The sequence below is a fragment of the Pulveribacter sp. genome (assembly GCF_032079985.1).
Lineage (GTDB): Bacteria > Pseudomonadota > Gammaproteobacteria > Burkholderiales > Burkholderiaceae_C > Melaminivora.
In genome coordinates, this window is the sequence record NZ_DAMATK010000003.1 from 1 (window position 1) to 110,637 (window position 110,637).

The window sequence follows — 110,637 nt, forward strand, 5'->3', positions numbered from 1 at the left end:
GCGGCAAGGGCGTTTCATTCAACGCCCTCGCTGCAGCAAGCCGGCAAGTATAGCGCAATTTTCAGCCCTAAAAAGAAAAGCGCTGTGCCGATGAGGCACCTCGCAGCTTCACAGCTTCCACTTCTCCAGAAGCTTGTCGGGTGACAGGTTGTCATAACCCTCGAATGGCTGATGAATCCAAGGATTGGACGGGAGGAATTCCACCGAATAGTCGGGCGTGAACGTAGAGAACCCTTTGGTCCAGATCACCGCACTGCGCAGTTCGGTGATGGGCGCATAGTTGGTCTTGAGCATGGCGATCACAGCATTCAGCGTATGCCCAGAGTCCGCCAAGTCATCCACCAGCAGAACGCGCCCGGCGATTTCACCCTTGGGCGTGGTGATGAAGCGAGCGATATCCAGATGTCCCTGCACGGTACCGGCTTCCGCGCGGTAGGAGCTGGTGGACATGATGGCCAGGGGCTTGTCGAAGATGCGGCTGAGGATGTCACCCGGCCGCAGACCGCCACGTGCCAGACACAGAATGGTGTCGAACTGCCAGCCAGACTGGTACACCTTGAGCGCCAGTTTCTCGATGAGATTGTGGTACTCGTCGTAGCTCACATACAGGTGCTTGCCATCTTCGGTCAGCATCGTTCACTCCTTTTTTAATAGCTTCTAGCGCTTGCTGCACAAGCCCTGGAGGCCAATTTGACTTGAAATCAGCTTATGGCTGCGCGTACGGCTGCTGCATCACAATAGTGTGATCGCGATCTGGACTGGTAGAGATCATCGCGATCGGCACGCCCGTCACCTGCTCGATGCGCTCCAGGTAGCTGCGAGCATTGGCTGGCAGATCCTCATACCGCGTCATGCCCACAGTGGACTCGCTCCAGCCGGGCATCTGTTCATAGATAGGAATGCAGCGCGCGATCTCCTCGGCGCCCATGGGTAGCAGGTCAACACGTTCACCGTCGAGCTCGTAACCCACGCACAGCAGCAATTCCGACAGGCCGTCCAGCACGTCCAGCTTGGTGATGCACAGACCCGACAGGCCATTGACCTGCGCGCTGCGCTTGAGCAGGGCCGCATCGAACCAGCCGCAGCGGCGGCTGCGCCCGGTGGTCACGCCGCGCTCGGCGCCGACGGTGCTCATGTGGTAGCCCGGCGTTCCGGGCTTTTCCCACTCCAACTCCGTCGGGAAGGGGCCACCGCCCACGCGGGTGCAGTAGGCTTTGGTGATGCCTAGCACGTAGTGCAGCAGGCTCGGCCCTACGCCCGCGCCCGCGGCGGCATTGCCAGCAACACAGTTGCTGGAAGTGACATAGGGATAGGTGCCGTGGTCCACGTCTAGCAGCGTGCCCTGGGCGCCCTCGAACAGCAGGTTGGCCCCGCCAGCGTGGGCCTCGTTCAGCTCGCGCGAGACATCGGCCATCATAGGGCGCAGCATCTCTGCATGGCGCATAGCCTCTTCGAACACCGGCTCAAACTGCACCTGGCCGTCTTGGATGTAAGGCTTGAGCATGTCGCCGAACTGGAACTTGGCGGATCCAAGGAAAGTGGTCAGCACGTGGTTGTGCAGCGCCAGTAGCTCGCGCAACTTGACCGCGAAACGTTCCGGGTGCTTCAGGTCCTGCACACGCAGGGCACGGCGCGCGATCTTGTCCTCATAGGCGGGGCCGATGCCGCGCCCGGTGGTGCCGATCTTCTCGGCGCCGCTGTGCTCGCGAGCCGCCTCGCGGGCCACGTCCAAAGCCGCATGGAAGGGCAGGATGAGCGGACAGGCCTCGCTGACGCGCAGGCGCGAACGGACCTCGACGCCGGCCTTTTCCAAACCCTCGATTTCCTCGAACAGCTTGGCCGCCGACAGCACCACGCCGTTGCCGATGTAGCACTTCACACCGGGACGCATGATGCCGCTGGGGATCAGGTGCAGGGCCGTCTTGATGCCATTGATGACCAGTGTGTGGCCCGCGTTGTGGCCGCCCTGGAAGCGCACCACGCCCTGCGCACTTTCGGTCAGCCAGTCCACCAGCTTGCCCTTGCCTTCGTCGCCCCACTGGGTGCCGACCACGACGACGTTGCGCCCTTTGCTCATCTTTATGTCCAACCTAAGTCAAAAAAGGAAGAAGGAAGAAAACCGCTCACAGAGGGCGCACGACCCACTGCCCGTCTTCGCACATCAATTCACGGTCGCAGCAGAACTCATCGATCTCGCTGCTGCTCTCCGAGAGCATGCATACCACGGTCTCGCCCTGCCTGCGCAGCGCGGCAATGGCGGCAATGGCTTCGCTGCTCTCGCCCCAGGGCGCACGGATGGCCGCCTTCAAAGGACGGGGAGGCACCACGCCGACCAGCTGCTTGATGTCCAGGCTGAAGCCGGCTGCCGGCCGGTTGCGCCCAAATGCCGCGCCCACCTCGTCATAGCGCCCCCCACGCACCAGCGCATCGCTGGCGCCGGGCACGTACATCGCGAAGCGCGTGCCGCTGTAGTAGGCATAGCCACGCAGGTCGGCCAGGTCGAAAGTGACGCGCGCGCCCTTGATCCGGGATGCAATAGATCTCAAATCTGATAGCGCCTGCCGCAATTCCGGTGCGGGTTTGAGCACTTTTTCCGCCTCATCCAGCACCTGGACGTCGCCGTACAGATCCAGCAGGGCTAGCAGCCCCTCGCGGGCGGGGGCCGGAAAATTGCGCGTCAAGTCCGCCAGTTCGCTGCCGTCCTTGGCCGCCAGCGCCGCATGCACGTCATTGAGCATGGCCAGGTCTACCGGGACCCCGGCCAGCAGGCTGCGCACGATACGCACATCGGCCAAGTCGACGCTGACCTCGGGCACCTGCGCCACGCGCAGGCATTCCAGCGCCAGCACCACGGACTCGATGTCCGCCTCCATGCCCGCGTGGCCGTAAATCTCGGCCCCGAACTGCAGCGGCTCGCGCGTAGCGCGCGGACGGTCCGGGCGGGTGTGCAGCACCGGGCCACAGTAGCAAAGCCGGGTAACGCCGCGACGGTTGAGCAGGTGGGCATCGATACGAGCCACCTGCTGGGTGGTGTCTGCGCGCAGGCCGATGGAACGGCCCGACAGCTGGTCGACCAGCTTGAACGTCTGCAGGTCCAGCGCCTCGCCGGCTCCGGTCAGGAGCGAATCGAGGTGTTCCAGCAGCGGCGGCATCACCAGCTCGTAGCCATAGCTGCGGGCCGTGTCCAGCAAGCTGCGGCGCAGCTCTTCGATGTGCCGGGCCTCGGAAGGCAGGACATCGGCAATGTGATCCGGCAGGACCCAGGCAGACATGGAAAAAAAGGGGGAGCTGTTAAAAGGGGGATTCTACTGGCTGGGGCATCGCCGGCCTGAGGCCGGCTCCAGGCCGATCAGGCCAGCAGCAGCAACACGAGCGCACCCGCAAGGATGCTCAGCAGCGCACAAAACCGGATCTGCCCGTCGCGCAGCTGCAGCAGCTGGCTGAAGGTGCGCCGCCAGCCGGCCGGAGAGACGAAGGGAAATATCCCTTCGATCACCAGCACGATCCCGATGGCGCCCCAGGCAGCGCTGCTCCAGTCCACCGGATGGCCTGCGCCAACGGCTGCCGCTCAGGGCGTCTGGCGCGCACCAGCGCTGCCGGTGCCTCGGAAAGCCTTGAAGAACTCAGTGGACGAAGGGTCGATCACCATCACGTCGCTCTTGCGATTGAAACTGGACTTATAGGCTTCGAGACTACGATAGAACTGGGCGAACTGCGGGTCGCGGCCAAAGGCCTCACCGTAGGTACGCGCGGCTTCGGCATCGCCTTCGCCCTTGACCTTCTGCGCATCGCGGTAGGCGTTCGCAATGGTGATCTCGCGCTGACGGTCGGCATCGGCGCGGATCTTCTCGCCCTCGGCCGCGCCCGTGGAGCGCAGTTCGTTGGCCACGCGCTTGCGCTCGGCCTCCATGCGGCGATAGACAGACTCGGTGATGGCCTCCACATAGTCCACGCGGGTGATACGCACGTCTACTACGTCCACGCCCCAAGGCTTAGCGCCGCGTACGGCCTCCAGCACCTCGCGCTTGACGTCCGACATGAGCGCGTCCCGCTTGGTGGAGATCAGTTCGCGCACAGTGCGGCGGTTGACCTCTTCCTGGAAGGCGTTGCGCACCACGCGGTTGAGCTGCAGTGCACCGGCGTTCTCGTCCAGGCCGACGTTGCGGATGTACTCCGACGGATCGGTGATGCGCCAGCGCACGTACCAGTCGATCACCACGCGCTGCTTCTCGGCCGTCAGCATGGACTCGGTGTCCGAGCTGTCCAGCGTGAGCAGGCGCTTGTCGATGTAGCGCACGTTCTGGAACGGCGGCGGCAGCTTGAAGTTCAAGCCTGGCTCGGTGATCACGTCCTTGATCTGGCCGAGGGCATAGACCACGCCGAACTGACGCTGGTCCACCACGAAGACCATGGAGCTCAGCAAAGCGAGCGCGATCAGGACGCTGGTTGCGATGAATCCGATTCTGTTCACACGGCTCTCCTATCGGGACTCGCGTTCACGCGAGCGGGCATCGCGGGCGCGTCCGTCGTTGTTCAGCGGCGCCGCCCCGGCACCGGCGGAGGACGGTCCCGGTGTGGCGGGTGCTGTATCCAGGCCTGTGACAGCGGGCTGCGGCGTTTGGGCAACGCCCTGCATGATCTTGTCCAGCGGCAGATACAACAGGTTGGAGCCTTGACGCGACTCCACCAGTACCTTGGTCACGCTGCTGTAGATCTGCTGCATGCTCTCCAGGTACATGCGGTCACGCGTCACCTGCGGCGCCTTCTGGTACTCGGCCAGCACGGAGGAAAAGCGTTGGGCGTCACCCTGCGCCTGGGCCACGATGCGCGCCTTGTAGGCGGCAGCCTCTTCGCCCAAACGCGAAGCCGTCCCCACCGCGCGAGGGATCACGTCATTGGCATAGGCCTGGGCCTCGTTCTTGGCGCGCTCGCGCTCCTGGCCGGCCTTCAGAACATCGTCGAACGCCGCCTGCACCTGCTCGGGCGGACGCACGCCACCCTGCTGCAGGTTGATGCCCACGACCTCGACACCGACCTTGTAGCGGTCCAGGATGGACTGCATCAGATTGCGCACACGCGGGGCGATCTGGTCGCGCTCCTCGGCCAGGGCGCTGTCCATACGCATCTTGCCGACGACCTCACGCACGGCCGTCTCGGCAGCCTGCACCACGGCATCGCCGGGATTGCGGCTCTCGAACAGCCAGGCGCGCGCATCGTTCAGGCGGTACTGCACGGCGAACTTGATTTCGACGATGTTCTCGTCCTCGGTCAGCATGGCCGATTCGCGCAGCCCTGTGCTCTTGATGATGCTGTCACGGCCCACATCCACCGAACGGATCTGCGTCACGAACACCAGCTCATGGCGCTGGATGGGGTACGGCAGTCGCCAGTTGAAGCCGGCATTGACGGTGCTCTTGTACTTGCCGAACTGAGTGATGACGGCCTGCTGACCTTCCTGGACGATGAAAAAGCCTGTGCCCAGCCAGATCAATACGGCAACCCCTGCGATCAGCCCCAGGCCGACGCCGGCATTTTTCATGTCAGGCTGGAAGCTGCCGCCGCCACCGCCGCCCGCCGGCGGCTGGCCGCGCCCGTTACCGCCGCCACGCCCGCCAAACAGGCCACCAAGCTTGCGGTTCAGGTCACGCCACAGCTCGTCCAGGTCCGGCGGCTGCCCGCTGGCCGGACCGCCGTCCCGCCCGCGGTTGCCCCGGGGGGGGTCGACAGGGCGTTCAGGCTCCGGGCGCTGGCCCTCGCCGCCCTCCTCGCCCCGGCCCCAGCGTGGATCGTTGAGGTTGAACATCCCCCGAATGCGCGCCGGCAGCAGGGCCTGGCGCCAGGAGCGGCTAGGAAGGTTCATGCGCAGATTCTCTTATTCTGTGAAGACACGACAACAAGCGAGCATTGTGCCCAATCACTCCTCGGCCGCCGGCAATTCAGCCGCGGCACCAGGGGGCATGTTCCAGCTGGCGCGCTCCAGCGCCATGGCGGCGAGTTGAGCGCGCAGGGCCGCCATGCCAGTGCCGTCGCGCGCACTCACGTAGATGCGCGGCACCTGGCGACCATCGATCTCGTAGGTATCCAGCAAGGTCGCAGGCCGGGCATCAGCAGGAACGGCATCGAGCTTGTTGAATACCAAGAGCTGGGTGATGTCAGCAGCACCGATCTCGTGCAGTACCAACTGCACCTGGGCGATCTGCTCGGGATAGCCGGGGTTGGAGGCATCCACCACGTGCAACAGCAGGTCGGCATCCACGGCCTCCTGCAACGTGGCCTGAAAGGCATCGACCAGCCCGTGGGGCAGGTCGCGGATGAAGCCGACGGTGTCCGATAGCGATACCGATCCAATACCCTCGCCCAGATAAAGCTGGCGCGTGGTGGTGTCCAGCGTTGCGAACAATTGGTTGGCCGCATAGGCGCGCGCCTTGACCAGGGCGTTGAATAGGGTCGACTTGCCGGCGTTGGTGTAGCCGACGATGGAGATGTTGAACGTCTCGCGCCGCTCGCGCTGGCGCCGCTGCGTGTTGCGCTGGCGCTTGACCTTAACCAGGCGCTCGCGTGTGCGCTTGATGGCTTCGTCGATCATGCGGCGGTCCAACTCGATCTGCCGCTCGCCGGGGCCGCCGCGTGTGCCGATGCCGCCGCGCTGTCGCTCCAGGTGAGACCAGCGGCGCACCAGGCGCGTACTCAGGTACTGCAGCCGGGCGAGTTCCACTTGCAGCTTGCCTTCGTGGCTGCGCGCGCGCTGGGCAAAGATTTCCAGGATGAGCAGCGTGCGGTCGTTGACCGGCAGGCCGATGTGGCGCTCCAAGTTGCGCTGCTGGGCAGGGCTGAGTGCCTGGTCGAACAGCACCTCCTGAGCGCCATGCATTTCCGCCAGGGTACGGATCTCGTCCGCCTTGCCGCTGCCGACGAACAGCGCCGCGTCGGGCACCTTGCGCTTGCAGGTCAGACGGGCGACGGGCTCCAGCCCTGCGGTCTGCGCCAGCAGGCCGAGCTCTTCCAGATCGCCGTCGAAATGACGCAGGCCAAAATCCACGCCGATCAGCAAGACCGGCGCGGCAGGGCCATCAAAAGGTTGATGAGGGGAAGTTGTCAATGCTGCGGGCGCCAGGAGTGCGAGGCGCCGGCTTGCCGGCGCAGCTTCGCGCCGCCAATGGTGGGGTTATCGGTTCTCGCCGCTGTCCGGCTCAGCCGGCTCGGCCGTGGAGAAGTTCACGGCGCGCCCCGGGACGATGGTGGAGATGGCGTGCTTGTAGACCATCTGGGTCACTGTATTGCGCAGCAGCACGACGTACTGATCGAAGGATTCGATCTGTCCTTGCAGCTTGATGCCGTTGACCAGATAGATGGAAACCGGCACATGCTCGCGGCGCAGTGCGTTGAGGAAAGGGTCTTGCAGAAGCTGGCCTTTATTGCTCACGATATTCTCCGTGTTCAAAGATGTTGTTGTGATACGGCACCTTACCACAGCCGTGCACCCCCACGGAGACCAGGGCGTCAGCCCTCGCCCTTGTCCGCGTAGGGATTGGCCGAGGTTTTCATTTCGATGCGCAGCGGCGTGCCGACCAGGTCGAACTCCTTGCGAAAGCGCCCTTCCAGGAAGCGCTTGTATGCGTCAGTGACGTGCTCCAGCGAGTTGCCGTGGATGACGATAATGGGCGGGTTCATGCCGCCCTGGTGCGCGTAGCGCAGCTTGGGCCGAAAGCTTCCCGAACGCTTGGGCGCCTGGAACTGCACCGACTCCAGCAGCACGCGTGTCAGCACGGGTGTGGGCATCTTGCGATTGGCGGCCTTGTAGGCTTGCACCAGCGACGTCCACAGCGGTGCCAGGCCCTGGCGCTTCTGCGCCGAGATGAAGTGCAGTGAGGCGAACTTCAGGAACGAAAGCCGCGTCTCGATGGAGCGCTCCAGTTCCTGGCGCTGGTAGCTGTCGACCGCGTCCCATTTGTTGATGGCGACCACCACGGCCCGGCCGCTCTCCAGGATATAGCCGGCGATGTGCGCATCCTGGTCGGTCACGCCCTGAGTGGCATCCAGCAGCAGCAGCACCACGTGCGCCGACTCGATGGCCTGCAGCGTCTTGACCACGGAGAACTTCTCGATGGCCTCGAACACCCGGCCCTTGCGGCGCAACCCGGCCGTGTCGATCAACTCGAACTTGCGCCCGCCCCGCTCCAGCGGCACGGTAATGGCATCGCGCGTGGTGCCTGGCAGGTCGAAGGCCACCAGGCGCTCCTCGCCCAGCCAGGCGTTGATCAGCGTGGACTTGCCCACGTTGGGCCGGCCGGCCACGGCCAGGCGAATGACGTCCTGGTCCTGCTCGGACTCATCGTCGTCGCCCGGCGGCGGCAGCGGCTCCAGCGCATGTTCCACCAGGCCGCGCACGCCCTGGCCGTGGGCGGCTGAGACGGGAAAAACTTCGCCCAGACCCAGTTCATAGAACTCGGCCAACTGCGCGCTGCCCTGCATGCCCTCGGCCTTGTTGCCGGCCAGCACGCAGGGCTTGCCCAGGCGGCGCAGGTAGTCGGCGATGTCGTGGTCCTGGGCGGACAGGCCGGCACGTGCGTCCACCACGAAGATGACCACGTCGGCCTCGGCCACCGCCTGGCGCGTCTGGCGGGCCATTTCACGGTAGATGCCGCTGCCGGCGTCGGGTTCAAAGCCGCCGGTGTCGATGACGATGTATTCCAGCTTGCCCTGGCGGCCATGACCGTAGTGGCGGTCGCGCGTGAGGCCGGCGAAGTCCGCCACGATCGCGTCACGCGTTTTGGTGAGGCGGTTGAACAAGGTGGATTTGCCCACATTGGGCCGCCCCACCAGGGCGATGACGGGTTTCATCCCTTCCCTTCAATTCAGAGTTTTGTCACTCGGGACGAAAGCCGTAAACGCCGCCCTTGCGGGTGACCACCACCAGGGTGTCTCCCACCGCCACGGGTGCGGCCGCAATGGGCGAGCCGTCGGTAGCCAGGCGATTCAAGGGCGAGGCGTCCTCGCGGGACAGCAGATGCACCAGGCCCGTATCGTCGCCCACCACCACCGAGCGGCCCAGCAGCAGTGGCGCCGTCAGCTTGCGCCACTGCAGGCGATTGGACGACCAGGCACGCGAACCATCGGCGCGCTTCCAGGCCAGTACCGTGCCGTTGCCCTCGGTGCCAAACAGCATCTGCTCGTCGCCATCGATGCCCTCGCCGCCGCTGGCGGCCTGGGTCCAAGCGACACTGCCACGAGCAGCGTCAATGCAGCCCACGCTGGCCTGGTAGGCACGGGCGCAGACACTGTCGCCCACCCGGCTGGTACGTCCTACGATCTCCACCAGGCGCTCCACGTCATTGGTGCCGCGTGGACTGGCCAGGGGCGCCTCCCAGCGCACGCTGCCGTTGTCCGGGTTGAAGCCCACCAAGCGGCCGGACAGGCCTGCCACCAGGGTGTCGCCCACTGCCATCAGCACGCCGCCCTGGCGCAGGATGAGCGGCTCGCCGGGACGCTGCTGACGCCACAGCATGCGGCCCGTCGCGGCGTCGAATGCGGAGACCGAGCGGTCCGCCGCCAGCACGAAGATGCGCTCACCCGCCACCAGCGGGGCGGTATAGGCCTGGGCAGGCAGGTGTTTGCGCCAGATCTCGCGGCCCCCTTCGAGCACGATGATCTCGCTGCTCTTGGCGCCTACGGCCGACCAGCGGCCGTCGCTGCCCACGCCAGAGGCAAGAGGCACACCCAGGCGCGCGCGCCAGACGTCCCCGCCGGTGCGCGCATCGATAGCGGCCACCTCGCCCGAGGCCGAGGCCAGCACCACGGTGTTGCCGATCACACGCGCGTCCAGGGCCAGGCCCTGCGTGTCGCCGATCTGCGCCGTCCAGGCCTGGCGCACGCCCAGCACAGGGACGTTGGGACCCAGCTCCGCCGGTTTGGGCCGCGACGGGCCACTCCAGGGCATCATGTTGCTCAAGGAGGAACACCCCACCAAGGCCAGCGCGCAGGCCAGCGCCGCGGCCGGGCGCAGCATCAGTGCGGCCTTCACTGTGCACCTCCAGCGGCGGCCACGACCTGCGGCTGCACACCCAGGGCGTTCAGCTTGGCCTCGATCAGGCGGCGGTAATCGACCCGCTCGTCCATGGCCTGCCAGGCGCGGCGGTATTCCGCCACGGCCTGCGGCTTCTTGTCCTGCAGCTGCAGTACGTCGCCCTTGCGGTCGGCGGCCAGGGCACTGAATTCAGGGGTGATGTCACGCGACAGCTGCGCCAGCGCCTCGTCATAGGCTTTCTGCTCGATCAGCACGGCGGCCAGACGCAGGCGCGCCACGGCGCGCAGGCCATCGTCGCCGGCCTTGTCAGCCACCCAGGCCAAGGCCTCCTTGGCGCCGTCGAGGTTGCCGGCATCCGCCATTACCTTGGCTGCGAGCAGGCCGGCCTGGGCGGCCTGCACGGTGCCGCCATAGCTGGATTTGAGATCGCCAAAGGCCTGCTGCACGCGCGCCATATCGCCGCTGCGGGCGGCCGATTCCACCGCCTCGGCCAGGGCCGTGGCCTGTTGGGCCTGGCGGCTTTGCCACAGGCGCCAGCCGTTCCAGGCGGCAAAGGCGCCCATCACGACGATGAGCACCCAGGTAATGAGATTGCCCCAGGTCTTCCAGAAGTGCTTGAGTTCGTCGAGCTGTTCCTGCTCCTGCAGGTCGAAATTGTTGGCCATGTGCTTACCGTTGCCTTTCAACGCGGGGATTGTAGGGTTGCCGCCCAGGCGGGCAGCTCGGCCAGCAGACGCTCTGTCTGCTCCAGCGCCTCGCGCAGCGGCTTGACGGTGACGGCGCCACGCGCCATCTCGTCCGCCCCGAAGACCAGGGCGAAACGGGCGCCGCTGGCGTCGGCCTTCTTGAACTGGGACTTCATGCTGCCCATGCCTTCGCCACCAGCGGTGGGCGCGTGCATTTGAACGGAAACGCCCAGCGCCCGCAGGCGTTGCAGCTGCACCATGACCTGGGGCAGCTGGGACGCGTCAGGTACCACAGCGTAGACGTCGGCGGCGGCGTCAGGCACTGCTACGTCCTGCTCCTTGAGCAGCTCCAGCACCCGCTCCATGCCCAGTGCCCAGCCCACGGCCGGGGCGCTCTTGCCGCCGATCTGCTCGATCAGGTAGTCGTAGCGCCCGCCGCCGCAGATGGTGCCCTGCGAGCCCAGGCGGTCGGTGACGAACTCGAACACCGTCAGGTTGTAGTAGTCCATGCCGCGCACCAGGCGCGGGTTGATGCGCCAGGCCACACCGTTGGCGTCCAGGATCGCCTTCACGGCGTCGAAGTGGGCCAGCGAGGCTTCACACAGGAAGTCCATGAGCTTGGGCGCGCCCTCGACCATCGCCTGCATGGCGGGGTTCTTGGTGTCCAGGATGCGCAACGGGTTGCTGTACAGGCGCCGGCGCGCGTCCTCGTCTAGCACCTCCTGGTGCTGTTCCAGGTAGGCGATGAGGGCCGCGCGGTGGGCCTTGCGCTCCTCGGGCTGACCCAGGCTGTTGAGCTCTAACCGCACGTCCTGCAGGCCCAGCTCCTGCCACAGCGCGTGCGCCAGCAAGATCAGCTCGGCATCCGCGTGGGCGCCCGGAAAGCCCAGCGCCTCGGCGCCGATCTGGTGGAACTGGCGATAGCGTCCGCGCTGGGGCCGCTCGTGGCGGAACATAGGACCCATGTAGTACAGGCGCTTGCCACCTTCGTACAGCATGGAATGCTCGACCACCGCACGCACCACGCCGGCCGTGGCCTCGGGGCGCAGGGTGAGCTGCTCGCCGTTGAGGCGGTCCTCGAAGGAGTACATCTCCTTCTCGACGATGTCCGTGACCTCGCCCAGGCCGCGCACGAACAGCGGCGTGGGCTCGACGATGGGAGTGCGGATGTTCCGATAGGCGTAGCGCGCCATGAGGGAGCGCACTTTGTCCTCCAGCCACTCCCAGCGCGCCGAATCAGGCGGCAGGATGTCGTTCATGCCCTTGATGGCGACCAGCTTCTGCATCTTGCTCGTTGTTCTATAAGTTTTGAATGAAATCGGGCTCTAGCGCTTGCCAGTCAAGCGCCAGCAGCTATTATTTTGATAGTTCAGGCGGCCACGCCGCCGAAGCGCCGCGCCACATAGTCCTGCACGATGGCCTGGAATTCCTCGGCGATGCGCTCGCCGCGCAGCGTCAGGGCCTTCTCGCCGTCGATGAACACCGGCGCCGCCGGCGCCTCGCCCGTGCCGGGCAGGCTGATGCCGATGTCGGCGTGCTTGCTCTCGCCCGGGCCGTTGACGATGCAGCCCATGACGGCCACCTTCATCTTTTCCACGCCCGGGTAACTGGCACGCCACACGGGCATTTGCGCGCGCAGGTAGTCGTCGATCTGCTTGGCCAGCTCCTGGAAGGTGGTGCTGGTGGTGCGCCCGCAGCCCGGACAGGCTGTGACGCTGGGCACGAAGGTGCGCAGGCCCAGCGCCTGCAGGATCTCCGACGCCACCACCACCTCCTGCGTGCGCGCCTCCCCCGGCTGGGGCGTGAGCGAAACGCGGATGGTGTCGCCAATGCCCTCCTGCAGCAGGATGGCTAATGCGGCGCTGGAGGCTACCGTGCCCTTGGTGCCCATGCCGGCCTCGGTCAAGCCCAGGTGCAGCGCGTAGTCGCAGCGGCGCGCCAGTTCGCGGTACACGGCGATCAGGTCCTGCACGCCGCTGACCTTGCACGACAGGATGATCTGCTCGCCGGCCAGGCCCATGCTTTCGGCCATGCGGGCCGAATCGATGGCCGAGGTGATCAAGGCCTCGTACATAACCTGGCGTGCGTCCCACGGCTGCGCGCGGCGGCTGTTGGCATCCATCAGGCTGGCCAGCAGCTCCTGGTCCAGGCTGCCCCAGTTCACGCCGATGCGCACGGCCTTGTCCCAGCGCACGGCGGCCTCGACCATTTGGCCGAACTGGCGGTCGCGCTTGTCGCCCTTGCCCACGTTGCCGGGATTGATGCGGTACTTGGACAGCGCCTGCGCGCAGTCCGGGAACTCGGTCAGCAGTCGGTGGCCGTTGTAGTGGAAGTCACCCACCAGCGGCACGTCCACGCCCATGCGGTCGAGCTGCTCGCGCACGTAGGGCACGGCCTGCGCCGCCTCGGGTGTGTTGACGGTGATGCGCACCATCTCCGAGCCGGCCTGGGCCAGTTCCTTGACCTGGATGGCCGTGCCCACGGCGTCCACCGTATCGGTGTTGGTCATGGACTGGATGCGCACGGGCGCGTCGCCGCCCACCGTGACCACGCGGGCGCCCCAGGCCACGCGCGCCTGGCGCGTGCGCCGCGGCAGCGGGGCCGACAGCGCGATGGGGCCGGCTGTTGTAGCGGGCAGATTCATCATTTCACCTCGAAGCGCGCGACGTTCTCGCGCGCAATGGCTGCCAGGTCCATGGGCGTGCCGCGTACCAGCACCTCGGTGGAGTCGGCCTTGCCGATCACCACGGACCAGGGCGGCGTGCCCGGGACGGCGATGCTCTCGCCCGCACCCAACAACTTTTGCAGCACCGTGGCGCCGGTGCCGCTGCGCACCTGCACCCACGACGGCGCGGTGGCACGGATGACCAGCACGCCATCCACAGCCTCGGCGCCTTGCCCCTCGGAAGTGGTCGTCTGCACCGGAGCGGCAGCGCTGGCCGGCGGCTGAGCGGGGGCGGCCAGAGGCGGTGACGCCTCCGGTCCCACCGGAACTGGTAGCGCAGGGCTTGCCGCGGCAGGCGCGGCCTGCGCCTGGGTTTCGGCGGGCTCGCCCTCAGGCCGAGCACTCGCCTGCGGCAGCGCCTCGGACTCCGACTGTGGCGACGATGCCTGCTGGCCCAGCAAGGCCATGACGCTGGCCGGGCTCTCGCCCTTGGGCCACAGCACGATGGCCAGGGCGGCCGCCAGCAGCACCACCACCGTCACACCCAGCGCGCGCGAGCGCGGCGCCTCGGCCGGCGAGGAGAAGCTGCCACGGTGCACGGTGTCGCGGAAGCTGGCGTTGATGCCCTTGTCGACACGCAGCGGCGCCGGCGCAGCGCCGGGCAGCAGTGCCAGCACCTCGGAGGGGTCGGTCTTCAGGGCGCGGCAGGCGCTGGAGGCCAATGCCCGCACGTAGACCGCGTCGGCAAACATCTCGTAGCGGTCGGCTTCCAGGGCCTGCAGCTTGGCGACCGGCACCTTGAGCATCATGGCCAGGGCTGCGACGTGCACGCCCGCGGCCTCGCGCCGATGCGCCAGCAACCCGCCGGCAGTCATGGCAGGTTCCGCAGAACCAGTCCCTTCGCCCGGAACGGCTGTGACCTCACTCATCGAAGGCTCCCCGGTCCAGTGCACGGGTTTCCTTGGCATCCGGGAAGCGCTTGCGCAACTGCTCGCTGAGCTGGCGCATGGCAGCCAGGTCGCGCAGCTGGCGCTCGATCTTCACACCCAGCCACAGCGATTCGGCATTGGCGAATTCGCCATTGTTCACGCGGCGGATGTAGAACTGCGCGCGCGCCGCTTCGCCGCGGGCAAACAGTAGCGATGCCAGGTGGTAGCCGACCACCGGGTTACCGGCGTCGATCTCGTAGGCGCGCAGCAGCGTCTGCTCGGCCTGTTCGCTGCGGCCGGCGCGCTGGTAGCACAGACCTTGCGACATCAGCGTTTTGCTTCGCGCAGCGTAGGTGGGCACGGCGAGCGCCCGATCGAAGAGCTGGTCGGCCTGCGCGTACTGCTGGCGCTGGCATTGCAGCCAGCCCAGGTTGTGCAGGATGTCGGGGTCGGAGGGCTTCATGCCCTGGGCGCGCTTGAGGCTGTCCTCGGCCTGCGCCAGATCGCCCATGGCCATGAAGACCAGGCCGCGCAGGTGGTAGGCATCGGCGTAACTGGGATCAGCCGCCAAGGCCTGATGCACCTCTTCCAGCGCCACCTGGGCCTGTCCGCGCTGCAGGTAGCTGGCCGCCAGCTCCAGGCGGATGCGCGCACGCCGGCGCGCATCGGTCTCGCCCTGGATGCCGGCAGGCTCGCTGGCACCCGCCGCACCGTTGCCCCCAGTATGGGCGCAGCCCGCCAGGGTGGCCGCCAGACCCAGCAGGCAGGCCGCTGCCAGAAGGGGCCAGCGCTGCACCGCGGCGCTGGTCCTGTTGCTTATGTTCATGGCCGGTCTCCCCTCCTGGTCGTCGAATGCGTGGCTCACGGCACCGGCTGGATGGGGATGGTGCGCAGTTTGGCCATGCGCTCACCCACCTTGGTGCGGTCCTTCACGTCGCCGGCCAACTGGCCACAGGCGGCGTCGATGTCGTCGCCCCGCGTCTTGCGCACGGTGGTGACGATGCCCGCATCGCTGAGCAGCTTGGCGAAGGCCATCACCGCGGCGTTGCTGGAACGGCGCAGGCCGGATGCGGGGAACGGATTGAACGGAATCAGGTTGAATTTGCATGGCACGCGCGCGCCGGCGCTGCCGTTCACCAGCGCGATGAGTTCGCGCGCATGCTCGGGCTGGTCGTTCACGCCATCGAGCATGCAGTACTCGAAAGTGATGAAGTCGCGCGGGGCGTGCTCCAGGTAGCGCTCGCAGGCGCTCAGCAGTTCGGCCAGCGGGTACTTGCGGTTCAGCGGCACCAGCGTGTCGCGCAGCGCATTGCCCGGGGCATGCAGCGACACCGCCAGCGCCACGGGACAATCCTGCGCCAGCCGGTCGATCATGGGCACCACACCCGAGGTGGACACGGTGACGCGGCGGCGCGACAGGCCGTACGCATGGTCGTCCAGCATGGTGCGCAGCGCCGGCACCAGGGCCGAATAGTTCTGCAGCGGCTCGCCCATGCCCATCATGACGACGTTGGAGATCACCCGCTCGTCGCTGCCACGGCGTCCACGCAGCGTGTGCTCAGCAAACCAGAGCTGGGCGACGATCTCGCCGGTGGTCAGGTTGCGGCTGAAACCCTGGTGCCCCGTGGAGCAAAAGCGGCAACCCACGGCGCAGCCGGCTTGCGACGAAATACATAGCGTACCGCGGTCCTCTTCGGGGATGAAGACGGTCTCCACGGCATTGCCGCCGCCCACGTCGAACAGCCACTTGACGGTGCCGTCGGCCGAGACGTGTTCACTGAGGACGGGCAGCGCGCTCACGTGCGCGCAGCCCTTGAGTTTCTCGCGCAGCGACTTGGCCAGATCGCTCATCTGGTCGAAATCGCTCGCGCCGCGCTGGTGGATCCAGCGATACAGCTGGGTGGCCCGAAAGCGCTTCTCGCCCAGTTGCTCGCAAAACGCGGCGACGGCGGCGAGGTCCAGATCAAGAAGGTTGGTACTCATGGCGCGCTCGGGTAGTCCACCTGGCAGGCGCCGCGGCGCGGAGGGCTACAGTGCCCCGCCGCCCGCGGGCGGCCGATCAGCGTGCGTAGACGCTCAGGCCGGGGAAGAACAGGGAGATTTCGACCTGGGCTGTCTCGGCAGCGTCGGAGCCGTGCACGGCGTTGGCATCGATGCTGTCGGCGAAGTCGGCGCGGATGGTGCCGGGGGCGGCCTTCTTGGGATCGGTGGCGCCCATCAGTTCACGGTTCTTCAGGATGGCGTTCTCGCCTTCCAGCACCTGCACCATCACCGGGCCGGAGATCATGAAGTCCACCAGGTCCTTGAAGAAGGGACGCTCCTTGTGCACGGCGTAGAACTGCTCGGCTTCGGCGCGCGACAGGTGGATCATGCGGGCGGCGGCGATCTTCAGGCCGGCGGCTTCGAAGCGGGCGTAGATCTGGCCGATGACGTTCTTAGCAACGGCGTCGGGCTTGATGATGGACAGGGTACGTTCGATAGCCATGAAATTTTTCCTTGTGATGGAGTGTTGGGATATTTTTTGCCAGGCGGGCAAAACCGCGGATTTTAACTTTGGGCCGGCCGCCTACCGGCCGCCGCGCCGTTGGCCACCGCTGCCACGCTGCTTTTGTTGCTGGCGCTGGCGTGCCAGGCTGTCGGCGCCGATATAGCCCACCGAGGTCTTCATCGGGTCCGGCTGAGCGCCGGCTTTCGGCGCGTCACCGCGAGGCGCTCTTGGCCGATCGGGCGCCCGCCCGCTGCGCCCCCCCGCACCGGCGCGCGGGCCACGCGGCGTCGCCAGCGGTTCGCCCCCCACCGCACGCATCAAGGCATTGATGTCGCGGTCGTCCAGCTCCACCCAGGCGCCACGCTTGAGGCCACGCGGCAGCAGCATGGCGCCATAGCGGATGCGGATCAGCCGGCTGACGGCGTGGCCCACTGCTTCGAACATGCGCCGCACCTCACGGTTGCGGCCCTCGGAAATAGTGACGCGGTACCAGCAATTGACGCCTTCGCCACCACCCTCGTCAATGGAGCCGAAGGATGCCATGCCGTCCTCCAGGGGCACGCCGTCGAGCAGGCGCTGGCGCTCTTCGTCAGACAGCGCACCCAACACACGCACGGCGTATTCGCGCTCCAGGCCAAAGCGTGGGTGCATCAGGCGGTTCGCCAGCTCGCCCGAACTGGTGAGCAGCAGCAGGCCTTCCGTGTTCAAGTCGAGACGGCCCACGGACTGCCACTTGCCATGCATCAGCCGTGGCAGCTTGCGAAACACTGTGGGGCGGTTCTGCGGATCGTCGTGAGTGACCACTTCGCCCACAGGCTTGTGGTAGGCGATCACCCGCGTTGGCGGCGGATCGATGCGCACGCGCAGGGGCTTGCCGTTGACCTTGATCTGGTCGCCGAACTGGACACGCTGGCCCACATGGGCGGGCTCATTGTTGACGGAGATGCGTCCTTCCAGGATCAGCTGTTCCATCTCCAGACGCGAGCCCATGCCGGCCTGGGCCAGCACCTTGTGCAGCTTGGGGCTTTCGGCATGGGGCTGGAGGACGCGCTTGGTGGGTGCAAGTTGGGCGTCGTCCTCATCGTGGTCCAGTTGGCCAGAAACCACGTCGGCGAAATGGTAGCCGTCGGCCTGGTCAGCGGCCACCGGAGGCTTCTGGAGCAATTCTGCTTCGTCCGCCGGTACAACGGGGCGCCGGGGACTGCGCGGAAGACGATTGCCGCCTTGCGGTTGCGCCGTGCGGGGGCGTTTGTCGGGTTTGTTCATAGATCGGTTTCCCTCGCTTCGCCAGTGGGGGCATCGCTTTCTCGGGTGTTGGCAGCTTCAGCTGCTGCTGCTATCGGTTGTTCTTCGGGTGGCACATCCTGCGAACCCTCTGCCGGAGCCAGCTCGTCCAGCGCCTGCAGCATGTCCAGCTGGCCAGGCGCCTCATCCAGGGCAGGAAGTTGGTCCAGCGACTGGAGACCCAGATCGTCCAGGAATTGGCGTGTCGTGGCCAGCAGGGCCGGGCGGCCCACTGTTTCCCGGTGTCCGATGACCTCCACCCAGCCCCGGTCTTCCAGCTGCTTGATGATCAAGCTGTTGACCGTGACGCCCCGGATGTCCTCGATATCGCCACGCGTCACAGGCTGACGATAAGCAATGATGGCCAGCGTCTCCAGCGCAGCACGCGTATAGCGCGGGGGCTTTTCCGGATGTAGCCGGTCCAGATAGTCGCGCATCTCGGGGCGGCTCTGGAAGCGCCAGCCGGTAGCCACGGCCACCAGTTCCACACCGCGTGTCGCCCACTCCTGCTGCAGCTGCGCCAGCAAGGCCTTGACGGTGTCGGCGCTCAGCGCGTCGTCGAACAAGGTGCGCAATTCACGCAGCGGCACAGGCTGGGTGGCGCAGATCAGCGCGGTTTCAAGAACCCGTTTGGCATCCACCGAATTCATGGTGTGGCAATTGCGGGAGAAGACTGCGGCACGCCACGGGGAATGCCTGCGAAATAGAGGGAGCGGTCACCTTCCCAGGTGCCAAGCCGGTGCCGGTCTCGCCGGTTTCCGGATGCGCGGCGCTATGCGTCGCCAAAAAAGCCATTGTAGCGCAGGCCCCACATTTCAAAGGCTGTACCCATGTCCGCCGGAGGTTCTGAAAAGCACTCCAGCACCTGCCCCGTCACCGGGTGCGTGAACGCCAGGCGGTAGGCGTGCAGAGCCTGGCGCTGCAAGCCACCGCCGCCCGCGCCGCCATACAGACTGTCACCCACCAGCGGATGACCCAGCGAAGCCATGTGCACGCGGATCTGGTGCGTGCGCCCGGTATGCAGGGTGCAGCGCACCAGACAAACATCCGCTGTGCCGTCGAGCAACTGGAAGTCCGTCCGGGCCGGTTTGCCAGGGTGCTGCGCGAGATCGATCACGGCCATGCGCAGCCGCTGGCGCGGGTCGCGCCCTATCGCAGCCTCCACGCGCCGCTGCGCGGGGCCGCGCCAGGCGCCCCAAGCCAGCGCCAGGTACTGCCTGCTCACTTCTCGGGCGGCAATCATGCGGACCAGGGCATCCATGACCGGGCGGCTGCGGGCCACCACCATCAGACCGCTGGTGTCCTTGTCCAGTCGGTGCACGATGCCGGCGCGCGGCACTTGCGCCGCGCGCGCATCGCGCCCCAGCAAGGCATTGAGCAGCGTGCCGCTCCAGTTGCCGGGCGCCGGATGTACCACCAGTCCCGCGGGCTTGTTCACGACCAGCAGGTGCTCGTCTTCATGCACCACGTCCAGCGGCAGGTTCTCCGGCTTGAAAGCCTGGCTTTGCTGCGTCGGCCGCATCTCCACCGCCACACGGCTGCCAGCGTGCACCTTCTGCGCCGGCTTCAAGGCCGTCTGACCGTCGACTTTCACGGCTCCCTGAGCCAGCAGCTGCTGAAGGTAGCTGCGCGAGAACTCGGGCACCAGCTGCGCCAGGGCCTTGTCCAGCCGCTGCTGATGCAGCGCGACGGGAATCATCGCCTCGCGCAGCTCGCACGAGGCGTCGGGCGCCTCGTCATCCTCGGCGCCTGGCGAGTCGCTCGCCGGAGTGCTCAACGGGAAGGCAGGTAACGCGCCGGATCGACCGGCTTACCCTGGCGACGGATTTCGAAGTGCAGCTTGACGCGGTCTGCATCGGTGCTGCCCATCTCGGCAATCTTCTGGCCCCGGCGCACGTTCTGATCCTCCTTGACCAGCAGCGCCTGGTTGTGCGCGTAGGCCGTCAGGTAGGTGTTGTTGTGCTTGAGAATGATCAGGTTGCCATAGCCGCGAAGGCCGGCACCGGCATACACCACACGGCCGTCAGCAGCCGCCAGCACTGGGTCTCCCACCTTGCCACTGATGTCCAGGCCTTTGTTGCGCGCCTCGTCAAAGCCGGCGATCAACGTACCGGCAGCAGGCCACATGAAGTTGAGGTCTTCGCTACCCGCTGCGGCCGGCTGGGGAGCCGGGGCGGGCGCCGGAGCGGGGGCAGGGGCTGGGGCCGAAGCGACCGGCACGGGCGCCGAGGCACCCGGCTTTGCAGCACCAGGGGCGGGAGCGGCAGCCACGCCTTGCGGCGCGATAGGACGCGTGACCACGCCCGTATCCGAGGCAACCACGGAAGGGGCCGTGGCTGCCGTGGGTGCCACCACGCGCAGCACCTGTCCCACCTCGATCAGGTTGGCGTTTTCCAGGCTATTCCAGCGGGCGATGTCCTTCCAGCTTTGGCCGGTTTCCAGGCCGATGCGGATCAGGGTGTCGCCGGGGCGCACGGTGTAATAGCCGGGCTTGCCAGCGTTTTCGGCGCCCGGCAGGCTCTTGGGGTCGGGCAATTCCACGCCGGTGGCGCTCGGTGCGCCGTTGTTGCCGGCAAATGTCCCGCGATCCTCCACTGGCGCCCGATTGACGGGTGTGCCGCATCCGGCCAGAGCCAAAGCCGCAGCCAGCAGGGTCAATCCCAGTGTTTCACGAGCACGCAATCCGAACATAAACAACACTTCCTTCACGCAATCCCTGATTTTAGGGGGACGAAGTTCACGCTCTCCAGCACGCTTTGCTTGAAACCCTGCGCGGTCCTGTCCACCACCATCAATGCCTGACGGCTGCCCGCGTTGATGGGCGCCACCAGCCGGCCACCCACAGCCAGCTGCTCGCACCATGCCGGGGGCAGGTTGTCGCCCCCGGCCGCGGCGATGATGCCGGCATAAGGCGCACCGCCCGGAAAGCCCTGCATCCCGTCGCCCAGGATCAGGTGTACGTTGGCCAGCCGCAGCGGGCGCAGATGATCGCGGGCCTTCTCGTGCAGGGGGCGCAGGCGCTCGATGGTGTAGACCTCCCGTACCACGCGAGCCAGCACTGCGGCCTGGTAGCCGCAACCGGTTCCTATCTCCAACACGCGGCCCAGGCCCTGCTCCCGCGCGCATTCGGCGCCCAGCAGCAACTCGATCATGCGCGCCACCACACTAGGCTTGGAGATGGTTTGCGCCAGGCCGATGGGCAGGCTGGTGTCCTCGTAAGCCTGGTTGGCCAATGCCGTGTCCACGAAGCGATGCCGCTCCACGCCGCCCATGGCCTGCAACACCTGAGGCGAAGCGATACCGCCGGCCGCCAAGCGCTGCACCATGCGCGCGCGCACCGCCGCAGAATCCAGTCCCACGCCCTGCGGGGTAGGCGGGCGTGGCGCACGGGCCTGCGAGGCCGCAGGAGGTGCGGACCTGGGCGCCTGCCCATCCAGGCGCGCAGGGAAACCCGGCCGGCGCGGCTGCATCAATCCTCCCCGCCCTGCCCTGTGCCGCCGGCCATGCGGGACACCGTCTGCGCCCAATAGCCCAGCCCATCGTGATCGGTCAGGTCGACCTTGAGCGGCGTGACGGCCACGTGGCCATTGGCCGTGGCATGGAAATCCGTGCCCTCGGCGTCGTCCTTGGCAGCCCCGGCGCCGCCGATCCAATACATCACTTCGCCGCGGGGGCTTTGCTGCTCGATCACGCGTTCGGCCGCATGGCGGCGGCCCAGACGGCACAGGCGCAGCGGCCGTAGCGCCTCGAAAGGAAGATTGGGAATATTTACGTTGAGCAGCCAGGGCGCCTCGCCGATCAGACTGCGGCGCTGCATCTGTTCGACCATCTCGCGCGCCTTGCGCGCCGCCGCCTCGATCTCGCCCCAGCCCTTGTCCACTTGCGAGAAGGCGATGGATGGAATGCCGAACAGGAATCCCTCCATGGCGGCGCCCACCGTGCCGGAATAGATGGTGTCATCACCCATGTTGGCGCCGTTGTTGATGCCCGAAACCACCAAATCAGGCCGGTAACCCAGCAAGCCCGTGAGCGCGATATGCACGCAGTCGGCCGGCGTGCCGTTCACGTAGCGAAAGCCGTTGGCGGCGCGCTGCACGTATAGCGGAGAGTGCAGGGTCAGCGCGTTCGACTTGGCGCTGTTGTTGTGCTCGGGGGCCACCACTTCGACGTCGGCGACGGTGCGCAGCGCGTCGTGCAGCGCCACGATGCCTGGCGCCTGATAGCCATCGTCGTTGGAAATCAGAATTTTCATGGGTCACGCAGACGGAACTGGGCACATTGTAGGAGGCCGCCGACAAAGCTCCACCCGTCACCCAAGGGACAAGAACGGCTGCCTGGCGCCTCCTATGATCACCGCCTCATCCTGCGATCGCAGGCCCTGGGAAGCCTTAAAAAGACCCAAGCAAAGGAGACAGTCCATGCACGCATGGCTTTGCAGCGAACCCACGGGCGTGGAGGCCTTGGCCTGGACCGAGCTGCCCACGCCGACCCCCAAGCCCGGCGAAGTGCTGGTGGAGATCCGCGCCGCCAGCCTGAACTTTCCCGACCTGTTGATGGTGCAGAACAAGTACCAGATCAAGCCGCCCCTGCCTTTCGTGCCAGGGGCCGAATGGGCGGGTGTTGTACACGCCGTGGGCGAAGGTGTGAACCACTTGCGTGCCGGCCAAAACGTGGCCTGCCTGAGCGGCACGGGCGGCTTTGCCACGCACGTCGTGGCCCCGGCAGCGCATTGCATGCCGCTGCCCGAAGGCTTCTCGCATGTCGATGCAGCCGCCTTCATCATGACCTATGCCACCTCTCACCATGCCCTGGTCGACCGCGCCCAGTTGCGGGCGGGCGAGACCGTGCTCGTGTTGGGCGCGGCGGGCGGGGTCGGCACGGCGGCCATACAGATCGCCAAGACCGTGGGGGCCAAGGTGATCGCCGCCGCATCCTCCAAGGACAAATGCGATCTGTGCGTGAAGATAGGTGCCGACGCGGTCATCGACTACAGCCAGGAAAACCTGCGCGAGGCGCTGAAAGCCCTGACCGGCGGCAAGGGTCCCGACGTCATCTACGACCCTGTGGGCGGCGAGCTGTCCGAAGCCGCCTTCCGCTCCATTGCATGGCGTGGCCGCTACCTGGTGGTGGGCTTTGCAGCCGGCCCCATTCCCGCCCTGCCCTTCAACCTGCCGCTGCTAAAGGGCGCGTCCATCGTGGGGGTTTTCTGGGGCGAATTCGCCAAGCGCGAACCCAAGGCCAACGCCGCCATGATGGAAGAGCTGGCCCATTGGTACGGGCAGGGCAAGATCAAACCGGTCATCGACCGCACCATGCCCTTGTCGCAGCTACCAGCGGCGTTTGCCCACATGGCTTCGCGCTCGGTGATGGGCAAGCTGGTTCTCGTCAACTAGCGCTGCAGAACCGTTCGTTCACTCTGTCACACTTCGGGGTTTGCAGTTACCGCAGCCCTGAAAGATGGCCGCTTTTAAAACCCCTTCGGAAGTTGCGCGCGAGACGCTCAAGCAGCTGGCCGCCCGCCGGCTGAGCCCGACACCGGACAACTATCAGGCGCTGTACGAGGAGATCGCGGGTAGCAGCTCTCCTCCTGCCTTTCCGGCTGTCGCGCTGCGCTCCATTCTGCGGGTGATGCCTGGTCAGACGCCGGCCCAAAAGCGCTTGCTGAACCAACTGGAGCAGGCCGTTGCCCAGCAAAGCTGGCCCACACTGCAAAGCGTGATGGTGGGCTATGCCAACCTCGGGCTGACACCGGTGGGCGCTGCCGCGCCACCGCCTTCGGGAACTGAGTCGACACACGTACCCCAGCGCCTGGCCCTGGCTGTGGCTCGCCTGGTGGAAAACGCCCTGCCCGCCCTGGGCGAGGAAGACACTCGGCTGCGCGACATGGCCGCGCAAGTGGTGGATCTGCTGCGCAGCGAGATGCCCCCGGTTACCGCCGCAGAGCGCATGCTGGCCGACTTTGGCCACCGCTTGTCCTTTGCTGCCGAGGAGCAGGGCGCACTGCGCACCGGCCTGTTGGCGCTGCTGCATCTGCTGTTCGAGAACATTGCTGCCCTGAGCCTGGATGACGATTGGCTGCACGGCCAGGTGCAGGCGCTCCTCGCCGCCACCGCACCGCCCCTGAACCTGCGCCGGCTCGACGAGGTCGAGCAGCGCCTGAAGGACGTCATCTTCAAACAGTCCGAAGCCAAGCTGCACACCCGGCAGGCGCAGGAGCAAATGCGCGAACTGCTGGCCACCTTCATTGAGCGCCTGGCGCAGATGGACGAGTCCAGCAGCAGCTACCACAACCAGATGGAACAGTGCGCCGAGCGCATCAGCCAGGCCACCCGGCTTCAGGACATCGCGCCGCTGCTGGAGGAAGTCATCAGCGCCACCCGCGCCATGGCGCTCAGCAGCCGCATCGCCCGCGGGGAGCTGCAGGATCTGCGGGAGCGCGCCCAGGCGCGCCACCACGAGATCGATCAGCTGCGTGAGGAACTGGACCGCGCCAGCAACATGGCACGGCACGACGCACTGACCGGCTCGCTCAACCGCAAGGGCTTCGATGAAGCCCTGCAGCGCGAAGTGGCACGCGCGCAGCGTCAAGACACGCCACTGTGCATCGCCCTGCTGGATGTGGATGACTTCAAGGCCATCAACGATCGTCTGGGCCATGCCGCCGGCGACGAGGCACTGGTGCATCTGGCCGAGGTCACGCGTCAGGGGCTGCGGCCCCAGGACCAGCTGGCGCGCTACGGTGGCGAAGAGTTCGTCATCATCCTGCCGGACACCATGGTGGATGAGGGAGTGCAGGTCATGCGTCGGCTGCAGCGCGAACTGACTACGCGCTACTTTCTCAAGGACGGTGAACGCATGCTCATCACCTTCAGTGCCGGAGTAGCCCAGTTGCTGGGCAAGGACGATGTAAGCGATGCCATCCGACGTGCTGATCAGGGCATGTATCTGGCCAAACGCAGCGGCAAAAACCGGGTAGTGGCAACCTGAGGCGCCTCACTTAAAAAGTGTCCCAGCGGGGCGGGGCATCCGCCGGATCGGGCGGTTTGCCGGGCACGTCCGGCTCCACGGGCTGGTCGCCGGGACTGCGGTGCGTGGAGTGCGTCATCGAACAGGCTCTTTTCGGAATGCGGGGCTGGGCTGATGGTCGGCAGTTGCGCTGCAGCACTTCGCGTACGCGCGCTTCGGCAATCGAAGCACGAGCGGCAGAAGGCGTGAGTAAGCAATGATGAAACTCCCGCTGGCAGGCTACAAGAGCCGGCCCATCACTGACCGCAATGGCCAGTCCCGGCCGCGCATGGAATCAAGGGTCCTGACTTGTGACCTTTACGTACCTTGCAGCATTAGAAGAGCCCCAGCGGTTTCCATCGTCTTATTCGTCATTGCGTTCAAACTCCTTGCCGGACCCATCCGGTCACGAATGCAGCAACCTTAAAAGCTGCCTCAAAGCCTGCGTGTAGGACGATGGCGGCGCCACGTGACGATGTCGTGACAGGCTGTGAGCACCGCCCCTCGGCAGGTGTCATTCTTAGCGGCGCTGAACCAGTTTGCGGCCTCTGTCGGTGATGGCGAACCCGCCTTCCGGCGTCCTCTGCAGGTAGCCCCATTCCAGCAAACGGCCCGACAGGTGCTGATGCAGGGCCTGCGGCACCGTCATGGCGGGCTGCAGTTCCAACTGCTTGAGGGTTTCGAGCTCATCCACGGTGGGCTCAAAGACAGGGGCGTGATAGGTGGGTTGTGCAGTGGCCATGGACTTCTCCTTGTAAACACGCTCGTCAAAAAAAGGGGCAGCGGTTGCAGACGCGCCAGCCGGGTACAGCGTAGAGCGCCCGCCATGCGCGCGCAATGGGCTAACTGCCCGGCTCCAGCATGGCCGGCCGCCTACACGTACGCCAGCGCGGGAGCGCGTCCTGCGCCATGATGCGAGCCTTTTTCCGATCTCCAGCCCCGCCGCGCGCCGTTTTCTTCCATGCTGTATGCCCTGACTGCCCTCTTTGCCCTTCAACTGCTTGGTGACCTGCTGGTGCAGTGGCTGGGGCTGCCGTTTCCCGGTGCCCTGGCCGGCATGCTGCTGATGCTGACCGGTCTACTGGTGCTGGGCCGCACGCCTGCGGCGCTGGAACGCGTTGCGGACGGCCTGCTGCAAAACATGATGCTGCTGTTCATCCCTTCAGTGGCGGGCGTGATGCTGCACTTCGATCACCTGCAGCGCGAATGGCTCCCCTTCGTCGTCTCGGGCATCGTGGGCGCGGGAGTGACCTTCACCGTGACCGCCTGGTCCATGCGCCGGCTGCTGCACACCACGGCTGAAGTGCCGCAGGGTGACGCCGGATCGTCTTCGCCGGAGGTGCGTTGATGCTGGCCGCCAGTACCCTTGCCGGCTCACCCGTGCCATGGCTGGTGTTGACACTGGCCGCCTACGCCGCGGCCACACTGCTGTACCGACGCAGCGGATCGCACCCGTTGCTGATCCCGGTGCTGACCGGCGTGGCGATGGTGGTTACCGTACTGCTGGCCACGGGCACCTCCTACGAGACCTACCGCGCCGGCACGCAGCTGCTCACCCTGTGCATCGGCCCGGCCACGGTAGCCCTGGCCGTGCCGCTGTTTGCGCAGCGCCAGCGCATCCGCGCACTGTGGCGGCCCCTGGCGGTCGGTTTGCTGGCCGGCTGCACGGCTGCCATCGCCTCGGCGCTGGGGCTGGCCTGGATGCTGGGCGCCTCGCATGAGACGCTGCTGTCGCTGGCTCCCAAATCCGCCACCATGCCCATTGCCCTGCCCGTGGCCGAGCGCCTCGGCGGCCTGCCCTCGCTCACCGCCGTGGGCGTGGCGTTGACCGGCATCGCCGGCGCAGTGCTGGCCGGACCGCTGGCACGGCTGTTAGGGGCCCACGATCCGGCCGTTCGGGGCTTTGCCTCAGGGGTTACGGCGCACGCCATCGGCACGGCGCGCGAGCTGCAGATCCATCCTACGGCCGGTGCCTTCGCGGCCCTGGGCATGGGGCTGAACGGCGTGGCCACCGCCGTGTTCACGCCGCTGTTCGTGGCGGCGCTGGGCTGGCTTTAATCGTCCTGCTGCGCCTTCAGGAAATGAAAGCGCATCAGCGTGCGCTCGCGGGCGCGGGCGTGGTCGACGACGGGATGCGGATAGTCCACGCCCAGCCGCACGCCGCAGGCCTGCAGCGCCGCTGCCGGCATGGCGGCTGGAAAGTGGATGTGCGCATCCGGCACGCGGGCCAGCTCGGGCAGGTAGCGGCGGATGAAGCGTCCCTCGGGATCGAATCTGCGTGACTGCGTGACGGGGTTGAAGATGCGGAACCACGGTTGCGCGTCGCAACCGGTGGAGGCCGCCCACTGCCAGCCACCGTTGTTGGCCGCCAGGTCGTAATCATTCAAATGCCGGGCGAAGTGGCGCTCACCCAGGCGCCAGTCCAGCCCCAGGTCCTTGGTGAGAAAGCTGGCCACCACCATGCGCAGGCGGTTGTGCATGTAGCCGCTCTGGTGCAGCTGGCGCAGAGCGGCGTCCACCAGCGGATAGCCGGTGCGCGCCTCGCACCAAGCCTGCCACAGGTCGGGGGCTTCGTCCCACTGCACGCCGTCGTACTCGGGCCGGAAGGACTGCGTGGCTACTCGCGGGTGGTGCCACAGAATCATGAAATAGAAGTCGCGCCAGCACAGTTCGGACAGCCACATCGCCGCACCCTTGCTGCCCGCGGCCGCACGTGCGTGCGCGAGCGCCGCCGCCTCGCGGATGGACAGCGTGCCGAAGCGCAGGTGCACCGACAGGTAGGACACGCCCCGGCGCGCGGGATAGTCCCGCGCCTCGCCGTAATCGTCGATGCGCGCGGCGAAGTCCTGCAGCATGCGCCGCGCACCGTCCATGCCCGTGGGCAGTGGCAGCGCGGCCAGGTTGGTGGGCGCAAATCCCAGTTCGGCGAGCGTGGGCGGCGCACGCTCACCCGCCGGCAGCGATGCCAGGCGGTGTGCCAGGCTGTCGACCGGCCAGGGTTGCAGCTGGGCCGCGTCGAGCCGCTGCAGCCACGCCCGCTTGTAGGGCGTGAATACGCTGTAGGGCCCGCCCTGCTGAGTGAGCACCTCGTCGCACTCCATCAGCACCTGGTCCTTGTGCAGGCTGAAGGCGATGCCGTGCGCCTGCAGGGTGTCGGCCACGCGGCGGTCACGCTGGCGCGCGGCGGGCTCGTAGTCGCGGCTGGCCAGCACCTCCTGCACGCCCAGGCTGCGCGCGAGCGCGACGATGCTGGCCGGCGCCGGCCCGTGCCGCACCAGCAGGCCGCCCCCTGCGACACCGCGGCGCGCCGCCAGATCGCGCAGGGCGCCGTGCAACTCCAGCACGCTGGCGTGGATGAACTCCACGCGGCGGTCGCAGCGCGTGGGCAGGGCATCCAGGATGTCGGTGTCGAACACGAACACGCAGTGCACCCGCTCGAAGCGGCGCAGCGCGTCGTGCAGCGCGGCGTGGTCGTGACAGCGCAGGTCGCGACGCAGCCATACGAGGGCCGAGCGGCTCACGCCGGCCCTCCTGGCGGGGGCATCGGGCACAGCCAGCGCCCGGGGAGGGTGATTGTTTGGAGCAAAAAAGGCCTCCAGCGCTTATGCACCAAGCGCAAGCAGCTATGGTTTCAGGAGCGTCAGCAGGCGCCTTGCAGGGCGCCACCCAGACGCAGGACGGGGGCGGCAGCGGGCGGCGAGGTGCGCACCGGCAGGCGCTCGTCATCGCGATCCAGCCGGAACAAACGCACCTGCGACTCCAGCACGCCGGCCTGCTGCTGCAAGGCCTGCGCCGCGGCCGCACTTTGCTCCACCAGCGCCGCATTTTGCTGGGTGGACTGGTCCAGTTGGGACACGGCCTGCTCCACCTGGCCAATGCCCTTGGTCTGCTCGGCCGTGGCGGCGCTGATCTGCGCGATCAGGCCGGCCACGCCCTCGGCCTGCGCGACGATGTCGTCCATGGTGCTGCGCGCCTGCTGCACCAGCCCCGCGCCTTGCTCGATGCGCGTGGCGCTTGAGCCGATCAGCTCCTTGATCTGGCGCGCCGCCTGGGCGCTGCGCTGCGCCAGCGCCCGTACCTCGCTGGCCACCACGGCAAAGCCGCGGCCGGCCTCGCCCGCCCGCGCCGCCTCGACGGCAGCGTTCAGCGCCAGGATGTTGGTCTGGAATGCGATGGCGTCGATCACGCCGGTGATGTCGGCGATCTGCTGGCTGCTGGCGGTGATCTCGTCCATGGTGCGCGCCACCTGGGCGACCACCACACCGCCGCTGTGCGCCGCGCCGCTGGCCGAGGCCGCGCGCCGCGCCGCCTGCTGCGCCGACTCGGCGTTGTGCCGCACCGACGCGGTCATCTCCTCCATCGAAGCGGCCGCCTGCTGCAGCTCGGCAGCCTGCGACTCGGTGCGCGCCAGCAACCCGCCGTTGCCGGTGGCGATGTCCTGCGCATCCGCTGCGACGGCGTTCGCGGCCTGGCGCACCTGGCGCACCACATGCGCCAGGCTGGCCTGCATGGCCGCCAGCGAGGCCAGCACGCTGTCGGGCGCCGCATGCGCGGCGCGCGCCACAGGCTGCAGGTTGCCGGCCGCTACCTCACGCGCCACCGCCGCCAGCTCCAGCGGCTCTGCGCCCAGCTGGCGCACGATGCCGCGCGACACGCGCCAGGCCAGCACCGCGCTGAGCACCAGCGCCACCGCCAGCGCGCCAAACATGACCTCCAGGAAGCTGCCCGCCTCTTGCGCGGCCTGCTGGTTGACCTGCTGGATGCGTGCCTCCTTGAAATCGATCAGCTTGTTGATGGCCGCCAGCCACTGCTCGTACTGCGGCTTGGCCTGGTTCCACAGCGTCGCCGTGGCCGCCGCGTCGCCGGCGCGCACCTGGGCGATCACCGTGTTGGTGCTCGCGACCGCCTGCGCCTCGATGGCACGGATGGCCGCGTACATCTGCTCCAGGGCCGGATCCGCGCCTGGGCGCGTGATGAGCTTTTCCAGTGGCGCCGCGGAGTTGGCATAGAACATCGCCAGCGCGGCGATATGGGCAATCTCGCGCTCGCGCGCGGCTTCCGTGCTGGCCAGCACCACGTCGCGCACGGCTATCGAACGGTCATGGGCGGAGCCACGGAAGTTGATGGCATAGCGCTGCACCTGCACATGGATGTCGTTGTTGGCACGCAGCGCTCGGTCGATCCGGTCGACCTTGACCACCGCGACGCCGGTGACCACGATCAGCAGCGCCAGGATCATGCCGAAGGCCGTGTACAGACGTGCGGCAACAGGCAGACGGAGAAAAAAATGCATTGGGATCTTTTCGATGAGGATGGTTTCACGGGCCGCGGCGTTCATGGACGCACTGAGAACCGCTGAAAGGCAGAACGGGCTGGCAGTAACGTAATGTAGCGGACAAAATCATTTTTGTCCTAGACATAAATAGAGGAAAGCCCTGCCAAGGGCGCCAGTCGTCTGCCGACTTGACCGCTTCCGATAAAACCCAGCTCCGATGAGAGAACGCAGAACGGGCCGGAGAAGGTGACGCCGCCAGGAAAGGAGCTTTTATGCGCCTGACCTCATCGCCCCCCCCTAGGGGCTTGGCATTTGTCTACGACAAAACAAGGTTGTGCGCTGCCGCCGGTGCCTGGCTTCCACGCTCTTCCAAGTCACCACTTCAAGCTTGCGCCAGCACTGCAGGATCGCTGGTGGCTCCGGCCTTCGGCCTCAGGCGCGGATCGGGGCGTTTCCGGCTGCCGTACGCGCCAGCCATTGGGCGAACCGTGCCAGCGCCCCGTGCGGCGCTGGGTCGGGCCATACCAGGTAGTAGCCGCGCGCCTGGCGCAGCGGCCGAGCGCAGGCGACCACCAGCGCGCCGCGCGCGAGTTCGTCCTCGATGAGCAGCGGCGGGATGAGCGCCACCCCCAGACCCTGACTGGCCGCCGCCGCCAGCATCGAAAACAGCTCGTAGCGTGGCCCCTGCAGGGCATGCGGGGCCTGCACTCCGGCCGCTTCGAACCACTCCTGCCAGCCCTGTGGCCGGGTGCTCTGCTGCAAAAGGGGCAGCTGCGCCACGGCCTGCGGGGAGACCGGCTGCCAGGCGCGGCCAATCCCGCGCCGCGCCGCGCGCCCCAGCAAGGCCGGGCTGCACACGGGCACGATGTCCTCGTGCAGCAGCCATTGCGCCTGCACCCCCGGCCACTGGGCGATCTGCGCAGGGGTCGCGGCCAGCAGCGCCGCGTCGTAGGTGGTGTCGGCAAACAGGAACGGGCGCGTGCGCACGTCGACGTGCACGGTGATGTCCGGGTACTCGCGTGCCAGCAGCGGCAGGCGCGGCAACAGCCAGCGCGTGGCGAAGGTGGGCACCGCCGCCAGAGAAATGCCACCCCCCGCACCGGACAGTGCCATCACGTCCAGCGTGCCCTGGCGCAGCGCCAGCAGCCAGCGCGTCACCTGGCGGGCGTACTGGCGGCCGGCATCGGTCAGCGCCACGCCGTGGCGGGTGCGGCGAAACAGCTGCACGCCCAGCTGGCCCTCCAGCGCGATGACCTGGCGCGAAACAGCGCCTTGCGTCAGGTTCAGCTCCTGGGCGGCGCGGGTGTAGCTCTCGTGCCGGGCGGCGGCTTCGAAGCACGCCAGGGCCTGGGTGGATGGCAAGGGAATGCGCATGGACCAAAGAATGCCGTTGCGGTACGTCCCGCCATTGTGCTGCAGGCATGCGCAAACCTCATATCTGAATGCGATTAAGTCGCTTGTCACTCAAATGAAGGCCACCTACCATGTCTTTTGCTCATGCGGCGGGCGCCTTTCGCACCGCTTTTTTCTTTCTTCTTCCAGCCACAGGAACCCTCTTCCATGTCCAGCCGCTTCCAATGGGATGACCCCCTGCAGTTCGACCAGCAGCTCACCGAGGACGAGCGCGCCATCCGCGATGCCGCCGCCGCCTATTGCCAGGACCGCCTGGCGCCGCGCGTACTGGACATGTTCCGCCACGAGAAGACCGACCTGGCCATCTTCCGCGAGATGGGCGAACTGGGCCTGCTGGGCCCGACCATTCCCCAGGAATACGGCGGCGCCGGGCTGAACTACGTCAGCTACGGCCTGGTGGCGCGCGAGATCGAGCGCGTGGACTCGGGCTACCGTTCCATGGCCAGCGTACAGTCCTCGCTGGTCATGGTGCCGATCCACGAGTTCGGCACCGAGGCGCAGAAGCGCAAGTACCTGCCGAAACTCGCCAGCGGCGAGTTCATCGGCTGCTTCGGCCTGACCGAGCCCGACCACGGCTCCGACCCCGGCAGCATGGCCACCCGTGCGCGCAAGGTGGAGGGCGGCTACAAGCTGTCGGGCGCCAAGATGTGGATCACCAACAGCCCCGTGGCCGACGTGTTCGTGGTCTGGGCCAAGGAGGTCAGCGAAGGCGGCGCCGTCGGCCCCATCCGCGGCTTCATCCTGGACAAGGGCATGCCTGGCCTGTCCGCGCCAGCCATCCACGGCAAGGTGGGCCTGCGCGCCTCCATCACCGGCGAGATCGTCATGGACGAGGTCTTCGTGCCCGAGGACAACGCCTTCCCCGAGGTGCAGGGCCTCAAGGGCCCCTTTACCTGCCTGAACAGCGCCCGCTTCGGCATCGCCTGGGGCGCCATGGGCGCGGCCGAGTTCTGCTGGCACACCGCGCGCCAGTACACGCTGGACCGCCAGCAGTTCGGTCGGCCGCTGGCCGCCAACCAGCTGGTGCAAAAGAAGCTGGCCGACATGCAGACCGAGATCGCCCTGGGTCTGCAGGCCGCGCTGCGCGTGGGCCGCATCAAAGACGAGGGCCACAACGTGATCGAGGCCACCTCGCTCATCAAGCGCAACAACTGCGGCAAGGCCCTGGACATCGCCCGCCTGGCGCGCGACATGATGGGCGGCAACGGCATCAGCGACGAGTTCGGCGTGGCCCGCCACCTTGTCAACCTGGAGGTCGTCAACACCTACGAGGGCACGCACGACGTGCACGCGCTGATCCTGGGCCGCGCGCAGACGGGTATCGCCGCATTCGCCAACTGAGCGCCGCGGCCGGCACGGGCGCTATCAAACCAGTAGCTGCCAGCGCCAAGGCTGGGCGGGTTTCAATGCCTTTTTGGGCTGCAACCCGCCTACGCCAAGCGCTGGCAGCTCTTTTTTTCATAGCAGCTCCTACACGGCAAGGCAGTAGATACATTTGCCAACAATCGTGAAGTCACGGCAAAGACTGACGAAGCCGGCTGCTGCGGGTCAACCAAAATGGTCTGCGGCGCGTCTGCCAGAGACGGGCTCTTTGGCCCCAGGAGTACCCCACATGCAGCAGTTTCTACAGAACAACATCGCCCGCCTGGGCCTGGCGCTGGGCGCCGCCGTGCTGGCCAGCGGCTGCGTGGCCATTCCTGGCGACCCCTACTACGACGGCGGCTACAGCGGCGGCTATGGCGGCCCGGCCTACTACCCGGCCGCGTCGTCCGTGACGGTGTACGAGCAGCCCGGCGTGATCTACACCGCGCCGCCGCCCGGCTGGCGTGCCGAGGCCTGGCGCGAGCACCAGTGGCGCGAGGCGCGCGAGCGCGACCGCCAGCGCGAAATCCAGCGCAACGAGCGCGAGCGCCGCGATTGGGAGCGCCGCCGCGAGGCCGAGCGCCGCGATATGGACCGGCGTCGGGATGCCGAGCGGCGCGCGGATGACCGCCGCCGCGACCTCGACCAGCGCATGAAGGAAAACCGCTTGCTCAGTCACCCCGACCCGGACGTGGTGCGCGCGCGCAGAGAGCAGTTCGAGCGCAACCGCCGCAACGCGATCGAAGCGGAGCGCGAGCGGCGCAACCCGACCTTCCGCCCGGCCGACGGCCAGCGCTGAACACACGCTCACCTGCTGCCCCGTTCACGCGCCTCGGCCCGCCATGAAAATCCTGCCCCTTGCCCTGCTCCTGGCCGTGGCCGCCTGCCTGGCCGGCCCCGCCACCGCCCAGGTGATGCGCTGCACCGACCCGGCCACCGGCAAGATCACCTACACCGATGGTGAATGCCGCCGCGGCGAAGCGGTGCGCGAAGTGGAGGCCAGGAAGACGCCCGAGGAGGTGGAGCAGGAGCGCGAGCAGGCCGCCGAGGCCCTGGCGCGCAAGCACGAGCGCCAGCAGCAGGAGGCCCTGCTGCGCCCGCCGCCCGCCGCCGCGCCGGCGCCGCGCCCTGCCGCGCCGCCCGACCCGGCCAGCAGCGCCGCCTGCCAGCAGGCGCGCCAGCGCCTAGAGAAGGAGCTGGCCGCCAGTGGCCGCGGCATGTACGACGAACAGGCGCGCCTGGACGCCGCCCGCCGCCAGACCGACCTGGCCTGTCTGACGCCCGCCGAGTTCGCCCGCGCCGACAGCGAGCGCAGCCGCGCCCAGGCGGCCGCGCCGGCCTACTACCCCTCGCCCGTCGTCGTGGTGCCCACCAGGCCGCACCGCCCGCCGCCACCGGCACACAAGCCCCCGCCTCCGCCGCGCGACATGCAGTGCAACGTGTTTCGCTGCTACGACCGGCAGGGCAACATCTATCCGCGCTGAAAGCGCCCCTAAGCTAACCCGCCAGCCCCTCGCGCACCGTGGGGTAGCGCAGGCGCAGGCGCAGTTCGCGCGTCAGCCGCTCGGTTACCAGCCGGCGCGACTCCGACATGAAGCTCAGCTGCAGCGGCGTGAGCAGCTGCCCGGCCTGCTCGCGCGTCACGCGCGGCGGGCGCGGCAGGCCGTACAGGTCGGCCGCGAGGTCGAAGTAGTCGCCCATCTTCAGCTCGCTGGCGTCGCTGGCGTGGTAGGCGCGCTGCGCCGCCCCGCGCCACAGCGCCGCCACGCAGGCGCGCGCCAGGTCGTCGGCGTGGATGTGGTTGGTGTAGACGTCCTCCTCGGCGCACAGCACGGGCGCGCCGCGCAGCAGCCGCTCGCGCGGCGTGCCGCCTTCGCGGTCGGGCGCGTAGATGCCCGGCACGCGCAGGATGGACACGCGCACGCCGGCGCGGCCCAGGTGGCGCATGGCCCGCTCGGCGTTCACCCGGCGCTGGGCGCGTGCCGTGGCCGGGCGCAGCGGGCGGGTCTCGGCCACCCACTGGCCGGCGCAGTCGCCGTACACGCCGCTGGTCGATGCATACACCAGCGATTGCGGCAGCGTGCGGCGGCGCAGCGCGCGCGCCAGCGCCGTGCTGCGCGGGTCCAGCCAGGCTGGGGTGGCGCTGCCGGGCGGAGGCGCCAAGTGCACCACGCGCGTGGCCAGGCCCGCCAGGCGGGCCAGCGTGGCGGGCCGGTCCAGGTCGCCCACCAGCGGCGTGATGCCGGCCGCGCGCAGCGCGCCGGTGCGCGTGGGGCTGGAGGTCAGCGCCAGCACCTGGCGCCGGCCCTGGCCGGACGCGGCGCCCAGGGCCCGCGCCACGCGCAGGCCCACGTCGCCGCAGCCCACGATCAGCACACGCTGGCGGCGAAAGCGCGCGGGCAGCGCGCCAAGGGGATGGAGGTTGGAGGGCAAAATCGAGGGTTTCCGAGTGAACAAGACCAAGGATAGCGACCCGCCATGACGACCGCCGACGAATCCGCCTTCCAGATCACCGTGCAGCCCAGCGGCCGCAGTTTCGCCGCGCCCGCGGGCCAGAGCATCCTGTCGGCGGCCATCGCCAGCGGCGTGGGCCTGCCCTACGGCTGCAAGGACGGCGCCTGCGGCTCGTGCAAGTGCAAAAAGCTGAGCGGCTCGGTCACCCACGGCCCGCACCAGCAAAAGGCCCTGAATGAAGCGGAAGAAGCCGCCGGCTTCATCCTCACCTGCTGCGCCCAGGCGCAGACGGACGTGGTGATCGAGTCGCGCCAGGTGACCGACGAGAGCAGCTACCCCATCCGCAAGCTGCCCGTGCGCGTGGCGGCGCTAAAAGCCCTGGCGCACGATGTGATGCAGCTGCGCCTGCAGTTGCCCGCCGCCGATGCCTTCCGCTACCACGCCGGGCAGTACATCGAGTTCATCCTCAAGGACGGTGCGCGGCGTGCCTACTCGATGGCCTGCGCGCCGCATACCCAGCAGGCCGGCGCGCCGGCGGTGGAGCTGCACATCCGCCACATGGCCGGCGGCCGCTTCACCGACCACGTCTTCGGCACCATGAAGGAAAAGGAGATCCTGCGCGTGGAAGGGCCGTTCGGCAGCTTCTTCCTGCGCGAGGACTCGGACAAGCCCATGGTCTTCGTCGCCTCGGGCACGGGCTTTGCGCCCATCAAGGCGCTGATCGAGCACATGCAGCACAAGGGGCTGACGCGCCCGGCGGTGCTGTACTGGGGCGGGCGCCGTCCGCGCGATCTGTACATGGACGCCTGGGTGCGCGAGCGCCTGGCCGAGATGCCGCAGCTGAGCTACGTGCCCGTGGTCTCCGACGCGCTGCCCGAGGACGACTGGACCGGCCGCACCGGCTTCGTGCACCAGGCGGTGCTGGAGGACTTTGCCGACCTGTCGGGCCACCAGGTCTATGCCTGCGGCGCCCCCGTGGTGGTGGACGCGGCGCGCAGCAGCTACAGCGCCCAGCGCGGCCTGCCGCCCGAGGAGTTCTACGCCGACGCCTTCACGTCCGAGGCGGACAAGCACGGCGCCTGAGGCGCGGGCGCTTCGCCCTCAAGCCGCGGCCATCTCCCGGCACAGGCGGGCGCAGCGCTCGCAGGCCTGTGCGCAGTCCTGGCAATGCGCCATCTGGTGCGACTTGCACTCCTGCGCGCAGGCCTCGCACAGGCGGGCGCACAGCTCGCAGATGTAGCCCGCATGGCCGCTCTCGCGCGCCATGGCGGCGGCGGCCAGGCGGCAGGCGGCGGCGCAGTCCATGTCCAGCTGGATGCAGCGCGCCATGTGCGCCACGTCGCTCTCGCGCAGGCAGGCGGCGCTGCAGAAATCACAGGCGGCGGCGCAGGCGTTGCAGGCCTCGATGCAGGCGGCGTAACGCGATTCGGCCAGGGTGGCAGGGTTGCTGTGGGGCATGGGGCGTCCTTTCTTAAGAGGGTCGTAAAGCGGCCCATGGTGCTGACGCGCCCTGCCGCGCAATGTAGGACTGGGCTGGGAGCTGGTGCCCTCGGGCCAGCGCCCGGTTGCAACTTTTTGCACAATACGCGGCCTATGAACCGTAGAAACCTCCTCCTTCTCTCCGTCGCAGCCGCCGCAGCCGCTGTTTCTCCCGCCCTGCACGCCCAGTCGTCCGCGCCCATCCGCCTGGTGGTGCCCTATGCGCCCGGCGGCCCGCTGGACGTGACGGCCCGCGCCCTGGCCGAGCGCGTGCGCGATTCGCTGGGCACGGTGATCATCGACAACAAGGCCGGCGCCGGCGGCAACATCGGTGCCGACGTGATCGCCAAGGCCGCGCCGGACGGCCTGACCATCGGCCTGGCCGCCACCGCCACGCACGCCGTCAACCCCTGGCTGTACAGCCGCATGCCCTACGACGCGGCCAAGGACTTCGCCGGCATCACGCAGATGGTGCGCGTGCCCAACGTGCTGGTTGTGAACGCCGCCCGCGCGCAGGAGCTGAAGATCAACACCGTGGCCGACCTGGTGGCCTACGCCAAGGCCAACCCGGCCAAGCTGAACTACGGCAGCGGCGGCAACGGCAGCGCGGGCCACCTGGCCGGCGAGATGTTCAAGCAAAAGGCCGGCATCTACGCCCTGCACATCCCCTACCGCGGCGCCAGCCCGGCCCAGCTGGCCCTGCTGGCCGGCGAGGTGGACTTCAACATCGACAACCTGGCCGCCGCCGCGCCCAACATCAAGTCGGGCAAGCTCAAGGCGCTGGCCGTCACGTCGGCCCAGGAAAGCCCGATGCTGCCCGGCGTGCCGGCCCTGTCGGCCAGCTACCCGGGTTTCTCCATCGACACCTGGTGGGGCCTGGTGGCGCCGGCCGGCACCCCGAAGCCGGTCATCGCCAAGCTGAACAAGGCCTTCGTGGACGCCCTGAAGGCGCCCGAGACCAAGACCCGCTTCGACGCCCTGCTGGCCGAGCCCGTGCCCACCACGCCCGAGCAGTTCGACGCCTTCATGGCCGCCGAACGCGCCAAGTACCAGCAGGTCGTGAAGGCCTCCGGCGCCAAGGTGGATTGATAAAAACCATAGCTGCTCGCGCTTGAATTGCAAGGTTTTGCGGGTTGTTTGACCCTCCAACCCTCACAAATCAAGTGCTGACAGCTATGAATTTGGGAGCAGCCTAGCGTTTCTCCTGCAGCCAGTCGCACGCGTGCGCCACGCGTTCGATGCGCTGGTGCGATACGGCCGCCAACTGGGCGGCCGTTGTCTTTTCCGGCGCCAGCTCGGCCAGCGGCAGCAGCACGAAGGCGCGCTCGGCCATGCGCGGGTGGGGCACGGTGAGCGCCGGCGTGTCGTGGCGCTCGTCGCCGTACAGCAGCACGTCCAGGTCCAGCGTGCGTGGGGCGTTCAGGTAGGGGCGCTGGCGGCCCGCATCCAGCTCGATCTGCTGCAGCGCCCGCAGCAGCTGCGGCGCCTCCAGGCTGGTCTGCAGGCAGGCCACGGCGTTCAGGTAGTCCGGCCCGCCGGCATCCACCGGCGCGCTGCGGTACAGCGACGAGACCTGCAGCACCCGCGTGCCGGGCAGCGCGTCCATGCGCTGCACCGCCACCCGCAGCGCGGCCCGTGCATCGCCCAGATTGGCGCCCAGGCCGATCCAGGCGTGCACGGCGGCGCCGCTCACTCGGCGGCGCCTTCGCCCGCGCCGCTGCCGGTGCTCTTGCGACGGCGGCGGCGGCGCTTCTTGGCCGGGGCATCGCCCTCGGCCGGGGCAGCGTCGTGCGGCCCGTCGGCGGCGGCGCCGTCCGCTGCGCGATCGGCCTGGGCCGCGGCAGGCACGCGGCGCGCGGGCGCGTGGGCCTTCTTTTGCTGGCTGCGCTGCTGCTGGCGCAGCTCCTCGCGCACCTGGGCCAGCATGTCGTGGCGGCGCGCGTCGTCGGCAATGGAAAACTCCTGCCACCACTCCACCAGGCCCTCGCCCACCTCTTCCACGTCGGCGCGCAGGCGCAAAAAGTCGAAGCCCGCGCGAAAGCGGATGTGCGCCACCATGCCGAACGGCGTGTTGCCGGTGCGCCGATCAAAGCGCGGCTGCATGACCCAGATCTCGCGCATGTCCGCGGCCAGCTTGCCGCGGCCGGAGACGTCGCCGATGCGCTGCTCGAACACCGCGTCGATGGCCTCCTGCAGCGCTGGGAAGGCGTGCTCGCCCGCCGCCAGGCGCTTCTTCCAGCCGGCCTGCACGTCCTGCCACAGCACGCAGGCCAGCAAAAAGCTGGGCGCCACGGCCTTGCCCTCGGCCACGCGGCGGTCGGTGTCCTGCAGCGCCGCGTGCACCAGCGGCACCTCGGCGCGCTCGACCACCACGTCCAGCAGCGGGTAGATGCCGCGCGCCAGGCCCAGCTTTTTCAGCTGCTCGACGGTGGCCAGCGCGTGGCCGGTCTGCAGCAGCTTGAGCATTTCGTCGAACAGGCGGCTTTGCGGCACATCCTGCAGCAGGTGCTCGCTGGCCACCAGCGGCTTGGCCGTGCGCGGCTCCAGGCCGAAGCCCAGGTGGCTGAGCTTGGCCGCGAAGCGCACAGCGCGGATGATGCGCACCGGGTCTTCGCGGTAGCGCGCGGCCGGGTCGCCGATCATGCGCAGCACGCGCTTTTGCGCGTCCTGTATGCCCTTGTGGTAGTCCACCACGACCTGCGTTTCGGGGTCGTAGTACATGGCGTTGACGGTGAAGTCGCGCCGCGCGGCGTCTTCCTCCTGCGGGCCCCAGACGTTGTCGCGCAGCACGCGGCCGCTGGCGTCCACGGCGTGCTGCATGCCGGCCAGCTGGGCCTTGCTGGTCTTCTCGTTGCCCTTGACCTGCTCGGCGGCGGTGTTGTCCAGGTAGGCGCGGAAGGTGGAGACCTCGATCACCTCGTTTTCGCGCCCGCGGCCGTAGACCACGTGCACGATGCGAAAGCGCTTGCCGATGATGAAGGCACGGCGAAACAGCGCCTTGACCTGCTCGGGCGTGGCGTCGGTGGCCACGTCGAAATCCTTGGGCTTGAGGCCCAGCAGCAGGTCGCGCACGGCGCCGCCGACGATGTAGGCCTCGTGGCCCGCCTCCTGCAGCGTGCGCACCACGTCATAGGCGCGCCGGTCCACCAGCTGCGGGTCGATGCCGTGCACGCTGGCGGGCACCTCGGCGCGCTTGCCGAAGCGGTTCTTGGCGGCCGCTGTGCGGGCGCCCGCGGCGCCGTCCTTCTTGCCCAGCAGCTTGTCGATGAAGGTCTTGATCATGGTGTGGGGGTGGGGGCGAAGAGGTCCAGGATGCGCCAGCCGCGCTCGGCGGCCAGCGCGCGCAGGCGGGCGTCGGGGTTGGTGGCCACGGGGTGGTCCACGCGCTCCAGCAGGGGCACGTCGTTGAAGGAGTCGCTGTAGAAGGTGCTCTCCACGTCGGCCCAGCCCTGGCCGCGCGCGGCCAGCCACTCGTGCATGCGCTGCACCTTCCCCTCGCGCATGGAGGGCGTGCCACGGATGGCGCCGGTGTACCAGCCGTGCGCGCCGCCGCGCTCCAGCTCCACGGCCAGCAGGTGCTGCACGCCCAGCGCCTGGGCGATGGGGCGGGTCACGAACTCGTTGGTGGCGGTGATGATGACCACCTCGTCGCCAGCATCGCGGTGGCGCTGCAGCAGCGCCAGCGCCTCGGCACGGATGGCAGGCTGGATCACCTCGCGCATGAACTGCGCGTGCGCGGCCTGGGCGGCCTGCTCGCCGCGCTCGCACACGGCCTGGGTGGCAAAGCGCACGTAGTCGTGCACGTCCAGCCGCCCGGCCAGATAGTCGTCGTAGAAGGCCTGATTGCGCCGGCCGAACTCGGTGCGGTCGCACCATCCCAGGCGGATGGTGAATTCGCCCCACTCGTAGTCCGAGTCGAGCGGCAGCAGCGTGTGGTCCAGGTCGAACAGGGCCAGGCGCGGGCGCTGCGGTGAGGTGTCAGGTGGCATGGAAGAAGGCAAAAACGCAAAGGTCGGGCCGCGGGCTCATTCGCCCTGCAGCATGGTCTTGAGCAGCGGGATGGTGACGGCGCGCTGGGTGCGCAGCGCATAGCCGTCCAGCCGGTCCAGCAGCTGCGACAGGCTGCCCAGGTCGCGCGAGAAGTGGCTGAGCATGTAGTCCACCACGTCGTCCGTCAGCACCATGCCGCGCTCCTGCGCCTGGCGGTGCAGCACCGCGCGGCGGCCGTCCTCGGCCAGCGGCTGCAGTTGGAACACGTGGCCCCAGGCCAGGCGCGTGCGCAGGTCGTCGCGCAGCGGCAGATCGGCCGGGGGCAGCTCGCCGGCGGCCAGCACCCAGCGCGGTGCGCCCACGGCCGGGTCGATGGCGTTGATGAACCAGTTGAAGGCGGCCGCCTGCTGCGCCTCGCTGTAGCGGTGCACGTCGTGCAGCAGCACGGCGCTCCAGCGGTCGTCGAAGGCCGTGGGCCAGCGCATGGACGGGTCCAGCCAGCCGGCGCGCGCGCCCTGGGCGCGCAGACCCTCGTACACCGCCCGCAGCAGATGCGATTTGCCCGTGCCCGCCTCTCCCCACAGGTAGGTGGGCACCGGCGAGCGCGGCGCGCCGGCCTCGCCGACGGCCAGGCGCAGGTGCTGCAGCGCCTGGGCGTTGCTGCCGGCGTGGAAGTTCTCCAGCGTCGGGCCACTGGCCAGGCCAATGTCCAGCGCAAGCTGCTTCATCGTCATTGGAACGCGCACGGCGAATGCGTGCGTGTGAGGTAGTAGTGCATGGCGCGCTCAGGGGCGGTAGGCCGCGCCGGGCGACCGTGCCCCAAGGGCACGCGGGGCGTGGCCGGCGGCAAGGTGTAACCGGGGGATTTTAAGCCCCCTTAAAATCCGCCGTTTGCGGCCCGCGCCGCGCTGATGCACCCCGCAGGATTTCCTCTTTGCCCCCCATGAGCACCACAACCTCCACCCCCATCTCCTACAAGGACGCCGGCGTCGACATCGACGCGGGCGACGCACTGGTCGAGCGCATCAAGCCGCTGGCCAAGAAGACGTTGCGCGAAGGCGTGATGGCGGGCATTGGCGGCTTCGGCGCGCTGTTCGAGGTGCCCAAGCGCTACGCCGAGCCGGTGCTGGTCTCCGGCACCGACGGCGTGGGCACCAAGCTCAAGCTGGCCTTTGAGTGGAACATGCACGACACCGTGGGCATCGATCTGGTGGCCATGAGCGTGAACGACGTGCTGGTGCAGGGCGCCGAACCGCTGTTCTTCCTGGACTACTTCGCCTGCGGCAAGCTGGATGTGGATACCGCCGCCGCCGTGGTGGGCGGCATCGCCCGGGGTTGCGAGCTGTCGGGCTGCGCACTGATCGGCGGCGAGACGGCCGAGATGCCGGGCATGTACCCCGAGGGCGAATACGACCTGGCCGGCTTTGCCGTGGGCGTGGTCGAGAAGGCCAAGATCCTGAACGGCGCGGCCGTGCAGGCCGGCGACGTGGTGCTGGGGCTGGCCTCCAGCGGCGTGCACTCCAACGGCTTTTCGCTGGTGCGCAAGTGCATCGAGCGCGCCGAGGCCACCGGCCAGCTGCCCCAGGCGCTGGACGGAAAACCCTTCCGCGAGGCCGTCATGGCGCCCACGCGCCTGTACGTCAAGAGCGTGCTGGCCGCACTGGCCGCCCACCCGCACGGCGAAAACGGCAGCCAGGGCATCAAGGCCCTGGCCCACATCACCGGCGGCGGCCTACTGGAGAACATCCCGCGCGTGCTGCCTGAAGGGCTGGCGGCGCAGCTGCGGGCCGGCAGCTGGCCGCAAAGCCAGTTGTTCGCCTGGCTGCAGCAGACGGCCGGCATCGATGATGTCGAGATGAACCGCACCTTCAACAACGGCATTGGCATGGTGCTGGTAGTGGCCGCTTCCGCGGCCGACGCCGTGCGCGCCACACTGGCCACCCAGGGCGAGACGGTGCACGTCATCGGCCGCATCGCCGAGCGCGGCGATGGCGCGGCCGTGACGGTGGCCTGATCCCGCAACCGCGCCCTGCGCCAATATGACCGACGGGCCACGCCCGCCCAGCGACCCGGCCCCAGGAGGCCTGGTGGCGCTGGATGAAACCCCCACTCCGCCGGCCTACCGCGAGCGGCATTCCTCCAGCGCCAGTGGCCACTCGCGCAAGCCGCCCTCACGCGGCGTGCAGATCGCCAGCTACCTGCTGATGGCCGCCACGCTGCTGCTGGTCATGCTGCACGGCATGCTGCCCGGGCTCCTGACCGTGTGCCTGGGCTTCTTGCTCACGCGCTGGCTGGCGGCGCGGCTGGTCCGGCTGCACCGCGGCAGCTATGCCGGCAGCCTGGCAGCCGCGCTGGTCATGTTGTCACCGCTGCTGCTGCTGCTCCTGGCGCTGTCGCACTCGCGCAGCTACATCCTGGCCGCCCCGGCGCAATACCGCGAGCTGCTGGATTTTCTGGCCCGCACCGTGCTGGAGCTGCGCCTGAAGCTGCCGCCGGACATCGCCGCGCAGCTGCCCGAGGGTGCCGCCGAGATCCAGCGTGCCATCGCCGCCTACCTGGGCGCCAAGGCCGGCGCGCTGGCCGTGGCCGGGCGCGCCTGGCTGACCGGCGTGCTGTACGCCTACGTGGGCCTGCTGATCGGCGCGCTGGCCGCCGTGCGCCCGCGCGGTCAGGCCTATGGCCCGCTGGCGCAAGAGCTGACGCTGCGCGTGGCACGCATGGGCGACGCCTTCCGCCAGATCGTCGCCGCGCAGTTCTGGATTGCCTCGTTCAACACCCTGCTCACCGCCATCTTCCTGCTGGCGGTGCTGCCGCTGTGGGATCTGGCCCTGCCCTATACGCCGGCGCTGATCACCCTCACCTTCCTGGCCGGGCTGGTGCCCATCGTGGGCAACCTGCTGTGCAACGCGGTGATCACGCTGGTAGGCCTGTCGGTGTCCCCGGCGGCGGCCGTGGCCTGCCTGGGCTTTCTGATCCTGATCCACAAGGCGGAGTACGTGATCAACGCCAAGGTGGTGGGCCAGCGCACGCACATGGGCGTGTGGGAGCTGCTGTCGGTGATGTTCGTGGCCGAGGCGGTGTTCGGCCCGGCGGGACTGGTGGCGGCGCCGCTGTTCTACGCCTACCTGAAAAAAGAGCTGCAGGCCGCGCGGTTGGTCTGATTTCGCTCCTGTAAAGATAGCTGCTCGCGCTTATCTGGCGCGGTTTATCGGCGTTTTCCCTATAAATGGGCGATCCAGGACGGTACTGTAACGGGCGCGCCACGCGCCTGCTCGCCAAGGCCGTCCCGTTGGGCTATCCTGCCTGAGTGGCGCCCGGCGCCCGCCGCTTTTTTCTTCATTCGCACACAGATACCGGAGACTTCTGCATGACCATTCTCGTCGCCTACGTTGCCCGCCCCGAAGGCCAAGCCGCGCTGGACAAGGCCATTGAAATCGCCACCCGGCGCAACGAACGGCTGGTGGTCGTCAACGCCGGCCCCGGCGGCCGCGGCGAGGACCCCAACATCGTCAACGGCTACGAGGTCGAGAGGGTCGAGGAGCGCCTGGCCTCCCTGCCCATCCAGGCGGAGTTCAAGCAGTTCGTGCGCGGCAAGAGCGCCATCGAGGAGATCGACGAGATGGTCGACCAGCTACAGGTGTCGGTGCTGGTCATCGGCCTGCGCAAGCGCTCGCCGGTGGGCAAGCTGCTGCTGGGCAGCATGGCGCAGGAGATCCTGCTGACCGTGGACTGCCCGGTGCTGGCCGTCAAGGCGCACTGAGCGGGCGCGCACTCTTCCCGTTTATCGCCCGCGCAGCGCGCGCACCAGCTCGGCCACGGCGCCCGTGTCCGCCGCGCCGCGGGCGTTGTCCAGATAGGCCTGCAGGTCCTGCACGGCCTGCTCCGAGTGGCCGAGCTCGGCATGCGCCAGGCCGCGGTCTCGCCGCTCGCTCCACGCTTCGGGCAACAGCAGTACCAGGCGCTCCTGCACGGCCAGCAGCCGCTCGCCGGCGCGGCCGGTCCGGTAGATCTCCGCCAGGTTGCGCAGCATGCGCACCAGGATGTCGCGCGCCGAGGCCGGCTGCAGATAAAGCGCCAGCGGCGGCTCCTCGCCCTCCAGGCCCTGCTGCTCGCGCAGGGGCAGCAGGCGTTCGACGAGCGCCTCCTGCGACAGCGATTCGCCCGTCAGTGGGTCCAGCACCACCTGGCCGCCCGGCACCCGCACTTTGACGAGGAAATGCCCCGGGAAAGACACCCCGGCAGCCTTCAGCCCCAGGCCCTGCGCCAGCTCCAGCCACAGCACCGCCAGCGAGATGGGGATGCCGCGGCGCGTGCGCAGCACGGCATGCAGGTAGCTGTTGTCCGGCGCGTAGTAGTCGTTGGAGTTGCCGGCAAAGCCCAACTCGCCGTAGAAGAAATGGTTCAGCAGGCGCAGGCGTTGCAGCTCGCCCGCGTCGGGCGCCAATCGCCGCGCCAGGCGCGCCTGCAGCGCGTCCACGTCGGCCAGCACCTGCTGCACGTCCAGCTGCGGATATTCGTCCTGCGCCAGGCACGCGGCCGCCTCCAACAGCGCCAGGGGCTGACCGTCCTGGGATGAGACCAGGGCCGCGAAGTACTGCAGCGGTGTGGGAATGGAATAGTCGAGCGGCATAGGTCTGTCCGTTACCGGCGCAGCAACTGGCGCAGCTTCACGCCCGTGGCCGCGAGCGCGCCGAAATAGATCAGCGCCGAGGCCGCCAGCAGCAGCGCCAGCAGGCCGGCACGCTGCAGGCCGTGCGCCTGCAGCCCCAGCCAGTCGAAGCGCCCGCCGGCCCACCACAAAAAGGCTGCCAGCAGCGCGCTGGCGCCCGCCACCTGCAGGCCAAGCCGCCCCCAGCCCGCACGCGGCACGAAGCTGCCGCGGCGCACCAGGCCGGCCAGCAGCCAGCCCGCGTTGATCAGCGCCCCCAGCCCGATGGACAGCGCCAGCCCTGCATGGGCCAGCCAGGGCACGAACAGCACGTTCATGACCTGCGTGGCGATCAGCACCACGATGGCGATGCGCACCGGCGTGCGGATGTCCTGGCTGGCGTAGTAGCCGGGCGCCAGTACCTTGATGGCCACCAGGCCCAGCAGCCCGGCGCCGTAGCCGGCCAGCGCCACCGTGATCTGGCGCACGTCGTGCGCGCCCAGGGCGCCATGGTGGAACAGCGTCGCCACCAGCGGCAGCCCGAACAGCAGCAACCCCACGGCGCAGGGCACGGCCAGCAGCACGACGATGCGCAGGCCCCAGTCCAGCATCAGGCTGTAGCGCTCGCCGTCGCCCGCGGCGCGCGCGGCCGCCAGCTGCGGGGTGAGCACCACGCCCAGCGCCACGCCCAGCAGCGAGGTGGGAAATTCCATCAGCCGGTCGGCATAGAACAGCCAGGTGACGCTGCCCGGCGTCAGATAGGAGGCGATCTGCGTGTTGATCATCAGCGACAGCTGCGCCACGCCGACGCCCAGCACCGCCGGCGCCATCAGCGCCAGGATGCGGCGCACGCCCGGATCGGCCCAGGCGGCGCGCACGCGCGACCAAGTCACGCCGATGCGCGGCAGCAGCCCCAGCCGGGCCAGCGCCGGCAGCTGCACGGCCAGCTGCAGCGCGCCGCCGGCCATCACCCCGCCCACCATGGCATAAATGGGCTCGATGCCGCGCGCGGCCAGCTGCGGCGCGCCGGCCCAGGCGGCGGCGATCATCGAGACATTGAGCAGCACGGGTGTGGCGGCGGGCACGGCGAAGCGCCTCCAGGTGTTGAGCACACCCGCAGACAGTGCCACCAGCGACATGAAGCCGATGTAGGGAAACATCCAGCGCGTCATGAACACCGCCGCGTCGAAGCCTTCCGCGCTCTGGCGCAGCCCGCTGGCCAGCAGCCACACCAGCACGGGCGCGCCCCACATGCCCAGCAGGCAGGTGGCCAGCAGCACCCAGAACAGGGCCGTGGCCACGGCGTCGATCAGGCCGCGCGTGGCCTGGTCGCCGTGCTGCGCCCGGTGCCCGGCCAGCACCGGCACGAAGGCCTGGCTGAAGGCGCCCTCGGCGAACAGGCGGCGAAACAGGTTGGGGATGCGGAAGGCGACGTTGAAGGCGTCGGTCAGCGCAGTGGCGCCGAAGATGGACGCCATGAGCAGGTCGCGTACCAGGCCCGTCACGCGCGAGGCCAGGGTCAGCAGCGAAACGGTGGAAGCGGCTTTGAACAGGGACACCGGGCGGAGTGTATGCGCCGGCCGCCGCGCATCCGCGAAAACAGGCGCTGCGCTATAATGGCGGGCTTTGCTGGCAACATCCACAGACACTTAAGGAATACACATCATGGCATCTGCCAAGCCCAAGAAAAAGAACCCCCGCCTGGCCTCGGGCCGCAAGCGCGCCCGCCAGGGCGTCAAGCTGAACGCAGCCAACACCTCGCTGCGCTCCAAGTACCGCACCGCTGTGAAGAACGTCGAGAAGGCCGTGCTGGCCGGCGACAAGACCAAGGCCACCGAGCTGTTCGCCAAGGCCCAGTCTGTGCTGGACACCATTGCCGACAAGGGCATCTTCCACAAGAACAAGGCCGCTCGCGACAAGAGCCGTCTGTCCGCCAAGGTCAAGGCCCTGGCCACCGCCGCCGCCTGACGCTTTCAGGCAAACAGCCCGGGTGGTCCGCCACCCGCCGTTTGTAACGGGTGCGCTGCCAGCAAAGACGAGAAAACCGCCTTCGGGCGGTTTTTTTGTGCCCGGCGCAAAGGTGCGGGGCAGGCAGCAATTCAGGGGAAAGAAGAAAAGATCAGCCCTTGGCGTCGGGCAGCAGGCAGGCCTCGGCCACCTGCAGATCGTTGTCGCGCGCAAAGTTCATGACGAAGTCCCAGGCCATGGGTTCGTGGTTGCGCAGCTCGGGGTGCACCACCACGCATTTCACGCCGCCCAGTGTGGTCGGGATGCACCAGGGCGAATAGCCCAGGTGGCCGCCGGGGGCCGAGCGGGCGCCGCCGGGGCGGAACTGGCTCATGACGCCGGCCAGGCGTTCGGCCCAGTCGCTGGGTCGAAAGGTCCGCCCCTCATGGGTGATGCCTTGGATGAAGACTTCCTGGGAAGCAGAAGAGGGAACAACCATAGGTAGGGGGTCGGAGGCAAGAACCAGGGCGTTGTGCGCCGCAACCCGGCATTCTAACTCTTATATAAGAGTGACCCCTTGCCGCCCCACCGCCCCAGGGCGCGGCGCGCATGGCTGTGATGCGCAATCGTCAACGCAGCGCTGGCGAGCGGCCCCTAGAATCGCTCTTCGCTGTCGCTGGCGCCGCCTGCCGCGGCGGCCGGCGCTTTTGTTTGTTGTTGTATGTCGCTATGCCAGGAGATTCCCGCATGACCGCATTTGCCAGGGCCGACTCGCCCCACGTGATGAACACCTACGCCCGCGTGCCGATCGCGCTGGAGCGAGGCCAGGGCGTGCGCGTGTGGGACGTGAACGGCAAGCAGTACCTGGACGCCCTTGGCGGCATTGCCGTGAACACCCTGGGCCACAACCACCCCAAGCTGGTGCCGGCGCTGCAGCAGCAGATCGCCAAGATCATCCACACCTCCAACTACTACCACGTGCCGCTGCAGGAAGAGCTGGCGCGCCTGCTGGTCGAGCGCTCTGGCCTGACCAACGTGTTCTTCTGCAACTCGGGCCTGGAGGCCAACGAGGCGGCGCTGAAGCTGGCACGCAAGTACGGCCACGACCGCGGCATCGAGCGCCCGCAGATCGTGGTGTATGAAAAAGCCTTCCACGGCCGCTCCATCGCCACGCTGTCGGCCACCGGCAACCCGAAGGTGCAAGCCGGCTTCGGTCCGCTGGTGGAGGGCTTCATCCGCGTGCCGATGAACGACATCGCGGCCATCCGCGCTGCCACCGAGGGCAACCCCGACGTGGTGGCCGTGTTCTTCGAGACCATCCAGGGTGAAGGCGGCGTGAACCCCATGCGCGCCGAGTACCTGCGCGAGCTGCGCGCCCTGTGCGACGAGCGCGGCTGGCTGATGATGATTGACGAGGTGCAGTGCGGCATGGGCCGCACCGGCAAGTGGTTCGCGCACCAGTGGGCCGGCGTCCTGCCGGACGTGATGCCGCTGGCCAAGGGCCTGGGCTCGGGCGTGCCGATCGGCGCGGTGGTTGCCGGCCCCAAGGCGGCCAGCATCTTCGGGCCGGGCAACCACGGCACGACGTTCGGCGGCAACCCGCTGGCCATGCGCGCCGGCGTGGAAACCATCCGCATCATGGAAGAGGACGGCCTGCTGGCCAACGCTTTTGATGTGGGCGAACACCTGAAGGCCGCGCTGCTGCGCGCCTTCAGCGGCCTGGACGGCGTGGTGGAAGTGCGCGGCCAGGGCCTGATGCTGGGCGTGGAGCTGGCCAAGCCCTGCGGCGTGCTGGTGCAGCGCGCGGCGGATGCCGGCCTGCTGATCTCCGTGACGGCCGACCGGGTGATCCGCCTGGTGCCCTCGCTCATCCTGACGCGCGAGGAGGCCGACGAGATCGTCGCGCTGCTGGCCCCGCTGGTGCAATCCTTCCTGTCCGAGGAGTGATCACGCCATGACCGCCACCCCCATGAAGCACTACCTGCAGTTCAGCGACTTCAGCGCCGACGAATACCACTACCTGTTCCAGCGCGCGGCCGCCATCAAGGGCAAGTTCAAGAGCTACGAGAAGTACCACCCGCTCACCGACCGCACGTTGGCCATGATCTTCGAGAAGGCCAGCACCCGCACCCGCGTGAGCTTCGAGGCCGGCATGTACCAGCTGGGCGGCAGCGTCGTGCACCTGACCACCGGCGACAGCCAGCTGGGCCGCGCCGAGCCCATCGAGGACTCGGCCCGCGTCATCAGCCGCATGGTCGACCTGGTGATGATCCGCACCTTCGAGCAGACGAAGATCGAAGCCTTCGCCGCCAACTCGCGCGTGCCGGTCATCAATGGCCTCACCAACGAGTTCCACCCCTGCCAGATCCTGGCGGACATCTTCACCTTCATCGAACAGCGCGGCTCCATCGCTGGCAAGACGGTGGCCTGGGTGGGCGACGGCAACAACATGGCCAACACCTGGCTGCAGGCCGCCGAGCTGCTGGACTTCCGCGTGCACGTGAGCACGCCGCGCGGCTACGAGATCGATGAAAAATTGGCCGTTGGCGCAGGCGGAGCAAGCGCTGGCAGCTATCAATTTTTCAGCAATCCGCATGACGCCTGCCGCGGCGCCGACCTGGTCACCACCGACGTGTGGACCAGCATGGGCTTCGAAGCCGAGAACGAGGAGCGCCGCCGCGCCTTCGCCGACTGGTGCGTGGACGCCGAGATGATGGCCCTGGCCAGGCCCGACGCCCTGTTCATGCACTGCCTGCCCGCCCACCGCGGCGAGGAGGTCACGGCCGAAGTCATCGACGGGCCGCAGTCCGTCGTCTGGGACGAGGCAGAAAACCGAATGCACGTGCAAAAGGCACTCATGGAATACCTGTTGCTCGGCCGGATTGCCTGAAGGGCAAACTGGCGGCGCGCAGCGCCGGCATTCGACTCCGGCGAAGGCTCATGCCCGCGCAGCGCGCGTGAAGGGCCGGCAGGCCCGGGCCGAAGCCACAACCGAATGCACGTGCAAAAGGCACTCATGGAGTACCTTTTGCTCGGCCGCATCGGCTGATCTGGTGTTTCACTCGGGCGGTGCCGGATAGCGCACCGTCCCACACTCATCCACCACCGCCCCCGGCGTCAGCTTCACCGGCTCGATGCGCCCGGCGGCCATGATGTGGAACACCGCCTCGCCCCGCGCCACCAGCCAGTCGGCCACGATGCGCCGGTGGCAGCGCCACCACACGGCCTCGGAGCACATAAAGGCCACGCGCTCGCGCCGGCCCAGGGCGATCAGCTCCTCCAGGCCCTCGCTGAAGGGCGGGGTCAGCGCGTAGTCCGCATAGCGGTGAAAGCTGGCGTTGGTCCAGAAGCCGTTGACCTCGGGTTCCACGCCGCCCACCTTGCCGCGCAGTCCGCCCAGGCGCGCCAGGTGTTCGTAGGCCAGGCCGTGCGGCGCCAGGGCGGCGGGCATGGCCTCCTCGTTGAACTGCGGATTGGTGCGCGAGCGGGGCATCTTGCGGATGTCCACCACGCGCTGCACCCCGGCCGGGGCCAGCAGCTGCAGGAACTCCTCCATGCTGCGGTTGGAGTGGCCGATGGTGAAGAACGGCAGCGGCTCGCTCACGACGTCTTGTGCAGCGCGCTGCCCTTGTGCGCGGCCACGTGATCGGTCTTGTCGCTCTTGATTTCGTACTGCGGCTCGTCCTGGCTGGCGCGGTGGGTATGGCCTTTGTAGTCAAAATCACGGGTGTGCACGGCGATGATCGTGCCCGCCACGTGGCCGGCCTCCGAGTTCCAGCGCACGTGGTCGCCCACCTTGAATTTCGCGTTCGCCTTCGCGCTCATATCCCACTCCTTTCATCCGTGCCGATGCCAGCCCGCCCAGCGCCCCTGAACGCGTATCAGCACGACATGGTGCATCCGCCGCACGCCACGGGCCTGCACGCCTGAGCCGCCCCGGCGCACCGGCCGCGGCCCGCGCCGCGCAGCCGCCTGCGCGCCGCCCTTCGTCCCCCGTGTGTTTTTCTTTTTTGGAATCTCTCGCCATGTCCGAGACCGTCCACCCGTGCCTGACCTGCGGCGCCTGCTGCCACAACTACCGCGTCGAGTTTTCCGTCTATGAACTGGCCAGCATGGGGGGCAGCGTACCGGATGCGCTGGCCCACGAAGTCAGCGGAAACCGCTGGCGCATGAACGGCACGGCCGCTCGCCCGGTGCGCTGCGCGGCGCTGACCGGCCTGTGCGGGCAGGAGTCGATCTGCAGCATCTACGAGGCCCGGCCCAGCGCCTGCCGCGACTTCGAGATGGGCAGCGACCGCTGCGCCGAGGCCCGCGCCGCCCACGGCCTGGCGCCGGTGCAGTGGCCGCCGCTGCCGGAAACAGCATTGCCCGACACGCTGCCGCTGGCCGCGTAGGTTTTAAGACAAATCGACCTCCAGCGCTTGTCCAGCAAGCGCTGGCAGCTCCTGTTTGAATAGCAAGAGCAGCCCGTCAGCCGCCGCGCTTTGCCTTGCCGGCGCAGCCGCCGCAGCTGCTGCAGCCTCCGCCGCCACTGCCGCAGCCGCCCGGCCCCTGGCCCAGGGCCGGGTGCACGCGGCCCAGGCGCCGGCGCGCCCGCGCCGGCAGCCAGCGCCAGGCCACGTAGAGCAGCGCCGCCAACACGATCAGGCCCACGGCCCATTGCTGCAGCATGGTGTTCATCCTCCGGAGAAAGCCAGCGCCGCGCGGTAGGTGACGAAGCTCGCCCCATACGCCAGCGCGAAGAGATAGCCGGTCATGACCAGCGGCCAGCGCCAGCCGCCCGTCTCGCGCCGCACGGCGGCTATTGTTGAGACGCACTGCGGCGCGAAGATGAACCACACCAGCAGCGACAGCGCCGTGGCCAGCGGCCACTGGCTGGCCAGCAGCGGCGCCAGCTGCGCCGCCGTGTCGTCGGCCGATGCGGCGATGGCGTACACCGTGCCCAGGGCGCTCACCGCCACCTCGCGCGCGGCCATGCCGGGCACCAGCGCCACGCTGATCTGCCAGTTGAAGCCGATGGGCGCAAACACCACCGCCAGGGCCGAGCCCAGGCGCCCGGCCAGGCTGTATTCGATGGCCGGCCCGGTGGCGTCCGGCGGCGGCGCGGGATAGGACGACAGAAACCACAGCAGCACCGTGACGGCCAGGATGATGCCGCCCACACGGCGCAGGAAGATGCCGGCGCGCTCCATCAGGCCCAGGGCCAGGTTGCGCGGACTGGGCCAGCGGTAGGCGGGCAGCTCCATCAGCAGCGGCGCCACGCGCTGGCCGCGGCGCGCCAGCCGGGCCACGGCCGCCACCGCCATGGCCGACACGATGCCGCCCAGGTACAGCGCGAACAGCACCAGCCCCTGCAGGTTGAACAGCCCGGCCACCGTGCGTTCGGGGATGAAGGCGGCGATCAGCAGCGCATACACCGGCAGCCGCGCCGAGCAGGTCATCAAGGGCGCGATCAGGATGGTCACCAGGCGGTCGCGCCAATCGGGGATGGAGCGCGTGGCCATGATGCCCGGCACCGCGCAGGCAAAGCTGGACAGCAGCGGGATGAACGAGCGCCCCGACAGCCCCACCGTGCCCATCAGGCGGTCCAGCAGGAAGGCTGCGCGCGGCAGGTAGCCGGACTCCTCCAGCGCCAGGATGAAGGCAAACAGGATCAGGATCTGCGGCAGGAAGACCACCACGCCGCCCACGCCGGCGATCAGGCCCTCGGCCAGCAGGCTGCGCAGCGGGCCCTCGGCCATGTGCGTGTTCAGCGCCTCGGCCGCGGCGGCCGTCAGGCCCTCGATCCAGCCCATGGGCACCTCGGCCCAGCTGAACACGGCCTGGAACATCAGGAACAGCGCCACCGCCAGGATCAGCGTGCCCCACAGCGGGTGCAGCACCACGGCGTCGATGCGGTCGTCGCGTGCCAGCGGCACGGGCGGCTCGCTGACGGCCGCGGCCACGATGCGGCGCACCTCGGCGTGCAGGGCCTGCACGTGGGCCGCGCGGGCGGCGGCGTCCTGCGGCGCGGGCAGGACCGGCGCGGCGGCGGGCGGCGGCAGCGCCTGGGTGTCCAGCCAGGCCAGCAGCTCGTCGGCGCCGCCGGCGCGCACGCCCACGGTCGACAGCACGGGCATGCCCAGTTCGCGCGCCAGCCGCTCGCGGTCGATGCGTATGCCCTGGCGCGCGGCCACGTCGCTCATGTTCAGCACCAGCACGGCGGGCACGCTTAAGCGCCGGGCCTCCAGCACCAGGCGCAGGTTCAGGCGCAGGTGGGTGGCATCGGTCACGCAGACCAGCAGCTCGGGCACGGGCTCGTCCGCGCGCCGGCCGGTGACCACGTCGCGGGTGACGGCCTCGTCCAGGCTTTGCGCATGCAGGCTGTAGGCGCCAGGCAGGTCCAGCACGCGCACGCGCCGGCCGGCGGGCGTGGCGAAGTGGCCCTCCTTGCGCTCCACCGTCACGCCGGCGTAGTTGGCCACCTTCTGGCGCGCGCCGGTCAGCACGTTGAACAGCGCCGTCTTGCCGCAGTTGGGGTTGCCCAGCAGGGCGATGTGCAGGGCCTGGGCGCTCATTGGACAACCTCCGTGCTGCGCACCGCGGTGCCGGCTGGCTTGGAACGGCCCGGCGCGGCGCTCATTGCCCCCTGCTCCTCGGGCTGCACCTGCACCAGCGCGGCCTCGTGCCGGCGCAGGGCGAAGGTGGCCTGGCCCACGCGAACGGCCAGTGGGTCAGCGGCGGGAAAGCCCTGGGCCAGCACGCGCACGCGCTCGCCGGGCAGAAAGCCGATCTCCATCAGCCGCAGCGCCAGCGCCTGGGCGGCCTCGCCTTCGGTGTGCGCCAGCGCCGTGACGATGGCGGCCACGCCGCGGGGCAGCTGGTCCAGCCCGATGGGCGATGTGGCAGGAGGGTCGTCGCTGAGAGCGTGTGACATGGTGGAGCGCATCAAATGATATTAATTCTCATTCTATTTTCATGCGGGCCCAAGTTTTTTGATGCAGCGCAGGCCGCGTGCACACCGGCGCGGCGCGACAATGCGCGCCCGGCCGCCTTTGCCACGCATCACCATGACCCATCCCTGCCTGACCTGCGGCGCGTGCTGCGCCAGCTTCCGCGTGGATTTTTCCGTGACCGAGACGCAGGACGAGGGCGGCAGCGTGCCGGGCGGCCTGGTGGTGGAGGTGACGGCCCGCACCGCCCGCATGCGCGGCACCGACCACGCCCGGCCGCGCTGCGCCGCCCTGGTCGGCCAGGTGGGCACGCGCGCCGCCTGCGGCATCTATGAATGGCGTCCCTCGCCCTGCCGCGAGTTCGAGCCCGGCTCGCCCGCCTGCCAGCGCGCCCGCCTGCGCCACGGCCTGGCAGAGCTGGCCGAACCCTGAAAGCCGCCCATGCGCCCGACTTGGTTTTCGACCGTTTTCGGCCGCCAACGCCCGCTGGACAAGCGCTGGCAGCTCCGAATTCAATAGCGTTGCGGATAACCGACACCACGCCGCCACCACGGCGCTAAGGTCGGCCGCCATGCCTGTTGCAACCACTCTTTGGGACATCTCCCCGCCCGTGCACGCGGGCAGCCCGGTCTTTCCCGGCGACACGCCCTACCAGCAGCACTGGAGCGCCACCATCGGCCCCGGCTGCCCGGTGAACGTGGGCGCCATCACCCTGTCGCCCCACGTGGGCGCGCACGCCGACGCGCCGCTGCACTACGACCCGGATGGCGCCGCGGTGGGCGCGCTGGCGCTGGATGCCTTCCTGGGCCCGTGCCGGGTGATCCACGCCATCGGCTGCGGGCCGCTGATCGAATGGCGCCACATCGCCCATGCTGCGCAGGACTTGCCGCCGCGCGTGCTGGTGCGCACCTACGAACGCGCCCCGGTGGACCGCTGGGACGAGCACCTGACCGCCTACGCCCCCGAGACCATCGAGCGGCTGGCCGACGCGGGCGTGTGCCTGGTCGGCATCGACACCGCCAGCATCGACCCGGCCAGCAGCAAGAGCCTGGACAGCCACCAGGTGATCCGCCAGCGCGGTCTGCGCGTGCTGGAGAACCTGGTGCTGGACGACGTGCCCGAGGGCGACTACGAGCTGATCGCCCTGCCCCTGAAGCTGACCACGGCCGACGCCTCGCCGGTGCGCGCGGTACTGCGCGCACTGTGAATGAAATTTGAATGAAATCGGCCTCCAGCGCTTGCCACCCAAGCGCGGTCAGCTAGCAAGATGATAGTGAAAGCCCCCTGATGACCACCACCTTGCAGGACTGCCGCGCACGCGATGCGCAGGACCCGCTGCGCAGCTTGCGCGAGCACTTCACCTTGCCCGAGGGCACCATTTACCTGGACGGCAATTCCCTGGGCGCCCTGCCCCGCGCCACGGCCGCGCGCGTGGCCCAGGTGGTGCAAGGCGAATGGGGCGAGGGCCTCATCACCTCCTGGAACCAGGCCGGCTGGGTGGACCTGCCCGCACGCCTGGGCGACCAGTTCGCGCCGTGGATCGGCGCCGGTCCGGGCCAGGTGATGTTCACCGACACCACCTCCATCAATCTGTACAAGGTGCTGACGGCGGCCGCCCGCGTGGCGCGCCAGGACGGGCCGGGCCGCACCCGCATCGTCAGCGAGCGCAGCAATTTCCCCACCGACCTGTACATCGCCCAGTCGGTATGCGAGCAGCACGGCCTGGCGCTGGTACTGGTGGAGCCCGAGGAGATCGATGCCCACCTGACGGACGACACGGCCATCCTGCTGCTGACCCACGTGAACTACCGCACCGGCGCCATGCACGACATGGCGGCGGTGACCGCGCGGGCGCACGCGCGCGGCATCCTGTGCGTGTGGGACCTGTGCCACAGCGCCGGCGCCGTGCCGGTGGACCTGCTGGGTGCTGATGCCGACTACGCCGTGGGCTGCGGCTACAAGTATTTGAACGGCGGCCCGGGCGCCCCGGCCTTTGTATGGGCGCATCCGCGCCAGGCCGGCCGCTTCGAGCAGCCGCTGTCGGGCTGGTTCGGCCACGCCGCGCCATTCGCCTTCACGCCCGAATACCGGCCCGCGCCGGGCATCGGCCGCTACCTGTGCGGCACGCAGCCCATCGTCAGCCTGTCGGCGCTGCAGTGCGGGCTGGACGTGTTCAGCGCAGCCGCCGACCTGGGCGGCATGGCCGCGCTGCGCGCCAAGTCGCTGGCGCTGACCGATCTGTTCATCGACCTGGTGCAGGCACAGTGCGCCGGCCACGGCCTGGGCCTGGCCACGCCGCTGGCGGCCAACGAGCGCGGCTCGCAGGTCAGCCTGACGCGGGACGAAGGGGCCTACGCCATCGTGCAGGCGCTGATCGCGCGCGGCGTGGTGGGCGACTTCCGCAAGGGCGACGGAGGCAGCGGGCCGCACAAGGACATCCTGCGCTTTGGCTTCACGCCGCTGTACACGCGCTTCGAGGACGTGTGGCACGCCGTGCAGCACCTGCGCGAGGTGCTGGAGGGCGGCGAATGGCAGCGCCCGCAGTTCCACCAGATCAACGCCGTCACCTGAGGCCCCGACATGACCTGTCCGTACCACGACACCGCTGCCGCCTCCGCCCCTGCCGGTCAGCCCGAATCCATCGTGCACGCCGAGGGCGCGCAGCTGGACTTCAGCCGCAGCATGAGCTACGGCGACTACCTGCAGCTGGACCAGATCCTGAGCGCGCAAAAGCCCCTGTCGCCGGCGCACGACGAGATGCTGTTCATCGTGCAGCACCAGACCAGCGAGCTGTGGATGAAGCTGATGCTGCACGAGCTGGGCGCCGCCCGGCAGCTGATCGCGCAGGACGAGTTGCAGCCGGCCTTCAAGATGCTGGCGCGGGTCTCGAAAATCATGGAGCAGCTGGTGCACGCCTGGGACGTGCTGGCCACCATGACACCGCCCGAGTACACGGCCATGCGGCCCTACCTGGGCCAGTCCAGCGGCTTCCAGAGCTACCAGTACCGCTGCATCGAGTTCGCCATGGGCAACAAGAACGCCGCCATGCTGCGGCCCCACACCCACCACCCCGAGCGCGCCGCGCAGGTGCAGGCGGCCTTCGAGGCGCCGTCGCTGTACGACGAGGCGCTGCGCCTGCTGGCGCGCCGCGGCCTGGCCGTGCCCGCCAGCCACCTGCAGCGCGACTGGACCCAGCCGTACGAGGCCAGCGAGCAGGTCGAGCAGGCCTGGCTGGCCGTGTACCGCGACCCGCAGCAGTACTGGGACCTGTACCAGCTGGGCGAGGAGCTGGCCGACCTGGAGGACGCCTTCCGCCTGTGGCGCTTTCGCCATGTGACCACGGTGGAGCGCATCATCGGCTTCAAGCGCGGCACCGGCGGCACGGGCGGCGTGAGCTACCTGCGCAAGATGCTGGACGTGGTGCTGTTCCCCGAGATCTGGCGGCTGCGCACGGCCCTGTAACCGCCCTTTCCTTTCGACAGCCAGGCGCAAAAAAAGGCTGGCCGCCCTGAGCGGCGCCAGCCTTTTTTGTTTGACGGCAGTCTGGGCTTACTGCTTGACGGCCTCGATCTGGGCCACGATGCGCACGTTCTTGGGGAAGCCGTACTGCACGCCGTAGTCCACGCCGAAGGCCGTGCGGTCGATGGTGGTCTCGAAGTCGCCGCCGCACACTTCGCGCTTGAGCATGGGGCTGTCGTAGCAGGCGAACTGGTTGGCCTTGAAGGTGGCAGGCTGGGTCTTGCCTTTGATGGTCAGCTGGCCGGCCACGGACACCAGCTTGTCGCCGTCGAACGTGAACTGGTCGCCCACGAAGCGCGCCGTGGGGTGCTGGGCGGCGTCGAAGATCTCGGCGCTTTGCAGGTGTTTGTCGAAGGGGGGCGTGCCCGTGTTGATGGAGCCGATCTGCAGCGTCAGGTCCACCTTGCCGGTCTTGGCGGCCTTGTCCAGCTGCACGGTGCCTTCCTTCTTGTCGAAGCGGCCGCGGTTCACGCTGGCGCCGAAGTGGCTGATCTCGAAGGTGGCGAAGGTGTGGGTGGGGTCGATGGCGTAGGTGGCCGGCTCGGCCTGTGCGCCGGTGGCAATCAGGGTGGCAACGGCTGCCAGGGCAAAGGGGTGCAAACGCATGTAGATGTTCTCCGTCAGGTTGTCGATGGTTGGGTAAAGGAAAGGGATCAAAGCTTGGCCATGCCGGTGAAGGCGAGCTTGAACTTCACCTGCACCTCGTCGGCCACCATGGAGGTGTCGGCCCACTCGTTCTCGCCGATCTTGAAGGCCAGGCGCTTGATGGCGAAGTTGCCGGTGGCCGTGGTGGTGGCGCCGCTTTGCGCCAGGGCCACGGGCACCGTCACCTCCTGCGAGGCGCCCTTGATGGACAGGGTGCCGCGCACTTCGTACTTGCCCGGGCCCGCGGCACGGATGGCGCTGGACTGGAAGGTGGCCTGCGGAAAGCGTGCGACGTTGAACCACACGGGCTTGGGCAGCTCGGCATCGGTTTCCTTCACGCCCAGGGTGGCGCTGCCCGTGTCCACGGTCAACGACACCTTGCCCGCCTCGGGCTTGGCCGGGTCCAGCGCCACCTGCGCACTGAACTTGGTGAAGTGCCCCTCCACCGGCACGCCCATCTGCTTGCTGACGAAGCCGATCTCGCTTTGCGCCGGCACCAGCTGCTGGGCGGCGGCCGGCTGCAGGGCGATGGCGCCCGGCAGGGCGAAGGCGGCGGTCAGCGCCAAGGTGGCGCGACGGGAAGTGCGAAGGAAGGAAGAAGTCATGGCTGAGTCGAAGTTTTCTGGAGCTTTGAAGGCTGGGGCAAAGGGCCTTGGTTCAACTTCAGTTGAGTTCAGGCCCGGCCCGGCAGCATGCGCGTCAGCAGGCCGTCGCGGTCCACCCAGTGGTGCTTGAGGGCTGCGGCCACATGCACGGCAGCCAGCGCGGCCAGCGTGTAGGCGGCCCCGGCGTGCCAGGGCTTGATGGCCTCGGCCAGCGGCTTGTCCACGGCCAGCAGATCCGGCAGCGGCACCAGGCCCAGGAAGACCACCGGAAAGCCCGCCGCCGAGCTGTAGGCCCAGCCCAGCAGCGGCACGGCCAGGCACAGCGCATACAGCAGGTACTGCACGCCGTGGTGCGCCAGGCGCTGCCAGGCCGGCATGGCGGCGCTGATCTGGGCGGGCAGCGGCGGCGGCTTGTGCGCCAGGCGCCAGACCACGCGCAGCAGGCCCAGCGCCAGCACCGCCATGCCGGCCCACTTGTGCCAGTTGTAGAGCTTCAGGCGCTGGGGGGAGAACGGCAGCCCCGTCATGTACCAGCCCATGCCCAGCAGGCCCAGCAACGCCACGGCCAGCAGCCAGTGCAGAACAATGGCCGGCAGGCGATAGCGGGGCGCAGAGTGTAAGGGGGTGGCAGAGGTCATGGATGGCATGGGGGCATTGAGAACAAGCACTGAGTCTAGGGTTTTTACCGTACTCAGAGTTTCAACGGTCTTGTCGGCCTGATTCAAAACATCTGAATGGGCACGCCGCCACCGCGGGCACCGGCGGGCGCTGCAGGCAGCCCGCGTGTCATGATGGCGGCTGTTTGTTACCGCCCGTTTCTTGTTCTTCTTCGGCGCCCGCCTCATGAACGCTACCCCCGCCTCCAGCCCCGTCGTTTACGGCACAGAGCATGTGTTGGCCTCGCTGTGCAACTCCGTCACCCGTGTGCTTTCCGTGGCCACACAGGGCTCGGTGCACTACTCGGCCATGGTGCAGCGCATCACCAAGACCTGCCTGAAACCCGACATTGGCTGCTTCGTGCTGTTCGACGGCGGCTTCTCCGGCCTGGTCATCATCAATTTCTCGGCCGCCGCCGCCATGGAAATCTACGAGCGCTACATGCTCAGCATGGGCATGGCGCGTGCCGACCTGGCGCGGTCCTTCACCTCGGACGAGGTGAGCAACGTCATGGGCGAGCTGATGAACCAGGTGGTGGGCGACTTCGCCAGCAAGGTGCGCCGCGAGCTGCAGACCCACATCACCCAGAACCAGCCCAAGATGCTGGCGTTGAACCAGCCGGTGGTGCTGAGCGTGGACGCCAACCTGGACCAGCCCGAGGCGCGCCGCGTGACCTTCTACACGGACAGCAACAACATCTTCTACCTGGAGCTGGCCATCGACCGCACACAGTTCATCAAGCTGTACGACTTCGAGCCCCAGGAAGCGCCCGACCCGGACGCGCTGATGGCCCAGGTGGCCGGCGCCGCCCCCACCCCCACCCCGGCCGCACCCGCCGCCGCGCCGGGGGACGACGACACCGACGCCCTGCTGCGGTCGCTGGGCATGTGATGGCCAGTGGGCCTGGCATTCGCTAGCATTTCAATAGCTGCTGGCGCTTGCCAGCATTGGGCTGGAGGGCTACTTGGCTTGAAAAACCGCCTTGCCTGCCCCGTCCTACGCCCAAGCAGCCCGCGTGCCGACCCCTGCGGCGCCGCCCACTCCTAGCCTTGTGGCACCTTCATCCACACGCCCAGGAGATCCGACATGCCCCAAGCCGCATGGAGCGCCAAGCGCGAGCGCCAATACCAGCACATCAAGGACAGCGCGAAAAAGCGTGGCAAGAGCGAGGACCGCGCCGAGGAAATCGCCGCCCGCACCGTGAACAAGGAGCGCGCCCAGCACGGCGAAGCCAAGACCGCCAGCGCCAAGACTTTGCGCGACACCCCCGCCCCGGTGCGCGGCGGCCGCCGCTCCCACTCCGGCGCCCAGGGCCGCACGCGCGAGCAGCTGTACGAGGAGGCCCGCAGGATGGGCATCGCCGGCCGCTCCAAAATGAACAAGGCGCAGCTGGCCAAGGCGGTCGGCCACTGAGCACCCCCACGGCCGCGCTTACAATGCCGGCCGCCGTGGAGACTTGGGTGAGTGGTTTAAACCAGCAGTCTTGAAAACTGCCGACGGGCAACCGTCCGTGAGTTCGAATCTCACAGTCTCCGCCAAAGTGTCTTGCATGCTGGCACATTAGAAGCGCACCTGTTCCTTGGTGAGGAGAGCAAAGGGAGCGATGGCGCGCCAAGCGAACGGACAACACATGTCCGATCCATGCTTCCTCTACCGCTCGTCCCCCCAGATCATCCGGTCATCGTCCCCCCCGCAATGGGGCGTATAGGCAGGCCTAGCATTAGGCATGCGTTCTCCGCACCCTCTACTCCCTTGTAAGCGTAAGCGCCGTTTAACTGGTGGTTTCACCATCGTCGAGTTAATGGTGGTTGTAGCCATTTTGGCTGTGCTCGCGACCCTGGCTGCGCCCAGTTTTACGCCGATCATCGAACGCTGGCGCGTCCGGCAAGCAGTTGAAGGCCTGCAATCCACGCTTTATTACGCCCGTTCGGAGGCGATCAAGCGGGGAGGAAAAGTCGTTTTACGGAAAAACCCCCAGGGTACTGACGGATGCCAACAGGCAGACCTGATCCAGGCTTGGGGTTGTGGCTGGTTCGTTTTTCTAGATACCAATGACAACGGAACCAGGCAAGCCTCCGAGGAATTGCTGCAGACTGTTCCGCCGATTCGTAACCTTGATGTCATGCGGAGTCCTTCTGGCGAATTTCTCCGGTTTGATCGTTTTGGAATGGCTGGAGCCAACATGCAGAGCTTCACGATCTCTCCGGTGGGTCCTGGCGTGACCTCCCCTGCCACCAGCACACTCTGTATGAGCAGCGGTGGGCGCATCAGAGTCCTGGCCGGAGACGTTGTATGCAATTGACTTCCATGCGCCGTCAACATGGCATCACGCTTATCGAGTCCCTTGTTGCTATCGTTGTAATGGCGTTGGGCATCCTGGGTGTCGTGGGGGTACAGATGCGCACCCTGTCCGACACGCAGAACACCTTGCGCCGCGCCCAGGCCATCCGGCTCATGGAAAGCTTGGGTGAACAGATGAAGGTGGCACCCAACGCCTTGGCCAGTCTGGACGCCTACGTCACGGGCTGGGGGACTCCGCCGGCAGCAGCAGCCGACTGCGAGACTCAGGCCTGCAGTCAAGCTGAGTTGGCCGCTTATGACTTGCGCCAGTGGAAACTCACTGTGCAGCGCCTATTACCCGCAGGCGATGCAAGCATCTTCGTAGCACCGGGTGAAGTTGACGCAAGCAATCGACGCCAACTGGGCGTGATGATCCGATGGCGTGAAAACGAACGTGATTTGACAGCGGGTTACACGAATAACCTAGACGCCACCCAAATCCGCAGAGCCGACGGCACGTTTATCACGGCAGGGGGTGGGACGGCAGACAGCACCTGTCCTGCCAACTTCACCTGCCACCTGCAATACATCCCCGTTGCCGCGCGCTGCACTCCCTATATGGCAGGTAGTGCCATCCAGTATTTCTGCCCGGGATCGTAAATGAATTCAAAAACCATAGCTGTCCCCACTTTCCAGATTAGGCTTGAAGGCACAAATGCCTTCAATACCCCGCTGCGCCAGCGAGGAGTGACACTACTGGAGCTGATGGTCGGTCTGACCATCGGTTTGCTGACCATCGCAGTGGCGATGGGAGCGTTGATGGTGTCGCGTGGCGTGTCCGGCACGGTCAGCGATGCCAGCGATCTACAGCAGCAAGCTGCCTACGTGTACCGCGTGATAGGCCAGCAGCTGCGTCAGGCAGGGTCGGTCAAGTTGGAGCTGGATGCCAAGAACCAGGACCCCAATCGGGACGCCACCTTGGTTCAGACCCTCGACCGATACAAAGTGATCGACGTAGCCGCCCCCGTCGCCTTCGAGACCAATGCCACAGCAACCAACCCCGTTCCTGCTGCTACCGATACCCTGAGCGGTACTGCAACATCGGTGGTAGTAGGTTTTCGCAACTACAAGGAGCCCTCGTTCGCAGAACCTGCCAAAGGAATGCGCTTCAGCAATTGCTTGGGCGAGAACAAAGGCAATGCGCTGGTGACCAGCAATTTCACTCTTAACGCAGTTACCAGCGAGTTGCGCTGCCTTGGCGACAATCCTCCCGCCCAGCCGGTTGCCCGCAATGTCGCCAACTTCCAGGTGCGCTACCTCGTGCAGACCGGAGCGGCCACAGGTATTCCGCGACTGCAATATTCCAACACCGTCCCCGCCACGGACTGGGGACGGGTGCAGGGTGTGGAAGTCTGCTTGGTGCTCTACGGCAGCGAGCCGATCGACCTGCCGCCAGGCACGTCCTATACCGACTGCGATGGCACCACCACGGTGGACATGACCGCTTTGACTGGCACTCGTGCACGTCGTATGCACATGGTCTTTCGCAACGTGTACCAACTGCGCAGCCAAGGGCTGATCTGACGAGCCCCACCATGACCCTCCCCTCTCGGCTTCCACAGCACCCAGCTCGACGCCCCAGGCAACGCGGCATCGCGTTATTCGTCGTCATCGTGTTCGTCATGCTGTCCATGCTGCTAGCCCTATGGGCCTCGCGCACCTCGTTCTTCAACGAGATGGTCGTAGGCAACGATACGGATTACCAACGCGCTTTCGAAGCAGCACAGGCCTTGCTTCAGGACGCAGAACTCGACATTCGGGGAGAAAAGGCCGATGGCTCACTCTGCACGGGCACCGGGGATGCTTGCCGCACCACTACTTCCGAGAAAATTCCGTTGGAAACCAAGGACATCGGCCTGCTTCTGGGCACTTTGAACAGTGAGACCAGCAAGTGCCGCAATGGTCTGTGTGTTAAACGAACCGGCCGACAGGACTTCTGGAACTACACCAGCGCCACCAGTCCCGCGCCTTCCAATTTGCAGCCTGGCGAAGTGCCTCTGGAACAGCTGACTCTAAATGGCGTTGCAGCGCGGTATGGCCAATACACGGGCGCAGGCACATCGGACACCAACCCTATCCTCAACAATACAGCCGCAAACCAAGGCGGTTGGTATTGGGTGGAGGTCATGCCTTACGTGGAGGATGCAGGCAAATCGGGCTTGATAGCCAATGCAGCGGCCAACCAATTAGCATTACACATGTCCCCGAATGTGGTTTATCGCATTACGGCCATTGCCAAGGGACGCAAACCAAACACCCAAGTGGTATTGCAGCAGACATACGCGCGGCAAAAGCTCAAGGACTAATTAAACATTAGCACAGCGAATTCCTTCCTAGTGTGCCAGCGTCATAAACCCTCCGAAAATAAATAACCAAACAGGAGCAGGCAATGCCCTCTTCCAGCCCATTTCGTTTTCCACAAACTCTTATTGCACTGGCGGCAGTGGCAGCGCTGACCCCCCAAAAAGTGTGGGCAGCTCTGGATTTCGCGCAAGCTCCTCCCGGCACGGTGGAGCCATACGTTGCACCAAACGTCATCATTTCCATCGACGATTCGGGTAGCATGAACTACCGACTGGATCGGGAAAATGCCACAGGCGCCAACAATGACACCTCACCCAATGGCCCGTCGCCCAACACATGGCTTCTGAACAGCCGCCGTATGAACGTACTGAAATACGCACTGAAGGAGGTCTTCAACGATACTAACCTTCTACCTGACGGCAAGATACGCCTAGCCTGGCAGGCCATGAATGCCAACAATAACACCCCCGGAAATGTCAACAGCGGAGGCACGGCACAGTTCAACACCAATTCCATGCAGGTATTGGACCAAGCCCATCGGACCAATTTCATCAGCTTCGTCAATAGGCTCACGCCGAACAGCAGCACTCCATCTCATAAGATGTTCAAACAGGCGGACGAATATATGCGCCTGCCGTTACACCAGAATGGGCCGTGGGCGGCAAAACCAGGAACAACGGGCTCTCCCTATTTGGGATGCAGGCGAAATTATCATATCTTCATGACCGATGGCCGGTGGAACGGCACAGTCTCGGGAGGATCGCAAGACAACAATACTGCGGGCACGAGATTTCCCGACAGTACGCTCTACAGCGGCCCCAACACCAGGCTGTACCATGATACTTACAGCGACACCCTAGCCGACTGGGCGTTCAAGAGTTGGTCGGACAGCTTAAAAACCAGCGGACTCACAGGTTCGGTAAAGCCTCTCCCTGAATACAACCAAGCGCCAGCTACTGAGATGATTGGGGGGACGGCACTGCCCAAATACTGGAATCCAAAATACAACCCTGCCACGTGGCCTCACATGGTGACCTACACCATCGGCTTCAGCCAGATGGCCTATACGTGGCCCGGTGCGCCCAGCATTATCCGTCCCACCGAAATGGTGCCGTTTGGATATGACGGCAGTTTCCCAGACCTGGTCAATGGTACTAAGACTTGGCCGGCCATGAGCAGTGAGGACCGTCGCTCCCTTGACCTGTGGCATGCAGCCCTAAATGGGCGCGGGCGCTTTTACGCAGTAGAAAAGGGCGAAGATCTGGAAGATGCATTCCGCCAGATCATCAAGACGATCGGAACGGATGTAGAGCCCGACCGAGGCTCTACGGCGACCAGCGGTAGTAACGCCACGCGCAACAACGTGGGGCGCTTCACTGCCAGTTATGAGCCGGATAAGCACTGGAAAGGGATGATCACCGGCGAAATCGTTAAGTCGGACAATACCACCGCCCCTCACCCTGGCTGGGGTAACGAAAGTACTGCTGACAAACTGGACGGCACCCCTTTTGGCAGTCGGATCGTCTTGAGTTGGAGTGATCAGAAAGATGCACTGGGCAAGGAGAAGGGTGGAGTGGCTTTTCGATGGGCCACGAACCAAACGTATCTGAGCACGGCACAAAAGACTTATCTCAATGCGGGCAATCTGGGTTCGGACCGCCTGAACTATGTCCGCGGTGATACGAGTAAGCAGCGTACCTCGGCCACCTCCACCCTTCCGTTCCGGCAACGTACGTCAGTGCAAGGTGACATTGTCAATTCCGAGGTGTGGTACACAGGGACTCCGGCGAGCAACTATGCATTGAAGAATTATTCGACCTTCACGCAGAGCAACAAAGATAGACTCGCCATGATTTATGTGGGGGGTAATGATGGAATGCTGCATGGTTTTTCTGCGGATAATGGCAGTGAGAAGTTGGCCTATGTGCCGCGCGGCGTCATCCCGAAATTAGCCCGATTGACCGATCCGGTATTTAATGATCAGCATCGCTACTATGTAGACGGCTCTCCGATGACTGGTGACGTGGACATCGGCGGAGGCCCGTTGGATCCCAAGGACCCCAGCTACCCGACATACAACCCCATATGGCGCACGATGCTCATCGGAACCCTGGGGGCTGGAGGGAAAGGCTACTTTGTTCTTGATGTCACCAATCCGAACAATTTCACCGAGAGCAACGCCTCTTCGCTGGTGGTGATGGACAGGACCCGAGATATTGATGAAGTTGCAGCGGACTGCTCAGCGCTGAATGGGAGCGTCAAGACTACGTGCGACAAGCAGAACGAGGAGGACGCAGATATAGGGCATATTTTTGCCAAACCCGTTGTCGACCCTGAGAATTCCCAGAGGACCACGCAGATTGTTCGCATGAACAACAATCGCTGGGCTGTGGTTATGGGCAATGGGTATAACAGCGTGAACCAGCGACCTGTGCTACTGATCCAGTATCTAGACCAAGGCAAGGAACTAGTGAGACTGATCGCCACAGGCAGCACTCCCCCGGGCACCACTGGTAACACCACGGATAATGGATTGTCAGCTCCTCGCCTGGTAGACATCAATAACGATGGAAGGCCGGATACAGTCTATGCCGGAGATAACAAGGGCAACCTGTGGAAGTTTCTGATTGCCAGCAATAACGACAGCGAGTGGGGCGTGGCCCAGTGGGGTTCCAATGCGAATACCACCGCCAATTCGACCATCAACGGTACACCACTGTATACCGCCAAGGGAGGCACCGAAGGCTCTCCAAATTCTCGCACGCTGTCTCAGCCTATAGTGACTGCACCCACAGTGCGTGCCAACGACCGCATGAAAACCATTGCACCTGCCACAACACTACCTGTTGGTGGAATGATGGTGGCGTTCGGCACAGGACGCAATGTAGCCAAGACCGATCCGGAGAATGCCGGCATGGGTATTCATACGCTTTATTCCGTTCTTGACAACACGGTCTATAAACTTGTGGGGACAGAGAAGGACCGGGTGGACGTGTGTGCCAACACCGGAGACAGCGACTGTCAAGGACTGCTGGATCGCTACGGCCTGCCGTCGGCAGTCTCAGTGACTGCTTCAGGTCCCGGTAATCTTGTTCAGCGCTCGATTAGTTCGTCAGCGGTGCATTCGAGAGATAACCGTGACTTCTGGACCGTGGATGCAGCATCCGGCATCGACTGGAATACCCACAAGGGATGGTATATGGACCTACCACAGACGGGCGAGCGCCTGCTCAAGCCGATGGAGTTTTACGACGCCAGCAACATCTTGACGGTATTCACCCAAGTCCCCGCTCGAGGCTCTCGTACAGCTTCGACCACTGAAAGTTGTGAGGCGGGTACGCCGGAAAACGAGCGTCAGTACCTAACGATGATCAATATCATGGATGGCAAGCGCCCCAGTGTTCAACTTATGGACACCAATGGAGATGGAAAATACGACCTGTCAGCCGATCGAGGTGCCTCACGTATGAGTGTGACCAAGGGGGCCCAGACGCTCATCAAATTCCACAACAAGGCGACGCTCTACGGGAAAGACGCTGGCGGGGAGCGCAAGGATGACATTGCCCTGATGCCCGAAACGGCGCTCCGTCCGAGCTGGCGTCAACTGCAGTGACGCAAAGAAGGAATCCCATGCCTCAATACACAGAGAGAAAACAGCGCGGCTTCACACTCATTGAAGTCATGATCGTGGTAGCGATAGTCGGTATTTTGGCGGCCATTGCCATGCCCAGCTATACCGAATACATCCGCCGCGGTCACCGAGCTGATGCGCGTGCCGGATTGCTGCAAGCACAGCAATGGCTGGAGCGGGCGGCTACAGCCCAGGGTACCTACCCCACTACGCTACCCCCCTCGCTGACTTGGGCGGCAGACACTAGCAAACGCTACACGATTGGTTTTCGCGGAGCGGCCACTGCCACGGCCTTTACGCTCATTGCCACCCGGCGTGGTGCTCAAACGGGGGACAAATGCGGTGATTTCACACTCACCAATACCGGAACTCGTGGAGCGGACAACCTCGCAAGCGGTGTCACTGCGGCTGATTGTTGGAACAAGTAAGAGGCCCCTGGCGCGCTACCATCCCCCGCGCCATGACAGCCCAAGACTCCTCCCCTCTCTCCACCCAAGCGCTTGAGCTCGCCGCCCAGGCGCTTTTTCTTTCCAGCCCCAACCCGCGCGTGGGCTGCGTCATCGCCACGCCCGGCGGCCAAGTGCTGGGCCAGGGCTTCACCCAGCAGGCCGGCGGCCCACATGCCGAGGTGGTGGCGCTGCGCGACGCCGCGGCGCGGGGCTGCGACGTGCGCGGAGCCACCGCTTTCGTGACGCTGGAGCCCTGCTCGCACCACGGCCGCACCGGGCCGTGCTGCGATGCGCTGGTGCAAGCGGGCATCGCCCGCGTGGTCGCCTCCATCACCGACCCCAACCCTCTGGTGGCGGGCCAGGGCTTTGCGCGGCTAAGGGCCGCGGGAGTAGAAGTGGAGGTCGGCCCCGGCGCGCAGCAGTCGCGCGAGCTGAACATCGGCTTTTTCAGCCGCATGGTGCGCGGGCTGCCCTGGGTACGCCTGAAGGCGGCCGCCTCGCTGGATGGGGTGACGGCGCTGGCCAATGGGGCCAGCCAGTGGATCACGTCGCACCAGGCACGTGCCGACGGCCATGCCTGGCGCGCACGCGCCTGCGCCGTGCTGACCGGCATAGGCACGGTGCTGCAGGACGATCCGCGGTTGGATGTGCGCGAGGTGGCCACGCCGCGTCAGCCTCGGCTGGTGGTGGTGGACAGCCGCCTGCAGACGCCTCCGCAGGCGCGCCTCTTCGACGTGCCGCAGCGCGAAGTGCTGATCTACACGGCGGCGCCGGCCGATACACCTGCAGCCGCCGCGCTGCAGGCCCGCGGGGCGGCAGTGATCTCGCTGCCGGGCGCCCAGGGCAAGGTCGACTTGCCCTGCCTGCTGCGCGACCTGGCGGCACGCGGGGTGAACGAACTGCACCTGGAGGCCGGTCAGCGGCTCAACGGGTCCTTCATCCGCGAAGGCCTGGTGGACGAGGTGCTGCTCTACCTCGCCCCGATGCTGCTGGGCAGCGGCGCGCAGGGCATCGCTCACTGGGGGCCGCTGACCGCCCTGGCGCAGGGCCTGTCGCTGCGCCTGCTGGGCGTGGAGCAGGTAGGCCCCGACCTGCGGCTGCTGGCACGCGTGGCCGGGCGCGACGATTTCTGACGCGCAGCGGAATACGCACCGCTCCAGCCCACCCGACGGCGCGCCGCCGTCCGACAGGGTGAGAGGGGCAATGCCAGCTATAAATTTTCATCCGCTTACAGCGATCGCTCCTACCTTTCTGCCAAGACCACCATGCCCGCTAGCCCCGACCTCCTGCGCCCTCGCCTGGCGGCGCTTTTTTCTCGCGGCTGGGTAATGGCCTCGCTGGCGCTGGTGTGCAGTGCCTGCGCGGGTCTGCCCAAAGATGTGGACCGGCCCGTATCCACCGCCCTCGACGCGGCCAGCGAGCCTACGGCCCTGTCGACCTGGGTGGCCGAGCAGCGCCGCGCGGCGGGCGCCCGGTCGGCTTCGGGTTTCATGCTGCTCAGCGGGCCGCAGGAGGCCTACGGCAGCCGACTGGCCCTGGTGGAGCACGCGCAAAAGACGCTGGACCTGCAGTACTACGCCATCCACGCCGACGCCAGCACCGCCCGGCTGCTCGAGGGCGTAGTGCAGGCCGCCCGGCGCGGCGTGCGCGTGCGCATCCTGCTGGACGACTTCCACAGCACCGGACGCAACGCGCTGGTCATGCGCCTGGCCTTCGAGCCGCACATCGAGATGCGCATGTTCAATCCCGTGGCCGGCACGCGCGCGTCCACCCTGGGGCGGCTGTGGGGATCGCTTACCGACTTCTCGCGTGTGCAGCAGCGCATGCACAACAAGCTGTTCATCGCCGACAACGTCATGGGCGTGACTGGGGGGCGCAACCTGGGCGATGCCTACTTCGGTCAGGGGCAAGCGGAGAATTTCGTTGACCTGGACGTGCTGGCCGTCGGCCCCATCGTGGCCGACATGTCGCACAGCTTCGACAGCTACTGGAACAACACACGCGCCTACCCGGTGCAGTCGCTCATCACGCGCGAAGAGCTGGACCGCATGCGCGAGGAGTTCAAGCGCCAGGACGCGCAGGAGGCCGAAAAGAACGACCAGCCCAGCGAAGCCGGCGACGCAAAGCCCGCCCCGGCGTCACCGCCAAGCCCCGCCCCGGTCCCTGCCCCCGCCCAGGCTAAAGCTGCCGCGGCACGCGCCGCCGCCAGCAGCGTGGCCACCGACGTGGCTCCGCCGCCGGAAAGCGCCGAGGACCCGAACAAGGCCATCCTCGCCTGGAACCAGCAACCCATGGACCTGCAGCGCGTCCCGCTGGTCTGGGCCCCGGCGGTGATCCTGGCCGACAAGCCGACCAAGATCCCGCTGGACGGCGAGGACTCTACGACGCGGGAGCCAGGCGTGCTGCCGACACGGGCGGCCGCCTCAGCCGCCAGCCTGCCCGTAGAAGCCAAAGAAGGTGCCAAGGACCAGCCTGCACCCGAGACGGTGGTGGACGGCCTGCTCACCTTGATGACCCGCACCCAGCGCGAGCTGCTCATCATCTCGCCCTACTTCGTGCCCGGCGACGACATGAAAGCCGCCTTTGCCGCCGCCCGCGCGCGCGGCGTGCGGGTGCGCATCCTCACCAATTCGCTGGCCTCCAACGACGCTCCCATCGCCCACGTGGGCTACGCCCGCCATCGCCGCGAGCTGCTGGAGATGGGAGTGGAGCTGTACGAGCTGCGCAGCGAACTGGCCGGCCTGCGTTCGGCCTTCGGCGACTCGGGCGGCAGCGCCAACCCCACGGGCAGCCAGGGTGGCTCTGACGGCGGCCCGGGGGCGTCGCGCTCCATGCTGCATTCCAAGGTGATCGTGATGGACCGCCGCCTGGTGGTGATCGGCTCCATGAACCTGGACCTGCGCTCGCAGCTGCAGAACACCGAGATCGCCCTGCTGGTGCGCAGCAGCACCCTGGCCAAGCAGGCTGCCCGGCAGATCGACCTGGTCATGCACCGTGGCGCCTGGCATGTGGAGAAGGCAGACAAAGAAAGCGGCGGTGCCCTGGTCTGGCGCGCGCCCGAGGGCAGCGGCCTGGAGGATGCGCACACCGACCCGGACAGCAGTTTCGCGCTGCGCCTGATACTCAGGCTGCTGGGCCCGCTGGCGCCGGATCGGCTGCTGTAGACGCAGCCACCAGCTGCTGCAGCCACAGCGTGATGGCGCGCTGGTCGGTCATCACCCGCACCTGGTCGAAGGCTGCCTGCGCCTGAGGGTGGCGCCGGCGCAGCAGGTTCAGCCACTGCTTGAGGCGGCCCGCGCGCTGCGGCGGGTCCAAGTCTTCGCAGACTAGCTGCCAAAAGCGCGTCAGCTGCGGCACCAGCGCCGGCCAGGGCACTTCGGCCCCTGCGCCTCTGCCCTGCCACGCGTCGGCCGCGCGGATGGCCAGCGCCAGGCCCGGGTCGGCCACCATGCCGCGGCCCAGCATCAGCGCATCGCAGCCGCTCAGCTCGCGGCAGCGCTGCGCATCCTGCACGCTCCAGATCTCGCCGTTGGCCACCACTGGCACGCGCAGCGCCTCGCGCAGAGGTGCGATGCGCTCCCAGTAGGCGGGCGGGCGATAGCCGTCGGCCTTGGTGCGGGCGTGCACCACCACCTCGCAGGCGCCGCCGTCCTGCATGGCCAGGGCGCATTCCAGCGCGCTGCCCGGGTCGTCATAGCCCAGGCGCATCTTGGCTGACACGGGCAGGTGCGCCGGCACGGCGCCGCGCACGGCCGCCACCACGGCGGCGATGCGTTCGGGCTCGCGCAAGAGCGCGGCGCCGCCGCCATGGCGGTTCACCGTGCGGGCCGGACAGCCGAAGTTCAGGTCGATGCCCTCGGCACCCAGCTCGGCCAGGCGCGCGGCGTTGTCGGCCATGCTGGGTGGATCCGAGCCCAGCAGCTGCGCGCGCACCGGCACGCCGGCCAGCGTGCGGCTGCCGTTGCGCAGCTCGGGAATGAAGCGGTAGAAGACCTTGTCCGGCAGCAGCATGCCGGTGACGCGGATGAACTCACAGACGCAGCGGTCCACCCCGCCCACGCGGGTGAGCACGTCGCGGAGTACGAAGTCCAGCAGCCCCTCCATGGGGGCCAGCAGCAGCGTGGGCGCGGGTACAGCCACCATGGATTTATAGCGAAAAGCGCCTCAAACCCTTACTGCATAAGCGGCAGCAGCTATCAAAAAAATAGCTCGCGGGCGCATTGCGGTAACGCGCTTCAGTTCAGGGGACGCTTCAGACGCACTTCCTCGATCTTCACGCCGCCTACGACGGCGGTCTTGGCGGTGGTCATTTCGCGCTTGAAGCCGGCCAGCTCGTGAAAGCGCAGCGCGCGCTCGTTGCGCAGCGGCACCCAGGCGGTGACGGTAGTGCAGCCCTCTTCGGCGAGGCCGTCGCGGGCGGCGTCCCACAGGGCCACGCCCACGCCCTGGCTCCAATGGCTGGGGGCGGCGTAGATGGCCCAGATCTCGCCCGTGGTGGGGCGGCTTTTTTCATCGCGCGAGCGGTCGAAGCCGACGAAGCCGACGATCTTGTCGCCGTCCACGGCAACCTGCACCTGGGGCTCGCAATATTCGATGGCTTCGCGCCAGTAGGCCTGGCGCTTTTCCACCGACGACATGGACTTCAGCTGATCGTCCGGCAGCAAACCACGGTAGGCCTCCAGTGCGGAGGTGGTGTGAACCTGGGCGATGGCCTTGGCATCGCGGAGTGTGGCAGGGCGGACCTGAATACTGGACATGGAAAAGAAGCAAACGGGTGATAAAGGGAAAACCCGCTATTTTCGCGCAAACCGACACAATTGCGCCAGGGGGTCCTGTTCCCGCTCGGCGAGCCGTGCCATTGCCCGCCACCACACGGCCCCGCTCGCTATGCGCTAGACACCTCTACATCAGCCGGCGCAGCAGTCCCATCACCCGGTCGAAGCGCGCCCCGTAGGGCGGATACAGCAGGTGGCCCATGCCGAAGCGTGACTGCACCAGCACGCTCTTTTGGTGGCAAAAGCGCAGGTAGCCGCGCTCGCCGTGGTAGGCGCCCCAGCCGCTGTCGCCCACCCCACCGAAAGGCAGGTTGTCGTGCGCGATGTGCATCAGCGTATCGTTGACCGACACGCCGCCGCTCACGGTGCTGCGCAGCACGTCGTCGCGCACGCTGTCGCTGCGGCCGAACCAGTACAAGGCCAGCGGGCGCGGGTGGGCGTTGATGTGGGCGACGGCGTCCTGCAGCCGCTCGTAGCTGAGCACGGGCAGCACGGGGCCGAAGATCTCCTCCTGCATCAGCTGCATCTGCGCCGTGGCGCCGAAGACCAGCACCGGCGCCATCTGCCGGCCCACGCCGTCGCCGATGCCCTGCGGCGGAGGCGGCGGGCGGCCGGGCACGGGCTGCAGCACCTGCACCTGCGCACCCAGCGTCTGGGCCTGCTGCAGCATGGTGCGCAGCCGCGCCAGATGGCGCGTGCTGATGATGGAAGCGTAGTCCGGGTTGCCTTCGAAGTACGGAAACAGCCGTGCCACCGCCGCACGGAAGGCATCGGCAAAAGCCGCCTCGCTGCCGCGGGGCAGCAGCACGTAGTCGGGGGCAATGCAGGTCTGACCGGCATTGAGCAGCTTGCCGTGGGCGATCTTCAAGGCCGCGTCCTGCAGGTCGCAGTCGGCGTCGATGATGCAGGGCGACTTGCCGCCCAGCTCCAGCGTCGTCGGCGTCAGGTTGGCGGCCGCCGCTTGCGCCACCTTGCGGCCCACGGCCGTGGAGCCGGTGAACACCAGGTGGTCGAACGGCAGCGAGGCAATCAAGGCCGCCGTGGCGGCGTCGCCCTGCACCACGGCGAACTCCTCGGGGGCGAAGAACTGCGACACCAGCGCCGCCAGCTGCGCCGAGGTGTGCGGCGTCAGCTCGCTGGGCTTGAGCAGCACGCGGTTGCCGGCAGCCAGGGCGCTCATGGCCGGCGCCAGGGCCAGCTGCACGGGGTAGTTCCAGGGAGAGATCACGCCCACCACACCCAGCGGCTGGCGCTCGATGAAGCCGCGCGCCGGCTGCAGGAATAAGGGGGTAAAGACCCTTTGCCGACGGCTCCAGCGCGCCAGGTGGCGCAGCGTATGCGCCAGCTGGGCGCGCAGCACGAAGAAGTCCGCCACCTCGGTCAGTCGCTGCGAGCGCATGCCGAAGTCCGCCTGCACCGCGGCAGCCAGCACGGGCGCGTGCTCGTCCAGCAGCTTGCCCAGGCGCAGCAGGCGTTCGCGCCGCAGGCTCAGCGGCGCGTCGGGCTGCGCGCGGCTGGCTTGGCGCTGCCGCTGGAAGAGGTCGCGAATATCGTCGGGGGTCATGCCACGCATCATAGGCGCGGCAAGGTCGCGCTCAGCGCACCTCGCGCACCTGCACGTCGGTCACGTCGGCCACCTCGCGCAGGCGGGCGCCACCGGCGCGCGCCGTGCCCGCGGCATGCGCCGTCCAGCGTGCGGTGCTGCGTGTGGCCGTGCCCCAGGCACCCCGCGGGTCCACGCGCATCCAGGGCGTGACGGGGCGGCCGGTCAGCCGCGCCCAGACCAGGCGCAGGGCCCAGGCCAGGGCCAGCACGCAGCCCATGGCCAACAGGCCCAGGAACAGCATCGCTCCCATGGCCACGACCATCAGGCGCAAAGTCCACCGGGCCAACCCGATCAGTAAATCGTTCAAAACCATGCCCCTTTCTGTGGCGGATGGAGGCGCGGGCCGCGCTTAGAGCGGCGCCGCGCATGCCTCCTATGGTAGGACTCAGGCCGCCGCCTCGGCCTCGCCGAACTGGAATACCCCTGGCTCGCGTACCGGATCGACGTCCACCGGGATCACGCTCTTGGGCGGATAACGGCCCTCCAGCAGCAGCTTGGACAGCGGGTTCTCGATGCGCTGCTGGATGGCGCGCTTGAGCGGGCGCGCACCGAACACCGGGTCGAAGCCGACCTTGGCCAGCTCTGCCATGGCCGCGGGCGAAACCTGCAGGTGCAGGTCCAGCTTGGCCAGGCGGGCCTGCAGCTGGCGCAGCTGGATGCCGGCGATGGCCTCGATGTGCTTGGCGTCCAATCCATGGAAGACCACCGTCTCGTCGATGCGGTTCAGGAATTCGGGCCGGAAGTGCGCCTTCAGCTCGCCCCAAACCGCCTCCTTGATGTCCTCGGCATCGCTGCCGACCATGGCCTGGATCAGCTGCGAGCCGATGTTGCTGGTCATGACGATGACCGTGTTCTTGAAATCCACGGTGCGGCCCTGTCCGTCCGTCAGGCGGCCATCATCCAGCACCTGCAGGAGCACGTTGAACACATCCGGGTGGGCCTTCTCGACTTCGTCCAGCAGCACCACCGAATAGGGCTTGCGGCGCACGGTCTCGGTCAGGTAGCCGCCCTCCTCATAGCCGACGTAGCCCGGCGGCGCGCCGATCAGGCGGGCCACGGAGTGCTTCTCCATGAACTCGCTCATGTCGATGCGCACCAGGTGCTCCTCGCTGTCGAACAGAAAGCCCGCCAGTGCCTTGCACAGCTCGGTCTTGCCCACGCCCGTGGGGCCCAGGAACAGGAAGCTGCCCAGCGGCCGGTTCGGGTCCGACAGGCCCGAGCGCGAGCGGCGGATGGCGTTGGCCACGGCCGAGATCGCCTCGTCCTGGCCCACCACGCGCTCGTGCAGCTTGTCCTCCATGCGCAGCAGCTTGTCTTTTTCGCCCTGCATCATCTTGGCCACGGGAATGCCGGTGGCGCGACTGACCACCTCGGCGATCTCCTCGGCGCCGACCTGGGTGCGCAGCAGCCGGTGCTTGGGGCCCTTGCCGCCACCGGCCTCGCTGTCCTGCGCCTCTTTCAGGCGCTTTTCCAGCTCGGGCAGCTTGCCGTATTGCAGCTCGGCGACCTTGTTGAAATCGCCCTTGCGCTTCAGGTCCTCGATCTGGATGCGGATGGCGTCCACGTCCTTGCGGATCTGCTCGCTACCCTGGGCGCTGGCCTTCTCGGCCTTCCAGACCTCTTCCAGGTCGGCATATTCGCGCTCCAGGCTGGACAGCTCTTCCTCGATCAGCTGCAGACGCTTTTGCGAGGCCTCGTCGGTCTCCTTTTTCACCGCCTCGCGCTCGATCTTGAGCTGGATCATGCGTCGCTCCAGCCGGTCCAGCGCCTCGGGCTTGGAGTCGATCTCGATCTTGATCTTGGCCGCGGCCTCATCGATCAGGTCGATGGCCTTGTCGGGCAAAAAGCGGTCGGTGATGTAGCGCTGGGAGAGCTCGGCCGCGGCCACGATGGCCGGGTCGGTGATGTCCACGCCGTGGTGCGCCTCGTAGCGCACCTGCAGGCCGCGCAGGATGGCGATGGTGTCCTCCACGCTGGGCTCTTCCACCAGCACCTTCTGGAAGCGCCGCTCCAGCGCCGCGTCCTTCTCGATGTACTTGCGGTACTCGTCCAGCGTGGTCGCGCCGATGCAGTGCAGCTCGCCGCGCGCCAGGGCGGGCTTGAGCATGTTGCCCGCGTCCATGGCGCCTTCGGCCTTGCCGGCACCGACCATGGTGTGGATCTCGTCGATGAACAGGATGACGCGGCCTTCCTCGTGCGCCACTTCCTTGAGCACGGATTTCAGGCGCTCCTCGAACTCGCCCCGGTACTTGGCGCCGGCCAGCAGGCCCGCCATGTCCAGCACCAGCACACGCTTGTTCTTCAGCGTCTCGGGCACTTCGCCGGCCAGGATGCGCTGGGCCAGGCCTTCGACGATGGCCGTCTTGCCCACGCCGGGCTCGCCGATCAGCACGGGGTTGTTCTTGCTGCGCCGCTGCAGCACCTGGATGGTGCGGCGGATCTCCTCGTCGCGGCCGATGACCGGGTCCAGCTTGCCGGCGCGGGCGCGCTCGGTCAGGTCCAGCGTGTATTTCTTCAGCGCCTCGCGTTGGCCTTCCGCTTCGGGGCTGTCGACCTTCTGGCCGCCACGCACAGCGGCGATCGCCGCCTCCAGCGCCTTGCGGCTCAGGCCGTTGGCACGGGCGATGTCGCCGGCCTCGCCCTTGCTGTCCACCAGCGCCAGCAGGAACAGCTCGCTGGCGACGAACTGGTCGCCGCGCTGGATGGCCTCGCGCTCGGTGGCCTGCAGCACGCGGCCCAGCTCGGGGCTGGCCTGCACCTGGTCATGGCCCTGCACCTGCGGCAGGCGCTTGATGGCGGATTCGGCCGCGCCCAGCAGGCCATTGACGTTGGCGCCGGCGCGCTCCAGCAGCGAGCGCGGGCCCTCGTCCTGGCGCAGCATGGCCGCCAGCAGGTGGGTGGGTTCGATATAGGCGTTGTCATGCCCCAGCGCAATGGACTGGGCATCGGACAGCGCTTCCTGGAACTTGGTGGTGAATTTGTCGAGACGCATGGTGATGAAACCTCCAACTCCTCGCTAGCTGCGGCTTTCCCGCCGGCTTTCAAGAAGAAAAAAAGCCGCGGCACCTGCGCCGCCGCCGCGCCTTCAGCCCGCCATGGGCGCCGCGCGTATGCCCCAGCGGGCCAGCGCCGCGTCGTCGCTCTCGCGCGCATCCACCCAGCGGGCGCCGGCGGGCGTCTGCTCTTTCTTCCAGAACGGGGCCTGGGTCTTCAGGTAGTCCATGAGGAATTCGCAGGCCGAAAAGCTCTCGCCCCGGTGCGCCGACGTGACGGCCACCAGCACGATCTGCTCGTGCGGGGCCAGTAGGCCCACACGGTGAATCACGCGCACCCCGTACAGGTCGAAGCGCGCCAGGGCCTCGTCCACCATGGCTTCGATGGACTTCTCGGTCATGCCGGGGTAGTGCTCCAGCTCCATGGAGGCGACATGCGCGCCCTCGCTGCGCTCGCGCACCGTGCCGACGAAGCAGCATACGGCGCCTACCCGGCCGTCGCCCGCGCGCAGGGCCGCCAGCTCGGCGGAAACGTCAAAGTCCTGGGTCTGGATGGAAACGCGTGACATAAACGAGGAACAAGAGAAGGAGGAAACGTCCGACCAAAGGGGTTTGCTACATTGCCCGGCACTGTAACCCCACCCCCATCGCTCCATGGCCCAGCAGGCAATCAGCACCGTTGATTACACCCTCTACCCCTCGCCGCGCAACCTGCACCGCACGGTCTTCGTCCACCACACCTTCGTGCCCCACCCCTACGCGCTGATCGACCTGGACAGCTTCGCCCTGACCGGGCGCTGGAGCCTGTTTGCCGCGCACCGCAAGGCCGACGGCAAGATGGGCCAGCTGGTCACCTTCGAGCTGGAGGGCGACTGCGCGCTGTTCGAACGGCAGTTCCGCCCCGATTGAAACCATGGCAGCGTTGCAGGATTGATGCAGCGCAAACCCGGCCGCGCCGCCCGCCGACCGGGGTGCAGGCCTTGACCTGGCGCAAGACCTCGGCAGCACCCCTCGCCTTCAATGGAGGTGTTCACACCCATCCATAACGAACGACGAGGAAGGAAAAAAGCCCCATGCGATTGCTGCAAGAACTCTTCACCACCGATGTCGGCCTGTTCTCGGCCGCAGGCATCGCCTTCATGCTGGGCATGGGGGTGTTCTTCCTGCGCCTGTTCACGCGCAACGACGCGCCCGCCGCCAAGGACGTACCGCACCAGCGCTGACCGCGCACGCCTTCGTGTGCCAGGGGCGCCCGGCTGCCATGCCGGGCGCCCCTTTGCCTTTCATGGCCCGGCGCGCGGACCACAATGGCGGCCATGCATGACGACGACGCCAACCAGATCCTGGTCCCGCCCTCCTTCACCGCCGTGTACAGCGATGCCCGCGGGCGGCTGACCGAGCGCATGGACAGGGTGCGCCAGCGCTACGAGCTGTGCGAGGACCTGGCCAGCCACCTGGTGGAGCAGGCGCAGCTGCTCTACCACCGCGAGGGTGCATCGGAAGAAGGCGTGCTGGCCGCCATCCACGCCGGCCTGAGCGCGGCGGAGTCGGGCGTGACGGCGCCCGAGGCGCGCTGGATCACGTTGCGCCTGGCCGAGCTGCTGGCCTGGCGCAGCCCGGCGCTGCCAGAATAAGAGCCTTCAGCCGCCCGTGACGGGCGGGAAGAAAGCCGCCTCGGCGCCCGCCGGCAGCGCATCGGCATCCTGCGCCATGTCCTGGTTCAGCGCCATGCGCACGGCGCGCCCACGCGCCAGGCAGCCGGCCCAGGGCTCTCCCCGGGCGATCAGCTCGTCGCGCAGGGCGCCCAGCGTGGCGGCGCCGGTCTGCAGCGTCTCCTGGCCGGTGCCCACCGCCTCGCGGATGGAGGCGAAGTAGCGCACGGTGATGGTCTTCTTCACGGCGGTCATAGCAGTTCGGCAAACGGAATGAAGCGCACGGTGTCGCCGGGCGCGATGGTCTGGCCGGGCGCCACGTCCACCAGGCCGTCGCCCCAGACGGTGGAGGTGAGCACGCCCGAACCCTGGTTGGCATAGCGCTCCAGCCGGCCTTCGGCGTTCAGGCGCACGCGCAAGAATTCACGGCGTTTATCGGCCCTGGGCCAGGTAAATGCTGCGGTGGCAGCTATCGTTTTCGGAGCAACATCGTGCATTCCCTGCAGCCGCAGCAGGAAGGGACGCACCAGCACGGCGAAGGTGACGAGGCTGGAGACCGGATTGCCCGGCAGGCCGATGAAATGCGCGCCGCCCACCCGGCCGTAGGCGAAGGGCTTGCCCGGCTTCATGGCGATCAGCCACAGGTCCAGCGAGCCCAGACTTTGCACCGCCGGCTTGACGTGGTCTTCCTCGCCCACGGACACCCCGCCGCTGGTCAGGATCAGGTCGTGCCCGGCGGCGGCCTGGCGCAGCGCGTCGACGGTGGCCTCCAGCCGGTCGGGGACTATTCCTAAATCCGTCACCTCGCAGCCCAAGCGCTGCAGCATGGCGCGCAGCACGAAGCGGTTGCTGTTGTAGATACTGCCCGGCTTCATCTGCGCCGGCGGCACCTGGCCGGGCATGACCAGCTCGTCGCCGGTAGAAAACAGCGCCACGCGCGGGCGGCGCGCCACGGGCAGCTGCGCCAGACCGATGCTGGCGGCCAGCCCCAGGGCGGCGGGCGTCAGGCGCGTGCCGGCGGCCAGTACGGTGGCGCCCAGGGCGATGTCTTCGCCCGCGCGGCGGATGTTCTGCCCGGCCTGCGGCGCAGCGTTCACGCGCACCGTGCCGTCCTCCACCACCTCGCAGTCCTCCTGCATGACCACGGCGTCGGCGCCGGGCGGCACGGGGGCGCCGGTGAAGATGCGCGCGGCCGTGCCCGGCTGCAGGGCGTGGCCCACGCTGCCGGCGGGGATGCGCTGCGACACGGGCAGCAGGGCGCCGGGCGCGGCCACGTCGGCGCAGCGCAGGGCGTAGCCGTCCATGGCGCTGTTGTCCTGCGGCGGCACCTGCAGGGCGGAGACGGCGTCGGCCAGCAGCACGCGGCCGTCGGCCTCGAAGCTGTCCACGGTCTCGCCGCCGTCCAGCGGGCTGGCGTGGGCCAGCAGCTCGGCCAGGGCCTCGTCCAGGGGTTTGAGGGAAGAGTGCTTCATGCGGTCAGGCCTCCAGCTGATGGGCGCGCGCAATGCCCGCCCGGTAGTCGAATCGGTCGGCATGCTGCAGCAGCCACTGCACCACATCCTGCGGCACGTTCAGGTCCAGCACGGGCTGGGCGGGGGGGTGCGGCAGCCGCGTGGGCGCATCGGTGGCGACGGCGACGATGCCGGCGTCCTCAGGGTAATGCACGGCGCGCGCCGCCTGGCCGGCGGGCGGGGCGCGCCAGACCTCCACGCGCGGCAGGCTGCTGGCCTTGAAGCCCTCCACCAGCACCCAGTCCACCTGCGGATCCAGCCGCGCCAGCAGGCCGTGCACGTCGGGCGCGCCGGCCTCGCCAAACTCGCGCAGCAGCGCCATGCGCTGGTCGGACGCCACCAGCACCTCGCGCGCGCCGGCCTGGCGGTGGCGCCAGCTGTCCTTGCCGGGCCGGTCCATGTCGAAGCCGTGGTGGGCATGTTTGATGGCCGAAACGCGCAGCCCCTGCGCCACCAGCAGCGCAATGACCTGCTCCACCAGCGTGGTCTTGCCGCTGCCCGAATAGCCGGCGAAGGCGACGACCCTCATGCCGAAACTCCTAAAACAATAGCTGCCAGCGCTTGACTGGCAAGCGCTGGGGGCCGATTTGGCTCAAACCCCCAGACCCACCCGGCTGCGGTCGACATCAGGCGCAGTGCGCGGCGATGTAGGCCTTGACGCGCTCGGCGTCGGCCGGCAGCACGGTCACGCGCTTCGGTAATTGCTCGATGCCCTCGAAGCGCGCTGGGCGCTCGGGTGGGCGGCCCAGGGCTTCGACGATGGTGGCCTCGAACTTGATGGGCAGGGCCGTCTCCAGCACCACCATGGGCACGGCGGCGTCGCCGCGCTGCTGGCGCGCTACCTTCACGCCGTCGGCGGTGTGGGTGTCGATCATGGTGCCGAAGCGCTCCCAGGTGTCACGGATGGTGGCCAGGCGGTCGGCATGCGTGCTCTTGCCGCTGGCAAAGCCGAAGCGCGCAGCGATGCCGGCAAAGCGCGCGTCGCCACTCAGATCGAAGCGGCCGTCCCGCGCCACGCCCTCGAACAGCGCGCGCGTGGCAGCGCCGTCGCGGCCCGTGAGGTCGAACACGAAGCGCTCGAAGTTGCTGGCCTTGCTGATGTCCATGGACGGGCTGGAGGTCTCGTAGGTGTGCTGCGGGCCGCGCACCTGGTACACGCCCGTGCGGAAGAACTCGTCGAGCACGTCGTTCTCGTTGGTCGCCACCACCAGCCGGTCGATGGGTAGGCCCATCTGGCGCGCCACATGGCCGGCGCAGACATTGCCGAAGTTGCCGCTGGGCACGGTGAAGCTGACCTTTTGGTTATCCGCCTGCGTCGCTTGGAAGTAGCCGGCGAAGTAGTACACCACCTGCGCCAGCAGCCGCGCCCAGTTGATGGAGTTGACGGTGCCGATCTTGTAGCGGGCCTTGAAGGCGTGGTCGTTGGAAACCGCCTTGACGATGTCCTGGCAATCGTCGAACACGCCCTCGATGGCGATGTTGTGGATGTTCTCGTCCTGCAGCGAGAACATCTGCGCCTGCTGGAAGGGGCTCATGCGCCCGTGCGGGCTGGTCATGAAGACGCGCACGCCCTTCTTGCCCTTCATGGCGTATTCGGCCGCGCTGCCGGTGTCGCCGGAGGTGGCGCCCAGGATGTTCAGCTCTTCGCCGCGGCGGGCCAGCTCGTACTCGAACAGGTTGCCCAGCAGCTGCATGGCCATGTCCTTGAAGGCCAGCGTGGGGCCGTTGGACAGGGCTTCGATCCACAGGCCATCCTCCAGGCGGCGCAGCGGCACGATCTCGCGCGAGCCGAAGACTTCCGGCCTGTACGTCTTCTCGCACAGCGCGCGCAGGTCCACGGCGGGGATGTCGTCGATGTACAGGGATAGGATCTCGAACGCCAGCGCGGCGTAGCCCTCGGTGCGGTAGATGGCGCGCAGCTCGGCCAGGCGGGCGGTGCCGATCTGCGGGTAGTGCTCGGGCAGGTACAGGCCGCCATCGGGCGCCAGGCCGGCCAGCAGGATGTCGCAGAACTTGGCGCGCGTCGCGTCGCCGCGGGTGGAGAGGTAGTTCATGGGTGTTCTCAAACCGGGGCCGTCGGCTCCCAGGGATTGACGAGCTGCAGGCCCGTATCTTGGAAATGGCGGATGTTGCGGGTAACCAGGGGCAGACGGTGTGCCGTTGCGGTGGCGGCGATCAGCAGGTCCAGGTCGGCTTGCGGCCGCCCCATGGCTTGGCATGTGGCGCGCAGGCGGCTCCAGATGCGCCACGTGGCCTCGTCGGTCGGCAGGATTTTCCCCTCGAACCCCCGGCAAAGCTGGTCGAACCAGAGCTGCAGCTGGTTGCGCCGGGAACCGAGCGCCATGCGTTCGATGCCGAACTGGATTTCACCTATGGTCACCGCACTCAGCACACATCCGCCCAACTGCTCTCGCAGCCATCGCTGCACCAGAGCATGGGGTTCAGGCTTGCTCAATTCCGACAGGACGCAGGTGTCCAGCAGGCAGCTCATGGCACTCATTCGCCCAGGGGGTCCATCTGCTTGATGCTGCTGCGCTCACCGATCAATTCAGCAAAGCCTTCCACCTTGGGCATGCTGAGCAAGAACTCGACAAAACCATCGTCCTTGTGCGACGCGGCAAACCCCTCGTCGCCCACCGCCACCACCCGCACTACGGGCTTGCCGTGGCGCGTGACGGTCTGCGGCCCTTCGGAGAGGGCGCGCTCGATCAGCTCGCTGAAGTGGTTCTTGGCTTCTTGGACTTGCCAGACTGCGGACATGGGGCCTCCTGCGCGTCGAAATGGCCAGAATTCAAGCCAATCTGGCCATTTTAACGCGTCAGTTCAGTTCTTCCTTGCGGATGCGCGTGATGGGTGCCAGCACCGTGGGCAGGGGCTGGATCTGTGCCAGCACAGCGTCCATGTCGCCCTCGCGCGTGTCGTGGGTCAGGATGATCAGGTCGGTCTGCGTGGAGCCCTCGCCGCCCACCTCGTCGGCCTCGCGCTGCAGCACAGCGTCGATGCTGATGCCGGCGCCGGCCAGGATGCCGGTGATGCGCGCCAGCACGCCGGCCTCATCGGCCACGCGGATGCGCAGGTAGTAGCTGGTGACCACCTCGGCCATGGGCAGCACGGGCAGCTCCTTGCCCGCCTCGCCCAGGGTGTGGCTCTGGAAGGCCAGGGGCGGCACGCGGTGCGTGGGGTCGGCCTCCATCAGGCGGGCGATGTCCACCAGATCGGCGATCACGGCGCTGGCCGTGGGCTCGGCGCCCGCGCCCTTGCCGTAGTACAGCGTGGCGCCGACGGCGTCGCCCTGCACCAGCACGGCGTTCATCGCGCCCTCGACATTGGCGATGAGGCGTTTAGCCGGCACCAGGCTGGGGTGCACGCGCAGCTCCACGCCCTCGGGCCGGCGTTTGGTGATGCCCAGCAGCTTGATGCGGTAGCCCAGCTGCTCGGCGTAGCGGATGTCGGCGGCGGCCAGGCGGGTGATGCCCTCCACGTAGGCCTTGTCGAACTGCACCGGAATGCCAAAGGCGATGGCGCTCATGATGGTGGCCTTGTGCGCCGCGTCCACGCCCTCAATGTCGAAGGTCGGATCGGCCTCGGCGTAGCCCAGGCGCTGCGCCTCCTTGAGCACCACGTCGAAGTCCAGGCCCTTGTCGCGCATCTCGGACAGGATGAAATTGGTGGTCCCATTGATGATGCCGGCCACCCACTGGATCTGGTTGGCCGTCAGGCCCTCGCGCAGGGCCTTGATGATGGGAATGCCGCCGGCCACCGCCGCCTCGAAGGCGACGATGACGCCGCGCTCGGCCGCAGCCTGGAAGATCTCCGTGCCGTGCACGGCCAGCAGCGCCTTGTTGGCCGTCACCACGTGCTTGCCGGCGGCAATCGCCTCCAGCACCAGTTGGCGTGCAATACCGTAGCCGCCGATCAGCTCGACCACCACGTCGATGTCCGGGTTGGCGATCACTTCGCGCGCGTCGCCCACCACGCGGGCACTCTCGCCCACGATGGAGCGGGCACGCGCGGCGTCCAGGTCGGCCACCATGGAGATCTGGATGCCGCGCCCGGCGCGCCGGCGGATTTCTTCCTGGTTGCGCGCCAGCACGTTGAACACGCCGCTGCCCACGGTGCCAATGCCCAGCAGGCCTATCTGTATCGGTTTCATGGAAAATTAAATAGTAGTCAAAATGGGCTCTAGCGCCCGCCAGTAAAGCGCGAGCAGCTATTGAAAGATGAGCAAACCGATCAGGCCACGGCCTTGGCGTGGCGCTGGCGGTACTGCGCCAGGAAGCCGGCCAGCCGGCCGATGGCCTCGCGCAGGTCGTCCTCGTGCGGCAAAAAGACGATGCGGAAATGCTGCTCGTCGGGGTAGTTGAAGCCCGAGCCCTGCACCAGCATCACGCGTGTGGCACGCAGCACTTCCATGAAGAACTGGCGGTCATCCTTGATGGGGTACATGTCCGGGTCCAGCCGCGGGAACATGTACAGCGCCGCACGCGGCTTGACGCAGGTGACGCCGGGAATGGCCGTGATCAGCTCGTAGGCCAGGTCCCGCTGGCGGCACAGCCGCCCGCCCGGCTTGACCAGGTCGTTGATGCTCTGGTAGCCGCCCAGCGCGGTCTGGATGGCCCACTGGCCCGGCACGTTGGAGCCGAGCTTGATGTTGGCCAGCATGTTGATGCCTTCGATGTAGTCGCGCGCGGCCGCCTTGTCGCCCGAGACCACCATCCAGCCCGCGCGGTAGCCGCACGAGCGGTAGGCCTTGGACAGAGAGTTGAAGGTGAGCGTCAGCACGTCGGTGGACAGGCTGGCCAGCGGGGTGTGGCGCACGCCGTCGTACAGCACCTTGTCGTACACCTCGTCGGCGAACAGCACCAGTTCGTGCTCGCGGGCGATCTGCACCAGCCCCCGCAGCAGCTCGTCGGAGTACAGCGCGCCCGTGGGGTTGTTCGGGTTGATGACCACGATGCCGCGCGTGCGCGGGGTGATCTTGGCGCGGATGTCGTCCAGGCTGGGCATCCAGCCATCGTCCTCGTCACACAGGTAGTGCACCGGCTTGCCGCCCGACAGGCTGGCCGCGGCCGTCCACAGCGGGTAGTCGGGCGCGGGCACCAGCAGCTCGTCGCCGTCGTCCAGCAGTGCGTTGGTGGCCATGACGATCAGGTCGCTGGCGCCGTTGCCGAGATAAATATCGTCCAGCGTCACGCCGGCCACGCCCTGCTGCTGGCTGTAGTGCATGACGGCCTTGCGCGCCGCGAAGATGCCCTTGCTGTCGGAGTAGCCCGCCGAGTTGGGCAGGTTGCGGATCATGTCCTGCTGGATCTCCTCGGGCGCGTCGAAGCCGAAGGGCGCCAGGTTGCCGATGTTCAGCTTGATGATCTTCTGGCCCTCGTCCTCCATCTGCTTGGCCGCGTCCACGATGGGGCCTCGGACGTCATAGAGAACGTTGTTGAGCTTGGCGGACTTCTTGATGGGCTTCATGCGCGGACGTGCTGCTGCAGGGATCGGAACGGACCGCGCGCAGGACGCTGGCGAGCGCGGCGCCGGGGCGAAACCTATAATTTGAACACAGTTCCCCAGCGGCCCCGGGCCGCGGCGCGGGACGCTTTACACCCCGCTTTGACATGAAATTCCAGGCCGACCGCTTCGACGTGCAGACCATCACCGGGTACGGGCCAGGCTGGATTGCCGTGGATGGAGAAAAGACCACGGTCAGCACCGTGGTCACCTCGCGCGGGCAGCGCCTGGACTGGGACTGCCGCAGCTTCGCCGACCTCACGCCCGAGCACTTCGCCCGGCTGGCCGAACTGCAGCCCGAAGTGGTCATCTTCGGCAGCGGCGCGGCCATCCGCTTCGTCCCGCCGGCCTGGCTGGCACCGCTGATGCGCCAGCACGTGGGCGTGGAATGCATGGACACCCAGGCCGCCTGCCGCACCTACAACATCCTGGCCGGCGAAGGCCGCCACGTGGTCGCCGCCCTGCTGCTGGAAGCATGAGGCGGGGTCCAAGCCCGAGAAGCACTGCTTATTTAGCCAGTATTTGCCTCAGGATTAGGCCTGAAACGGGCTTTGCGAGTAAAATCATGGGTTGCGGTCGGGGGCAACCACTGCGTCACAGCACCGTACCTCACATTCCCCCGGCTCTCGTCGACCAATAGCAGGAGAGATAGAAGCGCCATGGCGATCGTTGTCAACAAACCCCTTCCTGAATTTGAAGCCAACGCGACGGGTGGAATCAAGGTTTCCAACGTCTCGCACCTCGGCCAGATCCTGATCCTGTACTTCTACCCCAAGGACAATACCCCCGGCTGCACCACCGAAGCCATGCAATTCCGCGACAAGTTCAAGGACTTTGTGAAGGCCGGGGCCGTGGTGTTCGGCGTCTCGCGCGACAACATGAAGTCGCACGACGACTTCAAGGAAAAGCTGGAGCTGCCCTTTGAGCTCATCGCCGACACCGAGGAGAAGATGTGCCACATGTTCGGCGTAGTCAAGAACAAGATCATGTATGGCAAGAAGGTCAAGGGCATCGAGCGCAGCACCTTTCTCATCGGGCCCGATGGCACGGTGGCCCAGGAGTGGCGCGGCCTGAAGGTGCCGGGCCACGTGGATGAGGTCCTCAAGGCCGTGAAGGCCCTGAAGTCCGCTGCCGGCAAAGCCGCCGCCCCCGCCAAGCAGGCAGCCCCCAGCGTCAAGGAAGACACCGTCCAGGAAGCCGCCTGAAAGCCAGGTCAGCGCGGCGCGCTGGCCGACATCGAAGGGGCACAACGACCATGCATAATGGTCCGATGCTACCGAAGGACGCTCGCCTTTCTCCCTTGCATCGCATGACAAGCCGCCCGGTCCGCCTGGCGGCTTTTTTGCGTCCCGATGCCGGGCTGGCGCCCTGCTTCTGAACACGAACGCTCCGTTCTCCGCCAAGGCCCAACGTACATGCCCCTGCCTCCCGCCCCGACTAAGCGCGCCGCCATGCTGCCGCGCGGCGCCTACCGCCAGACCGCCGGCGAGGACGAGCCCGACGAGGCGCCCGCAGCAGCGGCAGTGCCGTCCCAGCCGGTCGGCCGCCCGGCGCGCAAGAGCCGCGCCGCCGCCGCGCCTGCCGCAACGGCACCTGCCGCCGGCACGCGGCGCTCGGGCGCAGCGTCCACAGCCGCCCTTCTCAGCCCGGCACCAGCTCCAACTGCCGCTGCCACCGCAGCTGCCCTCGTGCCGGCTCTGGCTCCCGCTCCCGCTGCAACCGCCAAGCGCCGTGCCAGCGCCGCGCCCAAGGCTGCCGCGCGCGGCAAGCGCACGGCCGATGGCCCGCGCAAGATGTTCGTGCTGGACACCAACGTGCTGCTGCACGACCCGACCAGCCTGTTCCGCTTCGAGGAACACGACATCTTCCTGCCCATGGTGGTGCTGGAGGAGCTGGATGGCCACAAGAAGGGCATGACTGAAGTCGCCCGCAACGGCCGCCAGGCCAGCCGCACGCTGGACGCCCTGGTGGCCGCGCAGACCGCGGACATCGCCGAGGGCCTGAAGCTCAACGCCACGGGCAACGTGGCCGCCGGGGGCTGCCTGTACTTCCAGACCGAGCCGCTGGACTACGACCTGCCCGCCAGCCTGCCGCAGGGCAAGGCGGACAACCAGATCCTGGGCGTGGTGGCCGCCCTGCGCCGCGCCCACACCTCGCGCGAGGTGGTGCTGGTGTCCAAGGACATCAACATGCGCGTCAAGGCCCGCGCCCTGGGCCTGGCCGCCGAGGACTACCAGAACGACAAGACCATCGACGACGTCGACCTGCTCTACACCGGCAGCCTGGCGCTGCCGCCGGACTTCTGGAACAAGGCCGGCAAGAAGGTGGAGAGCTGGCAGAGCGGCGCGCACATGTACTACCGCATCGGCGGGCCGCTGGCGGCGCAGCTGATGATCAACCAGTTCGTGTACTTCGAAGCGCCGGGCGAGCCCAGCCTGTACGCCCGCGTGACCGAGATCCGCGAGCGCACCGCCGTGCTGGAGACGCTCAAGGACTACGGCTCGTCCAAGAACACCGTCTGGGGCGTGAACACCCGCAACCGCGAGCAGAACTTCGCCATGAACCTGCTCATGGACCCGGATGTGGATTTCGTCACCCTGACCGGCACGGCCGGCACCGGCAAGACGCTGATGGCCCTGGCCGCCGGCCTCACGCAGGTGCTGGACGAGCGCCGCTACTCCGAGATCATCATGACCCGCGCCACGGTGAGCGTGGGCGAGGACATCGGCTTCCTGCCCGGTACCGAGGAGGAAAAGATGGGCCCGTGGATGGGCGCGCTGGATGACAACCTCGAGTTCCTGGCCAAGGGCGACGGCGGCAATGCCGGCGAATGGGGGCGCGCAGCCACCAACGAACTCATCCGCAGCCGCATCAAGATCAAGAGCATGAACTTCATGCGCGGGCGCACCTTCCTGAACAAGTACGTGATCATCGACGAGGCGCAGAACCTGACGCCCAAGCAGATGAAGACGCTGATCACCCGTGCCGGCCCGGGCACCAAGATCATCTGCATGGGCAACCTGGCGCAGATCGACACGCCCTACCTGACCGAGGGCTCCTCCGGCCTGACCTACGCCGTGGACCGCTTCAAGGGCTGGCCGCACAGCGGGCACATCCTGCTGGCGCGCGGCGAACGCTCGCGCCTGGCGGACTTCGCCAGCGAGGTGCTGTAGCCATGGCCCTGGGTTGGATGTCCGCACTCAAGCTGGTGCCCTGGGGGCAGGTGATCGAATCCACGCCCCAGATCCTGCAGGGCGCGCGCAAGCTCATGAACCGCGGCGAGCAGCAGCAGGCCCAGCAGCCCCCTGCCGCCGTGCGCCACGAGGGCACGTCCGAGCAACTGGCCGGTCTGCAGCGGCAGGTCGCCCAGCTGCAGGAGGAGCAGCGTGCCAGCGCCGTGCTGATCCGCTCGCTGGCCGAGCAGAACGCGCAGGTGGTGCGCACCGTGGATGCGCTGCGTGCGCGGTCGCGCTGGCTGACGGGGGCCTGCTCCCTGCTGGGCGTGGTCACCATCGCGCTGCTGGTTTGGGTGTTGTCGCGCTGAAGTTGCCTCGACAGCTATCGAAGATATAGCTGCCAGCGCTTGTCTGGCAAGGGCTGGAGGCCCATTTGACTAGTATTCGTCGCCGTAGCCCATGGCCAGGTTCTCGAAGCGCGTCTGGTTCTTCTGGAAGAACAGTTTGACGGTACCGGTGGGGCCGTTGCGCTGCTTGCCGATGATGATCTCGGCGATGTTGGGCTCCTTGGAGTCCTTGTTGTAGTAGTCGTCGCGGTAGATGAACATGATGATGTCCGCATCCTGCTCGATGGCGCCGGACTCGCGCAGGTCGCTCATCATGGGGCGCTTGTCGGTGCGCTGCTCGACCGAACGGTTGAGCTGCGACAGCGCGATCACAGGGCACTGCAGCTCCTTGGCCAGCATCTTCAGGCCGCGCGAGATCTCGCCCAGCTCGGTGGCCCGGTTCTCCGAGCTGCTGGCGCCCGAACCACTCATCAGCTGCAGGTAGTCGACCACGATCAGGCCCAGCTTGCCGCACGAGCGCGCCAGGCGCCGGGCGTTGGCGCGCAGCTCTGAGGGCGTGAGGCCGGGCGTCTCGTCGATGTGCAGCGAGACGTTGCGCAGCCGCTCGATGGCCTCCGTCAGGCGCGGCCACTCCTCGTCGGTCAGCTTGCCGGTGCGCAGGTTGCCCTGGTTCACGCGGCCGATGGAGCCGACGATACGCACCGCCAGTTGGGCGGCGCCCATTTCCATGGAAAACACGGCCACCGGCAGGCCTTCGTTCAGCGCCACGTGCTCGGCGATGTTCACGGCGAACGAGGTCTTGCCCATGGACGGGCGCGCGGCCAGCACCACCAGATCGCCCGCCTGCAGGCCGCTGGTCATGCGGTCCAGGTCGGCGAAACCGGTGGGCACGCCGGTCACGTCCATGGGGTTGTCGGCCATCTCCTGCACGCGGTCCAGCAGGTCCACCACCAGGGTGTTGAGCGGCTGGAAGCCCTGCTTCATGCGCGAGCCTTCCTCACCGATGGCGAAGATCTTTTGCTCGGCCTCGTCCAGGATGCGCTCCACCGGCTTGCCCTGCGGGCTGAAGGCGTTGGTGGCGATCTCGTCGCTGGCGGTCACCAGCTTGCGCAGGATGGCGCGCTCGCGCACGATCTCGGCGTAGCGGCGGATGTTGCTGGCGCTGGGCACGTACTGCGCCAGGCTGTTCAGGTAGGCCAGGCCGCCGATGTCGGCCGCCTTGCCCAGGCTGAGCAGGTGTTCGTGCACCGTGATCACGTCCGCCGGCTTGTTGGCGTTGATCAGGGCGCCGATGGCGGCGAACACCTGCTGGTGCTCGTGGCGGTAGAAGTCGCCGTCGCCCAGCAGGTCGCCCACACGCTCCCAGGCCATGTTGTCCAGCAGCAGCCCGCCCAGCACGCTGGATTCGGCCTCCACCGAGTGCGGCGGCACGCGCAGCTGGGCCACCTCGTGGTCGAGGGGCGGCACGGAATCAAAGGCATCGATGGGCACGGACAGGACAGCGGACATGGGCTAGGCAGGCGACAGCAGGAAATCAGGCAGCGGAGCGGGCATGCTAGCGGGCGCAGCGCGCCGCGTCACTGCACAACCCTGTGGATAAGCGGTGGGCCGGCCGTGCAAAGCCGGTGGGCAGCAGCAGAGGAACCGCACAAAAACAAAAGCCGCCCGAAGGCGGCTTGTTGTGGTGCGCCGGCTGCACAGACCGGGTCTGCGCGGCCGGCGGCTGCGGGCATCAGGCGGTTTCGCCGTAGACCGAGACGGTCACTTCGACCACCACGTCCGTGTGCAGGGCCACGGAGATGGTGGTGTCGCCCACGGTCTTGATGGGGCCGTTGGGCAGGCGCACTTGCGACTTGACCAGCTTGTAGCCTTGCTTGTTCAGCTCTTCGGCCACGTCCTGGTTGGTCACGGAGCCGAACAGGCGGCCGTCCACGCCGGCCTTTTGCGTCAGCTTGACGGTGGAGCCGCTCAGCTTTTCGCCTTCGCCCTGGGCGGCTGCCAGCTTCTCGGCGGCGGCTTTTTCCAGTTCGGCGCGGCGGGCTTCGAATTCAGCCTTGGCAGCGGTGGTGGCACGGCGTGCGCGGCCGGTGGGGATCAGGAAGTTGCGGGCGTAACCGTCCTTGACTTTGACGATTTCGCCGAGGCCGCCGAGGTTAACGACCTTGTCGAGCAGGATGACTTGCATGGGAATCGTGCTCCTTAGATCTTGTGCTGGTCGGTGTAGGGCACCAGGGCCAGGAAGCGGGCACGCTTGATGGCGGTGTTGAGCTGGCGCTGGTAGATGGCACGCGTGCCGGTCAGGCGCGCGGGAATGATCTTGCCGTTCTCAGCGATGAAGTCGCGCAGGGTGTCGACGTCCTTGTAGTCGATCTCCTTCACGCCGGCGACGGTGAAGCGGCAAAAGCGCTTGCGCTTGAACAGCAGCGACTGGGTGTTGCGCTTGGGACGCTTGTCCTTGTTGAATTTCTTGAACGTGGCCATGGTTGGACCTCTTGAAAATTAATCTTGTTGGATTTCCTGGATGTGGAGTACCAGTCCCTTGCCTCCGCGCCCCGCGGCGACGAACCCCTTGAAGGTCCAGACGCTTGCCGGAGCCTGGCGGGCCAGCCGCTCGGCCAGCGTGCCGAAGGCGACGGCGCGGACGGTGGCTTTCACCTGGCGCCGCGCGCCGGCATCGTTTTGCACCGATTCATGCTCCAGCACCAGATCCAGCGCCGGCAGTCCGGCGGGGGTATGGCGCAGCAGCTGGATGTCGGCGAGCGCAGCCTTCAGGGTGAGCTGGTTTTCCACACCTCCTGGCGATCAGATGGCCGGGCGGCTCAACGCTCGCCGGCGGCAGCGGCTTCCGCCTGGCTGGCCTTGCGGGCTTCTTCGCGCTCGACGGTCTTCATCATGGAGGACGGGCCGGTCTCGGCCGTCTTCTTTTGCACCGTCAGGTGGCGCAGCACGGCGTCGTTGAACTTGAAGGCGTGCTCCAGTTCGGCCATCACGGCCTGGTCAGCCTCGATGTTCAGGCACAGGTAGTGGGCCTTGGCGAGCTTGTTGATCAGGTAGGCCAGCTGGCGGCGGCCCCAGTCTTCCACGCGGTGGATCTGGCCACCGCCGGCGGTGATCATGCCCTTGTAGCGCTCGAGCATGGCAGGAACCTGCTCGCTCTGATCCGGGTGGATCAACAGGATGATTTCGTAGTGACGCATGCACACTCCTTTTGGATAAAGCCACCTGCCGCGTCGCCCCGGGCATCCAGGGCATGCAGTGTGGCAAGGCAAAAAGCAAAACACGCGATTATAGCCAGCCGCTGCGCACCTGTACACTGCGCGCCGCTGCCAGCTGCTCGCCGGTTCGGGCTGCAGCCGCCCGTGGGAGGGCCGGCGCTTGAAATCCACGCCGCTGCACCCAAGTGCCGCGCGTCACCCTTTTTTTTCAGACATTTCCAAGAACAGCACACAGACATGTCCGATCAACCCCAATCCGCATCCTCACCCGAAGAAGTCGAAGCCGCCATGGCCGCCAACGCCGCCGACGAGCTGTCGCGCCTGCAGGCCGAGCTGGCCGAGCTGAAGGCCAAAAGCGCCGATCTGGCCGACCAGTACCTGCGCGCCAAGGCGGAGGCAGAGAATGCCCGTCGCCGCGCCGACGACGAAGTGGCCAAGGCGCGCAAGTTCGGCATCGAGTCGTTCGCCGAGAGCCTGCTGCCGGTGTGCGACAGCCTGGACGCCGCCCTGGCCATCGACAACGCCACGGCCGAGCAATTGCGCGAGGGCTCGGACGCCACGCTGCGCCAGCTGCTGAGCGCCCTGGAGCGCAACAAGGTGGTGGTGGTCAACCCCGAGCCGGGCGCCAAGTTCGACCCGCACCAGCACCAGGCCATCAGCGTGGTGCCGGCCGCGCAGGAGCCCAATACCGTCGTGGGAGTGCTGCAAAAGGGCTATTTGATTTCCGACCGCGTGCTGCGCCCGGCATTGGTCACTGTGGCCGCACCGCAATAAGCAAGCGATGCCCTCCGGCCTTTTTGCCCTGCGGCGCTTGAAGACCGGAAAGTTATCCACACGTAACGACTTATCCAGACACTTCAGATTTCACGGAGAAAAACATGGGAAAAATCATCGGCATTGACCTGGGCACCACCAACAGCTGCGTGGCCATCATGGAAGGCAACAACACGCGCGTGATCGAGAACAGCGAGGGCGCGCGCACCACGCCGTCCATCGTGGCCTACCAGGAAGACGGCGAGATCCTCGTCGGCGCCTCGGCCAAGCGCCAGGCCGTGACCAACCCCAAGAACACCATCTTCGCCGCCAAGCGCCTGATCGGCCGCCGCTTCGAAGAGCCCGAGGTGCAAAAGGACATCAACCTGATGCCCTACCAGATCGTCAAGGCCGACAACGGCGACGCCTGGGTGCAGGTGCGCAACGAAAAACTGGCCGCGCCGCAGATCAGCGCGGAAGTGCTGCGCAAGATGAAGAAGACCGCCGAGGATTACCTGGGCGAGCCCGTGACCGAGGCCGTGATCACCGTGCCGGCCTACTTCAACGACAGCCAGCGCCAGGCTACCAAGGACGCCGGCCGCATCGCCGGGCTGGAAGTCAAGCGCATCATCAATGAGCCCACCGCCGCGGCCCTGGCCTTCGGCCTGGACAAGCAGGACAAGGCCGACCGCAAAATTGCCGTGTATGACCTGGGCGGCGGTACGTTCGACGTCTCCATCATCGAGATCGCCGACGTCGATGGCGAGAAGCAGTTCGAAGTGCTGGCCACCAATGGCGACACCTTCCTGGGCGGCGAAGACTTCGACCAGCGCATCATCGACTACATCATCGGCGAGTTCAAAAAGGACCAAGGCGTGGACCTGTCCAAGGACGTGCTCGCCCTGCAGCGCCTGAAGGAAGCCGCCGAGAAGGCCAAGATCGAGCTGTCCAATAGCGCGCAGACCGACATCAACCTGCCCTACATCACGGCTGACGCCTCCGGTCCCAAGCACCTGAACATCAAGCTGACCCGCGCCAAGCTGGAAAGCCTGGTGGACGAGCTGATCGAGCGCACCATTGCGCCCTGCCGCACGGCCATCAAGGACGCCGGCATCAGTGTGTCCGACATCAATGACGTGATCCTGGTCGGCGGCATGACCCGCATGCCCAAGGTGCAGGACAAGGTCAAGGAGTTCTTCGGCAAGGAGCCGCGCAAGGACGTGAACCCTGACGAGGCCGTGGCCGTCGGCGCCGCCATCCAGGGCCAGGTGCTGTCGGGCGACCGCAAGGACGTGCTGCTGCTGGACGTCACCCCCCTGTCCCTGGGCATCGAGACCCTGGGCGGCGTGATGACCAAGATGATCACCAAGAACACTACCATCCCGACGAAGTTCGCGCAGACCTTCTCCACGGCCGACGACAACCAGCCGGCCGTGACCATCAAGGTGTTCCAGGGCGAGCGCGAGATCGCCAGCGGCAACAAGCTGCTGGGCGAGTTCAACCTGGAGGGCATCGCTCCCGCGCCGCGCGGCCTGCCCCAGATTGAGGTGACCTTCGACATCGACGCCAACGGCATCCTGCACGTGTCGGCCAAGGACAAGGGCACGGGCAAGGAGAACAAGATCACCATCAAGGCCAACTCCGGCCTGTCCGAGGACGAGATCCAGAAGATGGTGAAGGACGCCGAGCTGAACGCCGCCGACGACAAGAAGAAGCTGGATCTGGTGCAGTCGCGCAACCAGGGCGAGGCGGCCGTGCACTCGGTCACCAAGAGCCTGTCCGAGCACGGCGACAAGCTGGATGCCGGCGAGCGCGAGCCCATCGAAGCCGCCCTGAAGGCCTTGGAAGAAGCCCTCAAGGGTGAGGACAAGGCCGCCATCGACGACAAGACCACGGCCCTGATGACCGCCGCGCAAAAGCTGGGCGAGAAGATGTACGCCGCCGACGCGCAGGCGCAGGCCGCTGCCCAGCAGCAGCAACAAGGTGCCCCGGGCGCTGACGCCGGTGCCCAGCGCGGCGCCGCGCAGGACGACGACAACGTGGTCGACGCCGAAGTGAAGGAAGTCAAGAAGGACTGACGGCCACCCGGGCGGCGCCCACGCGCGCCGCCTCTTCCAATCCACCGCCGCGCCGGGCTCCGCAACGATTGAGGGGCTTTGCGCGGCGTTGCTGCACCCACCAGGCCTACAACGATGTCGAAGAGAGATTTTTACGAAATCCTGGGCGTTCCCAAGAACGCCTCGGATGACGAGCTGAAGAAAGCCTATCGCAAGCTCGCCATGAAGCACCACCCTGACCGCAACCAGGGTGACGCCGCCAAGAAGGCCGAAGAGTCCTTCAAGGAGGCCAAGGAAGCCTACGAAATCCTGTCCGACCCGCAAAAGCGCGCCGCCTACGACCAGTACGGCCACGCCGGGGTGGACCCCAACATGCGCGGCGGCATGGGCGGCGCTGAGGGCTTTGGCGGCTTTGCCGAGGCCTTTGGCGACATCTTCGGCGACATGTTCGGCGGCCAGCGCGGCGGCGCCCGCGGCGGCCGGCAGGTCTACCGCGGCAACGACCTGTCCTATGCCATGGAGATCACGCTGGAAGAAGCGGCCGCCGGCAAGGAAGCGCAGATCCGCATCCCCAGCTGGGAGTCCTGCGAGACCTGCCACGGCTCGGGCGCCAAGCCCGGCACCAGCGCCAAGACCTGCGGCACCTGCCAGGGCAGCGGCGCGGTGCAGATGCGCCAGGGCTTCTTCAGCGTGCAGCAGACCTGCCCGCACTGCCGCGGCACGGGCAAGATCATTCCCGAGCCCTGCACGACCTGCCATGGCCAGGGCCGCGTGAAGAAGCAAAAGACGCTGGAGGTGAAGATCCCCGCCGGCATCGACGACGACATGCGCATCCGCTCCACCGGCAACGGCGAGCCCGGCACCAACGGCGGGCCGCCCGGCGACCTGTACATCGAGATCCGCATCAAGAAGCACGACATCTTCGAGCGCGACGGCGACGACCTGCACTGCGAGGTGCCGGTCAGCTTCACCACCGCCGCCTTGGGCGGCGAGATCGAGGTGCCTACGCTTGCAGGCAAGGCCGCCATCGACATCCCCGAGGGCACGCAGGCCGGCAAGCAGTTCCGCCTGCGCGGCAAGGGCATCAAGGGCGTGCGCTCGTCCTATCCCGGCGACCTGTACTGCCACATCCTGGTGGAGACGCCCGTCAAGCTGACCGAATACCAGCGCAAGCTGCTGCGCGAATTCGACGAATCGCTGAAGAAGGGCGGCGCCAAGCACTCGCCCTCCACCGAGAGCTGGACGGACAAGCTCAAGAGCTTTTTCAGTTGACGGCCGGACACGAGTCGGCCACGCACAGCCCCTAGCGTCTGCCCGCAGGCCTGGGGGCTTTTTTTGCGCCTGGCGGGCGAGATGCACAGCCGTGGTTTGCTACTATTTTTATAGCTAATTTATAGATATAAAAACACACGCAGTCGCCCACCAGTCAAGCGCTGGCAGCTCCTGAATTTGATGCGATTTCTTGGAACTTCCACGGCCGCTGCGCTCATGGATACCCAGCCGCTCTGGATCAAACCCCAGCGTTTTCCTCAGGTTTAAAGCCCGGCGGTTGATGCAGGTCAGCGGCGCGCCGGCGGGCGCGGCCTAAGGTGCACGGCTTGTATGTGGCCGGGCGCACCGTCAGCCCCCAGGCCGCCTGCCAGGACCGACTGCCCGTGACTTCCACTCCCGCCCCTGCGCCCCAGGCGCCCTCGCCCGCCATCGCCCCCGAACTGGTCTGCCCCGCCGGCAGCCTGCCCGCACTGAAGGCCGCCATCGACCACGGCGCCGACTGCGTCTACCTGGGCCTGCGCGACGCCACCAACGCGCGCAACTTCGCCGGGCTGAACTTCGACGAGGCGGCCATACAGACCGGCATCGCCTACGCCCACGAGCGCGGCCGCAAGGTCCTGTTGGCGCTCAACACCTATCCGCAGGCGCGCGACCCCGCACCCTGGCGCGCGGCGCTGGACCGCGCCGCGCTGTGGGGCGTGGATGCCGTCATCCTGGCCGACCCGGGCCTGATGCGCTATGCCTGCGAGCGGCACCCACAGCTGCGCCTGCACCTGTCGGTGCAGGGCTCGGCCACCAACCACGACGCCATCAACTTCTATCGCCAGCAGTTCGGCATCCAGCGTGCCGTGCTGCCGCGCGTGCTGTCCATCGAGCAGGTGCGCCAGGTGGTGCAGCGCACGGATGTGGAAATCGAGGTCTTCGGCTTCGGCAGCTTGTGCGTGATGGTCGAGGGGCGCTGCGCCCTGTCGTCCTACGCCACCGGCGAGTCGCCCAACACCCACGGCGTGTGCTCGCCTGCCAAGGCCGTGCGCTGGCAGGAGACGCCTGCCGGCCTGGAGTCGCGCCTGAACGGCGTGCTCATCGACCGCTACGGGACGGGCGAGAACGCCGGCTACCCCACGCTGTGCAAGGGCCGCTTCGACGTGGGCGGCGAGACCAACTACTACGCCCTGGAAGAGCCCACCAGCCTGAACACCCTGGAGCTGCTGCCCCAGCTGGTGAAGATGGGCGTGCGCGCCTTCAAGATCGAAGGCCGTCAGCGCAGCCCTGCCTACGTGGCGCAGGTCACCAAGGTCTGGCGCGAGGCCATCGACCACTGCATGGCCCAGGGCCACCTGTACGCGCCCAAAACGGCCTGGATGGCCAGCCTGGACCAGGTGGCGGAGGGGCAGCAGCACACGCTGGGCGCCTACCACCGGCCCTGGAAATGACGGGCACCCCCCTGGGCGGCTGCGCGGCTTCCCCCTTCTCTCTACGCGCTGCGCGCTCCGGGAAGGGGGACGACACCAGCGCGGCGGGGCGGCCCTTGCGCGGCATCTGCTGGCCTGCCACGCGCCGGTGGCAAACGTTGCGCCTCTTACGCAGCATCGGCCGGCCTGCGGCGCGCCGCATGCACTGCACTACTTGAACATGGGAAATCCTGCGATGAAGCTAGCTTTAGGACCGCTGCAGTACTACTGGCCGCGCGAGACTGTCTTTGATTTCTACCAAGCCATGGCCGAGGCGCCGCTGGACATCGTCTACCTGGGCGAGACCGTCTGCTCGCGCCGGCACGAGCTGCGCCAGGACGACTGGCTGGACATCGCCCGCATGCTGCAGGACGCGGGCAAGCAGGCCGTGCTGTCCACCCAGGTGCTGCTGGAGTCCACCGCCGAGGTGGCGCAGATGCACAAGCTGGCGCGCAACGGCAGCTTCCTGGTGGAGGCCGGCGACATGGGCGCCGTGCACAACCTCACCGGCCGGCAGCCCTTCGTCGCCGGTGCGCAGCTCAACCTGTTCAACGCCGAGTCGGTGGCCTGGATGGCCGAGCTGGGCGCCTGCCGCTGGGTGGCGCCGGTAGAGATGTGCCGGGACGACCTGGCCGCGCTGCTGCAGCAGCGCCCCGCCGGGCTGCAGGTGGAGGTGTTCGCCTATGGCCGCCTGCCGCTGGCTTTCTCGTCGCGCTGCTTCACGGCGCGCCACTACAACCGGCCCAAGGACGACTGCGGCTTCGCCTGCCTGGAGCACCCCGACGGCCAGCTGCTGGCCACGCGCGAGGCCGAAGCCTTCTTGGTGCTCAACGGCACGCAGACCCAGTCGGCGCGCGTGCACAGCCTGCTGGGCGAAATCCCGCAACTGCAGGCGCTGGGCGTGGACGTGCTGCGCCTGAGCCCGCAGTCCAGCGGCATGCAGCAAGTGATCGCCGCCTTCGATGCCGCGCGCCGCAGCGGCCAGGCCGCGCCGGCGACGAGCCTGCGCCCCTTCATGCCCGAGGCGCCGTGCAACGGCTACTGGCACGGCCGACCGGGCCTGGAGCTGGTCTCCTCCGCCGCCGCCTGAACGCCTTTTGTCCCCTTTTTTAGTCGAGCTCCGCCATGCAAGCCCTGCCCCCGCCCTACACCCTGCCCCGCCCCGTGGGCGCCGCCCTGTCGCGCCTGCCGGCGTACCCGGGCTCGGTGCTGCTGGTGGCGGCCATCAACCTGGCGCTGGCGCGCCACCTGCCGCAGGACGTGCACGCGCTGCTGGCGGGCAAGCGCCTGTCGATCCGCGTGCGCGACGCGGGCGTGGCGTTTGACTTCACCTGCACCGGTCAGCGCTTTATGCCCAGCGCGCCGCAGGCTGCGCCCGACCTGGCCATCAGCGCCAATGCGCAGGACTTCGTGCTGCTGGCCCAGCGCCGCCAGGACCCGGACACGCTGTTCTTCAGCCGCCGCCTGGTGATGGAGGGCGACACCGAGCTGGGCCTGGTGGTCAAGAACGCCCTGGACGCGCTGGAGCTGCCTGTGCTGGACCCGCGCCACTGGTCGCCGCGCGCCGTGCTGGAGCGCCGCGCCCCCGAGCTGGCGCGCCGCCTGCCGCGCCTGCCCTCGCTGTCGGCAGTGTTCGGAGCGCGGCCATGAGTGCCGACGCAGACGAGGGCGACGCCCCGCTGCCGCTGGTCTACTCCTGCTCCGGCTGCTCCAGCGCCGCGCAGCTGGCCAACCACGTGGCCGTGCAGATGGACCGGCGCGGCGTGGCCGAGATGTCGTGCATCGCCGGCGTGGGCGGCGATGTGCCCAAGCTGGTCAAGCTGGCCAAGAGCGGCCGCGACATCATCGCCCTGGACGGCTGCCCGCTGGTCTGCGTGAAGAGCAGCCTGGCGCGCCACGGCGTTGCCCCCGCGCGCCACTACCGCCTGCACGAGCGCGGCGTGAAAAAGCGCACCCACCAGGACTTCGACCCGCAGCAGGCGGCCGAGGTGCTGGCCCACATCGAGGCCGACCTGCAGGCCCACCCTTTAGGAACCGTCCATGACGAGCAGCGCTGAACCGCGCCGCATCATCGTCGGCATCTCGGGCGCCAGCGGCGCTGTGTATGGCGCGCGCCTGCTGCAGGTGCTGCGCGAGCTGCCCGCCGTGGAAAGCCACCTGGTCGTCTCCGGCGCCGGCTGGCGCAACCTGCAGCACGAGCTGGACCTGGAGCCGCCCGCCGTGCGCGCCCTGGCCGACGTGGTGCACGACCTGGACAACGTGGGCGCCAGCATCGCCAGCGGCTCGTTCGCCGCCCACGCCATGGTGGTGGCGCCGTGCTCCATGCGCACGCTGGCGGCCATCGCCCACGGCCTGGCGGACAACCTGCTCACGCGCGCGGCCGACGTCACGCTCAAAGAGCGCCGCCGCCTGGTGCTGCTGGCGCGCGAGTCGCCCCTGCACCTGGTGCACCTGCGCAACATGGCCACGGTGACCGAGATGGGCGCCATCGTCTGCCCGCCCATGCCCGCCTTCTACCAGCGCCCCACCAGCGTGGGCGAGGTGGTGGACCACAGCGTGGCCCGCGTGCTGGACCTGCTGGGCCTGGCGCACGAGCTGGCGCCGCGCTGGCAGGGCCTGCCGCCCGTGGGCGCGGCGGCCTACTCCTGAATTGATAGCTGCCAACGCTTTCTGCATAAGCGCTGGAGCCGTATTTCACTCATAACCCCAAAAGCATGCCCTACGACGACCTGCGCGGCTTTCTGGCCCAACTGGAGGCCGGCGGCGAGCTGCGCCGCATCGCCGCGCCGGTCTCGCCCCACCTGGAGATGACGGCGCTGAGCGACCGCGTGCTGCGCGCTGGCGGCCCGGCCCTCTTGTTCGAGCGCCCCACCGGCCACGCCATGCCGGTGCTGACCAACCTGTTCGGCACGCCGGCGCGCGTGGCCCGGGCGCTGGGCGTGGCCGGCTTGCCCGAGATACGCGCCCTGGGCGAGGTGCTGGCGCAGCTCAAGGAGCCCGAGCCGCCGCGCGGCATGCGCGAGCTGTGGGGTCGGCGCGACCTGCTCAAGACGCTGTGGAGCATGGCCCCGGCCGTGGTGCGCCGCCCGCCCTGCCAGCAGATCGTGCAGGAGGGCAGCGACGTGGACCTGCACCAGCTGCCCATCCAGCACTGCTGGCCGGGCGACGTGGCGCCGCTCGTCACCTGGGGCCTGACCATCACGCGCGGACCGGACAAGCCGCGGCAGAACCTGGGGATCTACCGCCAGCAACTGCTGTCCAGAAACGAGCTGATCGTGCGCTGGCTGGCGCACCGCGGCGGCGCGCTGGACTTTGCCGAGCACTGCCGCCGGCACCCCGGTCAGCCCTACCCGGTGGCCGTGGCTATCGGTGCGGACCCGGCCACCCTGCTTGGCGCCGTCACGCCCGTGCCCGACAGCCTGTCCGAATACCAGTTCGCCGGCCTGCTGCGCGGCGCGCGCACCGAGGTGGCCGCCGCCATCGGTGTGCCACTGCAAGTGCCGGCGCGCGCCGAGATCGTGCTGGAGGGCCACATCCACCCCGACGCGGATCACGCCAGCGGCTGGCGCCATGCTTGGGAAGGCCCCTACGGCGACCACACCGGCTACTACAACGAGCGCGCCGAATTCCCCGTGCTGACGGTGGAGCGCATCACCCGGCGCGAGGGCGCGCTGTACCACAGCACCTATACGGCCAAGCCACCCGACGAGCCGGCCATGCTGGGACTGGCGCTGGGCGAGCTGTTCGTGCCGCTGATCCAGCGCGCCTTTCCCGAGATCCTGGACTTCTACCTGCCGCCCGAGGCCTGCAGCTACCGCCTGGCCGTGGTGCGCATCAAAAAGGCCTACGCCGGCCACGCGCGGCGCGTGATGATGGGCGTGTGGAGTCACCTGAGGCAGTTCCTGTACACCAAGTTCATCATCGTCGTGGACGAGGACGTGGACGCGCGTAATTGGTCCGACGTGCTGTGGGCCATGACCACGCGCATGGACCCGGTGCGCGACACCATGCTGGTGGAGAACACGCCCATCGACTACCTGGACTTCGCCTCGCCCGTGGCCGGCCTGGGCAGCAAGATGGGGCTGGACGCCACCAACAAGTGGCCCGGTGAGACCCAGCGCGAGTGGGGCCGCCCCATGGCCATGGACGCGGCGGTGAGTCGCCGCATGGACGCGCTGGCCGAAGAGCTTGGACTGTGAGAGCGAGGTGCTGCGCTGGACGTTGAGCGATCGCAAAGACCTCGGCCCTCCGGGCACAGCCCGCCAACGGACAGCTGCTACGCTAGGCCAGCCATCGACCACGGGAGAGCGCCCATGAGCGTCAGCATCACCTTCCTCGGCGGTGCCGGCACCGTCACCGGCTCCAAGTACCTCGTGCGCCACGGCGGCCAGGCGCTGCTCGTGGACTGCGGGCTGTTCCAGGGCTACAAGTTGCTGCGCCAGCGCAACTGGCGGCCGCTGCCGGTGGCGCCGTACGAGATCGACGCCGTGCTGCTCACCCACGCCCACCTGGACCATTCGGGCTATCTGCCGCTGCTGGCCACGGGCGGCTTCGGCGGGCCCGTCTTCTGTACCCCCGGCACGCGCGAGCTGTGCGCCATCCTGCTGCCCGACAGTGGCCACCTGCAGGAGGAAGAGGCGGCCTACCTCAACCGCCACCACCTGAGCAAGCACGAGCCCGCGCTGCCGATGTACACGCGCCTGGACGCGCAGCACAGCCTGGCGCTGCTGCGCACGCAGCCCGCACACACATCCTTCGAGCCCCTGCCCGGCTGGCGCGCCACGTTCACGCGTGCCGGCCACATCCTGGGCGCGGCCAGCATCCTGCTGGAGGTGGCCGGGCGGCGCATCCTGTTCTCGGGCGACCTGGGCCGCCCCGACGACCTGCTGATGCGCGCCCCCGACGCGCCGCCGGACGCCGATACGGTGCTCGTCGAATCGACCTACGGCGACCGCAGCCACCCGCCGGGATCGGTGCTGGACGAGCTGGGCCCGGCCCTGGCGCGCCTGGCCGCGCGCGGCGGGGTGGCCGTGGTGCCGGTCTTCGCCGTGGGGCGGGCGCAAGCGGTGCTGCACGCCATCGCCCAGCTGAAAGCGCGCGGCGATCTGCCGGCGCGCCTGCCCGTGTACCTGGACAGCCCCATGGCCGTGAGCACCACCGAACTGTTCGAGGCCCACGTGGGCGAGCACAGGCTGAGCCGCGCCGACCTGCACGCCATGGCGCGCGGCACCACGCTGGTGCACAGCGTGGAGGAGTCCAAGGCCCTGGCGCGCCTGCACGGGCCGCGCATCATCCTGTCTGCCAGCGGCATGGCCACGGGCGGGCGCGTGCTGCACCACCTGCAGCTGCACGCGGGCGACCATCGCAACATGATCGTGCTGACCGGCCACCAGGCCGGCGGCACGCGCGGCGCGCGCATCGCCAAAGCCGAGAAGAGCATCCGCATCCTCGGGCGCGAGGTGGAAATACGCGCCGAAGTGGTGCAGCTGGCCACGGCATCGGCCCATGCCGACGGCAGCCAGGTACTGGACTGGCTGCGCGCCATGCCCGCCACGCCGCGCCGCGTGTACGCGGTGCATGGCGAGCTGCCCGCGGCCGACATGCTGCGCCAGCGCATCGAGCGCGAGCTGGGCTGGCCCGCCGAGGTGCCGGAGCACGGCGACACCGTGACGCTGTAGAGATCCAGTCAAAACAGGCTCCAGCGCTTATGCAGCAAGCGCTGGCAGCTCTTCCTTTTGTAGCAACCCACTTCGACCGCACGCCTGGCGACAGGCACCCATCGCGGTTAACGATGGCTAAAACGCCATACACAGGGGACAATGCAGGCCTTGCTTCTCCAAACGAGAAGCCCAGATACCCCTGATGAAAAGCTCCGAGCGCAGTTTTGCGCGCCGTATCGACCTGACCTCATTGCAGCTGTTCGTCGCCGTCTGCGAACTGGGCAGCATCGGCCGCGCGGCGCAGCAGGAGTTCATTGCCGCCTCGGCCGTGAGCAAGCGGCTGTCGGACCTGGAGGCTGCCGTGGGCACGGCGCTCTTGTACCGCCACAGCCGCGGCGTGACGCTGACGCCTGCCGGCGAGAGCCTGCTGCACCACGCGCGCAACGTGCTGTTCGGGCTGGAGCGCATGCAGGGCGAGCTGTCCGAATACGCCGGCGGTGTGCGCGGCCACGTGCGTGTGCACGCCAACATCTCGGCCATCGTGCAGTTTCTGCCTGAGGACCTGGGCGCCTTTGCCCGCACCCACAGCCAGATCAAGATCGACCTGCAGGAGCACCTGTCGCCCGCCGTGCTGCACGCCGTGCGCGAGGGCGCCGCCGATCTGGGCATCTGCCACATCCCCGCCGCCGTGGCCGAGCACGGCCTGCAGGGCCGCACCTACCGCGTGGACGAGCTGGTGGTCGTCGTGCCGCAGGGCCACTCGCTGGCCGGACGCGAGACGCTGGGTTTTGGCGACGTGCTGCAGTGCGACATCGTCGGCCTGCATGCCGGCAGCTCCATCAGCCTGGCCATGCGCGCCGCCGCCGCGCAGGCCGGCCTGCCGCTGCGCCAGCGCATCCAGGTCACCGGGCTGGACGCCATGTGCCGCATGATCGACAACGGCCTGGGCGTGGGCCTGGTGCCCGGCCGGGCCTTTGCGCTGCTGCAGGGCGTGGGCCGGCTGGCGGCCGTGCCGCTCGACGAACCCTGGGCGCGGCGCGAGCTGGCGCTGGTGGCGCGCGACTTCGCCGCCCTGCCCGTCACCGCCCGACTGCTGGCCGAGCACCTGGCGCCGGCGGCGGCGGCTTCCTAGAATTTCCCTACCCATCCCCAACCCACGAGACGAGACCGCCATGGGACGCACCCTGTACGACAAGATCTTCGACGAGCACGTCGTCCACACCGAAGAGGACGGCACGGCCGTGCTCTACATCGACCGGCACCTGGTGCACGAGGTCACCAGCCCGCAGGCCTTCGAGGGCCTGCGCGAGGCGGGCCGCAAGGTCTGGCGCACCAGCTCCATCGTCGCCACGGCCGACCACAACACGCCCACCACGGGCTGGGAGCGGGGCTATGACGGCATCGCCGACCCCATCAGCCGCGAGCAGATCGTCACGCTGGACAAGAACATCGCCGAGCACGGCGCGGCCGCGTTCTTCCCGTTCATGAGCCGGCGCCAGGGCATCGTGCACGTCATCGGCCCGGAAAACGGCGCCACGCTGCCGGGCATGACCGTCGTCTGCGGCGACAGCCACACCAGCACCCACGGCGCGTTCGGCGCGCTGGCCCACGGCATCGGCACGTCCGAAGTCGAGCACGTCATGGCCACCCAGACGCTGCTGGCCAAGAAGGCCAAGAACATGCTGGTCAGAGTGGATGGCCGCGCCGCGCCCGGCATCACCGCCAAGGACATCGTGCTGGCCATCATCGGCAAGATCGGCACGGCCGGCGGCACGGGCTACACCATCGAGTTCGCCGGCCAGGCGATCCGCGACCTGTCCATGGAAGGCCGCATGACGGTCTGCAACATGGCTATCGAGGCCGGCGCCCGCGCCGGCCTGGTGGCCGTGGACGACAAGACCATCGAGTACGTGCGCGGCCGGCCGCTGGCGCCCACCGGCCTGGAATGGGACCAGGCCGTCGCCTATTGGAAGACGCTGCACTCCGATGCGGATGCGAAGTTCGACGCCGTGGTCGAGCTGCGTGCCGAGGACATCGTGCCCCAGGTCACCTGGGGCACCAGCCCCGAGATGGTGCTGGGCGTGGACGCGCGCGTGCCCGACCCCGACAAGGAAAAGGACGCCACGAAGCGCGGCGCCATGGAGCGCGCGCTGACCTACATGAATCTGCAGCCCGGCAAGCCCATTCAAGACATCTTCGTGGACAAGGTCTTCATCGGCAGCTGCACCAACAGCCGCATCGAGGACATGCGCGAGGCCGCCGCCGTGGTCCGCAGGCTGGGCCGCAAGGTGGCGCCCAGCGTCAAGCTGGCCATGGTCGTGCCGGGCTCGGGCCTGGTCAAGGAGCAGGCCGAGGCCGAAGGTCTGGACAAGATCTTCGAGGCCGCCGGCTTCGAGTGGCGCGAGCCGGGCTGCTCCATGTGCCTGGCCATGAACGCCGACCGGCTGGAGCCGGGCGAGCGCTGCGCCTCCACCTCCAACCGCAACTTCGAAGGCCGCCAGGGCGCGGGCGGGCGCACCCACCTGGTCAGCCCGGCCATGGCGGCAGCCGCCGCCGTCCACGGCCATTTCGTCGATATCCGCCAATTCGCCTGACTCAACCCACCTGATCGGAGAACCACCATGAAAGCTCTGAACTCCTTGCTGCTGGCCGGCTTTGCCACCGCCGCCCTCGCCGGCTGCAACACCTGGACGGCCGTCAAGCAGGACGCGCGCGACGTGGGCCAGACGGCCGGCCGCGGCATCGAGCGTGCGGGCCAGGCCACCGGCCGCGGGCTGGAGAAGGCCGGCGACGCCACCGGGCGCGGCATCGAGAAAGCCGGCGAGAAGATCCAGGAAATTTCCAAGTAAGCCAGTCCCCATGCAGCAATTCACCATTCACAAGGGCCTGGTCGCCCCCATGGACCGCGAGAACGTCGACACCGACGCCATCATCCCCAAGCAGTTCCTGAAATCGATCAAGAAGACCGGTTTCGGCCCCAACCTGTTCGACGAGTGGCGTTACCTGGACAAGGGCGAGCCCGGCGTGCCGCAAGAGCAGCGCAAGCCCAACCCCGACTTCGTGCTGAACCAGCCGCGCTACCAAGGCGCCAGCATCCTGCTGGCGCGGCAGAACTTCGGCTGCGGGTCCAGCCGCGAGCATGCGCCCTGGGCGCTGGCGCAGTACGGCTTTCGCACCATCATTGCGCCCAGCTTCGCCGACATCTTCTTCAACAACTGCTTCAAGAACGGCCTGCTGCCCATCGTGCTGCCTGAAGCGACGGTGGACCGCCTGTTCAGCGAGGTCTTCGCCTTCCCCGGCTACGAGCTGACGGTGGACCTGGAGCGCCAGGTCATCGTGCAGCCGCAGGGCCAGGAGATCCCGTTCGAGGTCAACGCCTTCCGCAAGTACTGCCTGCTGGGCGGCTACGACGACATCGGCCTGACGCTGCGCCATAAGGACAAGATCGCCGCCTTCGAGGCCGAGCGCCTGGCCACCAAGCCCTGGCTGGCGCATACCATGGCCTCGTGAGGCATTTCAAGCAAAAACAGCCTCAAACGCTTGCTGGGCAAGCGCGGGCAGCTATCAGTCAGAGAGTAAACAAGCATGAAGATCGCAGTCCTGCCGGGTGACGGCATCGGCCCAGAAATCATCGCCGAGGCCGTCAAGGTGCTCGACGCCCTGCAACTGGGCCTGGAAATGCAGACCGCCCCCGTGGGCGGCGCCGCCTACGAGGCCGCCGGCCACCCGCTGCCCGAGTCCACCCTGAATTTGGCGCGCCAGTCCGACGCCATCCTGTTCGGCGCCGTGGGCGACTGGAAGTACGACACCCTGGACCGCCCGCTGCGCCCCGAGCAGGCCATCCTGGGCCTGCGCAAGCACCTGGGCCTGTTCGCCAACTTCCGTCCGGCCATCTGCTACGAGCAGCTGGTGGGCGCGAGCAGCCTCAAGCCCGAGCTGGTGGCGGGCCTGGACATCCTCATCATCCGCGAGCTGACGGGCGACATCTACTTCGGCCAGCCGCGCGGCCGCCGCACCGCCGCAGACGGGCACTTTCCCGGCGCTGAAGAGGCCTTCGACACCATGCGCTACTCGCGCCCGGAGATCGAGCGCATCGCCCGCGTGGCCTTCGAGGCCGCGCGCAAGCGCAATAAGAAGGTGACCAGCGTGGACAAGGCCAACGTGCTGGAGACCTTCCAGTTCTGGAAGGACGTGGTCACCGAGGTGCACAAGGACTATCCGGACGTGCAGCTGGAGCACATGTACGTGGACAACGCCGCCATGCAGCTGGTCAAGGCGCCCAAGGCCTTCGACGTGATCGTCACCGGCAACATGTTCGGCGACATCCTGTCCGACGAAGCCTCCATGCTCACCGGCTCCATCGGCATGCTGCCTTCCGCATCGCTGAACGACAAGAAGCAGGGCCTGTACGAGCCCAGCCACGGCAGCGCGCCGGACATCGCCGGCAAGGGCGTGGCCAACCCGCTGGCCACCATCCTGTCGGCAGCCATGATGCTGCGCTTCAGCCTGAACCAGGCGGCAGCCGCCGACCGCATCGAGAGCGCGGTCAAGCAGGTGCTGGCCGACGGCCTGCGCACGCCCGACATCTACAGCGCAGGCACCACCAAGGTGGGCACCGCGCAAATGGGCGACGCCGTCGTCAACGCCTTGCGCTGAACGCGCGTTGTCCCCTGAGGGAAGCGGCAGGAATGCCGCTTCCTCTACAATGATCCGCGATGTTTGCCGCCCGCCCCCTCCCCCTGAACCGCCTGCCCGCAGGCCTGGGCGAGCGCGCCATCCGCATCACCTCCACCAAAACCACGACCATTAAGGGCTGACCCAGTCCCGGTATCGTCGTGCGCCCTCCCTGGCCAGACGAGCCGGGGCCGGAGAAACAGCCGCCGGTCGCGTGCGTACTGTTTTCTTAACTTCTGAAGGGCGATTGAAATGAGCAAGCAACTGGTAGGCCTCGTCGGCTGGCGCGGCATGGTCGGCTCCGTGCTGATGGACCGCATGCAGGCCGAGGGCGACTTCGAGCTGATCGAGCCGGTCTTCTTCTCCACCTCCAATGCGGGCGGCAAGGCACCCGCCATGGCACGCACGCACACCCAGCTCAAGGACGCGAACGACGTTGCCGAGCTGTCCAAGTGCGACATCGTCATTACCTGCCAAGGCGGCGACTACACCAAGGAAGTGTTCCCCCAGCTGCGTGCCAGCGGCTGGAATGGCCACTGGATCGACGCCGCCAGCGCGCTGCGCATGGAGGCTGACGCCGTCATCGTGCTGGACCCGGTCAACGAGGGCCTCATCAAGACCAAGCTCGCCGCGGGCGGCAGGAACTGGATCGGCGGCAATTGCACCAATTCCATCCTGCTGATGGGCCTGGCCGGGCTGTTCAAGGCCGACGTGGTCGAGTGGGTCAGCTCCATGACCTACCAGGCGGCCTCCGGCGGCGGCGCCAACCACATGCGCGAGCTGCTCAAGGGCATGGGCGTGATCCACGGCGCCGTGGCCGATGCGCTGGCCACGCCCGCCTCGGCCATTCTGGACATCGACCGCAAGGTCGCCCAGACCATCCGCGAGGACGTGCCCACCGAATTCTTCGGCGCGCCCCTGGCCGGCGGCCTGATCCCCTGGATCGACGCGCAGCTGGACAACGGACAGTCCAAGGAAGAGTGGAAGGGCCAGGCCGAGGTCAACAAGATCCTGGGCACGGCTGATCCCATTCCGGTCGACGGCCTGTGCGTGCGCATCGGCGCCATGCGCTGCCACTCGCTGGCGCTGACCCTCAAGCTCAAGCGCGATGTGCCTCTGGCCGAGATCGAGACCCTGATCCGGGGCGGCAACCCCTGGGTGAAGTTCGTGGCCAACGAGCGCGCGCTGACGGTGAAGGAACTCACCCCCGCCGCCATCACCGGCGGCCTGGAAGTCGGCGTAGGCCGGGTGCGCAAGCT

General features: G+C 67.5%; 115 protein-coding genes, 1 tRNA gene and 1 pseudogene (1 of these 117 only partly in view). 54 read left to right on the plus strand and 63 right to left on the minus strand.

What is annotated here, in order from left to right; all coding sequences use genetic code 11:
• Positions 1 to 108 precede the first annotated feature (108 nt).
• The 23 genes from RT282_RS11155 to surE form a co-directional block, all read right to left on the minus strand.
• Positions 109 to 633, minus strand: a complete 525-nt coding sequence (locus RT282_RS11155) for a phosphoribosyltransferase (RefSeq protein WP_312759462.1) — start codon at positions 631 to 633, stop codon at positions 109 to 111.
• Between the two features lie 73 nt (positions 634 to 706).
• The gene (locus RT282_RS11160; protein WP_313314584.1) at positions 707 to 2,083 is read right to left on the minus strand and encodes an adenylosuccinate synthase; all 1,377 of its coding nucleotides are present in this window, start codon (positions 2,081 to 2,083) and stop codon (positions 707 to 709) included.
• A 40-nt stretch (positions 2,084 to 2,123) separates the two neighbouring features.
• The gene (locus tag RT282_RS11165; RefSeq protein WP_313314087.1) at positions 2,124 to 3,272 is read right to left on the minus strand and encodes an ATP phosphoribosyltransferase regulatory subunit; all 1,149 of its coding nucleotides are present in this window, start codon (positions 3,270 to 3,272) and stop codon (positions 2,124 to 2,126) included.
• Between the two features lie 77 nt (positions 3,273 to 3,349).
• Positions 3,350 to 3,541, minus strand: a complete 192-nt coding sequence (locus RT282_RS11170; RefSeq protein WP_312304643.1) for a DUF2065 domain-containing protein — start codon at positions 3,539 to 3,541, stop codon at positions 3,350 to 3,352.
• 27 nt (positions 3,542 to 3,568) lie between these two features.
• On the minus strand, positions 3,569 to 4,471 hold the full coding sequence (gene hflC / locus RT282_RS11175; RefSeq protein WP_313314090.1) for a protease modulator HflC: 903 nt from the start codon (positions 4,469 to 4,471) through the stop codon (positions 3,569 to 3,571).
• 9 nt (positions 4,472 to 4,480) lie between these two features.
• Positions 4,481 to 5,860, minus strand: a complete 1,380-nt coding sequence (gene hflK, locus RT282_RS11180; protein ID WP_313084695.1) for an FtsH protease activity modulator HflK — start codon at positions 5,858 to 5,860, stop codon at positions 4,481 to 4,483.
• 54 nt (positions 5,861 to 5,914) lie between these two features.
• A complete protein-coding gene (hflX, locus tag RT282_RS11185; RefSeq protein ID WP_313314587.1) occupies positions 5,915 to 7,045 on the minus strand; it encodes a GTPase HflX in 1,131 nt (376 codons plus the stop codon).
• Between the two features lie 120 nt (positions 7,046 to 7,165).
• Positions 7,166 to 7,423 carry an RNA chaperone Hfq gene (gene hfq / locus RT282_RS11190; protein ID WP_312304660.1) on the minus strand — a complete coding sequence of 86 codons (258 nt, stop codon included), beginning with the start codon at positions 7,421 to 7,423 and terminating at the stop codon, positions 7,166 to 7,168.
• Positions 7,424 to 7,500: 77 nt separating this feature from the next.
• Positions 7,501 to 8,841: a ribosome biogenesis GTPase Der gene (gene der / locus RT282_RS11195; RefSeq protein WP_313314093.1), complete on the minus strand. Its 1,341-nt coding sequence runs from the start codon at positions 8,839 to 8,841 to the stop codon at positions 7,501 to 7,503.
• Positions 8,842 to 8,866: 25 nt separating this feature from the next.
• A complete protein-coding gene (gene bamB / locus RT282_RS11200) occupies positions 8,867 to 10,006 on the minus strand; it encodes an outer membrane protein assembly factor BamB (protein WP_312304657.1) in 1,140 nt (379 codons plus the stop codon).
• Positions 10,007 to 10,017: 11 nt separating this feature from the next.
• Positions 10,018 to 10,689 carry a tetratricopeptide repeat protein gene (locus RT282_RS11205; protein WP_313314591.1) on the minus strand — a complete coding sequence of 224 codons (672 nt, stop codon included), beginning with the start codon at positions 10,687 to 10,689 and terminating at the stop codon, positions 10,018 to 10,020.
• Between the two features lie 17 nt (positions 10,690 to 10,706).
• Positions 10,707 to 11,996, minus strand: coding sequence for a histidine--tRNA ligase (gene hisS, locus RT282_RS11210; RefSeq protein ID WP_313314095.1), 1,290 nt, complete (start codon positions 11,994 to 11,996; stop codon positions 10,707 to 10,709).
• An 83-nt stretch (positions 11,997 to 12,079) separates the two neighbouring features.
• Complete coding sequence (ispG, locus tag RT282_RS11215; protein ID WP_313314097.1) at positions 12,080 to 13,354, minus strand: flavodoxin-dependent (E)-4-hydroxy-3-methylbut-2-enyl-diphosphate synthase; 1,275 nt, start codon at positions 13,352 to 13,354, stop codon at positions 12,080 to 12,082.
• The gene (locus RT282_RS11220; protein ID WP_313314099.1) at positions 13,354 to 14,250 is read right to left on the minus strand and encodes a helix-turn-helix domain-containing protein; all 897 of its coding nucleotides are present in this window, start codon (positions 14,248 to 14,250) and stop codon (positions 13,354 to 13,356) included. The genes ispG and RT282_RS11220 overlap by 1 nt, the downstream gene beginning before the upstream one ends.
• A 46-nt stretch (positions 14,251 to 14,296) precedes the next feature.
• On the minus strand, positions 14,297 to 15,130 hold the full coding sequence (pilW, locus tag RT282_RS11225) for a type IV pilus biogenesis/stability protein PilW (protein ID WP_313314100.1): 834 nt from the start codon (positions 15,128 to 15,130) through the stop codon (positions 14,297 to 14,299).
• A 35-nt stretch (positions 15,131 to 15,165) separates the two neighbouring features.
• Complete coding sequence (gene rlmN / locus RT282_RS11230) at positions 15,166 to 16,287, minus strand: 23S rRNA (adenine(2503)-C(2))-methyltransferase RlmN (protein WP_313314101.1); 1,122 nt, start codon at positions 16,285 to 16,287, stop codon at positions 15,166 to 15,168.
• Between the two features lie 76 nt (positions 16,288 to 16,363).
• A complete protein-coding gene (gene ndk / locus RT282_RS11235) occupies positions 16,364 to 16,789 on the minus strand; it encodes a nucleoside-diphosphate kinase (protein WP_312304617.1) in 426 nt (141 codons plus the stop codon).
• Between the two features lie 81 nt (positions 16,790 to 16,870).
• Complete coding sequence (locus tag RT282_RS11240) at positions 16,871 to 18,058, minus strand: pseudouridine synthase (RefSeq protein ID WP_313314104.1); 1,188 nt, start codon at positions 18,056 to 18,058, stop codon at positions 16,871 to 16,873.
• Complete coding sequence (gene scpB / locus RT282_RS11245; RefSeq protein WP_313314106.1) at positions 18,055 to 18,726, minus strand: SMC-Scp complex subunit ScpB; 672 nt, start codon at positions 18,724 to 18,726, stop codon at positions 18,055 to 18,057. Before scpB ends, RT282_RS11240 begins: the two co-directional genes overlap by 4 nt.
• 122 nt (positions 18,727 to 18,848) lie before the next feature.
• Positions 18,849 to 19,853, minus strand: coding sequence for an RluA family pseudouridine synthase (locus RT282_RS11250; RefSeq protein ID WP_313314108.1), 1,005 nt, complete (start codon positions 19,851 to 19,853; stop codon positions 18,849 to 18,851).
• Positions 19,850 to 20,767 (minus strand): peptidoglycan DD-metalloendopeptidase family protein, encoded by a 918-nt coding sequence (locus tag RT282_RS11255; RefSeq protein WP_312759215.1) that lies wholly within the window; start codon positions 20,765 to 20,767, stop codon positions 19,850 to 19,852. The genes RT282_RS11250 and RT282_RS11255 overlap by 4 nt, the downstream gene beginning before the upstream one ends.
• 14 nt (positions 20,768 to 20,781) lie before the next feature.
• The gene (locus tag RT282_RS11260; protein WP_312759195.1) at positions 20,782 to 21,546 is read right to left on the minus strand and encodes a protein-L-isoaspartate(D-aspartate) O-methyltransferase; all 765 of its coding nucleotides are present in this window, start codon (positions 21,544 to 21,546) and stop codon (positions 20,782 to 20,784) included.
• Positions 21,546 to 22,328: a 5'/3'-nucleotidase SurE gene (surE, locus tag RT282_RS11265; RefSeq protein ID WP_313314113.1), complete on the minus strand. Its 783-nt coding sequence runs from the start codon at positions 22,326 to 22,328 to the stop codon at positions 21,546 to 21,548. The genes RT282_RS11260 and surE overlap by 1 nt, the downstream gene beginning before the upstream one ends.
• Before the next feature lie 166 nt (positions 22,329 to 22,494).
• Between surE and RT282_RS11270 the strand changes: the two genes are divergently transcribed.
• Together RT282_RS11270 and RT282_RS11275 are read left to right on the plus strand one after the other, a co-directional pair.
• The gene (locus RT282_RS11270) at positions 22,495 to 23,469 is read left to right on the plus strand and encodes an NADPH:quinone oxidoreductase family protein (protein WP_312759198.1); all 975 of its coding nucleotides are present in this window, start codon (positions 22,495 to 22,497) and stop codon (positions 23,467 to 23,469) included.
• 64 nt (positions 23,470 to 23,533) lie between these two features.
• Positions 23,534 to 25,063 (plus strand): diguanylate cyclase, encoded by a 1,530-nt coding sequence (locus RT282_RS11275; RefSeq protein WP_313314118.1) that lies wholly within the window; start codon positions 23,534 to 23,536, stop codon positions 25,061 to 25,063.
• Positions 25,064 to 25,601: 538 nt separating this feature from the next.
• Here RT282_RS11275 and RT282_RS11280 read toward each other — a convergent pair.
• Entirely contained in the window at positions 25,602 to 25,823 is a 222-nt protein-coding gene (locus RT282_RS11280) for a hypothetical protein (RefSeq protein WP_313314120.1), read from the minus strand.
• A gap of 219 nt (positions 25,824 to 26,042) precedes the next feature.
• Here RT282_RS11280 and RT282_RS11285 point away from each other — a divergent pair, with 219 nt between their 5' ends.
• Positions 26,043 to 26,429, plus strand: coding sequence for a CidA/LrgA family protein (locus tag RT282_RS11285; protein ID WP_313314123.1), 387 nt, complete (start codon positions 26,043 to 26,045; stop codon positions 26,427 to 26,429).
• Entirely contained in the window at positions 26,429 to 27,139 is a 711-nt protein-coding gene (locus tag RT282_RS11290) for an LrgB family protein (protein ID WP_313314125.1), read from the plus strand. Before RT282_RS11285 ends, RT282_RS11290 begins: the two co-directional genes overlap by 1 nt.
• On the opposite strand, the gene RT282_RS11295 is transcribed toward RT282_RS11290, so the two are convergent.
• The 3 genes from RT282_RS11295 to RT282_RS11305 form a co-directional block, all read right to left on the minus strand.
• Positions 27,136 to 28,602, minus strand: a complete 1,467-nt coding sequence (locus tag RT282_RS11295; RefSeq protein ID WP_313314128.1) for a deoxyribodipyrimidine photo-lyase — start codon at positions 28,600 to 28,602, stop codon at positions 27,136 to 27,138. The two genes, RT282_RS11290 and RT282_RS11295, sit on opposite strands and share 4 nt — an antisense overlap.
• 119 nt (positions 28,603 to 28,721) lie before the next feature.
• Complete coding sequence (locus RT282_RS11300; protein ID WP_313314131.1) at positions 28,722 to 30,374, minus strand: methyl-accepting chemotaxis protein; 1,653 nt, start codon at positions 30,372 to 30,374, stop codon at positions 28,722 to 28,724.
• Between the two features lie 414 nt (positions 30,375 to 30,788).
• On the minus strand, positions 30,789 to 31,730 hold the full coding sequence (locus RT282_RS11305) for a LysR family transcriptional regulator (RefSeq protein ID WP_313314134.1): 942 nt from the start codon (positions 31,728 to 31,730) through the stop codon (positions 30,789 to 30,791).
• A 186-nt stretch (positions 31,731 to 31,916) separates the two neighbouring features.
• On the opposite strand from RT282_RS11305, the gene RT282_RS11310 reads away from it, so the two are divergent.
• From RT282_RS11310 to RT282_RS11320, 3 genes are all read left to right on the plus strand, one after another.
• Positions 31,917 to 33,110, plus strand: a complete 1,194-nt coding sequence (locus RT282_RS11310) for an acyl-CoA dehydrogenase (protein ID WP_312759205.1) — start codon at positions 31,917 to 31,919, stop codon at positions 33,108 to 33,110.
• Positions 33,111 to 33,381: 271 nt separating this feature from the next.
• Positions 33,382 to 33,930, plus strand: coding sequence for a hypothetical protein (locus RT282_RS11315; protein WP_313314138.1), 549 nt, complete (start codon positions 33,382 to 33,384; stop codon positions 33,928 to 33,930).
• A gap of 43 nt (positions 33,931 to 33,973) precedes the next feature.
• Positions 33,974 to 34,615 carry a DUF4124 domain-containing protein gene (locus tag RT282_RS11320; protein WP_313314141.1) on the plus strand — a complete coding sequence of 214 codons (642 nt, stop codon included), beginning with the start codon at positions 33,974 to 33,976 and terminating at the stop codon, positions 34,613 to 34,615.
• A 13-nt stretch (positions 34,616 to 34,628) separates the two neighbouring features.
• On the opposite strand, the gene RT282_RS11325 is transcribed toward RT282_RS11320, so the two are convergent.
• Positions 34,629 to 35,564 carry an SDR family oxidoreductase gene (locus RT282_RS11325; protein WP_313314144.1) on the minus strand — a complete coding sequence of 312 codons (936 nt, stop codon included), beginning with the start codon at positions 35,562 to 35,564 and terminating at the stop codon, positions 34,629 to 34,631.
• 45 nt (positions 35,565 to 35,609) lie between these two features.
• On the opposite strand from RT282_RS11325, the gene RT282_RS11330 reads away from it, so the two are divergent.
• Positions 35,610 to 36,668: a CDP-6-deoxy-delta-3,4-glucoseen reductase gene (locus tag RT282_RS11330; protein ID WP_313314145.1), complete on the plus strand. Its 1,059-nt coding sequence runs from the start codon at positions 35,610 to 35,612 to the stop codon at positions 36,666 to 36,668.
• An 18-nt stretch (positions 36,669 to 36,686) separates the two neighbouring features.
• On the opposite strand, the gene RT282_RS11335 is transcribed toward RT282_RS11330, so the two are convergent.
• Entirely contained in the window at positions 36,687 to 37,043 is a 357-nt protein-coding gene (locus RT282_RS11335; protein WP_312759211.1) for a four-helix bundle copper-binding protein, read from the minus strand.
• Between the two features lie 135 nt (positions 37,044 to 37,178).
• Between RT282_RS11335 and RT282_RS11340 the strand changes: the two genes are divergently transcribed.
• Positions 37,179 to 38,153 (plus strand): tripartite tricarboxylate transporter substrate binding protein, encoded by a 975-nt coding sequence (locus tag RT282_RS11340; protein WP_312759214.1) that lies wholly within the window; start codon positions 37,179 to 37,181, stop codon positions 38,151 to 38,153.
• A 103-nt stretch (positions 38,154 to 38,256) separates the two neighbouring features.
• On the opposite strand, the gene folK is transcribed toward RT282_RS11340, so the two are convergent.
• The 4 genes from folK to hda are packed head-to-tail and all read right to left on the minus strand — an operon-like array spanning position 38,257 to position 41,782.
• Positions 38,257 to 38,757, minus strand: a complete 501-nt coding sequence (folK, locus tag RT282_RS11345) for a 2-amino-4-hydroxy-6-hydroxymethyldihydropteridine diphosphokinase (RefSeq protein WP_313314147.1) — start codon at positions 38,755 to 38,757, stop codon at positions 38,257 to 38,259.
• Positions 38,754 to 40,346 carry a polynucleotide adenylyltransferase PcnB gene (pcnB, locus tag RT282_RS11350; protein ID WP_313314149.1) on the minus strand — a complete coding sequence of 531 codons (1,593 nt, stop codon included), beginning with the start codon at positions 40,344 to 40,346 and terminating at the stop codon, positions 38,754 to 38,756. The genes folK and pcnB overlap by 4 nt, the downstream gene beginning before the upstream one ends.
• Positions 40,343 to 41,053: an HAD family hydrolase gene (locus RT282_RS11355; protein WP_313314150.1), complete on the minus strand. Its 711-nt coding sequence runs from the start codon at positions 41,051 to 41,053 to the stop codon at positions 40,343 to 40,345. Before RT282_RS11355 ends, pcnB begins: the two co-directional genes overlap by 4 nt.
• A 36-nt stretch (positions 41,054 to 41,089) precedes the next feature.
• Entirely contained in the window at positions 41,090 to 41,782 is a 693-nt protein-coding gene (gene hda, locus RT282_RS11360) for a DnaA regulatory inactivator Hda (RefSeq protein WP_312305063.1), read from the minus strand.
• Positions 41,783 to 41,997: 215 nt separating this feature from the next.
• On the opposite strand from hda, the gene purM reads away from it, so the two are divergent.
• The 3 genes from purM to RT282_RS11375 all read left to right on the plus strand — a co-directional run bounded on the left by purM (position 41,998) and on the right by RT282_RS11375 (position 44,814).
• Positions 41,998 to 43,068, plus strand: coding sequence for a phosphoribosylformylglycinamidine cyclo-ligase (purM, locus tag RT282_RS11365; protein WP_313314153.1), 1,071 nt, complete (start codon positions 41,998 to 42,000; stop codon positions 43,066 to 43,068).
• A 25-nt stretch (positions 43,069 to 43,093) separates the two neighbouring features.
• Positions 43,094 to 44,215 (plus strand): permease, encoded by a 1,122-nt coding sequence (locus RT282_RS11370; protein ID WP_313314154.1) that lies wholly within the window; start codon positions 43,094 to 43,096, stop codon positions 44,213 to 44,215.
• A gap of 206 nt (positions 44,216 to 44,421) precedes the next feature.
• Positions 44,422 to 44,814, plus strand: coding sequence for a universal stress protein (locus RT282_RS11375; protein WP_312305068.1), 393 nt, complete (start codon positions 44,422 to 44,424; stop codon positions 44,812 to 44,814).
• A 21-nt stretch (positions 44,815 to 44,835) separates the two neighbouring features.
• Here RT282_RS11375 and RT282_RS11380 read toward each other — a convergent pair whose 3' ends face one another.
• Positions 44,836 to 45,684, minus strand: coding sequence for a transglutaminase-like domain-containing protein (locus RT282_RS11380; RefSeq protein WP_312305070.1), 849 nt, complete (start codon positions 45,682 to 45,684; stop codon positions 44,836 to 44,838).
• A gap of 11 nt (positions 45,685 to 45,695) precedes the next feature.
• On the minus strand, positions 45,696 to 47,261 hold the full coding sequence (gene murJ / locus RT282_RS11385; RefSeq protein WP_313314155.1) for a murein biosynthesis integral membrane protein MurJ: 1,566 nt from the start codon (positions 47,259 to 47,261) through the stop codon (positions 45,696 to 45,698).
• Positions 47,262 to 47,367: 106 nt separating this feature from the next.
• Here murJ and rpsT point away from each other — a divergent pair, with 106 nt between their 5' ends.
• Positions 47,368 to 47,670 carry a 30S ribosomal protein S20 gene (gene rpsT, locus RT282_RS11390; protein ID WP_106845897.1) on the plus strand — a complete coding sequence of 101 codons (303 nt, stop codon included), beginning with the start codon at positions 47,368 to 47,370 and terminating at the stop codon, positions 47,668 to 47,670.
• Positions 47,671 to 47,821: 151 nt separating this feature from the next.
• On the opposite strand, the gene RT282_RS11395 is transcribed toward rpsT, so the two are convergent.
• Positions 47,822 to 48,148 carry a DUF3579 domain-containing protein gene (locus RT282_RS11395; protein ID WP_312305077.1) on the minus strand — a complete coding sequence of 109 codons (327 nt, stop codon included), beginning with the start codon at positions 48,146 to 48,148 and terminating at the stop codon, positions 47,822 to 47,824.
• Positions 48,149 to 48,396: 248 nt separating this feature from the next.
• On the opposite strand from RT282_RS11395, the gene RT282_RS11400 reads away from it, so the two are divergent.
• Positions 48,397 to 49,596 (plus strand): aspartate aminotransferase family protein, encoded by a 1,200-nt coding sequence (locus RT282_RS11400; protein WP_313314156.1) that lies wholly within the window; start codon positions 48,397 to 48,399, stop codon positions 49,594 to 49,596.
• Between the two features lie 22 nt (positions 49,597 to 49,618).
• Positions 49,619 to 50,539 carry an ornithine carbamoyltransferase gene (gene argF, locus RT282_RS11405; protein ID WP_313314595.1) on the plus strand — a complete coding sequence of 307 codons (921 nt, stop codon included), beginning with the start codon at positions 49,619 to 49,621 and terminating at the stop codon, positions 50,537 to 50,539.
• 168 nt (positions 50,540 to 50,707) lie between these two features.
• On the opposite strand, the gene RT282_RS11410 is transcribed toward argF, so the two are convergent.
• Positions 50,708 to 51,205: a DUF488 domain-containing protein gene (locus tag RT282_RS11410; RefSeq protein WP_313314598.1), complete on the minus strand. Its 498-nt coding sequence runs from the start codon at positions 51,203 to 51,205 to the stop codon at positions 50,708 to 50,710.
• Positions 51,206 to 51,249: 44 nt separating this feature from the next.
• Positions 51,250 to 51,474 carry a DUF2945 domain-containing protein gene (locus RT282_RS11415; protein ID WP_312305080.1) on the minus strand — a complete coding sequence of 75 codons (225 nt, stop codon included), beginning with the start codon at positions 51,472 to 51,474 and terminating at the stop codon, positions 51,250 to 51,252.
• A 200-nt stretch (positions 51,475 to 51,674) separates the two neighbouring features.
• Here RT282_RS11415 and RT282_RS11420 point away from each other — a divergent pair, with 200 nt between their 5' ends.
• Positions 51,675 to 52,043 (plus strand): YkgJ family cysteine cluster protein, encoded by a 369-nt coding sequence (locus tag RT282_RS11420; RefSeq protein WP_312305081.1) that lies wholly within the window; start codon positions 51,675 to 51,677, stop codon positions 52,041 to 52,043.
• A 76-nt stretch (positions 52,044 to 52,119) separates the two neighbouring features.
• Here the strand turns inward: RT282_RS11420 and RT282_RS11425 are convergent, their stop codons facing one another.
• The 3 genes and pseudogenes from RT282_RS11425 to RT282_RS11435 all read right to left on the minus strand — a co-directional run.
• Positions 52,120 to 52,320: a hypothetical protein gene (locus tag RT282_RS11425; RefSeq protein WP_312757334.1), complete on the minus strand. Its 201-nt coding sequence runs from the start codon at positions 52,318 to 52,320 to the stop codon at positions 52,120 to 52,122.
• 5 nt (positions 52,321 to 52,325) lie between these two features.
• Positions 52,326 to 54,206, minus strand: coding sequence for a ferrous iron transporter B (locus tag RT282_RS11430; RefSeq protein WP_313314157.1), 1,881 nt, complete (start codon positions 54,204 to 54,206; stop codon positions 52,326 to 52,328).
• Positions 54,207 to 54,283: 77 nt separating this feature from the next.
• Positions 54,284 to 54,577, minus strand: a pseudogene (locus tag RT282_RS11435) (ferrous iron transport protein A); the annotation flags it as partial.
• Between the two features lie 121 nt (positions 54,578 to 54,698).
• On the opposite strand from RT282_RS11435, the gene RT282_RS11440 reads away from it, so the two are divergent.
• From RT282_RS11440 to kynA, 4 genes are all read left to right on the plus strand, one after another.
• Positions 54,699 to 55,013, plus strand: coding sequence for a YkgJ family cysteine cluster protein (locus RT282_RS11440; protein ID WP_313079941.1), 315 nt, complete (start codon positions 54,699 to 54,701; stop codon positions 55,011 to 55,013).
• Positions 55,014 to 55,152: 139 nt separating this feature from the next.
• Entirely contained in the window at positions 55,153 to 55,788 is a 636-nt protein-coding gene (gene kynB, locus RT282_RS11445; protein WP_313314159.1) for an arylformamidase, read from the plus strand.
• Positions 55,789 to 55,868: 80 nt separating this feature from the next.
• On the plus strand, positions 55,869 to 57,152 hold the full coding sequence (kynU, locus tag RT282_RS11450; RefSeq protein WP_313314161.1) for a kynureninase: 1,284 nt from the start codon (positions 55,869 to 55,871) through the stop codon (positions 57,150 to 57,152).
• Positions 57,153 to 57,161: 9 nt separating this feature from the next.
• Positions 57,162 to 58,043, plus strand: a complete 882-nt coding sequence (kynA, locus tag RT282_RS11455; RefSeq protein ID WP_313314162.1) for a tryptophan 2,3-dioxygenase — start codon at positions 57,162 to 57,164, stop codon at positions 58,041 to 58,043.
• Between the two features lie 87 nt (positions 58,044 to 58,130).
• Here the strand turns inward: kynA and RT282_RS11460 are convergent, their stop codons facing one another.
• The 3 genes from RT282_RS11460 to RT282_RS11470 form a co-directional block, all read right to left on the minus strand.
• Positions 58,131 to 58,706: a YceI family protein gene (locus RT282_RS11460; RefSeq protein ID WP_313314163.1), complete on the minus strand. Its 576-nt coding sequence runs from the start codon at positions 58,704 to 58,706 to the stop codon at positions 58,131 to 58,133.
• Positions 58,707 to 58,753: 47 nt separating this feature from the next.
• The gene (locus RT282_RS11465; RefSeq protein ID WP_313314164.1) at positions 58,754 to 59,350 is read right to left on the minus strand and encodes a YceI family protein; all 597 of its coding nucleotides are present in this window, start codon (positions 59,348 to 59,350) and stop codon (positions 58,754 to 58,756) included.
• Positions 59,351 to 59,418: 68 nt separating this feature from the next.
• Complete coding sequence (locus tag RT282_RS11470) at positions 59,419 to 59,997, minus strand: cytochrome b (protein WP_409519480.1); 579 nt, start codon at positions 59,995 to 59,997, stop codon at positions 59,419 to 59,421.
• A gap of 196 nt (positions 59,998 to 60,193) precedes the next feature.
• Here RT282_RS11470 and RT282_RS11475 point away from each other — a divergent pair, with 196 nt between their 5' ends.
• The 11 genes from RT282_RS11475 (at position 60,194) to RT282_RS11525 (ending at position 71,895) form a co-directional block, all read left to right on the plus strand.
• Positions 60,194 to 60,898: a DUF3334 family protein gene (locus tag RT282_RS11475; RefSeq protein ID WP_313314168.1), complete on the plus strand. Its 705-nt coding sequence runs from the start codon at positions 60,194 to 60,196 to the stop codon at positions 60,896 to 60,898.
• 195 nt (positions 60,899 to 61,093) lie between these two features.
• A complete protein-coding gene (locus tag RT282_RS11480) occupies positions 61,094 to 61,420 on the plus strand; it encodes a plasmid stabilization protein (RefSeq protein ID WP_313314169.1) in 327 nt (108 codons plus the stop codon).
• Between the two features lie 37 nt (positions 61,421 to 61,457).
• Positions 61,458 to 61,545 (plus strand) — tRNA-Ser (locus RT282_RS11485).
• Between the two features lie 263 nt (positions 61,546 to 61,808).
• Complete coding sequence (locus RT282_RS11490; protein WP_409519483.1) at positions 61,809 to 62,309, plus strand: GspH/FimT family pseudopilin; 501 nt, start codon at positions 61,809 to 61,811, stop codon at positions 62,307 to 62,309.
• Entirely contained in the window at positions 62,300 to 62,947 is a 648-nt protein-coding gene (pilV, locus tag RT282_RS11495) for a type IV pilus modification protein PilV (RefSeq protein WP_313314173.1), read from the plus strand. Before RT282_RS11490 ends, pilV begins: the two co-directional genes overlap by 10 nt.
• Positions 62,948 to 63,871 (plus strand): PilW family protein, encoded by a 924-nt coding sequence (locus RT282_RS11500; protein WP_313314175.1) that lies wholly within the window; start codon positions 62,948 to 62,950, stop codon positions 63,869 to 63,871. It abuts the gene before it with no gap.
• 11 nt (positions 63,872 to 63,882) lie between these two features.
• Positions 63,883 to 64,653 carry a PilX N-terminal domain-containing pilus assembly protein gene (locus RT282_RS11505; RefSeq protein ID WP_312757351.1) on the plus strand — a complete coding sequence of 257 codons (771 nt, stop codon included), beginning with the start codon at positions 63,883 to 63,885 and terminating at the stop codon, positions 64,651 to 64,653.
• An 83-nt stretch (positions 64,654 to 64,736) separates the two neighbouring features.
• Positions 64,737 to 68,264 carry a PilC/PilY family type IV pilus protein gene (locus tag RT282_RS11510; protein ID WP_313314176.1) on the plus strand — a complete coding sequence of 1,176 codons (3,528 nt, stop codon included), beginning with the start codon at positions 64,737 to 64,739 and terminating at the stop codon, positions 68,262 to 68,264.
• A gap of 17 nt (positions 68,265 to 68,281) precedes the next feature.
• On the plus strand, positions 68,282 to 68,710 hold the full coding sequence (locus tag RT282_RS11515) for a type IV pilin protein (protein ID WP_312757354.1): 429 nt from the start codon (positions 68,282 to 68,284) through the stop codon (positions 68,708 to 68,710).
• A 32-nt stretch (positions 68,711 to 68,742) separates the two neighbouring features.
• A complete protein-coding gene (gene ribD / locus RT282_RS11520) occupies positions 68,743 to 69,864 on the plus strand; it encodes a bifunctional diaminohydroxyphosphoribosylaminopyrimidine deaminase/5-amino-6-(5-phosphoribosylamino)uracil reductase RibD (protein WP_313314177.1) in 1,122 nt (373 codons plus the stop codon).
• Positions 69,865 to 69,996: 132 nt separating this feature from the next.
• Complete coding sequence (locus RT282_RS11525) at positions 69,997 to 71,895, plus strand: phospholipase D family protein (protein ID WP_313314179.1); 1,899 nt, start codon at positions 69,997 to 69,999, stop codon at positions 71,893 to 71,895.
• Here the strand turns inward: RT282_RS11525 and RT282_RS11530 are convergent.
• The 6 genes from RT282_RS11530 to RT282_RS11555 form a co-directional block, all read right to left on the minus strand.
• Entirely contained in the window at positions 71,855 to 72,874 is a 1,020-nt protein-coding gene (locus RT282_RS11530) for a tRNA-dihydrouridine synthase (protein ID WP_313314181.1), read from the minus strand. The genes RT282_RS11525 and RT282_RS11530 overlap by 41 nt on opposite strands.
• Before the next feature lie 92 nt (positions 72,875 to 72,966).
• A complete protein-coding gene (locus tag RT282_RS11535) occupies positions 72,967 to 73,488 on the minus strand; it encodes a GNAT family N-acetyltransferase (protein WP_106845872.1) in 522 nt (173 codons plus the stop codon).
• 145 nt (positions 73,489 to 73,633) lie between these two features.
• Positions 73,634 to 75,070 (minus strand): aldehyde dehydrogenase family protein, encoded by a 1,437-nt coding sequence (locus RT282_RS11540; RefSeq protein WP_313314183.1) that lies wholly within the window; start codon positions 75,068 to 75,070, stop codon positions 73,634 to 73,636.
• Between the two features lie 31 nt (positions 75,071 to 75,101).
• Complete coding sequence (locus tag RT282_RS11545; RefSeq protein ID WP_312757360.1) at positions 75,102 to 75,425, minus strand: hypothetical protein; 324 nt, start codon at positions 75,423 to 75,425, stop codon at positions 75,102 to 75,104.
• Positions 75,426 to 75,497: 72 nt separating this feature from the next.
• Positions 75,498 to 78,104 (minus strand): ATP-dependent chaperone ClpB, encoded by a 2,607-nt coding sequence (clpB, locus tag RT282_RS11550; RefSeq protein ID WP_313079894.1) that lies wholly within the window; start codon positions 78,102 to 78,104, stop codon positions 75,498 to 75,500.
• A 93-nt stretch (positions 78,105 to 78,197) separates the two neighbouring features.
• Positions 78,198 to 78,674: a molybdenum cofactor biosynthesis protein MoaE gene (locus RT282_RS11555; RefSeq protein WP_313314186.1), complete on the minus strand. Its 477-nt coding sequence runs from the start codon at positions 78,672 to 78,674 to the stop codon at positions 78,198 to 78,200.
• 85 nt (positions 78,675 to 78,759) lie between these two features.
• Here RT282_RS11555 and RT282_RS11560 point away from each other — a divergent pair, with 85 nt between their 5' ends.
• The 3 genes from RT282_RS11560 to RT282_RS11570 all read left to right on the plus strand — a co-directional run bounded on the left by RT282_RS11560 (position 78,760) and on the right by RT282_RS11570 (position 79,739).
• On the plus strand, positions 78,760 to 79,014 hold the full coding sequence (locus RT282_RS11560; protein ID WP_312306854.1) for a hypothetical protein: 255 nt from the start codon (positions 78,760 to 78,762) through the stop codon (positions 79,012 to 79,014).
• A 164-nt stretch (positions 79,015 to 79,178) separates the two neighbouring features.
• Entirely contained in the window at positions 79,179 to 79,328 is a 150-nt protein-coding gene (locus RT282_RS11565; protein ID WP_313314189.1) for a DUF3149 domain-containing protein, read from the plus strand.
• A 93-nt stretch (positions 79,329 to 79,421) separates the two neighbouring features.
• Positions 79,422 to 79,739 (plus strand): hypothetical protein, encoded by a 318-nt coding sequence (locus RT282_RS11570; RefSeq protein ID WP_313314192.1) that lies wholly within the window; start codon positions 79,422 to 79,424, stop codon positions 79,737 to 79,739.
• Between the two features lie 6 nt (positions 79,740 to 79,745).
• Here RT282_RS11570 and RT282_RS11575 read toward each other — a convergent pair whose 3' ends face one another.
• From RT282_RS11575 to RT282_RS11610, 8 genes are all read right to left on the minus strand, one after another.
• Positions 79,746 to 80,012 (minus strand): MoaD/ThiS family protein, encoded by a 267-nt coding sequence (locus RT282_RS11575; protein ID WP_313314195.1) that lies wholly within the window; start codon positions 80,010 to 80,012, stop codon positions 79,746 to 79,748.
• On the minus strand, positions 80,009 to 81,229 hold the full coding sequence (glp, locus tag RT282_RS11580) for a gephyrin-like molybdotransferase Glp (protein ID WP_313314198.1): 1,221 nt from the start codon (positions 81,227 to 81,229) through the stop codon (positions 80,009 to 80,011). The genes RT282_RS11575 and glp overlap by 4 nt, the downstream gene beginning before the upstream one ends.
• Before the next feature lie 4 nt (positions 81,230 to 81,233).
• A complete protein-coding gene (mobB, locus tag RT282_RS11585) occupies positions 81,234 to 81,797 on the minus strand; it encodes a molybdopterin-guanine dinucleotide biosynthesis protein B (RefSeq protein ID WP_313314202.1) in 564 nt (187 codons plus the stop codon).
• Positions 81,798 to 81,894: 97 nt separating this feature from the next.
• The gene (thrC, locus tag RT282_RS11590) at positions 81,895 to 83,322 is read right to left on the minus strand and encodes a threonine synthase (RefSeq protein ID WP_313314205.1); all 1,428 of its coding nucleotides are present in this window, start codon (positions 83,320 to 83,322) and stop codon (positions 81,895 to 81,897) included.
• A gap of 8 nt (positions 83,323 to 83,330) precedes the next feature.
• Complete coding sequence (locus tag RT282_RS11595; RefSeq protein WP_313314208.1) at positions 83,331 to 83,759, minus strand: type II toxin-antitoxin system VapC family toxin; 429 nt, start codon at positions 83,757 to 83,759, stop codon at positions 83,331 to 83,333.
• 5 nt (positions 83,760 to 83,764) lie between these two features.
• The gene (locus RT282_RS11600; RefSeq protein WP_313314211.1) at positions 83,765 to 84,028 is read right to left on the minus strand and encodes a type II toxin-antitoxin system Phd/YefM family antitoxin; all 264 of its coding nucleotides are present in this window, start codon (positions 84,026 to 84,028) and stop codon (positions 83,765 to 83,767) included.
• A gap of 58 nt (positions 84,029 to 84,086) precedes the next feature.
• The gene (locus RT282_RS11605) at positions 84,087 to 85,421 is read right to left on the minus strand and encodes a homoserine dehydrogenase (protein ID WP_313314214.1); all 1,335 of its coding nucleotides are present in this window, start codon (positions 85,419 to 85,421) and stop codon (positions 84,087 to 84,089) included.
• An 80-nt stretch (positions 85,422 to 85,501) separates the two neighbouring features.
• A complete protein-coding gene (locus tag RT282_RS11610; protein ID WP_312303424.1) occupies positions 85,502 to 86,737 on the minus strand; it encodes a pyridoxal phosphate-dependent aminotransferase in 1,236 nt (411 codons plus the stop codon).
• Between the two features lie 143 nt (positions 86,738 to 86,880).
• On the opposite strand from RT282_RS11610, the gene RT282_RS11615 reads away from it, so the two are divergent.
• The 4 genes from RT282_RS11615 to RT282_RS11630 all read left to right on the plus strand — a co-directional run bounded on the left by RT282_RS11615 (position 86,881) and on the right by RT282_RS11630 (position 90,317).
• A complete protein-coding gene (locus RT282_RS11615) occupies positions 86,881 to 87,252 on the plus strand; it encodes an Mth938-like domain-containing protein (RefSeq protein ID WP_313314217.1) in 372 nt (123 codons plus the stop codon).
• Between the two features lie 180 nt (positions 87,253 to 87,432).
• Positions 87,433 to 87,978, plus strand: coding sequence for a peroxiredoxin (locus RT282_RS11620; protein ID WP_312303428.1), 546 nt, complete (start codon positions 87,433 to 87,435; stop codon positions 87,976 to 87,978).
• A gap of 210 nt (positions 87,979 to 88,188) precedes the next feature.
• On the plus strand, positions 88,189 to 89,946 hold the full coding sequence (locus RT282_RS11625) for a PhoH family protein (RefSeq protein ID WP_313314220.1): 1,758 nt from the start codon (positions 88,189 to 88,191) through the stop codon (positions 89,944 to 89,946).
• Positions 89,947 to 89,963: 17 nt separating this feature from the next.
• Positions 89,964 to 90,317, plus strand: coding sequence for a hypothetical protein (locus RT282_RS11630; RefSeq protein ID WP_313314223.1), 354 nt, complete (start codon positions 89,964 to 89,966; stop codon positions 90,315 to 90,317).
• Between the two features lie 69 nt (positions 90,318 to 90,386).
• Here RT282_RS11630 and dnaB read toward each other — a convergent pair whose 3' ends face one another.
• From dnaB to rpsF, 5 genes are all read right to left on the minus strand, one after another.
• Positions 90,387 to 91,805 (minus strand): replicative DNA helicase, encoded by a 1,419-nt coding sequence (gene dnaB, locus RT282_RS11635; protein WP_312303435.1) that lies wholly within the window; start codon positions 91,803 to 91,805, stop codon positions 90,387 to 90,389.
• A gap of 223 nt (positions 91,806 to 92,028) precedes the next feature.
• Complete coding sequence (gene rplI / locus RT282_RS11640) at positions 92,029 to 92,481, minus strand: 50S ribosomal protein L9 (protein ID WP_312303438.1); 453 nt, start codon at positions 92,479 to 92,481, stop codon at positions 92,029 to 92,031.
• A 14-nt stretch (positions 92,482 to 92,495) separates the two neighbouring features.
• A complete protein-coding gene (gene rpsR, locus RT282_RS11645) occupies positions 92,496 to 92,777 on the minus strand; it encodes a 30S ribosomal protein S18 (RefSeq protein ID WP_312303439.1) in 282 nt (93 codons plus the stop codon).
• An 18-nt stretch (positions 92,778 to 92,795) separates the two neighbouring features.
• Positions 92,796 to 93,086: a primosomal replication protein N gene (priB, locus tag RT282_RS11650; RefSeq protein WP_313314229.1), complete on the minus strand. Its 291-nt coding sequence runs from the start codon at positions 93,084 to 93,086 to the stop codon at positions 92,796 to 92,798.
• Between the two features lie 29 nt (positions 93,087 to 93,115).
• On the minus strand, positions 93,116 to 93,493 hold the full coding sequence (gene rpsF, locus RT282_RS11655; RefSeq protein ID WP_106845850.1) for a 30S ribosomal protein S6: 378 nt from the start codon (positions 93,491 to 93,493) through the stop codon (positions 93,116 to 93,118).
• Between the two features lie 162 nt (positions 93,494 to 93,655).
• Here rpsF and grpE point away from each other — a divergent pair, with 162 nt between their 5' ends.
• From grpE to asd, 16 genes are all read left to right on the plus strand, one after another.
• Positions 93,656 to 94,285 carry a nucleotide exchange factor GrpE gene (gene grpE, locus RT282_RS11660; protein WP_312760680.1) on the plus strand — a complete coding sequence of 210 codons (630 nt, stop codon included), beginning with the start codon at positions 93,656 to 93,658 and terminating at the stop codon, positions 94,283 to 94,285.
• Positions 94,286 to 94,389: 104 nt separating this feature from the next.
• Complete coding sequence (gene dnaK / locus RT282_RS11665; protein ID WP_312303448.1) at positions 94,390 to 96,342, plus strand: molecular chaperone DnaK; 1,953 nt, start codon at positions 94,390 to 94,392, stop codon at positions 96,340 to 96,342.
• Between the two features lie 114 nt (positions 96,343 to 96,456).
• A complete protein-coding gene (dnaJ, locus tag RT282_RS11670) occupies positions 96,457 to 97,593 on the plus strand; it encodes a molecular chaperone DnaJ (protein WP_312760291.1) in 1,137 nt (378 codons plus the stop codon).
• A gap of 383 nt (positions 97,594 to 97,976) precedes the next feature.
• Positions 97,977 to 99,026, plus strand: coding sequence for a peptidase U32 family protein (locus RT282_RS11675; protein WP_313314234.1), 1,050 nt, complete (start codon positions 97,977 to 97,979; stop codon positions 99,024 to 99,026).
• A gap of 214 nt (positions 99,027 to 99,240) precedes the next feature.
• Positions 99,241 to 100,134, plus strand: coding sequence for a U32 family peptidase (locus RT282_RS11680; RefSeq protein ID WP_313314237.1), 894 nt, complete (start codon positions 99,241 to 99,243; stop codon positions 100,132 to 100,134).
• A 35-nt stretch (positions 100,135 to 100,169) separates the two neighbouring features.
• Positions 100,170 to 100,694: an SCP2 domain-containing protein gene (locus RT282_RS11685; protein WP_313314240.1), complete on the plus strand. Its 525-nt coding sequence runs from the start codon at positions 100,170 to 100,172 to the stop codon at positions 100,692 to 100,694.
• Positions 100,691 to 101,101 (plus strand): putative zinc-binding protein, encoded by a 411-nt coding sequence (locus RT282_RS11690; protein WP_313314243.1) that lies wholly within the window; start codon positions 100,691 to 100,693, stop codon positions 101,099 to 101,101. The genes RT282_RS11685 and RT282_RS11690 overlap by 4 nt, the downstream gene beginning before the upstream one ends.
• A complete protein-coding gene (locus RT282_RS11695) occupies positions 101,085 to 101,693 on the plus strand; it encodes a UbiX family flavin prenyltransferase (RefSeq protein WP_313314247.1) in 609 nt (202 codons plus the stop codon). The genes RT282_RS11690 and RT282_RS11695 overlap by 17 nt, the downstream gene beginning before the upstream one ends.
• Positions 101,694 to 101,758: 65 nt before the next feature.
• Positions 101,759 to 103,243, plus strand: a complete 1,485-nt coding sequence (ubiD, locus tag RT282_RS11700; RefSeq protein ID WP_313314250.1) for a 4-hydroxy-3-polyprenylbenzoate decarboxylase — start codon at positions 101,759 to 101,761, stop codon at positions 103,241 to 103,243.
• Positions 103,244 to 103,357: 114 nt separating this feature from the next.
• The gene (locus RT282_RS11705; protein ID WP_313314253.1) at positions 103,358 to 104,722 is read left to right on the plus strand and encodes an MBL fold metallo-hydrolase; all 1,365 of its coding nucleotides are present in this window, start codon (positions 103,358 to 103,360) and stop codon (positions 104,720 to 104,722) included.
• Between the two features lie 184 nt (positions 104,723 to 104,906).
• Positions 104,907 to 105,836, plus strand: a complete 930-nt coding sequence (locus RT282_RS11710; RefSeq protein WP_313314255.1) for a LysR family transcriptional regulator — start codon at positions 104,907 to 104,909, stop codon at positions 105,834 to 105,836.
• Between the two features lie 40 nt (positions 105,837 to 105,876).
• Complete coding sequence (gene leuC, locus RT282_RS11715) at positions 105,877 to 107,298, plus strand: 3-isopropylmalate dehydratase large subunit (RefSeq protein WP_313314257.1); 1,422 nt, start codon at positions 105,877 to 105,879, stop codon at positions 107,296 to 107,298.
• A 27-nt stretch (positions 107,299 to 107,325) separates the two neighbouring features.
• A complete protein-coding gene (locus RT282_RS11720) occupies positions 107,326 to 107,553 on the plus strand; it encodes a hypothetical protein (RefSeq protein ID WP_312303477.1) in 228 nt (75 codons plus the stop codon).
• A 10-nt stretch (positions 107,554 to 107,563) separates the two neighbouring features.
• A complete protein-coding gene (gene leuD / locus RT282_RS11725; RefSeq protein ID WP_312760264.1) occupies positions 107,564 to 108,214 on the plus strand; it encodes a 3-isopropylmalate dehydratase small subunit in 651 nt (216 codons plus the stop codon).
• 75 nt (positions 108,215 to 108,289) lie between these two features.
• Positions 108,290 to 109,360: a 3-isopropylmalate dehydrogenase gene (gene leuB / locus RT282_RS11730; protein ID WP_313079830.1), complete on the plus strand. Its 1,071-nt coding sequence runs from the start codon at positions 108,290 to 108,292 to the stop codon at positions 109,358 to 109,360.
• A gap of 270 nt (positions 109,361 to 109,630) precedes the next feature.
• Positions 109,631 to 110,637, plus strand: the 5' portion of a protein-coding gene (gene asd, locus RT282_RS11735; RefSeq protein WP_313314261.1) for an aspartate-semialdehyde dehydrogenase. 106 nt of this gene lie beyond the right edge of the window; the window shows 1,007 of its 1,113 coding nt (coding positions 1–1,007); the start codon lies at positions 109,631 to 109,633; its stop codon lies beyond the right edge, outside the window.

Coding starts and splice junctions, on each gene's coding strand:
- RT282_RS11605 (WP_313314214.1), bottom strand. CDS start 85,421: ATGAAACCGATACAGATAGGCCTGCTGGGCATTGGCACCGTGGGCAGC.
- RT282_RS11595 (WP_313314208.1), bottom strand. CDS start 83,759: ATGAGCTGCCTGCTGGACACCTGCGTCCTGTCGGAATTGAGCAAGCCT.
- RT282_RS11500 (WP_313314175.1), top strand. CDS start 62,948: ATGAATTCAAAAACCATAGCTGTCCCCACTTTCCAGATTAGGCTTGAA.
- purM (WP_313314153.1), top strand. CDS start 41,998: ATGAGCACCACAACCTCCACCCCCATCTCCTACAAGGACGCCGGCGTC.
- ndk (WP_312304617.1), bottom strand. CDS start 16,789: ATGGCTATCGAACGTACCCTGTCCATCATCAAGCCCGACGCCGTTGCT.
- argF (WP_313314595.1), top strand. CDS start 49,619: ATGAAGCACTACCTGCAGTTCAGCGACTTCAGCGCCGACGAATACCAC.
- RT282_RS11525 (WP_313314179.1), top strand. CDS start 69,997: ATGCCCGCTAGCCCCGACCTCCTGCGCCCTCGCCTGGCGGCGCTTTTT.
- RT282_RS11440 (WP_313079941.1), top strand. CDS start 54,699: ATGACCCATCCCTGCCTGACCTGCGGCGCGTGCTGCGCCAGCTTCCGC.
- dnaK (WP_312303448.1), top strand. CDS start 94,390: ATGGGAAAAATCATCGGCATTGACCTGGGCACCACCAACAGCTGCGTG.
- bamB (WP_312304657.1), bottom strand. CDS start 10,006: ATGCTGCGCCCGGCCGCGGCGCTGGCCTGCGCGCTGGCCTTGGTGGGG.
- dnaJ (WP_312760291.1), top strand. CDS start 96,457: ATGTCGAAGAGAGATTTTTACGAAATCCTGGGCGTTCCCAAGAACGCC.
- hda (WP_312305063.1), bottom strand. CDS start 41,782: ATGAAGCAGCTTGCGCTGGACATTGGCCTGGCCAGTGGCCCGACGCTG.
- RT282_RS11540 (WP_313314183.1), bottom strand. CDS start 75,070: ATGACCCCCGACGATATTCGCGACCTCTTCCAGCGGCAGCGCCAAGCC.
- RT282_RS11340 (WP_312759214.1), top strand. CDS start 37,179: ATGAACCGTAGAAACCTCCTCCTTCTCTCCGTCGCAGCCGCCGCAGCC.
- RT282_RS11370 (WP_313314154.1), top strand. CDS start 43,094: ATGACCGACGGGCCACGCCCGCCCAGCGACCCGGCCCCAGGAGGCCTG.
- RT282_RS11305 (WP_313314134.1), bottom strand. CDS start 31,730: ATGCGCATTCCCTTGCCATCCACCCAGGCCCTGGCGTGCTTCGAAGCC.
- RT282_RS11555 (WP_313314186.1), bottom strand. CDS start 78,674: ATGTCACGCGTTTCCATCCAGACCCAGGACTTTGACGTTTCCGCCGAG.
- RT282_RS11375 (WP_312305068.1), top strand. CDS start 44,422: ATGACCATTCTCGTCGCCTACGTTGCCCGCCCCGAAGGCCAAGCCGCG.
- dnaB (WP_312303435.1), bottom strand. CDS start 91,805: ATGTCCGCTGTCCTGTCCGTGCCCATCGATGCCTTTGATTCCGTGCCG.
- rpsR (WP_312303439.1), bottom strand. CDS start 92,777: ATGGCCACGTTCAAGAAATTCAACAAGGACAAGCGTCCCAAGCGCAAC.
- RT282_RS11400 (WP_313314156.1), top strand. CDS start 48,397: ATGACCGCATTTGCCAGGGCCGACTCGCCCCACGTGATGAACACCTAC.
- RT282_RS11260 (WP_312759195.1), bottom strand. CDS start 21,546: ATGCAGCCGCGCCGGCCGGGTTTCCCTGCGCGCCTGGATGGGCAGGCG.
- RT282_RS11565 (WP_313314189.1), top strand. CDS start 79,179: ATGCGATTGCTGCAAGAACTCTTCACCACCGATGTCGGCCTGTTCTCG.
- leuC (WP_313314257.1), top strand. CDS start 105,877: ATGGGACGCACCCTGTACGACAAGATCTTCGACGAGCACGTCGTCCAC.
- RT282_RS11395 (WP_312305077.1), bottom strand. CDS start 48,148: ATGGTTGTTCCCTCTTCTGCTTCCCAGGAAGTCTTCATCCAAGGCATC.
- RT282_RS11490 (WP_409519483.1), top strand. CDS start 61,809: ATGGTGGTTGTAGCCATTTTGGCTGTGCTCGCGACCCTGGCTGCGCCC.
- surE (WP_313314113.1), bottom strand. CDS start 22,328: ATGAAAATTCTGATTTCCAACGACGATGGCTATCAGGCGCCAGGCATC.
- RT282_RS11625 (WP_313314220.1), top strand. CDS start 88,189: ATGCCCCTGCCTCCCGCCCCGACTAAGCGCGCCGCCATGCTGCCGCGC.
- RT282_RS11310 (WP_312759205.1), top strand. CDS start 31,917: ATGTCCAGCCGCTTCCAATGGGATGACCCCCTGCAGTTCGACCAGCAG.
- RT282_RS11695 (WP_313314247.1), top strand. CDS start 101,085: ATGACGAGCAGCGCTGAACCGCGCCGCATCATCGTCGGCATCTCGGGC.
- RT282_RS11600 (WP_313314211.1), bottom strand. CDS start 84,028: ATGTCCGCAGTCTGGCAAGTCCAAGAAGCCAAGAACCACTTCAGCGAG.
- RT282_RS11275 (WP_313314118.1), top strand. CDS start 23,534: ATGGCCGCTTTTAAAACCCCTTCGGAAGTTGCGCGCGAGACGCTCAAG.
- RT282_RS11685 (WP_313314240.1), top strand. CDS start 100,170: ATGCAAGCCCTGCCCCCGCCCTACACCCTGCCCCGCCCCGTGGGCGCC.
- RT282_RS11155 (WP_312759462.1), bottom strand. CDS start 633: ATGCTGACCGAAGATGGCAAGCACCTGTATGTGAGCTACGACGAGTAC.
- clpB (WP_313079894.1), bottom strand. CDS start 78,104: ATGCGTCTCGACAAATTCACCACCAAGTTCCAGGAAGCGCTGTCCGAT.
- RT282_RS11720 (WP_312303477.1), top strand. CDS start 107,326: ATGAAAGCTCTGAACTCCTTGCTGCTGGCCGGCTTTGCCACCGCCGCC.
- scpB (WP_313314106.1), bottom strand. CDS start 18,726: ATGAATTCGGTGGATGCCAAACGGGTTCTTGAAACCGCGCTGATCTGC.
- RT282_RS11615 (WP_313314217.1), top strand. CDS start 86,881: ATGAAATTCCAGGCCGACCGCTTCGACGTGCAGACCATCACCGGGTAC.
- RT282_RS11575 (WP_313314195.1), bottom strand. CDS start 80,012: ATGACCGCCGTGAAGAAGACCATCACCGTGCGCTACTTCGCCTCCATC.
- RT282_RS11505 (WP_312757351.1), top strand. CDS start 63,883: ATGACCCTCCCCTCTCGGCTTCCACAGCACCCAGCTCGACGCCCCAGG.
- leuD (WP_312760264.1), top strand. CDS start 107,564: ATGCAGCAATTCACCATTCACAAGGGCCTGGTCGCCCCCATGGACCGC.
- RT282_RS11710 (WP_313314255.1), top strand. CDS start 104,907: ATGAAAAGCTCCGAGCGCAGTTTTGCGCGCCGTATCGACCTGACCTCA.
- RT282_RS11165 (WP_313314087.1), bottom strand. CDS start 3,272: ATGTCTGCCTGGGTCCTGCCGGATCACATTGCCGATGTCCTGCCTTCC.
- rpsF (WP_106845850.1), bottom strand. CDS start 93,493: ATGCGTCACTACGAAATCATCCTGTTGATCCACCCGGATCAGAGCGAG.
- RT282_RS11290 (WP_313314125.1), top strand. CDS start 26,429: ATGCTGGCCGCCAGTACCCTTGCCGGCTCACCCGTGCCATGGCTGGTG.
- RT282_RS11460 (WP_313314163.1), bottom strand. CDS start 58,706: ATGCGTTTGCACCCCTTTGCCCTGGCAGCCGTTGCCACCCTGATTGCC.
- RT282_RS11420 (WP_312305081.1), top strand. CDS start 51,675: ATGTCCGAGACCGTCCACCCGTGCCTGACCTGCGGCGCCTGCTGCCAC.
- RT282_RS11630 (WP_313314223.1), top strand. CDS start 89,964: ATGTCCGCACTCAAGCTGGTGCCCTGGGGGCAGGTGATCGAATCCACG.
- RT282_RS11205 (WP_313314591.1), bottom strand. CDS start 10,689: ATGGCCAACAATTTCGACCTGCAGGAGCAGGAACAGCTCGACGAACTC.
- RT282_RS11705 (WP_313314253.1), top strand. CDS start 103,358: ATGAGCGTCAGCATCACCTTCCTCGGCGGTGCCGGCACCGTCACCGGC.
- RT282_RS11535 (WP_106845872.1), bottom strand. CDS start 73,488: ATGTCCAGTATTCAGGTCCGCCCTGCCACACTCCGCGATGCCAAGGCC.
- RT282_RS11430 (WP_313314157.1), bottom strand. CDS start 54,206: ATGAGCGCCCAGGCCCTGCACATCGCCCTGCTGGGCAACCCCAACTGC.
- RT282_RS11515 (WP_312757354.1), top strand. CDS start 68,282: ATGCCTCAATACACAGAGAGAAAACAGCGCGGCTTCACACTCATTGAA.
- der (WP_313314093.1), bottom strand. CDS start 8,841: ATGAAACCCGTCATCGCCCTGGTGGGGCGGCCCAATGTGGGCAAATCC.
- RT282_RS11255 (WP_312759215.1), bottom strand. CDS start 20,767: ATGTTCGGATTGCGTGCTCGTGAAACACTGGGATTGACCCTGCTGGCT.
- RT282_RS11220 (WP_313314099.1), bottom strand. CDS start 14,250: ATGACTGCCGGCGGGTTGCTGGCGCATCGGCGCGAGGCCGCGGGCGTG.
- RT282_RS11285 (WP_313314123.1), top strand. CDS start 26,043: ATGCTGTATGCCCTGACTGCCCTCTTTGCCCTTCAACTGCTTGGTGAC.
- RT282_RS11465 (WP_313314164.1), bottom strand. CDS start 59,350: ATGACTTCTTCCTTCCTTCGCACTTCCCGTCGCGCCACCTTGGCGCTG.
- RT282_RS11690 (WP_313314243.1), top strand. CDS start 100,691: ATGAGTGCCGACGCAGACGAGGGCGACGCCCCGCTGCCGCTGGTCTAC.
- rpsT (WP_106845897.1), top strand. CDS start 47,368: ATGGCATCTGCCAAGCCCAAGAAAAAGAACCCCCGCCTGGCCTCGGGC.
- kynB (WP_313314159.1), top strand. CDS start 55,153: ATGCCTGTTGCAACCACTCTTTGGGACATCTCCCCGCCCGTGCACGCG.
- pilW (WP_313314100.1), bottom strand. CDS start 15,130: ATGAACATAAGCAACAGGACCAGCGCCGCGGTGCAGCGCTGGCCCCTT.
- RT282_RS11570 (WP_313314192.1), top strand. CDS start 79,422: ATGCATGACGACGACGCCAACCAGATCCTGGTCCCGCCCTCCTTCACC.
- RT282_RS11315 (WP_313314138.1), top strand. CDS start 33,382: ATGCAGCAGTTTCTACAGAACAACATCGCCCGCCTGGGCCTGGCGCTG.
- thrC (WP_313314205.1), bottom strand. CDS start 83,322: ATGAACTACCTCTCCACCCGCGGCGACGCGACGCGCGCCAAGTTCTGC.
- ubiD (WP_313314250.1), top strand. CDS start 101,759: ATGCCCTACGACGACCTGCGCGGCTTTCTGGCCCAACTGGAGGCCGGC.
- hisS (WP_313314095.1), bottom strand. CDS start 11,996: ATGCAGAAGCTGGTCGCCATCAAGGGCATGAACGACATCCTGCCGCCT.
- hflK (WP_313084695.1), bottom strand. CDS start 5,860: ATGAACCTTCCTAGCCGCTCCTGGCGCCAGGCCCTGCTGCCGGCGCGC.
- RT282_RS11680 (WP_313314237.1), top strand. CDS start 99,241: ATGAAGCTAGCTTTAGGACCGCTGCAGTACTACTGGCCGCGCGAGACT.
- RT282_RS11470 (WP_409519480.1), bottom strand. CDS start 59,997: ATGCCATCCATGACCTCTGCCACCCCCTTACACTCTGCGCCCCGCTAT.
- RT282_RS11530 (WP_313314181.1), bottom strand. CDS start 72,874: ATGGTGGCTGTACCCGCGCCCACGCTGCTGCTGGCCCCCATGGAGGGG.
- leuB (WP_313079830.1), top strand. CDS start 108,290: ATGAAGATCGCAGTCCTGCCGGGTGACGGCATCGGCCCAGAAATCATC.
- RT282_RS11610 (WP_312303424.1), bottom strand. CDS start 86,737: ATGAAGCCCATCAAGAAGTCCGCCAAGCTCAACAACGTTCTCTATGAC.
- RT282_RS11240 (WP_313314104.1), bottom strand. CDS start 18,058: ATGAACAAACCCGACAAACGCCCCCGCACGGCGCAACCGCAAGGCGGC.
- pcnB (WP_313314149.1), bottom strand. CDS start 40,346: ATGATCAAGACCTTCATCGACAAGCTGCTGGGCAAGAAGGACGGCGCC.
- RT282_RS11410 (WP_313314598.1), bottom strand. CDS start 51,205: ATGGAGGAGTTCCTGCAGCTGCTGGCCCCGGCCGGGGTGCAGCGCGTG.
- RT282_RS11270 (WP_312759198.1), top strand. CDS start 22,495: ATGCACGCATGGCTTTGCAGCGAACCCACGGGCGTGGAGGCCTTGGCC.
- mobB (WP_313314202.1), bottom strand. CDS start 81,797: ATGAGGGTCGTCGCCTTCGCCGGCTATTCGGGCAGCGGCAAGACCACG.
- RT282_RS11545 (WP_312757360.1), bottom strand. CDS start 75,425: ATGGTTTTGAACGATTTACTGATCGGGTTGGCCCGGTGGACTTTGCGC.
- rplI (WP_312303438.1), bottom strand. CDS start 92,481: ATGCAAGTCATCCTGCTCGACAAGGTCGTTAACCTCGGCGGCCTCGGC.
- rlmN (WP_313314101.1), bottom strand. CDS start 16,287: ATGAGTACCAACCTTCTTGATCTGGACCTCGCCGCCGTCGCCGCGTTT.
- RT282_RS11480 (WP_313314169.1), top strand. CDS start 61,094: ATGCCCCAAGCCGCATGGAGCGCCAAGCGCGAGCGCCAATACCAGCAC.
- RT282_RS11320 (WP_313314141.1), top strand. CDS start 33,974: ATGAAAATCCTGCCCCTTGCCCTGCTCCTGGCCGTGGCCGCCTGCCTG.
- ispG (WP_313314097.1), bottom strand. CDS start 13,354: ATGAATCTGCCCGCTACAACAGCCGGCCCCATCGCGCTGTCGGCCCCG.
- RT282_RS11380 (WP_312305070.1), bottom strand. CDS start 45,684: ATGCCGCTCGACTATTCCATTCCCACACCGCTGCAGTACTTCGCGGCC.
- RT282_RS11510 (WP_313314176.1), top strand. CDS start 64,737: ATGCCCTCTTCCAGCCCATTTCGTTTTCCACAAACTCTTATTGCACTG.
- kynA (WP_313314162.1), top strand. CDS start 57,162: ATGACCTGTCCGTACCACGACACCGCTGCCGCCTCCGCCCCTGCCGGT.
- ribD (WP_313314177.1), top strand. CDS start 68,743: ATGACAGCCCAAGACTCCTCCCCTCTCTCCACCCAAGCGCTTGAGCTC.
- RT282_RS11300 (WP_313314131.1), bottom strand. CDS start 30,374: ATGCATTTTTTTCTCCGTCTGCCTGTTGCCGCACGTCTGTACACGGCC.
- RT282_RS11280 (WP_313314120.1), bottom strand. CDS start 25,823: ATGGCCACTGCACAACCCACCTATCACGCCCCTGTCTTTGAGCCCACC.
- RT282_RS11330 (WP_313314145.1), top strand. CDS start 35,610: ATGACGACCGCCGACGAATCCGCCTTCCAGATCACCGTGCAGCCCAGC.
- RT282_RS11475 (WP_313314168.1), top strand. CDS start 60,194: ATGAACGCTACCCCCGCCTCCAGCCCCGTCGTTTACGGCACAGAGCAT.
- kynU (WP_313314161.1), top strand. CDS start 55,869: ATGACCACCACCTTGCAGGACTGCCGCGCACGCGATGCGCAGGACCCG.
- RT282_RS11425 (WP_312757334.1), bottom strand. CDS start 52,320: ATGCTGCAGCAATGGGCCGTGGGCCTGATCGTGTTGGCGGCGCTGCTC.
- RT282_RS11355 (WP_313314150.1), bottom strand. CDS start 41,053: ATGCCACCTGACACCTCACCGCAGCGCCCGCGCCTGGCCCTGTTCGAC.
- pilV (WP_313314173.1), top strand. CDS start 62,300: ATGCAATTGACTTCCATGCGCCGTCAACATGGCATCACGCTTATCGAG.
- RT282_RS11620 (WP_312303428.1), top strand. CDS start 87,433: ATGGCGATCGTTGTCAACAAACCCCTTCCTGAATTTGAAGCCAACGCG.
- glp (WP_313314198.1), bottom strand. CDS start 81,229: ATGAAGCACTCTTCCCTCAAACCCCTGGACGAGGCCCTGGCCGAGCTG.
- RT282_RS11335 (WP_312759211.1), bottom strand. CDS start 37,043: ATGCCCCACAGCAACCCTGCCACCCTGGCCGAATCGCGTTACGCCGCC.
- RT282_RS11560 (WP_312306854.1), top strand. CDS start 78,760: ATGGCCCAGCAGGCAATCAGCACCGTTGATTACACCCTCTACCCCTCG.
- RT282_RS11415 (WP_312305080.1), bottom strand. CDS start 51,474: ATGAGCGCGAAGGCGAACGCGAAATTCAAGGTGGGCGACCACGTGCGC.